Annotated in this window: 104 protein-coding genes, 2 tRNA genes and 1 pseudogene (2 of these 107 running past the window's edge); 55 read left to right on the forward strand and 52 right to left on the reverse strand. The window is 62.3% G+C overall.

All coding sequences use genetic code 11. From position 1 onward, the window contains the following. From clpS to HTY61_RS06300, 4 genes are all read left to right on the forward strand, one after another. On the forward strand, positions 1 to 209 hold the 3' portion of the coding sequence (gene clpS / locus HTY61_RS06285) for an ATP-dependent Clp protease adapter ClpS (RefSeq protein WP_175278444.1). 148 nt of this gene lie to the left of the window's left edge; the window shows 209 of its 357 coding nt (coding positions 149-357); its start codon lies off the left edge, out of view; it ends in the stop codon at positions 207 to 209. Continuing rightward, complete coding sequence (gene clpA / locus HTY61_RS06290; protein WP_175275989.1) at positions 209 to 2,656, forward strand: ATP-dependent Clp protease ATP-binding subunit ClpA; 2,448 nt, start codon at positions 209 to 211, stop codon at positions 2,654 to 2,656. The genes clpS and clpA overlap by 1 nt, the downstream gene beginning before the upstream one ends. A gap of 100 nt (positions 2,657 to 2,756) precedes the next feature. Continuing rightward, entirely contained in the window at positions 2,757 to 3,506 is a 750-nt protein-coding gene (locus tag HTY61_RS06295; protein ID WP_175275990.1) for an AzlC family ABC transporter permease, read from the forward strand. Then, positions 3,506 to 3,856, forward strand: a complete 351-nt coding sequence (locus HTY61_RS06300; RefSeq protein ID WP_175275991.1) for an AzlD domain-containing protein — start codon at positions 3,506 to 3,508, stop codon at positions 3,854 to 3,856. The genes HTY61_RS06295 and HTY61_RS06300 overlap by 1 nt, the downstream gene beginning before the upstream one ends. Here the strand turns inward: HTY61_RS06300 and HTY61_RS06305 are convergent. The 4 genes from HTY61_RS06305 to HTY61_RS06320 form a co-directional block, all read right to left on the reverse strand. Next, positions 3,853 to 4,287: an HIT family protein gene (locus tag HTY61_RS06305; protein ID WP_175275992.1), complete on the reverse strand. Its 435-nt coding sequence runs from the start codon at positions 4,285 to 4,287 to the stop codon at positions 3,853 to 3,855. The genes HTY61_RS06300 and HTY61_RS06305 overlap by 4 nt on opposite strands. 66 nt (positions 4,288 to 4,353) lie before the next feature. After that, a complete protein-coding gene (locus HTY61_RS06310) occupies positions 4,354 to 5,577 on the reverse strand; it encodes a GNAT family N-acetyltransferase (protein ID WP_246272951.1) in 1,224 nt (407 codons plus the stop codon). Between the two features lie 38 nt (positions 5,578 to 5,615). Beyond that, a complete protein-coding gene (locus HTY61_RS06315; RefSeq protein ID WP_175275993.1) occupies positions 5,616 to 6,329 on the reverse strand; it encodes a glycerophosphodiester phosphodiesterase family protein in 714 nt (237 codons plus the stop codon). 14 nt (positions 6,330 to 6,343) lie between these two features. After that, positions 6,344 to 6,775, reverse strand: coding sequence for a RidA family protein (locus HTY61_RS06320; RefSeq protein ID WP_175278446.1), 432 nt, complete (start codon positions 6,773 to 6,775; stop codon positions 6,344 to 6,346). 148 nt (positions 6,776 to 6,923) lie between these two features. Between HTY61_RS06320 and HTY61_RS06325 the strand changes: the two genes are divergently transcribed. The 14 genes from HTY61_RS06325 (at position 6,924) to lpxB (ending at position 21,098) form a co-directional block, all read left to right on the forward strand. Continuing rightward, a complete protein-coding gene (locus HTY61_RS06325; protein WP_175275994.1) occupies positions 6,924 to 7,751 on the forward strand; it encodes a cell envelope integrity EipB family protein in 828 nt (275 codons plus the stop codon). A 182-nt stretch (positions 7,752 to 7,933) separates the two neighbouring features. Next, positions 7,934 to 8,749 carry a 30S ribosomal protein S2 gene (gene rpsB / locus HTY61_RS06330; protein ID WP_175275995.1) on the forward strand — a complete coding sequence of 272 codons (816 nt, stop codon included), beginning with the start codon at positions 7,934 to 7,936 and terminating at the stop codon, positions 8,747 to 8,749. Positions 8,750 to 8,887: 138 nt separating this feature from the next. Then, positions 8,888 to 9,802, forward strand: coding sequence for a translation elongation factor Ts (gene tsf / locus HTY61_RS06335; protein WP_175275996.1), 915 nt, complete (start codon positions 8,888 to 8,890; stop codon positions 9,800 to 9,802). A 118-nt stretch (positions 9,803 to 9,920) separates the two neighbouring features. Further along, a complete protein-coding gene (pyrH, locus tag HTY61_RS06340; protein ID WP_175275997.1) occupies positions 9,921 to 10,661 on the forward strand; it encodes a UMP kinase in 741 nt (246 codons plus the stop codon). A 12-nt stretch (positions 10,662 to 10,673) separates the two neighbouring features. After that, positions 10,674 to 11,234: a ribosome recycling factor gene (frr, locus tag HTY61_RS06345; RefSeq protein ID WP_175275998.1), complete on the forward strand. Its 561-nt coding sequence runs from the start codon at positions 10,674 to 10,676 to the stop codon at positions 11,232 to 11,234. Positions 11,235 to 11,339: 105 nt separating this feature from the next. Beyond that, complete coding sequence (gene uppS, locus HTY61_RS06350) at positions 11,340 to 12,032, forward strand: polyprenyl diphosphate synthase (protein WP_175278447.1); 693 nt, start codon at positions 11,340 to 11,342, stop codon at positions 12,030 to 12,032. Then, positions 12,029 to 12,850 carry a phosphatidate cytidylyltransferase gene (locus tag HTY61_RS06355; RefSeq protein ID WP_175275999.1) on the forward strand — a complete coding sequence of 274 codons (822 nt, stop codon included), beginning with the start codon at positions 12,029 to 12,031 and terminating at the stop codon, positions 12,848 to 12,850. The genes uppS and HTY61_RS06355 overlap by 4 nt, the downstream gene beginning before the upstream one ends. Before the next feature lie 71 nt (positions 12,851 to 12,921). Further along, on the forward strand, positions 12,922 to 14,070 hold the full coding sequence (gene rseP, locus HTY61_RS06360) for an RIP metalloprotease RseP (RefSeq protein WP_175276000.1): 1,149 nt from the start codon (positions 12,922 to 12,924) through the stop codon (positions 14,068 to 14,070). 193 nt (positions 14,071 to 14,263) lie between these two features. Further along, positions 14,264 to 16,588, forward strand: coding sequence for an outer membrane protein assembly factor BamA (gene bamA, locus HTY61_RS06365; RefSeq protein ID WP_175276001.1), 2,325 nt, complete (start codon positions 14,264 to 14,266; stop codon positions 16,586 to 16,588). Between the two features lie 35 nt (positions 16,589 to 16,623). Next, entirely contained in the window at positions 16,624 to 17,688 is a 1,065-nt protein-coding gene (lpxD, locus tag HTY61_RS06370) for a UDP-3-O-(3-hydroxymyristoyl)glucosamine N-acyltransferase (protein WP_175276002.1), read from the forward strand. A gap of 12 nt (positions 17,689 to 17,700) precedes the next feature. Then, on the forward strand, positions 17,701 to 18,180 hold the full coding sequence (gene fabZ / locus HTY61_RS06375; protein WP_175276003.1) for a 3-hydroxyacyl-ACP dehydratase FabZ: 480 nt from the start codon (positions 17,701 to 17,703) through the stop codon (positions 18,178 to 18,180). A gap of 4 nt (positions 18,181 to 18,184) precedes the next feature. Beyond that, positions 18,185 to 19,024: an acyl-ACP--UDP-N-acetylglucosamine O-acyltransferase gene (gene lpxA / locus HTY61_RS06380; protein WP_246272952.1), complete on the forward strand. Its 840-nt coding sequence runs from the start codon at positions 18,185 to 18,187 to the stop codon at positions 19,022 to 19,024. After that, a complete protein-coding gene (locus HTY61_RS06385; protein ID WP_175276005.1) occupies positions 19,024 to 19,914 on the forward strand; it encodes an LpxI family protein in 891 nt (296 codons plus the stop codon). The genes lpxA and HTY61_RS06385 overlap by 1 nt, the downstream gene beginning before the upstream one ends. Continuing rightward, entirely contained in the window at positions 19,911 to 21,098 is a 1,188-nt protein-coding gene (gene lpxB, locus HTY61_RS06390) for a lipid-A-disaccharide synthase (protein ID WP_175276006.1), read from the forward strand. Before HTY61_RS06385 ends, lpxB begins: the two co-directional genes overlap by 4 nt. 28 nt (positions 21,099 to 21,126) lie before the next feature. On the opposite strand, the gene gltA is transcribed toward lpxB, so the two are convergent. Together gltA and gltX are read right to left on the reverse strand one after the other, a co-directional pair. Next, on the reverse strand, positions 21,127 to 22,416 hold the full coding sequence (gene gltA / locus HTY61_RS06395) for a citrate synthase (RefSeq protein WP_175276007.1): 1,290 nt from the start codon (positions 22,414 to 22,416) through the stop codon (positions 21,127 to 21,129). A 180-nt stretch (positions 22,417 to 22,596) separates the two neighbouring features. Then, positions 22,597 to 24,018: a glutamate--tRNA ligase gene (gene gltX, locus HTY61_RS06400; RefSeq protein WP_175276008.1), complete on the reverse strand. Its 1,422-nt coding sequence runs from the start codon at positions 24,016 to 24,018 to the stop codon at positions 22,597 to 22,599. Between the two features lie 133 nt (positions 24,019 to 24,151). Between gltX and HTY61_RS06405 the strand changes: the two genes are divergently transcribed. Next, positions 24,152 to 26,518, forward strand: coding sequence for a ComEC/Rec2 family competence protein (locus tag HTY61_RS06405; RefSeq protein WP_175276009.1), 2,367 nt, complete (start codon positions 24,152 to 24,154; stop codon positions 26,516 to 26,518). Here the strand turns inward: HTY61_RS06405 and lexA are convergent. The 6 genes from lexA to HTY61_RS06435 form a co-directional block, all read right to left on the reverse strand. After that, positions 26,512 to 27,228: a transcriptional repressor LexA gene (lexA, locus tag HTY61_RS06410; RefSeq protein WP_175276010.1), complete on the reverse strand. Its 717-nt coding sequence runs from the start codon at positions 27,226 to 27,228 to the stop codon at positions 26,512 to 26,514. The two genes, HTY61_RS06405 and lexA, sit on opposite strands and share 7 nt — an antisense overlap. Before the next feature lie 87 nt (positions 27,229 to 27,315). Continuing rightward, on the reverse strand, positions 27,316 to 28,542 hold the full coding sequence (locus HTY61_RS06415) for a molybdopterin molybdotransferase MoeA (RefSeq protein ID WP_175276011.1): 1,227 nt from the start codon (positions 28,540 to 28,542) through the stop codon (positions 27,316 to 27,318). Further along, entirely contained in the window at positions 28,539 to 29,036 is a 498-nt protein-coding gene (gene moaC, locus HTY61_RS06420; RefSeq protein ID WP_175276012.1) for a cyclic pyranopterin monophosphate synthase MoaC, read from the reverse strand. Before moaC ends, HTY61_RS06415 begins: the two co-directional genes overlap by 4 nt. 1 nt (position 29,037) lies before the next feature. After that, positions 29,038 to 29,856 (reverse strand): indole-3-glycerol phosphate synthase TrpC, encoded by an 819-nt coding sequence (gene trpC, locus HTY61_RS06425; RefSeq protein WP_175276013.1) that lies wholly within the window; start codon positions 29,854 to 29,856, stop codon positions 29,038 to 29,040. Positions 29,857 to 29,866: 10 nt separating this feature from the next. Then, on the reverse strand, positions 29,867 to 30,886 hold the full coding sequence (trpD, locus tag HTY61_RS06430; protein ID WP_175276014.1) for an anthranilate phosphoribosyltransferase: 1,020 nt from the start codon (positions 30,884 to 30,886) through the stop codon (positions 29,867 to 29,869). Positions 30,887 to 30,894: 8 nt separating this feature from the next. Further along, the gene (locus HTY61_RS06435; protein ID WP_175276015.1) at positions 30,895 to 32,787 is read right to left on the reverse strand and encodes a peptidylprolyl isomerase; all 1,893 of its coding nucleotides are present in this window, start codon (positions 32,785 to 32,787) and stop codon (positions 30,895 to 30,897) included. Between the two features lie 132 nt (positions 32,788 to 32,919). Here HTY61_RS06435 and tpiA point away from each other — a divergent pair, with 132 nt between their 5' ends. From tpiA to pyrG, 3 genes are all read left to right on the forward strand, one after another. Then, positions 32,920 to 33,681, forward strand: coding sequence for a triose-phosphate isomerase (tpiA, locus tag HTY61_RS06440; protein WP_175278448.1), 762 nt, complete (start codon positions 32,920 to 32,922; stop codon positions 33,679 to 33,681). A gap of 79 nt (positions 33,682 to 33,760) precedes the next feature. Beyond that, positions 33,761 to 34,153 (forward strand): preprotein translocase subunit SecG, encoded by a 393-nt coding sequence (gene secG, locus HTY61_RS06445; protein ID WP_175276016.1) that lies wholly within the window; start codon positions 33,761 to 33,763, stop codon positions 34,151 to 34,153. Between the two features lie 100 nt (positions 34,154 to 34,253). Further along, positions 34,254 to 35,882, forward strand: a complete 1,629-nt coding sequence (gene pyrG / locus HTY61_RS06450; RefSeq protein WP_175276017.1) for a CTP synthase — start codon at positions 34,254 to 34,256, stop codon at positions 35,880 to 35,882. Between the two features lie 20 nt (positions 35,883 to 35,902). On the opposite strand, the gene HTY61_RS06455 is transcribed toward pyrG, so the two are convergent. Beyond that, positions 35,903 to 36,886 carry an endonuclease/exonuclease/phosphatase family protein gene (locus HTY61_RS06455; RefSeq protein ID WP_197945368.1) on the reverse strand — a complete coding sequence of 328 codons (984 nt, stop codon included), beginning with the start codon at positions 36,884 to 36,886 and terminating at the stop codon, positions 35,903 to 35,905. Here HTY61_RS06455 and HTY61_RS06460 point away from each other — a divergent pair, their 5' ends adjacent. After that, complete coding sequence (locus tag HTY61_RS06460; RefSeq protein ID WP_175276018.1) at positions 36,887 to 37,105, forward strand: hypothetical protein; 219 nt, start codon at positions 36,887 to 36,889, stop codon at positions 37,103 to 37,105. Positions 37,106 to 37,170: 65 nt separating this feature from the next. Here HTY61_RS06460 and HTY61_RS06465 read toward each other — a convergent pair whose 3' ends face one another. Together HTY61_RS06465 and HTY61_RS06470 are read right to left on the reverse strand one after the other, a co-directional pair. Further along, positions 37,171 to 39,453, reverse strand: coding sequence for a methyl-accepting chemotaxis protein (locus tag HTY61_RS06465; protein ID WP_175276019.1), 2,283 nt, complete (start codon positions 39,451 to 39,453; stop codon positions 37,171 to 37,173). 292 nt (positions 39,454 to 39,745) lie between these two features. After that, a tRNA-Lys gene (locus HTY61_RS06470) sits at positions 39,746 to 39,821 on the reverse strand. Positions 39,822 to 40,026: 205 nt separating this feature from the next. Between HTY61_RS06470 and HTY61_RS06475 the strand changes: the two genes are divergently transcribed. Then, complete coding sequence (locus tag HTY61_RS06475) at positions 40,027 to 40,785, forward strand: cytochrome c biogenesis CcdA family protein (protein ID WP_175276020.1); 759 nt, start codon at positions 40,027 to 40,029, stop codon at positions 40,783 to 40,785. Here HTY61_RS06475 and HTY61_RS06480 read toward each other — a convergent pair. Then, complete coding sequence (locus tag HTY61_RS06480) at positions 40,782 to 41,717, reverse strand: DMT family transporter (protein WP_175276021.1); 936 nt, start codon at positions 41,715 to 41,717, stop codon at positions 40,782 to 40,784. The genes HTY61_RS06475 and HTY61_RS06480 overlap by 4 nt on opposite strands. 136 nt (positions 41,718 to 41,853) lie before the next feature. Here HTY61_RS06480 and glmU point away from each other — a divergent pair, with 136 nt between their 5' ends. Beyond that, complete coding sequence (gene glmU / locus HTY61_RS06485; protein ID WP_175276022.1) at positions 41,854 to 43,209, forward strand: bifunctional UDP-N-acetylglucosamine diphosphorylase/glucosamine-1-phosphate N-acetyltransferase GlmU; 1,356 nt, start codon at positions 41,854 to 41,856, stop codon at positions 43,207 to 43,209. Here glmU and recG read toward each other — a convergent pair. After that, complete coding sequence (gene recG / locus HTY61_RS06490; protein ID WP_428978289.1) at positions 43,206 to 45,314, reverse strand: ATP-dependent DNA helicase RecG; 2,109 nt, start codon at positions 45,312 to 45,314, stop codon at positions 43,206 to 43,208. The two genes, glmU and recG, sit on opposite strands and share 4 nt — an antisense overlap. Positions 45,315 to 45,416: 102 nt before the next feature. Here recG and HTY61_RS06495 point away from each other — a divergent pair, with 102 nt between their 5' ends. Both HTY61_RS06495 and mfd read left to right on the forward strand, forming a co-directional pair. After that, entirely contained in the window at positions 45,417 to 45,707 is a 291-nt protein-coding gene (locus HTY61_RS06495; RefSeq protein ID WP_175276023.1) for an FAD assembly factor SdhE, read from the forward strand. Beyond that, positions 45,704 to 49,231 (forward strand): transcription-repair coupling factor, encoded by a 3,528-nt coding sequence (gene mfd, locus HTY61_RS06500; protein WP_175276024.1) that lies wholly within the window; start codon positions 45,704 to 45,706, stop codon positions 49,229 to 49,231. Before HTY61_RS06495 ends, mfd begins: the two co-directional genes overlap by 4 nt. Positions 49,232 to 49,316: 85 nt before the next feature. Here the strand turns inward: mfd and HTY61_RS06505 are convergent, their stop codons facing one another. Further along, entirely contained in the window at positions 49,317 to 49,934 is a 618-nt protein-coding gene (locus HTY61_RS06505; RefSeq protein WP_175278451.1) for an invasion associated locus B family protein, read from the reverse strand. Positions 49,935 to 50,248: 314 nt separating this feature from the next. Here HTY61_RS06505 and HTY61_RS06510 point away from each other — a divergent pair. After that, positions 50,249 to 51,970: pseudogene (locus tag HTY61_RS06510) on the forward strand (extracellular solute-binding protein); the annotation flags it as partial. Next, complete coding sequence (locus HTY61_RS06515; RefSeq protein WP_175276026.1) at positions 51,967 to 52,629, forward strand: DsbA family oxidoreductase; 663 nt, start codon at positions 51,967 to 51,969, stop codon at positions 52,627 to 52,629. The pseudogene HTY61_RS06510 and the gene HTY61_RS06515, both read left to right, overlap by 4 nt. Position 52,630: 1 nt before the next feature. Here the strand turns inward: HTY61_RS06515 and hspQ are convergent, their stop codons facing one another. Next, a complete protein-coding gene (gene hspQ, locus HTY61_RS06520) occupies positions 52,631 to 52,978 on the reverse strand; it encodes a heat shock protein HspQ (protein WP_175276027.1) in 348 nt (115 codons plus the stop codon). Positions 52,979 to 53,101: 123 nt separating this feature from the next. On the opposite strand from hspQ, the gene HTY61_RS06525 reads away from it, so the two are divergent. Next, the gene (locus tag HTY61_RS06525) at positions 53,102 to 54,070 is read left to right on the forward strand and encodes an AEC family transporter (RefSeq protein WP_175276028.1); all 969 of its coding nucleotides are present in this window, start codon (positions 53,102 to 53,104) and stop codon (positions 54,068 to 54,070) included. Here the strand turns inward: HTY61_RS06525 and HTY61_RS06530 are convergent. Further along, complete coding sequence (locus HTY61_RS06530; RefSeq protein ID WP_246272953.1) at positions 54,012 to 55,256, reverse strand: UbiH/UbiF family hydroxylase; 1,245 nt, start codon at positions 55,254 to 55,256, stop codon at positions 54,012 to 54,014. The two genes, HTY61_RS06525 and HTY61_RS06530, sit on opposite strands and share 59 nt — an antisense overlap. 239 nt (positions 55,257 to 55,495) lie before the next feature. On the opposite strand from HTY61_RS06530, the gene HTY61_RS06535 reads away from it, so the two are divergent. From HTY61_RS06535 to HTY61_RS06550, 4 genes are all read left to right on the forward strand, one after another. After that, positions 55,496 to 57,097 carry an ABC transporter ATP-binding protein gene (locus HTY61_RS06535; protein ID WP_175276030.1) on the forward strand — a complete coding sequence of 534 codons (1,602 nt, stop codon included), beginning with the start codon at positions 55,496 to 55,498 and terminating at the stop codon, positions 57,095 to 57,097. After that, positions 57,094 to 58,176, forward strand: a complete 1,083-nt coding sequence (locus tag HTY61_RS06540) for an ABC transporter permease (protein WP_175278452.1) — start codon at positions 57,094 to 57,096, stop codon at positions 58,174 to 58,176. Before HTY61_RS06535 ends, HTY61_RS06540 begins: the two co-directional genes overlap by 4 nt. 10 nt (positions 58,177 to 58,186) lie before the next feature. Then, complete coding sequence (locus HTY61_RS06545) at positions 58,187 to 59,107, forward strand: ABC transporter permease (RefSeq protein WP_175276031.1); 921 nt, start codon at positions 58,187 to 58,189, stop codon at positions 59,105 to 59,107. 74 nt (positions 59,108 to 59,181) lie between these two features. Beyond that, positions 59,182 to 60,252: a BMP family ABC transporter substrate-binding protein gene (locus HTY61_RS06550; RefSeq protein ID WP_175276032.1), complete on the forward strand. Its 1,071-nt coding sequence runs from the start codon at positions 59,182 to 59,184 to the stop codon at positions 60,250 to 60,252. 45 nt (positions 60,253 to 60,297) lie between these two features. Here the strand turns inward: HTY61_RS06550 and HTY61_RS06555 are convergent, their stop codons facing one another. Further along, positions 60,298 to 61,506 (reverse strand): glycosyltransferase family 87 protein, encoded by a 1,209-nt coding sequence (locus tag HTY61_RS06555; protein WP_175276033.1) that lies wholly within the window; start codon positions 61,504 to 61,506, stop codon positions 60,298 to 60,300. Between the two features lie 118 nt (positions 61,507 to 61,624). On the opposite strand from HTY61_RS06555, the gene HTY61_RS06560 reads away from it, so the two are divergent. The 3 genes from HTY61_RS06560 (at position 61,625) to HTY61_RS06570 (ending at position 65,448) form a co-directional block, all read left to right on the forward strand. Continuing rightward, a complete protein-coding gene (locus HTY61_RS06560; protein WP_175276034.1) occupies positions 61,625 to 61,945 on the forward strand; it encodes a hypothetical protein in 321 nt (106 codons plus the stop codon). A 121-nt stretch (positions 61,946 to 62,066) separates the two neighbouring features. Then, positions 62,067 to 64,463, forward strand: coding sequence for a phosphoenolpyruvate synthase (ppsA, locus tag HTY61_RS06565; protein ID WP_175276035.1), 2,397 nt, complete (start codon positions 62,067 to 62,069; stop codon positions 64,461 to 64,463). A gap of 46 nt (positions 64,464 to 64,509) precedes the next feature. Further along, positions 64,510 to 65,448, forward strand: a complete 939-nt coding sequence (locus HTY61_RS06570; protein WP_175276036.1) for a 1-phosphofructokinase family hexose kinase — start codon at positions 64,510 to 64,512, stop codon at positions 65,446 to 65,448. A 1-nt stretch (position 65,449) separates the two neighbouring features. Here HTY61_RS06570 and glk read toward each other — a convergent pair whose 3' ends face one another. Continuing rightward, a complete protein-coding gene (gene glk / locus HTY61_RS06575) occupies positions 65,450 to 66,430 on the reverse strand; it encodes a glucokinase (protein WP_175276037.1) in 981 nt (326 codons plus the stop codon). A 99-nt stretch (positions 66,431 to 66,529) separates the two neighbouring features. Between glk and HTY61_RS06580 the strand changes: the two genes are divergently transcribed. Continuing rightward, positions 66,530 to 67,270, forward strand: coding sequence for a phosphoribosyltransferase (locus HTY61_RS06580; protein WP_246272954.1), 741 nt, complete (start codon positions 66,530 to 66,532; stop codon positions 67,268 to 67,270). Here the strand turns inward: HTY61_RS06580 and HTY61_RS06585 are convergent. Continuing rightward, entirely contained in the window at positions 67,267 to 68,085 is an 819-nt protein-coding gene (locus tag HTY61_RS06585; protein ID WP_175276039.1) for a universal stress protein, read from the reverse strand. The two genes, HTY61_RS06580 and HTY61_RS06585, sit on opposite strands and share 4 nt — an antisense overlap. Before the next feature lie 206 nt (positions 68,086 to 68,291). On the opposite strand from HTY61_RS06585, the gene HTY61_RS06590 reads away from it, so the two are divergent. Beyond that, complete coding sequence (locus tag HTY61_RS06590; protein WP_175276040.1) at positions 68,292 to 69,065, forward strand: Crp/Fnr family transcriptional regulator; 774 nt, start codon at positions 68,292 to 68,294, stop codon at positions 69,063 to 69,065. A gap of 32 nt (positions 69,066 to 69,097) precedes the next feature. Further along, positions 69,098 to 70,153 (forward strand): sodium:calcium antiporter, encoded by a 1,056-nt coding sequence (locus HTY61_RS06595; RefSeq protein ID WP_175276041.1) that lies wholly within the window; start codon positions 69,098 to 69,100, stop codon positions 70,151 to 70,153. Here HTY61_RS06595 and HTY61_RS06600 read toward each other — a convergent pair. From HTY61_RS06600 to phnD, 6 genes are all read right to left on the reverse strand, one after another. Next, complete coding sequence (locus HTY61_RS06600; protein ID WP_197945370.1) at positions 70,150 to 72,867, reverse strand: cation-translocating P-type ATPase; 2,718 nt, start codon at positions 72,865 to 72,867, stop codon at positions 70,150 to 70,152. The genes HTY61_RS06595 and HTY61_RS06600 overlap by 4 nt on opposite strands. 115 nt (positions 72,868 to 72,982) lie before the next feature. Then, positions 72,983 to 73,819, reverse strand: a complete 837-nt coding sequence (locus HTY61_RS06605; RefSeq protein WP_175276042.1) for a universal stress protein — start codon at positions 73,817 to 73,819, stop codon at positions 72,983 to 72,985. A 240-nt stretch (positions 73,820 to 74,059) separates the two neighbouring features. Then, positions 74,060 to 74,884, reverse strand: a complete 825-nt coding sequence (phnE, locus tag HTY61_RS06610; RefSeq protein ID WP_197945371.1) for a phosphonate ABC transporter, permease protein PhnE — start codon at positions 74,882 to 74,884, stop codon at positions 74,060 to 74,062. Continuing rightward, positions 74,881 to 75,687, reverse strand: a complete 807-nt coding sequence (gene phnE, locus HTY61_RS06615; protein ID WP_175276044.1) for a phosphonate ABC transporter, permease protein PhnE — start codon at positions 75,685 to 75,687, stop codon at positions 74,881 to 74,883. The genes phnE (HTY61_RS06610) and phnE (HTY61_RS06615) overlap by 4 nt, the downstream gene beginning before the upstream one ends. Further along, complete coding sequence (phnC, locus tag HTY61_RS06620) at positions 75,684 to 76,481, reverse strand: phosphonate ABC transporter ATP-binding protein (protein ID WP_175276045.1); 798 nt, start codon at positions 76,479 to 76,481, stop codon at positions 75,684 to 75,686. Before phnC ends, phnE (HTY61_RS06615) begins: the two co-directional genes overlap by 4 nt. 73 nt (positions 76,482 to 76,554) lie before the next feature. Further along, the gene (gene phnD / locus HTY61_RS06625) at positions 76,555 to 77,559 is read right to left on the reverse strand and encodes a phosphate/phosphite/phosphonate ABC transporter substrate-binding protein (RefSeq protein WP_175276046.1); all 1,005 of its coding nucleotides are present in this window, start codon (positions 77,557 to 77,559) and stop codon (positions 76,555 to 76,557) included. Positions 77,560 to 77,760: 201 nt separating this feature from the next. On the opposite strand from phnD, the gene HTY61_RS06630 reads away from it, so the two are divergent. Together HTY61_RS06630 and HTY61_RS06635 are read left to right on the forward strand one after the other, a co-directional pair. Further along, the gene (locus HTY61_RS06630; RefSeq protein WP_343045217.1) at positions 77,761 to 78,582 is read left to right on the forward strand and encodes an HAD-IIB family hydrolase; all 822 of its coding nucleotides are present in this window, start codon (positions 77,761 to 77,763) and stop codon (positions 78,580 to 78,582) included. Further along, positions 78,582 to 79,373, forward strand: a complete 792-nt coding sequence (locus HTY61_RS06635) for a DeoR/GlpR family DNA-binding transcription regulator (RefSeq protein WP_175276047.1) — start codon at positions 78,582 to 78,584, stop codon at positions 79,371 to 79,373. The genes HTY61_RS06630 and HTY61_RS06635 overlap by 1 nt, the downstream gene beginning before the upstream one ends. Before the next feature lie 414 nt (positions 79,374 to 79,787). Here HTY61_RS06635 and HTY61_RS06640 read toward each other — a convergent pair whose 3' ends face one another. The 3 genes from HTY61_RS06640 to HTY61_RS06650 all read right to left on the reverse strand — a co-directional run bounded on the left by HTY61_RS06640 (position 79,788) and on the right by HTY61_RS06650 (position 82,279). Further along, the gene (locus HTY61_RS06640) at positions 79,788 to 80,135 is read right to left on the reverse strand and encodes an HPF/RaiA family ribosome-associated protein (RefSeq protein ID WP_175276048.1); all 348 of its coding nucleotides are present in this window, start codon (positions 80,133 to 80,135) and stop codon (positions 79,788 to 79,790) included. Positions 80,136 to 80,371: 236 nt separating this feature from the next. Further along, positions 80,372 to 81,094 carry a site-specific integrase gene (locus HTY61_RS06645; RefSeq protein ID WP_175276049.1) on the reverse strand — a complete coding sequence of 241 codons (723 nt, stop codon included), beginning with the start codon at positions 81,092 to 81,094 and terminating at the stop codon, positions 80,372 to 80,374. Positions 81,095 to 82,189: 1,095 nt separating this feature from the next. After that, positions 82,190 to 82,279: transfer RNA gene (locus HTY61_RS06650), tRNA-Ser, on the reverse strand. Between the two features lie 301 nt (positions 82,280 to 82,580). Between HTY61_RS06650 and HTY61_RS06655 the strand changes: the two genes are divergently transcribed. The 8 genes from HTY61_RS06655 (at position 82,581) to HTY61_RS06690 (ending at position 90,299) form a co-directional block, all read left to right on the forward strand. Beyond that, positions 82,581 to 83,492, forward strand: a complete 912-nt coding sequence (locus HTY61_RS06655) for a septal ring lytic transglycosylase RlpA family protein (RefSeq protein ID WP_246272955.1) — start codon at positions 82,581 to 82,583, stop codon at positions 83,490 to 83,492. A 104-nt stretch (positions 83,493 to 83,596) separates the two neighbouring features. Beyond that, positions 83,597 to 84,766 (forward strand): D-alanyl-D-alanine carboxypeptidase family protein, encoded by a 1,170-nt coding sequence (locus HTY61_RS06660; RefSeq protein ID WP_175276051.1) that lies wholly within the window; start codon positions 83,597 to 83,599, stop codon positions 84,764 to 84,766. Further along, the gene (gene tmk, locus HTY61_RS06665; RefSeq protein WP_175276052.1) at positions 84,753 to 85,490 is read left to right on the forward strand and encodes a dTMP kinase; all 738 of its coding nucleotides are present in this window, start codon (positions 84,753 to 84,755) and stop codon (positions 85,488 to 85,490) included. Before HTY61_RS06660 ends, tmk begins: the two co-directional genes overlap by 14 nt. A gap of 7 nt (positions 85,491 to 85,497) precedes the next feature. Further along, a complete protein-coding gene (locus tag HTY61_RS06670) occupies positions 85,498 to 86,559 on the forward strand; it encodes a DNA polymerase III subunit delta' (RefSeq protein ID WP_175276053.1) in 1,062 nt (353 codons plus the stop codon). Between the two features lie 85 nt (positions 86,560 to 86,644). Continuing rightward, entirely contained in the window at positions 86,645 to 88,189 is a 1,545-nt protein-coding gene (metG, locus tag HTY61_RS06675) for a methionine--tRNA ligase (protein ID WP_175276054.1), read from the forward strand. A 4-nt stretch (positions 88,190 to 88,193) separates the two neighbouring features. Then, complete coding sequence (locus tag HTY61_RS06680; RefSeq protein WP_175276055.1) at positions 88,194 to 88,985, forward strand: TatD family hydrolase; 792 nt, start codon at positions 88,194 to 88,196, stop codon at positions 88,983 to 88,985. Next, entirely contained in the window at positions 88,978 to 89,802 is an 825-nt protein-coding gene (locus HTY61_RS06685) for an MBL fold metallo-hydrolase (RefSeq protein ID WP_175276056.1), read from the forward strand. The genes HTY61_RS06680 and HTY61_RS06685 overlap by 8 nt, the downstream gene beginning before the upstream one ends. Beyond that, positions 89,799 to 90,299, forward strand: coding sequence for a YbaK/EbsC family protein (locus HTY61_RS06690; RefSeq protein WP_175276057.1), 501 nt, complete (start codon positions 89,799 to 89,801; stop codon positions 90,297 to 90,299). Before HTY61_RS06685 ends, HTY61_RS06690 begins: the two co-directional genes overlap by 4 nt. Before the next feature lie 160 nt (positions 90,300 to 90,459). Here the strand turns inward: HTY61_RS06690 and HTY61_RS06695 are convergent, their stop codons facing one another. Beyond that, positions 90,460 to 91,347 (reverse strand): RNA polymerase sigma-70 factor, encoded by an 888-nt coding sequence (locus HTY61_RS06695; protein ID WP_175276058.1) that lies wholly within the window; start codon positions 91,345 to 91,347, stop codon positions 90,460 to 90,462. 10 nt (positions 91,348 to 91,357) lie between these two features. Beyond that, positions 91,358 to 92,494: an NAD(P)/FAD-dependent oxidoreductase gene (locus HTY61_RS06700; RefSeq protein WP_175276059.1), complete on the reverse strand. Its 1,137-nt coding sequence runs from the start codon at positions 92,492 to 92,494 to the stop codon at positions 91,358 to 91,360. Positions 92,495 to 92,625: 131 nt separating this feature from the next. Here HTY61_RS06700 and mazG point away from each other — a divergent pair, with 131 nt between their 5' ends. Beyond that, positions 92,626 to 93,483 carry a nucleoside triphosphate pyrophosphohydrolase gene (mazG, locus tag HTY61_RS06705; RefSeq protein ID WP_175276060.1) on the forward strand — a complete coding sequence of 286 codons (858 nt, stop codon included), beginning with the start codon at positions 92,626 to 92,628 and terminating at the stop codon, positions 93,481 to 93,483. 65 nt (positions 93,484 to 93,548) lie between these two features. Next, a complete protein-coding gene (locus tag HTY61_RS06710; protein ID WP_175276061.1) occupies positions 93,549 to 93,767 on the forward strand; it encodes an alkylphosphonate utilization protein in 219 nt (72 codons plus the stop codon). An 88-nt stretch (positions 93,768 to 93,855) separates the two neighbouring features. On the opposite strand, the gene HTY61_RS06715 is transcribed toward HTY61_RS06710, so the two are convergent. Next, positions 93,856 to 94,011 carry a hypothetical protein gene (locus tag HTY61_RS06715; RefSeq protein WP_175276062.1) on the reverse strand — a complete coding sequence of 52 codons (156 nt, stop codon included), beginning with the start codon at positions 94,009 to 94,011 and terminating at the stop codon, positions 93,856 to 93,858. A 300-nt stretch (positions 94,012 to 94,311) separates the two neighbouring features. Here HTY61_RS06715 and HTY61_RS06720 point away from each other — a divergent pair, with 300 nt between their 5' ends. Then, positions 94,312 to 95,121 carry a hypothetical protein gene (locus tag HTY61_RS06720; protein ID WP_175276063.1) on the forward strand — a complete coding sequence of 270 codons (810 nt, stop codon included), beginning with the start codon at positions 94,312 to 94,314 and terminating at the stop codon, positions 95,119 to 95,121. Between the two features lie 80 nt (positions 95,122 to 95,201). Here HTY61_RS06720 and hflX read toward each other — a convergent pair whose 3' ends face one another. The 10 genes from hflX to dusB all read right to left on the reverse strand — a co-directional run bounded on the left by hflX (position 95,202) and on the right by dusB (position 108,179). Continuing rightward, positions 95,202 to 96,500, reverse strand: a complete 1,299-nt coding sequence (hflX, locus tag HTY61_RS06725) for a GTPase HflX (protein WP_175278455.1) — start codon at positions 96,498 to 96,500, stop codon at positions 95,202 to 95,204. Positions 96,501 to 96,550: 50 nt separating this feature from the next. After that, complete coding sequence (hfq, locus tag HTY61_RS06730) at positions 96,551 to 96,802, reverse strand: RNA chaperone Hfq (protein ID WP_175276064.1); 252 nt, start codon at positions 96,800 to 96,802, stop codon at positions 96,551 to 96,553. A 142-nt stretch (positions 96,803 to 96,944) separates the two neighbouring features. Continuing rightward, positions 96,945 to 97,805 (reverse strand): D-amino-acid transaminase, encoded by an 861-nt coding sequence (locus tag HTY61_RS06735; protein ID WP_175276065.1) that lies wholly within the window; start codon positions 97,803 to 97,805, stop codon positions 96,945 to 96,947. Positions 97,806 to 97,820: 15 nt separating this feature from the next. After that, positions 97,821 to 99,305, reverse strand: a complete 1,485-nt coding sequence (locus HTY61_RS06740) for a TrkH family potassium uptake protein (RefSeq protein ID WP_175276066.1) — start codon at positions 99,303 to 99,305, stop codon at positions 97,821 to 97,823. A 36-nt stretch (positions 99,306 to 99,341) separates the two neighbouring features. Further along, the gene (gene trkA / locus HTY61_RS06745; RefSeq protein WP_175276067.1) at positions 99,342 to 100,718 is read right to left on the reverse strand and encodes a Trk system potassium transporter TrkA; all 1,377 of its coding nucleotides are present in this window, start codon (positions 100,716 to 100,718) and stop codon (positions 99,342 to 99,344) included. Positions 100,719 to 100,745: 27 nt separating this feature from the next. Beyond that, positions 100,746 to 102,107, reverse strand: a complete 1,362-nt coding sequence (gene ntrX / locus HTY61_RS06750; protein ID WP_175276068.1) for a nitrogen assimilation response regulator NtrX — start codon at positions 102,105 to 102,107, stop codon at positions 100,746 to 100,748. Then, positions 102,104 to 104,473 carry a sensor histidine kinase NtrY-like gene (locus HTY61_RS06755; RefSeq protein WP_175276069.1) on the reverse strand — a complete coding sequence of 790 codons (2,370 nt, stop codon included), beginning with the start codon at positions 104,471 to 104,473 and terminating at the stop codon, positions 102,104 to 102,106. The genes ntrX and HTY61_RS06755 overlap by 4 nt, the downstream gene beginning before the upstream one ends. 90 nt (positions 104,474 to 104,563) lie before the next feature. Beyond that, positions 104,564 to 106,015, reverse strand: coding sequence for a nitrogen regulation protein NR(I) (ntrC, locus tag HTY61_RS06760; RefSeq protein ID WP_175276070.1), 1,452 nt, complete (start codon positions 106,013 to 106,015; stop codon positions 104,564 to 104,566). Next, positions 106,012 to 107,163: a two-component system sensor histidine kinase NtrB gene (locus tag HTY61_RS06765; RefSeq protein ID WP_175276071.1), complete on the reverse strand. Its 1,152-nt coding sequence runs from the start codon at positions 107,161 to 107,163 to the stop codon at positions 106,012 to 106,014. The genes ntrC and HTY61_RS06765 overlap by 4 nt, the downstream gene beginning before the upstream one ends. Beyond that, positions 107,163 to 108,179 carry a tRNA dihydrouridine synthase DusB gene (dusB, locus tag HTY61_RS06770; RefSeq protein WP_175276072.1) on the reverse strand — a complete coding sequence of 339 codons (1,017 nt, stop codon included), beginning with the start codon at positions 108,177 to 108,179 and terminating at the stop codon, positions 107,163 to 107,165. The genes HTY61_RS06765 and dusB overlap by 1 nt, the downstream gene beginning before the upstream one ends. Positions 108,180 to 108,341: 162 nt before the next feature. Between dusB and HTY61_RS06775 the strand changes: the two genes are divergently transcribed. Then, positions 108,342 to 109,565 carry a bifunctional 2-C-methyl-D-erythritol 4-phosphate cytidylyltransferase/2-C-methyl-D-erythritol 2,4-cyclodiphosphate synthase gene (locus HTY61_RS06775; RefSeq protein ID WP_175276073.1) on the forward strand — a complete coding sequence of 408 codons (1,224 nt, stop codon included), beginning with the start codon at positions 108,342 to 108,344 and terminating at the stop codon, positions 109,563 to 109,565. Further along, positions 109,558 to 110,088: a CinA family protein gene (locus HTY61_RS06780; protein WP_175276074.1), complete on the forward strand. Its 531-nt coding sequence runs from the start codon at positions 109,558 to 109,560 to the stop codon at positions 110,086 to 110,088. Before HTY61_RS06775 ends, HTY61_RS06780 begins: the two co-directional genes overlap by 8 nt. On the opposite strand, the gene HTY61_RS06785 is transcribed toward HTY61_RS06780, so the two are convergent. The 7 genes from HTY61_RS06785 to HTY61_RS06815 form a co-directional block, all read right to left on the reverse strand. Beyond that, positions 110,085 to 110,558, reverse strand: a complete 474-nt coding sequence (locus HTY61_RS06785; RefSeq protein WP_175276075.1) for a type II toxin-antitoxin system RatA family toxin — start codon at positions 110,556 to 110,558, stop codon at positions 110,085 to 110,087. The two genes, HTY61_RS06780 and HTY61_RS06785, sit on opposite strands and share 4 nt — an antisense overlap. Positions 110,559 to 110,571: 13 nt before the next feature. After that, positions 110,572 to 111,537, reverse strand: a complete 966-nt coding sequence (gene lipA, locus HTY61_RS06790; protein ID WP_175276076.1) for a lipoyl synthase — start codon at positions 111,535 to 111,537, stop codon at positions 110,572 to 110,574. Between the two features lie 11 nt (positions 111,538 to 111,548). Continuing rightward, a complete protein-coding gene (locus HTY61_RS06795; protein WP_175276077.1) occupies positions 111,549 to 111,812 on the reverse strand; it encodes a hypothetical protein in 264 nt (87 codons plus the stop codon). Between the two features lie 10 nt (positions 111,813 to 111,822). Next, a complete protein-coding gene (gene lpdA / locus HTY61_RS06800) occupies positions 111,823 to 113,268 on the reverse strand; it encodes a dihydrolipoyl dehydrogenase (protein ID WP_175276078.1) in 1,446 nt (481 codons plus the stop codon). An 83-nt stretch (positions 113,269 to 113,351) separates the two neighbouring features. Continuing rightward, positions 113,352 to 113,615, reverse strand: coding sequence for an HP1242/YdcH family protein (locus HTY61_RS06805; RefSeq protein ID WP_175276079.1), 264 nt, complete (start codon positions 113,613 to 113,615; stop codon positions 113,352 to 113,354). A 74-nt stretch (positions 113,616 to 113,689) separates the two neighbouring features. Further along, positions 113,690 to 114,328 (reverse strand): SGNH/GDSL hydrolase family protein, encoded by a 639-nt coding sequence (locus HTY61_RS06810; RefSeq protein WP_175276080.1) that lies wholly within the window; start codon positions 114,326 to 114,328, stop codon positions 113,690 to 113,692. A gap of 10 nt (positions 114,329 to 114,338) precedes the next feature. Continuing rightward, positions 114,339 to 115,343, reverse strand: partial view of a pyruvate dehydrogenase complex dihydrolipoamide acetyltransferase gene (locus tag HTY61_RS06815; protein WP_175276081.1) — the 3' portion only. 363 nt of this gene lie beyond the right edge of the window; 1,005 of the gene's 1,368 nt are visible here — the last part of the coding sequence; its start codon lies beyond the right edge, outside the window — the gene reads right to left on this strand; its stop codon occupies positions 114,339 to 114,341.

Genomic DNA, 115,343 nt, shown 5'->3' on the forward strand with positions numbered 1-115,343 from the left:
CTCCGATGGAGTTCGTGGTTCATGTGCTCGAGCGGTTCTTCCAGAAGAACCGCGAGCAGGCGACGCGGATAATGCTGCATGTCCACAATCACGGCGTCGGGGAATGCGGCGTCTACACCTATGAAGTGGCGGAAACGAAAGTTACGCAGGTAATGGATTTCGCCCGCCAGAACCAGCACCCCCTGCAGTGCGTGATGGAGAAAAAATAATGCCGACATTCACCGCCAGCCTGGAGAAGTCGCTGCATCAGGCACTGACCTATGCAAATGAACGTGAACACGAATATGCCACGCTCGAGCACCTTCTCCTGGCCCTGATCGATGATCAGGACGCACGTGCGGTCATGGACGCCTGCAATGTCGATGTCGAGGCGCTGCGCAAGACCGTTCTCGACTATATCGACCACGAATTGGACAACCTCGTTACCGGCTATGACGAAGATGCCAAGCCGACCGCGGGGTTCCAGCGCGTAATCCAGCGCGCCGTGATTCATGTTCAGTCGTCCGGACGGGAGGAGGTCACCGGCGCCAACGTCCTGGTGGCGATCTTCGCGGAGCGGGAGAGCCATGCCGCCTACTTCCTGCAAGAGCAGGACATGACCCGCTATGATGCGGTGAATTATATTGCCCACGGTATAGCTAAGCGTCCCGGGGCTTCCATTACCCGCCCCCCCGAAGGCGCCGAAGAGCAGGGCAGGGCAGAGGGTGCATCTTCCGAAGACGAAGCAAAGAAGAAGCAGCAAGATGCCTTGTCGGCCTATTGCGTCAACCTCAACGAGAAAGCGCGAAGCGGCAAGATCGATCCGCTGATCGGACGGACTGCGGAAGTGAACCGCACGATCCAGATCCTTTGCCGACGTTCCAAGAACAACCCGCTCTACGTCGGCGATCCCGGTGTCGGCAAGACGGCTATAGCGGAAGGCCTCGCCAAGCGGATTGTGGAAGGGGAAGTGCCAGAAGTACTCTCCGATGCAACTATCTTTTCGCTCGACATGGGCGCACTGCTGGCCGGCACGCGCTATCGCGGTGATTTCGAGGAGCGGCTCAAGCAGGTCGTAAAGGAACTCGAGGACTACGAGGGCGCGATCCTCTTCATCGACGAGATTCATACGGTTATCGGGGCGGGTGCGACTTCGGGCGGGGCAATGGATGCCTCTAACCTTCTCAAGCCGGCACTTTCGTCCGGCGCAATCCGGTGTATCGGTTCCACGACTTACAAGGAGTACCGGCAGTTTTTCGAAAAGGACCGGGCGCTAGTGCGCCGCTTCCAGAAGATCGATGTGAACGAACCGTCGCTTGAGGACGCGATCGAAATCATGAAGGGGCTGAAGCCCTATTTCGAGGAATTTCACAAGATCAAGTACACCGATGAGGCCATCAAGTCGGCTGTCGAGCTTTCTGCACGTTATATCTCCGACCGCAAGTTGCCGGACAAGGCCATTGACGTTGTCGACGAGACCGGTGCCAGCCAGATGCTGCTGCCAGAGAAAAAGCGTAAGAAGTCCATAGGCGTCAAGGAGATCGAGGCGACCATTGCAACCATGGCGCGCATTCCGCCGAAGTCCGTCTCCAAGGACGACGAAGCTGTTCTCGCCAATCTCGAGAAGGAACTCAAGCGCGTGGTTTACGGCCAGGACTTGGCGATCGAGTCGCTTGCCTCGGCCATCAAACTGGCACGTGCCGGGCTGCGGGAACCGGAAAAGCCGATCGGCGCCTACCTGTTCTCCGGCCCGACCGGCGTCGGCAAGACCGAAGTCGCACGCCAGCTCGCATTGTCGCTCGGCGTCGAGCTTCTGCGCTTCGACATGTCCGAATACATGGAACGGCACACCGTTTCGCGCCTGATCGGCGCGCCTCCCGGCTATGTCGGATTCGACCAGGGCGGCCTCCTGACCGACGGTGTCGATCAGCATCCGCACTGCGTCCTGCTGCTCGACGAGATCGAAAAAGCGCATCCGGACCTCTTCAACATTCTCTTGCAGGTCATGGACCATGGCAAACTGACCGATAACAACGGCAAGCAGGTCGACTTCCGCAACACGATCATCATCATGACGACCAACGCGGGTGCTGCCGAAATGGCCAAGAACGCCATCGGTTTCGGCTCATCCAAGCGCGAGGGCGACGATGTAGAGGCAATCAACCGGCTGTTTTCTCCGGAGTTTCGCAACCGTCTTGATGCCATCGTACCGTTCGGCCCGCTTCCGGTGCCGGTCATCCACCGGGTGGTCGAGAAATTTGTCATGCAACTCGAAGCGCAGCTCTCTGATCGTGGCGTTATCTTCGACCTGTCGAAGGAAGCTATCGCGTGGCTGGCAGAGCGCGGCTACGATGAGAAAATGGGCGCCCGCCCGCTTGGTCGCGTGATCCAGGAGCACATCAAGAAGCCGCTTGCAGAAGAAGTGCTGTTCGGCAAGCTCAAGAAGGGCGGTACCGTCAAGGTCACTGTCGAAAAGGACGAGTTGGGCGAAGAAAAGCTCAAGCTCGAATCGATTGCCGACGAACCACGATCCAAGCCGAAGAAGCCACGCAAGACGGCGACACGGCGCAAGCCGACGCCCGCCGAAGCAAAGGTTGATGCCGGCGTGACTTCGGCGGATCCGTCGGACGCGACGCCGAAAGCCAAGCCTTCCGTGCCCAAGATACCGCGCAAGTAGCGACCGGAATCCCGATTGCAGATGCGGGCGGGGGCAACCCCGCCCGCCTGTTTTTGTCGGGTCTATCGCAAATCGTGAAAAGTCGTGCTAGCGCAATGACATGGTGCAGAATCGCAACGATCACGGGGGCGAGGGAACGGCACTTCTGTGGCTCGGGCGGGGCATGCGGAAAGTGGTATCGCTGCCTGCATTCATTCTAATGAACGCGTTTATTGGCTTCGCTGGCTTCGCCCGCGAAAGCGGTATCGAGCTGGCCCATGCCGCCTTCATGACGGCAGCAATCTGGGCGCTGCCGGCCCAAGTCGTCCTCATTGCTGCCGTCGAATCGGGCACGACGCTTCTGGCGACGTTCTTTGCAGTCTCACTCTCCTCGGTCCGGCTGATGCCGATGGTGACTTCCCTGATCCCGCAGCTTCGCGGCGAACGGACACGAACGTCGACCTTGTTGTTCCTGTCGCATTTCATAGCGGTCACTTCATGGGTGATGGCCAACCAGTTCATCGAACGTGTGCCGCGTAGATACCGTACGATCTATTTCGGCGGCTTTGCTGTGACCCTGACCGTTTGCAATATCTTGATAGTGGTCGCGGTCTACGGCCTGTCTGCACGAATTCCGTCTTCGGTTCTCGGTGCCCTGTTCTTTCTGACGCCTGTCTATTTCCTGACTTCGCTATGGGCTACAGCACGCGAACGCGTCATCAAGTTGGCCTTGCTGACCGGAATGGCCCTCGGACCGCTTTTCCACCTTGTCGCACCGGAGTTCGACCTTCTGCTCGCCGGAACGGTGGGCGGCGTTGTTGCATTCGCTGTCGGACGGCCGCGGACAGATACGGACAAGGAAGTATCGTGATGACTTTCACGTCGAACAATGCCGAGTGGTGGCCTTTTGTTTTCATATTGATAGCCGGGTGGCTTGCAACAGACGCTTGGCGCTTCGCCGGGGTCGTGCTCGGGCGCCGGCTCAGCGAAACGTCGCAGATATTCCTTCTTGTCCGCTCGGTGGCCACGGCTCTGGTTGCCGCTGTTATCGCGCGGCTTGTCGTATTTCCGTCTGGAGCACTGGCGGAAACGGCTCTCGGCCTTCGCATTGCCGCGGCCGCGATCGGTTTTGTCGCATTCCTGGCGGGCGGTCAGCGCGTGGTCGTCGGAGTCGGCGTCTCGGTCGCTATCCTCGCAGCCGGAATGCTGGCCGGTCTCTAGCCTTCGCTTTCGAGCGCGGCAGCGAGCTTCTCGGCATTCCCAGCGAGAATTTCGGCTTCCTCCATCGTCGCCGCGTGCTGCTTCAGTGGCACGCCATTGATGATCGGTATGACATGGAAATGCAGGTGGAACACCGTCTGACCGCTTGCCTCCTCGTTGAACTGGCGGACCACGATGCCGTCGGCATTGAATGCCTTCATCGACGCTCTCGCAACGCGCTGGATGACTCTGATCGATCTTGCGAGAGTTTCGGGGTCCGCATCGAGCAGATTGCGCGACGGCTTTTTCGGAACGATCAGGGAATGACCGTTCGCCTGCGGCATCACGTCCATGATCACGATGCAGTCGCTGTCCTCGTAGACCTTGTGGCTAGGAATTTCGCCCCGCAGGATCTTGGCGAAAACGTTGGCGGGATCGTATTTTGCGCTCATCACAGAATCCTCATATTCACCGGTTCCTAAATCGGAGCGATCTTCTCATCAATGCGGCATGTGGACTTAGCTCCGCTTTTTGAACGGGGCATGGCTGGCGAGAACGTCCGAAAACCGCTCCACGTCATTGCGTTCATGCTCCAGATAGTTCGCGACGGCTTTGCGAAATCCCGTGTTGGCGATGTAGTGGGCTGAATGGGTGGTCACCGGGAGGTAGCCCCGAGCGAGCTTGTGTTCACCCTGTGCACCGGCCTCCACATATTCAAGCTTCGATGCGATGGCGAACTCGATCGCCTGATAGTAACAGACTTCGAAATGAAGGCAGGGGTGGTGCTCGATGCAGCCCCAGTGGCGGCCATAGAGGCGATCGTCGCCGATGAAGTTGATCGCACCTGCAATATACCGACCGTCGCGCTTGGCCATGACCAGCAGGATGTCATCCGGCATGGTTTCAGCAATGAGCGAGTAAAAGAGTCGGTTTAGATAGGGGCGGCCCCACTTTCGGCTGCCCGTATCCAGATAGAACTCGTAGAATGCGTCAAGCACGCCTTCGGTCAGGTCGTTTCCGGTAAGCCATTCAATGTTGATGCCGTCTGACAGAGCCGTTTGACGCTCCTTCCTGATGTTTTTCCGTTTGCGCGACGCAAGGGAGGCAAGGAAATCGTCGAAGTTGGCATATCCTTCGTTTCTGAAATGAAACTGCTGGTCGGTTCGGAGCAGGAAGCCGGCATCCTGCAACGTCGCAATATCTGTCTCAGTTGCAAATGTGACATGTGCGGAGGAGACATCCAGTCTCCCTGTCAGTGCCTTCAAGCCATCGGCGAGCGCCCGCCGCGCAATCTTGGGATCAACGGTTTCGGATACCAGCAGGCGCGGCCCAGTGACCGGAGTAAATGGCACCGAGCTCTGAAGCTTGGGGTAATATTGCCCCCCGGCGCGCTCATAGGCCTCGGCCCACCCGTGATCGAACACATACTCGCCCTGGCTGTGCGACTTCAGGTAACAGGGCAGGGCGGCAACAATCATTCCATCCGGATCTTCCAGAGTAAGATGCTGAGGCAACCAGCCGGTTTCGGCGGAGGCACATCCCGACCGCTCCAGTGCACTGAGGAACGCAAATGATATAAAGGGATTGTAGGGCTCCGATCCCGCACCGGCACCCGCGGCAGTGCCGCTTAGGCGACGCCATGCGCAACGCTCCATCCCATCCATACCATCACGCACCCGGATGACGTAGCTGCCGCTATCTGCTTGTCGAATCGTACGGGCGGGCGCGTCGTTTTCGCTCATGGAGAAGAATTATCGCATGCAGCGGTTCAGGCAAGCCCCTACTGAAGATCCGGATCAAAACCCTCAAATGTGATCTGGTCCGCGTGCAATCGGGTTGCTTCCACGTCCTCGTGATTGCGGACCGTCCAGGTGATGACCGGCAAGCCAAGTTCCTTGCGGACATGATCCACAAACGGGTTGGGCAGGGCCTTTACATGATAGGAAACAAAGGAGATTCCGATGGCGAGGGCCTTGTTATGTTCCGCCAAGGAGTGCCGGCCGATACCCTCGGCGGTCAAGCCGAGCGGCGCGTCGCTTCCGGTTTCGGCGAATGCGGAAAGCAGGGAGTGCCCGAATGACATCACGGCGACCTGGCCGCTATAGCTTTCCAGCTCTATGGCTACCGCGCGGGCGAGGGCCGCAGGATTTGCGCCATATTCCTTCATCTCGATCACGACAGGAACGCTGCCGTCGATACACTCCAGCGTCTCGGCCAGCACCGGTATGTGTTCGTTCGTACTGCCCAGACGGATTTTTCGCAATTCGCTTGCCGTCCGTTCCACGACCGGACCTGCCCTTGAGGTAAGGCGTTCCAAAGTTCTGTCGTGGAATACCACAGCCGTTCCGTCCCCCGACAACTGGACGTCGAGCTCTATGGCGAAATCGCGGTTTGCGGCCGCGCTGAACGCCGACAACGAATTTTCGAACTGCAAAACGTTGTCGTCATGCAGGCCGCGATGTGCGATCGGTCGCCTTGTAAGGAAGTCCAGCATGTCGTTGCCTCGGACTAGAATTCGATAATCGCTTCGACTTCCACCGGGGCGTTGAGCGGCAGGCCCGCCATTCCGACGGCCGACCTCGCGTGCCTGCCGGCATCTCCAAGCACATCAACAAGAAGATCCGATGCGCCATTGGCAACAATGTGCTGCTCCGTGAAATCGGGATAGGACGCAACGAAGACCGAGATCTTTATAACCCTTCTTATGTTTTCCAGCCCGCCAAGGGCCGCCTTGGCCTGGGCGAGTATGTTGATGGCGCACCAACGGGCGGCCTCAATGCCTTGTTCCACCTCGAGTTCGCGCCCGAGCAGACCGGTGTGGACCAGCTTTCCGTCTTTCAGGGGCAACTGCCCGGAGGTGTACAGCAGGTTGCCGCTTTTGACCGCGGGAAGATAGTTGGCCGCAGGGGCCGCAGCGTCGGGCAACGCGATTCCGAGCATTTCGAGGCGCTCGGCGGGGGATACTGTTTCGCTGGTCACTTTCCACCTTCATCTGAATCGGTTGTGAATGTCGCGCGCTTTCTTGCAACTTTTATCTCGCATCGGCCAAGAGAAAACATATAGTCTTTTTGAAAAACAGGATTCCTGAATGACACGTCACTACACAGGTCTGGCCGTTGCCTTTGGTGTTATGGCCGCATCGGTCCCCGGAATTGCGTCAACGGACGCCATTGCACAGGCACTGGCTCCCCACCGCGCCGTCTACGATGTGGCGCTGGCCAATGCGTCTGACCGGTCCGGAATTACGGGTATGCACGGTCGGATCGTCTACGAATTCCAGGGATCTGCTTGTGACGGCTACACGACGGTATTCAGATTCGTGACCCGTATCCGTTCGGCGACTGGCAATCGATTGTCGGATCAACAGACTTCAACATATGAGGATGGTTCCGGCGATACGTTTCGTTTCGTCACCAAGTCATTCGTTGACGAACGACTTGACCGGGAGCTTTCAGGCAGTGCGATCCGTGACGCCGAAGGAATTGTCGTAACGCTAAAGAAGCCCGAGAAAGCCGAATTTAGTCTTGCTCCAGCGCTATTTCCGAGCGCTCACATGATTGACCTCTTGAATCGGGCGCACGAGGGGGAGAAATTTTACGAGACCGCCATATTCGACGGCACCGAAAACGGTGATCGTATCATGACCACGAGCGTCGTGATCGGTCCGGAGAAAACAGGAGCCGAGGGTGACGGCGCAAATGCCGGACCACTGAAGGACGATTCCTTCCGAAATGTCTCGATATCCTATTTCGACGAGGGCAATGCGGTCGGGGGGGAGGCCGTGCCTGAATACCAGATATCGTTCAAGCTTTACGACAATGGCGTGACCCGCGATCTCGTAATGGACTATGGCGATTTTGTACTTGAGGGTGCATTGAGACAGATCGAGATGTTGCCGAAGGAAAGCTGCGACTAAAAAACGTCCCAATAGGAGGACGCTTTATCCGGCGCGCCCTTGCAAAACGTCCACCAATGCGCTATCGCGCGCCGCATTCCACACACGAAGTTCGGATCTGAGCCGGGAGAAATCCGGTCGGGTCCACCGGTGGCGGGAAACCGCTTTACGCTTCGTGGAGGTTCAACCGGAAAGGAAATATCATGGCACTGCCTGACTACAGCATGCGCCAGCTGCTTGAAGCTGGTGTTCACTTCGGCCACCAGACGCACCGCTGGAATCCCAAGATGTCCCGATACATTTTCGGGGCACGCAACAACATCCACATCATCGACTTGTCGCAGACTGTTCCGCTTCTGCACCAAGCGCTGCAGATCGTTTCCGATACAGTCGCAAACGGCGGCCGCGTTCTTTTCGTCGGTACGAAGCGCCAGGCATCCGAAATAGTGGCCGATTCCGCTGGCCGCTGTGCTCAGTACTACGTGAATGCTCGCTGGCTCGGCGGGATGTTGACCAACTGGAAAACGATCTCCAACTCGATTCAGCGCCTGCGCAAGGTCGACGAAATCCTGTCTTCGGAAGCACAGGGCTTCACGAAGAAGGAAAGGCTGAACCTCGAGCGGGAACGCGAAAAACTCAATCGTGCGCTCGGCGGCATCAAGGACATGGGTGGCACTCCCGACCTGATGTTCGTTATCGACACCAACAAGGAGGCGATCGCCATTCAGGAAGCCAAGCGCCTTGGTATTCCGGTCGTGGCTGTTGTCGATTCTAACAGCGATCCTGATCTCGTCGACTATCCGATCCCGGGCAATGATGACGCGGCACGCGCTATATCGCTATACTGCGACCTCGTCGCGCGGGCAGCGCTTGATGGAATTGCGCGCCAGCAGGGTGCCGCGGGTGTCGATATCGGCGAATCCGTGGAGGCTCCCGTGGAGGAGGTGCTGGCAGCCGAGGCGCCGGCTGAAACGGCGGATGTTGCCGAAGCGCCGGCAGAGGCCGCCGAGAAGGCCTGATTTTTCGATCGGCGCCCGGGCCCTCCCGGGCGCGTCCATCATAAGTTTACATGAATCGGCGCATGGCAGGTGTGATTGCCGCTTGCGTCAATTTTCCGGGCCGCGCGTCCGAACCGCTCGACATTAAGAGGCGAACCGATGACCATCACCGCATCTCTCGTAAAACAACTCCGCGACATGACCGGCGCCGGCATGATGGACTGCAAGGCCGCGCTCACCGAAACCGGCGGCAATATCGAAGAGGCAGTTGACTGGCTCCGCAAGAAGGGAATCTCAAAGGCAGACAAGAAGTCCGGACGCACGGCGGCAGAGGGTCTTGTGGGTGTCGCGTCCGATGAAAATGGCGCAGTTGTCGTCGAGGTGAACTCGGAGACCGACTTCGTTGCCCGCAACGAAGCCTTCCAGGAACTCGTGCGTAATATCGCTAATGCGGCGGTGGGGACCGACGGCTCGATCGAGGCCGTTTCCGCGGCAAAATACGCAGATAGCGGCAAGTCGATCGACGAGGCCGTCAAGGACGCGATCGCGACCATCGGCGAGAACATGAACCTGCGCCGCTCGGCCCGCCTCGACGGGACCGTGGCGACCTACGTGCACAACTCGGTGGCCGACGGCCTCGGCAAGCTCGGCGTGCTGGTCGCCGTCGAGACCGAGGGCGACAAGGATGCCGCGCGCGCCATCGGGCGCCAGATCGCGATGCATGTCGCCGCCACCAACCCGATGGCGCTGGACGTCGACGATCTCGACCCGGCAGCCGTGGAGCGCGAGCGGTCGATCTTCGCCGAGCAGGCCCGCGCGTCCGGCAAGCCGGACAACATCATCGAGAAGATGGTCGAGGGCCGCCTGCGCAAGTTCTACGAGGAAGTCTGCCTGCTGAAGCAGTCCTTCGTCATCAATCCGGACCTGACGGTCGAGAAGGCACTGGCCGAGGCCGAGAAGGAAATCGGCGCTCCCGCCAAGATCACCGGCTTCGTCCGCTTCGCCCTCGGCGAGGGGATCGAGAAGGAAGAAAGCGACTTCGCGGCCGAAGTCGCCGCCGCCGTCAAGAGCTGACCGAAGGCGCAATCCGCAATTCTCTGGATTGTGCCGCACCATGCGGGGCACTGCGTGACAACGCGGTGCCCTTCATGTATCCGGAGACACGTTCAACCGTTTCAATCGAAATATTCCGATGTCCTCCTCTCCGCTATTCAAACGCGTACTGCTGAAGGTTTCCGGCGAAGCCCTGATGGGAAATCAGGGTTTCGGCATTGATGTCGAGGTCGCCGACCGGATCGCCGGCGACATCAAGGACGCGGTGGACCTGGGTGTCCAGGTGGCAGTCGTGATCGGCGGCGGCAACATCTTCCGCGGCGTGGCGGTGGCCTCCAAGGGGGGCGACCGCGTGACCGGCGATCACATGGGCATGCTCGCCACCGTGATCAACTCGCTGGCGCTCCGGACGTCCCTCATAAAGAAGGGTGTCGATGCGGTCGTTCTCTCGGCGATCGCCATGCCGCAGTTGTGCGAAAGCTTCTCGCAGCGCAAGGCGATGTGGAACATAGAGCAGGGGCGTGTCGTGATATTCGCCGGCGGCACCGGCAATCCCTATTTCACGACGGACTCCGCGGCGGCCTTGCGCGCGGCGGAAATCGGGGCGGATGCCCTGTTCAAGGGCACGCAGGTCGATGGTATCTATACCGCCGACCCGAAGAAGGAACCCGACGCGGAACGGTTCACATCGATCACCCACGACGAAGTCATCGCGCGCGGCCTGTCCGTAATGGATGTTGCGGCCGTGGCCTTGACCCGGGAAAATCACATTCCCATTGTCGTATTCTCGATTCATGAGCGGGGCGGCTTTTCTGAAATCTTGCGCGGCGGCGGACGGTCCACCCTGGTGACCGATCAGCGCCTGCCGCAGGAAAATTAGAGGAAACACAGGATGAGCCAGGAATTCGATTTCGACGATCTCAAGCGTCGCATGGATGGTGCCGTATCTGCCTTCAAGGGAGATCTCGGCGGATTGCGGACCGGCCGCGCCTCGGCTTCGCTGCTCGAGCCGATCACCGTCGATGCCTATGGTTCGCAAATGCCGATCAACCAGGTCGCGAACATCACCGTGCCGGAACCGCGCATGCTGGCCGTGTCGGTTTGGGACAAGTCGATGGTGCAGGCCGTCGAAAAGGCGATCCGGGAATCGTCGCTGGGCCTCAATCCGATGACCGACGGCACGACCGTGCGCGTGCCGCTGCCGGAGCTGAACGAGGAGCGGCGCCGCGAACTTGTCAAGATCGCTCATCAATATGCCGAGAACGCGCGCATCGCCGTGCGTCACGTCCGGCGCGATGGCATGGAAACGCTGAAGCGCCTGGAAAAGGACGGCGAGATCAGCCAGGACGAAAGCCGCGACAAGGCCGACGATGTCCAGAAGCAGACCGACCAGACCATTGCCACGATCGATTCCCTGCTGGAAGAAAAAGAGAAGGAAATCATGCACGTCTGACCGCCATCACGCGGCGGCGGCTTGCAATCGGGAGAGAAGGCTATCGCGATAGTCGGTGACATAGGCAACCAGGAGACAAGCGTGCCGCGCCACGTTGCCATCATCATGGATGGAAACGGGCGCTGGGCGGCGGCACGGGGGAGACCGCGCAGTTACGGGCACAAGGCCGGCGTCGAGGCCGTACGCCGCACCGTGAAGGCTGCGGCAGATCTCGGTGTCGAGTACCTTACGCTGTTTGCCTTTTCATCGGAAAACTGGTCGCGACCGCGCGAAGAGGTGCGCGACCTGTTCGGGCTGATGAAGTTCTTCGTCACCCGCGACCTGGCGGAACTGTGCGCGAACGGCGTGCGGATACGCGTGCTTGGTGACAGGTCCGGCCTCTCGTCCGATATTCTCGGGCTGATCGAGACGGCGGAAACGAAGTCGCGGCAGAACACCGCGCTCCAGCTCAACATCGCGTTCAACTATGGCGCGCGCAACGAATTGCGGCGCGCCTTCGCCGCTGTCGCCAAGAGGTGCGCGGAGGAGGGGCGGGACCCCTCCCAAATTGGCGAGGACGAGATCGCTGCCGCACTCGATACCGCGGGCCAGCCCGATCCGGACCTAGTCATTCGCACCAGCGGGGAAATGCGGCTGTCCAACTTCATGCTCTGGCAGGCCGCCTATGCGGAGTTCGTGTTTCTGCCGTGCATGTGGCCCGATTTCGACAAGGAATGGCTGCAACGGGCCATCTCCGAGTTTTCATCGCGCACGCGCCGCTATGGCGGCATCGATGCAGCGAAGGATGTCGCGCTGTGAGCAATCTGCAACTGCGGACAATATCTGCCCTCGTCCTGGGCGTGCTGGTACTTGGCGCCACCCTTGCCGGCGGCATCCTGTTCGCAGTGATGGCCACCGCGATCGCGATGCTTGTCTGGCACGAATGGATGGATATTGCCTGCCCGAACGAAGATGACCGCATCCGGCTGTACGGGTTTCTTTTCCTCGGGCTGATCTTTCTGAGCGCGCTGCTGCTTCCCGATGCGGCCATGCCGGCTGCCTGGATCGTCGCGACCGCCGCATTCGCCGCGCTTTCCCGGATCCTGGCCGGCGGATCCTGGCCCGTCGCGGGATTCCTCTATTCCGGCACCGCGCTCGTTGCGCTGATCATGCTGCGCGCGAATGACGGGGCGGCCTACGGGTTGGTCGCCATCCTGTTCCTCTACGCAGTCGTCTGGCTGACGGATATCGGCGCATATTTCGCGGGCCGGCATTTCGGCGGGCCGAAACTCGCGCCGTCGATTTCACCGAACAAGACGTGGTCCGGTGCCATTGGCGGGCTTTGTTCCGCCGTCGTCGCCGCCATAATAGTCTCATCGGCAGCCGGGCTGGATTCCCATTTCCTTGCCGGGCTGCTGGCCGCGGTGCTCTCGGTCGCATCGCAGGCAGGCGACCTTTTCGAATCGTGGCTCAAGCGGCGCGCGGGCGTGAAGGACTCGAGCAAGCTTATCCCCGGTCATGGCGGCATGATGGACAGGGTGGACGGACTCGTCTTTGCCGCGATCATACTCTGGCTGCTCGCAATCGCCGCCTCGGGTTCGGCCTATCCGTCGGCGGCATTCTTCGGCGCTTCGTGAAACGAAACATGCCTTGCTGATGCCTGAATGGGTGTCTAAGCGGAGGCGCTCACACAAGGACTTATCGTGTCATGGATTTGGTGACGGGGCTTTTTGCAACGGACGGGTTTCTTCTCGGAACGGTCCTGCCGTTCCTGTTCGTCCTGCTGATCGTCGTCTTCGTGCACGAACTCGGCCACTACCTTGTCGGACGGTGGTGCGGAATCGGTGCGACCGTGTTCTCGGTCGGATTCGGGCCGGAGCTCGCCGGGTTCAACGACCGGCGCGGCACGCGATGGCGCCTTTCATGGATACCGCTGGGCGGCTACGTGAAATTCGTCGGCGACATGAACGCGGCATCGGTACCAAACGCGGAAGACGATTCGTCGCTCAGTCCGCAGGAACGTGAGCAGGCGTTCCAGTTCAAATCCGTCGGGCGACGCGCGGCCACCGTCTTCGCCGGACCCGCCGCCAACTTCCTGCTGGCAATCGTCATCTTCACCGTGATCTTCTCCGCATTCGGGCGCGGCGTGGCCGATCCGGTGGTTTCCGAGATTCGCCCGGACAGCGTCGCGGAGCGCGTCGGCTTCCAGCCGGGCGACAGGTTCATCAGCCTGGACGGCATCCCCGTGGAGGAGTTTTCCGATGTCCAGCGATATGTCTCGGTGCGGGCCGGCACAACGATCACGATGGTCATGGAACGCGACGGCGAGCGACTGACCTTCGAGGTAACGCCGGAACGGCTCGAGATCGAGGACCGGTTCGGCAACAAGATGGAACAGGGAATCATCGGCGTCGTCAACAACAACCAGACGGGAGGCCGCCGGGTCGAGCGCTACGGTATCGGCGAATCGCTCGTGATGGCTGTCGGCGAAACCTGGTATGTCGTCGAGAGAACCGGCGGCTACATCGCGGGCATATTTTCGGGCCGGGAAAAGCCGGACCAGATCGGGGGACCGATCAGGGTTGCCCAGATGTCGGGGCAGGTCGCCACGCTTGGATTCGTGCCGCTGCTCAACCTTGCCGCGATCCTGTCGATTTCCATCGGCCTTCTGAACCTGTTGCCGATCCCGATTCTCGATGGCGGCCACCTCGTGTTCTACCTGTTCGAGGCGTTGCGCGGAAAACCGGTGTCCGAACGCGCCCAGGAATATGGCTACCGCATCGGATTCGCCCTGATCCTGGGGCTCATGGTCTTCGCGACATGGAACGACATCACCATGCTTTTCGGCCGGAGCTAGTTGGGATTTTAGATAAATCGTTTACCATGCGGGGAGATGGCACGTGACGATTTTGCCACGTTTCGTTCGATCGTAAACGGATTTTAACCTGAACCCTTGCGTGTGGTTTCAAAGCCTGTAATACGATGAATTCAATGATTTACGTTCAAGGATCCCGGTTTGGGGGCGGACTGGGAAATGGGGGAATTACCCGATGAAGCCGGCACCGAAGTTGTTTAGCGCCGTATCGGCGATGGCATTGGCGCTCACACCGGCCGTGAGCGGCGGTCTTGTGCTCAACCTGCTGACCGCGGAGGCCGCTCACGCAGCGGTTGCCAACGCGATTTCCGTGCGCGGAAATTCGCGCGTCGCATCGTCCACCATTGCCGACCTGATCGGTTTCCGGGCGGGCAAGAACTATTCGGCTGCCGATATCGACGATGTGGTGAAGCAGCTGTTCGCCACCGGGCTCTTTTCCGACGTCAATGTGTCCGTTTCCGGCTCGACCCTTGTCGTTTCGGTCCAGGAGTCGTCGGTCGTCAACCAGGTGATCTTCCGCGGCAACCGCAAGCTGAAGGACAACCGTCTGCGCTCGGTCGTCAGGCTGCAGCCGCGCAGCGCGTTCGACCAGTCGACGCTGGATGCCGACATACAGGCCATTGTCGAATCCTATTCCCGCATCGGCCGCGCCGACGTGATCGTGGACGCGAGCGTTGTCGATCTCGGCGAGGGCCGGGTCAATGTCGTGTTCGACATCCAGGAAGGCGATCGCACCAAGATCACGCAGATCAATTTCGTCGGCAACAACGCTTTCAGCGATCGCCGGCTTCAGAGCGTCATCTCGACCAAGAAGTCCAACCCGCTGTCGTGGTTCACGCGCACGGACATCTATGACGAGCAGCGCCTGGCGGCCGACGAGGAGCAGCTGCGCCGGTTCTACTTCAATCACGGCTATGCCGACTTCCGCATTCTGTCCTCGGGCGCGACCGTCGATCCCGCGACCGGCAACATCATCGTCAATATCGAGGTGGACGAGGGCGAGCGGTACACCTTCGGCAATGTCGATATCGACAGCACCGTGACCGGTGTCGATACGGAAGATCTGCAACGGACAGTGGCGACACGCTCCGGCGCGGTCTACAGCGCCGAGGATGTCGAGGATACGCTCATCGAGATGTCCGAGCGGCTTGCGGCAAACGGATTTCCCTTTGCCGAGGTGACGCCGGTCGGCAATCGCAATTTCGAAACCCGCACGATCGACGTCTCCTATGTCGTCGACCAGGGGCAGCGCGCCTTCATCGAGCGAATCGAGATCGTCGGCAACAGCCGGACGCGCGACTACGTGATCCGGCGCGAGTTCGATCTTGCCGAGGGCGACGCCTTCAACCAGATCCTGCTTCGCCGCGCGCAGAAGCGTCTGGAGGCACTGGACTTCTTCGAGCGTGTCGACATTTCCACGCGCCGCGGTTCGGCGCCGGATCGCGTCATCATCGTCGTCAACGCGGTCGACAAGTCCACGGGCGAGTTCGGCATCGGCGCCGGCTACACCACGGGCGCCGAAAATTCCGGCGTGTCCGTCGAGGGCAACATCACGGAGCGCAACTTCCTCGGCCGCGGCCAAACGCTGCGCCTCGCGGCAGGAGGCGGGCTCGATTCGCGCACCTACAACATGTCCTTCACGGAACCCTATTTCCTCGGCTACAGGCTGGCCGCGACCTTCTCCGGCTTCCGCCGGACGAGGGACTACGACGAATACGATCAGGCGACGACGGGCGGCTCGATCAGCTTCGGCCTGCCGATCACCGAGGAACTCAAGGCCGATATCGGCTACCTGTTCCAGCAGGACGAATATTCGGACGTGGATCCGACGGCGCCGACTTCGATCCAGGCGGATGAGGCGCTTGGCGCATGGACCAAGTCCGCGGTGACCTACGGCCTGACCTACAACACCATCGACAATGTCCAGGACCCGCATGAGGGCCTGTATTTCCGCGTGAACCAGGAGATTGCCGGCCTCGGCGGCGATGCGAGCCACATCTCGACGAAATTCGTGGGCAATTACTACCGGACGCTGTCGGAAGAGGCCGACCTGGTCGGTTCGCTGAAGCTCGGCGGCGGCCATATCGAGGGCCTCGGCCAGTCGGTGCGCACCTATGACCATTTCCGCCTCGGCCCGAAACAGATCCGCGGTTTCGCCTATAACGGCATCGGTCCGACCGAGCAGGGACCGGCCGGTGTTGGTGAACACCTCGGGGGCAAGACCTATCTCCATGCCTCGGCCGAGGCGCAGTTCCCGCTGCCGGCGCTTCCGCGCGACCTCGGCTTCAAGGGCGCCATCTTTGCCGACGCGGCCACGCTGTTCGGCCACGACAGCACGACGGCCCTCAACACGGACATGGAGTGGCGGGCCTCCGCCGGCTTCGGCCTGATCTGGCAGTCGCCCTTCGCGCCGCTTCGGTTCAACTATGCCATTCCGCTCAAGAAGGAAGATGGCGACGAGGAACAGCGGTTCAACTTCTCTGTTTCAACCGCATTCTGATCCGCAGGCCCGGCGCAAGCCGGGCCGTTACCGTCGTGAGCACGTCCTCTCCGCAATTCCTCAAGCCCAGCGAAACGCTCAGCGCAGGTTCCGCCGCGGATGTCTGCGGCGGCCGCCTTGTCGACGAGGCGCAGGCCGATACCGTGATTGACGGCCTGTCGTCCGCTGCCGACCCGCGGGCAGGCAGCCTCGTTTTCGTCCAGCGCGCGGGCGACCTCCAGCGCGCATCCGTCGCGGCCGCGGTTCTCTGCAGGGAAGACGCGCTTGAAGGCAGCGCGGGCGGGCCGGCGCGCATCATCGTCGACAATCCGCAGGCCGCCTTCGCGGCGATCGGCCGCCATCTCTATCCGCAGGCCCTCGGCCCGGCCGCCGTCACGGCTTCCGGCGGCTTCCGGCCGGATTATCCCGGCGCCCGCGTGTCGAAACTGGCGGTGCTGGAGGAGGGGGTGACCGTCGAGCCGGGCGCGGTGATCGGCGATCACGTCGCGATCGGGCGCAACTCGGTCATCGGCGCCAATGCGGTGATCGCCGACCATTGCCAGATCGGACGCGATTGCCGCATCGGCGCGTCGGCAAGTCTCCAGTACGCCTTGCTCGGCAACGGCGTGATCCTGCATGGGGGCGTCCGGATCGGCCAGGACGGGTTCGGATACGTCCCCGGTGCGGCCGGGCTGGAGAAGATGCCTCAGCTCGGCCGGGTCATCGTGCAGGACCGGGTGGAGATCGGCGCCAACACGACCGTCGATCGCGGCACGATCGACGATACGGTGATCGGCGAGGGCACCAAGATCGACAATCTGGTGCAGGTCGCGCACAATGTGGTCATCGGCCGCAATTGCGCGATCGCGGGCCATGTCGGGCTTTCCGGCAGCGTCACGATCGGGGACGGCTGCATGCTCGGCGGGCGCGTCGGCGTCGCCGACCATGTCCGGATCGGCTCGGGCGTCCAGATCGCGGCGTCGAGCGGGGTCATGAACGACATCCCGGACGGGCAGCGCTGGGCGGGCACGCCGGCCATGCCCCTCAAGGACTTCTTCCGGCAGACCGCCAAGTTGCGCAAGCTGGCGCTCGCGGATAAGAAGCCGCAGCAGGACAAATAGGCAGGTCAACACATGAGTCACGACGATCAGCGGCACGCAACGCTGGAGGCGATGGAACTCGCCGAAATCATGCGGATACTCCCCCATCGCTATCCGTTTCTGCTGATTGACCGTATCATCGAGATCGACGGCGGGAACTCTGCGATCGGCATCAAGAACGTGACGGCGAACGAGCCCTACTTCCAGGGACACTTCCCCGGCAAGCCGATCATGCCCGGCGTGCTGATGATCGAGGGAATGGCCCAGACGGCGGGTGCCATCGGCATTCGCGCGCAGGGCTTCGACCGGCCGGCTCTCGTCTATTTCATGACGATAGACAATGCGAAGTTTCGCCGCCCCGTGGTGCCCGGAGACGTGGTCGAGTACCACGTCCAGCTCACCAAACGCCGCGGCACGATCTGCCGCTACAATTGCGTCGCCATCGTGAGGGGCGAGAAGGTCGCGGAAGCCGATGTCGCCGCGATGCTTTCGCCCGAAGAGCCGGAAAGCTGATCCAGTGAGCCAAGACAATTCGATTTTCGTACACCCGACCGCAGTCGTCGAATCCGGGGCGGAACTGGGCAACGGTGTGCGTATCGGTCCGCTCTGTCATGTCGGCCCGAATGTCGTCCTCGGCGACCGCGTCGAGCTGATCAGCCACGTGGTCGTGACCGGCGACACCACGATAGGCGAGGGCACCCGCGTGTTTCCCAATGCCGTCCTGGGAACCGAACCCCAGAATACGGCCTACAAGGGTGAACGAACGACGCTCGTGATCGGCCGCAACAACACGATCCGCGAGGGCGTGACCATGCATATCGGCACGGGCAACTCCCGTGGCGAAACAGTGGTCGGCGACAACTGCATGTTTCTCGCCTATTCCCATGTCGCGCATGATTGCGTGCTCGGCGATCACGTCACCTTCTCCAACAACGTCATGATCGGCGGGCATTCGACAATCGGCGATCGCGTCATCGTCGGGGGCGGGGCAGGCATTCACCAGTACTGCAATGTCGGCCATCATGCCTTCGTCGGGGGCATTGCGGCAGTCGTGCATGATGTTATTCCTTATGGCATGGTAGTGGGGAACCGCGCATATCTCGCGGGTCTCAACCTCGTCGGAATGAAGCGCTCCGGCATGTCGAAGGAAGAGATCAACATGCTGCGGCACGTCTACAGGGAACTGTTTGCGGACAATGGATGCACATTGCGCGAAAACGCTCGCAAGCTGCAGCAGACATACGCCGACCAGCCGGCTGTCCGCGACATTGCCCATTTCATCCTTGCCGACAGCAAGCGCAAATTCACCACACCCCGCAGCTCGCGGCGCACCCGCCTGGATAGCGGCGATGAGTGATGGTGACAGGCAAGCATGATGCGGCGGCCCGGGGCCGCGTCGCGCTTATCGCCGGAAACGGGCGAATTCCGGTATATGTGGCCGGAAGACTCAAACAATTCGGACGCAACCCTTTTGTCATAGCCGTGCGCGGCGAGGCGGATCCCGAACTGTTCGGTTATGAACATGACGTCATAGACACCGCGGAAATCGGCGTTCTCGCATCCATTCTCAAGCGCGTCCGCCCCGCCGAGGTCGTCATGGTCGGCGGCATTCGTGCGCGGCCGGACTTGAGGCGCCTGCGCCCGGACTGGACGACTATCAAGCTCGCGGCATATCTGCTGCCGCGGCTTCGCGCGGGCGATGACATGATCCTGCGCGGCCTGATCCGCACCATCGAAAACGCGGGGTTTCCCGTCCGCGGCGTGCATGAACTCGTTCCGGACCTTCTGGCCGGCCCGGGTCATATTGCCGGTCCGAAACCGACAAGGGCCGACCGGGAGGCAATCGCCGTCGCGGTACGCGGTGCACAGGCACTGGGGATCCTGGATACCGGACAGGCCTCAGTGGCGATCGGAAGGCGCATTGTGGCACTCGAGGCAGCGGAAGGGACCGACCTCATGCTTAAGCGCGTGGCCGAACTTCGCGAAATCGGACGCCTCGGTTCCGGGCGCAATGGCGTACTGGTCAAGCTCGCAAAGCCCGGACAGGAGTTGCGGGCCGACCTGCCCACAATAGGCGAGGCAACCGTCGAGAATGCTGCGAAGGCGGGCTTGAGGGGGATCGCCGTTCACGCCGAAAACGCCCTGATTTCGGATTTCGAAGCGACCTGCGAGAGGGCGCGAGAAAGGGGCCTGTTCCTGATTGGAATTGACCCGGACAGCCTGCCCGACGGAGAGGGTGCTCAATGAATGCAAAGAGGCCGCTGACGATCGGGATTGTTGCCGGCGAGCAGTCCGGGGAAAACCTCGCTGTCGACCTGGTGGAGTCGATAGCCGAGCGAACCGGATCCATGCCACGCCTCGTCGGGGTTGGCGGCGGACGGTTGGTCGACATGGGATTGCGGAGCGTGTTCGATCCCGCGGAAATCGCCATCACCGGCGTGACGGCAGTTGTGGCCTCTCTCCCGCGCCTGGTCCTGCGTATCCGGCAGACCGTGGCCGCCCTGGTATCCGCGCGGCCGGACGTCATCGTGTTTATCGACAGTCCCGATTTCTCGCTACGCGTCGCACGACGCGTGAAAAGGCTGCTGCCCGAGACGCCCATCGTCAAATATGTATCGCCGACAGTGTGGGCCTGGCGCCCCGGACGGGCGAAGAAGATGGCGGCCTATGTGGACCACGTGTTGGCTATCCTGCCATTCGAGCCGGATGTCATGCGCGATCTGGGCGGTCCGGAAACCAGCTACGTTGGGCATCCGCTTGCAGCCGATCCCGAATTGGAAGCGGTCTGGATGGCGCGCCGCCGCAAACAGGCATCGCAAGAGAATCATGATTTGGAACTGCTGGTTCTCCCGGGGTCCAGGACAGGCGAGATCAGGGCATTGCTGCCGGACTTCGGCAAGGCGATCTCTATACTTCACGACAGGGGACATCACCTTCGGGTCACCGTGCCGACGCTACCACGCCTGGAGCCGGAAGTGCGCAGGATGACCGCCGAATGGCCGGTGACGCCTCGTATCACGGTCACGCCGGAGGACAAGCTATCGGCTTTTCGCGAGGCCGATGTCGCCCTGGCCGCGTCGGGAACGATCATTCTCGAACTTGCCCTAGCAGGTGTTCCGGTCATCAGTTGCTACAGGACAGACTACCTGATCAGGCTGGCGATTTCGATGATCCACGCCTGGTCCGCTGCCCTGCCAAATATCATTGCCGACCGTCCAATCGTGCCAGAATACGTAGATTACACGATCCGGCCCGGAATGTTGGCGCGCCGCATCGAAGAGCTGGCAGCCCCCAAGAGCCTTGCCGCCAAGGCCCAGGGAAATGGTTTTCGCAGGGTCAGGGAGCTCATGGCGGTCGACGAGAAGCCGGGTGCGATGGCGGCTCGCATTCTCCTCGATCTGGCGAGCGGGTCAGAAAAAAGCCGGCCCTGAGGCCGGCTCTTTCAGTGTCTCGCCTGTTTCAGCGTTTCTCAATAGGTACGTAATCGCGCTTCGGTGAACCGGTATAGAGCTGCCGCGGACGGCCTATGCGCTGGCTCGGGTCTTCGATCATTTCCTTCCACTGCGCGATCCAGCCCACTGTGCGCGCCACGGCGAACAGCACGGTGAACATCGTGGTCGGGAAGCCTAGAGCGCGGAGCGTGATGCCCGAATAGAAGTCGATATTCGGATAGAGCTTCTTCTCGATGAAGTACTCGTCATTGAGCGCGATCTTCTCGAGCTCCATAGCCACCTCAAGCATCGGATCGTCCTGAATGCCCAGTTCCCCGAGGACCTCGTGGGTCGTCTTCTGCATGATCTTGGCACGCGGATCGTAGTTCTTGTAGACGCGATGGCCAAAACCCATGAGGCGGAACGGATCGTTCTTGTCCTTCGCCCGCGCGATGTACTCGGGAATCCGTTCCACGCTACCGATTTCGGCGAGCATGTTGAGCGCGGCTTCGTTGGCTCCGCCATGCGCCGGGCCCCAAAGGCACGCGATGCCGGCAGCGATACAGGCAAACGGATTTGCACCCGACGAGCCGGCGAGACGCACGGTCGAGGTGGATGCGTTCTGCTCGTGGTCGGCATGCAGGATGAAAATGCGGTCCATGGCACGGGCCAGCACCGGGTTGACCTCGTATTCCTCGCAAGGCACCGCAAAACACATCCGCAGAAAGTTCGAGGCATAGTCGAGATCGTTCTGCGGATAAACGAACGGCTGGCCGATATGGTACTTGTAGGCCATGGCCGCAATTGTCGGCATTTTCGCAATCATCCGCATCGACGCAACCATACGCTGATGCGGATCGGAAATGTCGGTGGAGTCGTGATAGAAGGCCGACAGAGCGCCGACAGTACCGCACATGACCGCCATCGGGTGGGCGTCGCGCCGGAACCCGGTGAAGAACCGCGTCATCTGTTCGTGTACCATGGTGTGCCGCGTCACGCGGTAGTCGAAGTCCTGCTTCTGGGCCTTCGTCGGAAGCTCCCCATAAAGGAGCAGGTAGCAAACCTCGAGGAAGTCGCCTTGTTCGGCCAGCTGCTCGATCGGATAGCCGCGATGCAGCAGGATGCCTTCATCGCCGTCGATGAATGTGATTTCGGAATCGCACGACGCCGTAGAGGTGAAACCGGGATCGTATGTGAAGGCGCCGGTTTCCTTGTATAGCGACCCAATGTCGATAACGCTTGGACCGATATTCCCCTCACGCACCGGAAGCTCATAATCCCGGCCCTTGTACGTAAGTTTGGCGGTTTCGTCAGACATGCGGTCTCCCTTCCTGTCGTTCAAATTTCTTCACGGAAATGACGTGAAATATTGCAGTGCAAAAACCCCGGCTCTCGTCTTGATGCGGGGTTGCTACTCCATTTGGGCTGTCCTGCCAAGCCAGCCGAACGGTCTTTGTTGCAACGCATTATAGTGCGCGGCAAGGCGCAACGAAAGCCGTCACGAAGCGCAATCGCGGATGCGCGCCAACGACTCTTCGCGTCCCAGTACAGCCAGCACATCGAACACGCCAGGCGACGTGCTGCGGCCGGTCAAGGCCGCTCTCAATGGTTGCGCCACCTTTCCAAGCTTGAGGCCTTCGGCCTCGGCAAAGGTGCGAACCGCACCGTCGAGCGCGTCAACGGTCCATTCACCCAGCCCCTCGAGCGATGGCAGGATACGGCCGAGGACTGCGCGCGCTTCGTCGGTCAGGATCGTCGACGCCTTCTCATCGAAATCGAGAGGACGTTCGGCGAACAGGTAGGCCGCGTTGTCGATCAGTTCTACAAGCGTTTTCGCGCGTTCCTTCAGGCCCGGCATTGCCGCCAGGAGCCTGGCACGACGCTCCTCATCGAGCTTTGCGAGAATGTCACTCTTGCCTTCCAACTCGGGCAGAAGCGCCTCAAAACGCTCTACGAGATAGGCGTCGTCGGCCATTCGAATGTAGTGGCCGTTAAGGGCTTCCAGCTTGGCGAAATCGAAACGGGCGGCACCCTTGTTGACGTCCTCGATCTCGAACCATGAAATCATGTCTTCCGTCGACATGATCTCGTCGTCACCGTGGCTCCAGCCCAGCCTTGCCAGATAGTTGCGCAGGGCTTCGGGCAGATAGCCCATGGCCCGGTAGGCTTCGACGCCGAGCGCGCCATGGCGCTTGGAGAGTTTCGCACCGTCCGGACCATGAATGAGGGGAATATGGGCCATTTTCGGCACTTCCCACCCCATGGCCCGGAAAATGATTGTCTGTCGGGCGGCGTTCGTCAGATGGTCGTCCCCGCGAATGACATGCGTGACGCCCATGTCATGGTCGTCGACGACTACCGCCAGCATGTAGGTCGGGGTGCCGTCGGAACGCAGAATGATGAAGTCGTCGAGATCCTTATTCGGGAAGCGCACATCGCCCTGCACCATATCGTGCACGAGGGTCTCCCCCTCCTGCGGCGCTCTTATCCGGATCACCGGCTTCACTCCCTCCGGCGCCTCTGACGGATCGCGGTCGCGCCAGCGTCCGTCGTACCGGGGAGGGCGCCCTTCGGCACGCGCCTTTTCGCGCATTTCGGCGAGTTCTTCCTGCGAGGCATAGCAATAGTACGCTTTCCCCGCTTCGAGAAGCTGCATGGCGACATCGCGATGGCGCTGTGCATTGGCGAATTGCGAGAACGGATCGCCATCCCACTCAAGCCCGAGCCACCGCAGGCCGTCGAGAATCGCATCCACCGCTTCTTGCGACGATCTTTCGCGATCGGTATCCTCGATGCGCAGCAGCATCTTGCCGCCTGTATGCTTGGCGTAAAGCCAGTTGAAGAGGGCGGTACGTGCGCCGCCGATATGCAGGAAACCGGTTGGGGAGGGGGCGAAACGGGTGACGACCTCGCCAGTCATGTGGTGCTCCGAATGTATTGATTAAGAGGCCGTCGGTACGGCCTGGTGCGGGTTCTGCTGCACCTCTAGCATACGCGACGGCCTGCGCAAATCTGGACGGTCATCGGATGGCCATGCGAAGGGGGGCCGAGACGTGGTGAGACTCCATGACCCGGAACGTGAAAGCGCTCGCGAACGCGACGTGTTTCGCGTAAGCCCCGACGAATTCCTACAGTATCCGCACAGCGCTCCCGCCCAAGCCGGCGCAAGAACCCGAAGGTGGTTCCGTTTCGCAGCGAGACGGCGCCGGTCTGCCGCTGCCAGCGCACTGAGGGAGGCCCTACGGCGCGAGGAGAGCGTCGGCACGCCCTTCCATTTCCTGCCCGTGGCGCTTGCCGCCGGCGCGACGGTCTATTTCAGTCTTCCGCGGGAACCATCTGCATGGAACCTACTGACGGGATCGGGCGCGATCCTGCTGGTACTTCTTGCCACGTTCCGGCACGCTCAGCGGTGGCGCTTTCCGATCATACTGGCTGCGACTACGATCGTCGGGATGGCAATTGCACAGATGCAAACGCATCGCCTCGCGACGCCGATGCTGGGATCCGACGTCACGACGAGGCTAACGGGCCGGATTCTCGCGATGGAAGAGCGCGCAAATGGTCGAACACGCTACACGATCGAGGTCCTCGAAACGGCAAGACCGAGACTTCGCCACGCACCCGAAGTCGTTCGCGCCACCGCCGCCGGCCCCGGCGACGGTTTTCAGATCGGCGGGGGCATTCATGGCGTTGTCAGGCTTACAACGCCATCCGGGCCGGCGCATCCCGGCGCTTATGACTTTGCGTTCCATTCCTATTTCGACGGTATCGGTGCATACGGCTTTTTCCTGGGAAAACCTTCTCCGGCAACAATTCCTGCAGAAGCCGGCTTGTTCGGCCAAGGCAGACTTTTTCTCGCCAAGCTGCGCAGGACAATCGGCGACCGTATACTTGAGGCGGCGCCGGGCAGGGCGGGCGCGGTTTCGAATGCGCTGGTAACCGGTGACAAGGCGGGAATCCCCGAGACGGTCAACGAGGCGCTTCGAGGGTCCGGATTGGCGCACATACTGTCCATCTCGGGCCTACACATGGCCCTTGTCGCTGCAACCGTCATGGCCGGTCTGAGGCTGGGATTTGCTTTCTTTCCGGGGTGGGCCGCGCGCCATCCGGTCAAGAAATATGCCGCAGCAGGGGCACTAGGGGCCACGGGTTTCTATCTTTTTCTGGCCGGTGCGGGCGTCGCAACGCAGAGATCGTTCATCATGCTGGCGGTCATGCTTCTGGCACTCACCTTTGACCGAAGCGCTGTTACGATGCGCAATCTGGCATTGGCCGCGATCGCAGTAATCGCATTTGCGCCGCATGAAGTGGCTGGTCCGGGCTTCCAGATGTCATTTGCCGCAACGGCTGCCCTGATCGCGGTATACGCAGCATGGCAGGATGCACACCGTCGCCGTACCGCAGCGGCACGGAATGGTTCAGTATCCGGGCCTGTCCCTGGCTGGCTGAAAACCGCATCAGGGTACTTGCTGGGCATCGCCGTGACCTCCCTGGTCGCGGGGTTTGCGACCGGAATATTCGCGGCCTACCACTTTGGCCGGATCGCCCCGTACGGTCTGCTCGGGAACTTGCTCGCAATGCCTGTCGTAACGATGGTGATCATGCCGTCGGCGGTGGCCGCGATTGTCGCCATGCCGTTCGCCCTGCACGTCCTTCCGTTGAAAGTGATGGCATGGGCCGTCGGGCTGGTGATCGAGATTGCCGAATGGGTCGCTGACCTGTCGCCGACGGTACCGTTGGGGCAGATGCCGGAAACCGCTTTGGCGAGTTTCGTGGTAGCGCTGGTAATCCTGTGCCTACCTTCGACCTGGCTGCGTTTGTTTTCGCTTCCTCTTTTTATCGCCGGGGCGCTGATCTGGAGGTCCGACACCATTCCGATGGCGGTCATTTCGGAAGATGCGCGGCAGTTCGCCATCCTCGAAGCGAGCCAAAACGGGACACGGATACATGTGAACAGGCACAGGCCGAATGCCTTCATCCTTGACCAGTGGGCCGATGCCTATCGCGGAACGGAAGTGGTTCGGCCAAACGGGTCCGAGCGCCTGTCATGCGAGGGGGAACGATGTATCGCCAAATTAGTAACGCCGGACGGCGAAGCAAGAATTGCCTATGTCTCCGCTCCAGCGGATCGAATGCGGCCAACGGGTGTCCTGTCCCTGCGTCGACTCTGTGCCGAAAACGACCTTGTCATCCTCGCCGCGGCCCCGTCGCCGCAGGAATGCCTTGACGGAACGCCGGTACTGACAGCGCAAATGCTGGCGCTCAAGGGAGCGGCCGAGATACGCATGAACCGAAGGGGCCGCCAACTAACGATCCGTCATGCGTTGCCCGGTCCGGTGCGTCCCTGGCTCGAACATCGCAAATACTCCCGTGCGGCTCGCAATCTCGGCGAATGGAAACCGCGCAGGTCCGATCAATAGCGGCGGATCAGTCCGACCAGCTTGCCCTGAACACGAACACGGTCCGGACCGAAAATGCGGGTCTCGTATGCGGGGTTTGCGGCTTCCAGCGCGATCGACGCTCCCTTGCGCCGGAAGCGCTTCAACGTCGCTTCCTCGTCATCGACGAGCGCGACGACGATGTCCCCGACATTGGCGCTGTCACCCTTCCTGATGATGGCCGTATCGCCGCTGAAAATGCCGGCCTCGATCATCGAATCGCCTTCGACCTCAAGCGCGTAGTGCTCCCCGGAGCCAAGCATGTCCGGCGGAAGCGATATCGTTCTTGTCTGGTGTTCGATGGCGGAAATCGGCACGCCCGCGGCAATCTTTCCCATCACAGGCACTGGGATCACGCCCCCGTCATTGTCGGCGACGGGTGCGGCCGACTTTGCTGCCGGCACGGGCTGCGGTTTGCCGAGGCTGCCCTCGATCACGCTCGGAGAGAAGCCACGTCTCACATTCGACGGCGTCAGGCTGTCCGGCAGCCGAACAATTTCCAGGGCTCGTGCACGGTTCGGAAGGCGGCGGATAAACCCCCGTTCCTCTAGTGCCGTAATCAAGCGATGAATTCCGGACTTGGACGCCAGATCCAGCGCTTCCTTCATCTCGTCGAATGACGGCGGCACGCCGGATTCCTTCAGACGCTCATTGATGAACATCAGAAGTTCGAGTTGCTTGCGTGTCAACATCGGCGCGGCCCTCGGGAATCAAATGGAAACAAACACGGAACAGTCTATATCTGTTCCATTTGTGTTCCGCAAGCGTTTAACAATTGGCTAAATTGTACCGGGCTTGATGACGAGTACTTCCACCGGATCGCCGACATTTGCCGCCGGCGCGCGGGGTGGGCGAACCAGAAGCACATTGGAACGCGCAAATGCGCTGATCATGGATGAATCCTGAACGTCGAATGCCCTGGCCTTAAGATTTCCGTCCGCATCGCGGCGCGCGATGCCCCGCATATAATCTTCCCGCCCATCGTTTGCCCGAAGCGGCGTTTCCAGTAGCGCCGTGGCACGGACCTCACTCGCCGGACGCCCGGCGAGTCGCTCGACCAAGGGCTTGAGAAACAGGAGGCCGCAAACCAGTGCGGACACGGGATTGCCGGGTAGCCCGAGAACGCGCATTGCCTCGTACCGGCCATGCATCAGCGGCTTTCCGGGGCGCATGGCGATCTTCCAGAAGTCCAGCTTCATCCCTCGATCGACGAATACCTTCCTGACAAGGTCGTGATCGCCCACCGATGCGCCGCCCAGGGTAACCAGTATATCGCAGCCGCATTCCGCGGCACGGTCAAGAGCGTTGCCAAGTTCAACCTCGCGGTCAGACACAATGCCGAGATCGATCACCTCGGCGCCCGACTCCGATGCGACCGCCCCGATTCCATAGGAATTGGAAGCGATGATCTGGCCCGGGCCGGGTTCGGAACCGGGAGGCAGCAACTCGTCACCGGTCGCGACAACGGCGACGCGCGGTTTGCGAACGACCGAAAGGGCAGGGTGATTGGATGCGGCAGCAAGGCAGAGCGCACCAGGGTCAAGCAGTGTACCGGCCTTGAGAACCGTCTGCCCGGCAACGAAATCCAGTCCGGCATCCCGGATATTGCGTCCCCTTGGCTCCGGTCGGTTCACGAGAATGCGCTGATTGTCCAAGACGGTAACGTTTTCCTGGACTATTACCGTATCGGCGCCCTCCGGAACGACGCCACCGGTGAAAATCCGCGCTGCCTGACCCGATCCGAGCGTGCCCGAAAACGGATGGCCAGCCGGTATTTCGCCGATGATAGCCAATTCTGTCCGCGCATCCTTCAGATCGCCGGCCCGGACAGCATATCCATCCATGGCCGAAACCGCTTCCGGGGGTTGCGTACGCATAGCCGGGAGATCCCGGGCAAGCACGCGACCAAAAGCCTCTGCCAGCGCAACGGTTTCGGCACCTAACGGTATGACTCCTCGGAGCAACCGCGCCCGGGCGTCCGCCACCGGAAGGAGAGTCGAACTCATCCTTCGCCCCGTGTCCATGTCCCCGACTTGCCGCCGGTCTTGGACAGTAGCCGCACGGGGCCGATTTCCATGCCCTTGTCTATTGCTTTCGCCATGTCGTAGATCGTCAGGCAGGCAACCGAAGCAGCAGTCAGTGCTTCCATCTCCACACCTGTCTTCCCGGACAACCTGGCCATCGCCTCGACGCGCAGCCCCGGCAGCTCGGGTACTGTCTCGATCTCTACCGACACCTTGGTCAGCAGCAGCGGATGGCAGAGCGGGATTAGCTCATGCGTTTTCTTGGCCGCCATGATGCCGGCAATCCGGGCAGCTGCCGTGACATCGCCTTTTTGCGCATTGCCGGCGAGAATCGCATCCAAGGTTTCGCGGGTCATGGTGACAAACCCCTCGGCCACGGCTTCCCGCACGGTTTCCGACTTCGTTTCGACATCGACCATGTTGGCCGCGCCATCGGAGCCCAAATGGGTCAACCTTTCGCTTTTGTCACCGGCCATGTCAGGTCGACATCCTAGCGTCCGCATTCTCGCCGGTCAGCAGCCGTCGCGTAGCCGCCTCGACATTGTCTTCGCGCATGAGGCTTTCGCCAACCAGAAAGCTGGAAATGCCGGCCCGAGACAGGCGGAGGCAGTCGTCATGAACGAATATGCCACTCTCACCGACCAGAATTCGATCATCGTCGACCATGGCTGCCAACCGTTCGGAATTGGCCAGGTCGACCTCGAACGTGCGGAGGTTTCTGTTGTTCACGCCAAGCAGCCGTGAGGACAGCCGCAATGCGCGCTCCATCTCATCCTCGTCGTGCACCTCGATCAGGGCATCCATGCCAAGTTCGAAAGCAGTTTCCTCCAGCGCTCGCGCCTCATCATCGTCCAGCGATGCCATGATGATGAGGATTGCATCCGCGCCCCAGCTGCGCGCTTCATGCACCTGGTACGGCTCGAACATGAAATCCTTGCGCAAAGCAGGCAAGCAGCAGGCTTCACGAGCCGCGCCAAGATACTCTGGTGCCCCCTGGAAGGACGGCTTGTCCGTCAGCACGGAGAGGCAGGCCGCACCGCCCATTTCATATGCTTTCGCCAGCGCCGGCGGATCAAAGTCCGCCCGGATGAGGCCTTTTGACGGGCTTGCCTTCTTGATTTCCGCGATCAGCCCGAAAGAGCCTGCTTCCTTGCGGCTGTGCAGGGCGGCGAGGAAACCACGTGGCGGCTGCATATCCGCGCAGCGCGCCTTCAACTCCGCGATAGGGACAGCGGTTTTCGCGGCCGCTATTTCCTCGCGCTTGTAAACCTCAATCTTCTTCAGGATATCGACCATCGGCCCGCCGTCAGACTGACTCGCCGCGCGACATCGCGGCGGCCTTTTCGGCAACGGCCTTGGCGCTACCGCTTTCGAGCGATTCCGCGGCCAATTGCAGGCCTTCCGACAGATCGCCGGCGATCCCGGCGACGATGAGACCGGCCGCAGCGTTAAGGCAGGCGATGTCCCGGTAGGCGTTCCGTGCACCGTCCAGGACCTCCCTCAGCGCAGCTGCATTTGAAACGGGGTCACCGCCCTTGAGATCGGAGATGTCGACGCGGGGCAACCCAACATCTTCGGGCGTCAATTCGAATGTGGTGATCGCGCCGTCTTTCAGCTCGGCCACCTGCGTCATTCCAGCCGTGGTGAGCTCGTCGAGCCCGTCGCCATATACGACCCATACATGCTCGGATCCGAGGGCTTTAAGCACGTGGGCGAGCGGGACGACCCATTCCGGTGAGAATACCCCGACGACCTGTCGCTTTGCGCCGGCAGGATTGGATAGCGGACCAAGAAGGTTGAAGATCGTGCGGGTGCCCAGCTCCACGCGGCTTGGCCCGACATGGCGCATGGCGGCATGGTGCATAGGCGCGAACATGAACCCGAGACCGCCCTCGCGAATACACCGGCTGATAGTCTCAGGGGTGGCATCGAGATCAAACCCCAATTCGGCCAAGGCTTCAGCAGAACCGGATTTGGAAGACAGTGAGCGATTGCCGTGCTTTGCAATCGTTGCACCCGCGCCTGCGGCGATAAAGGCGGCACAAGTAGAAACGTTATAGCTGCCTGAATTGTCCCCGCCGGTACCAACAATGTCTATGACGCCATCGGGTGCGTCGACCGGGGTCATCTTTTCACGCATCACGGCCACGGCTCCGGCGATCTCGTCAACCGTTTCGCCGCGCACACGCAATGCCATGAGGAAGCCGCCAATCTGCGATGGCGTAGCGTTACCGGACATCATGACGTCGAACGCCGCGCGTGCCTCGTCGCGCGAGAGAGACTCGCCGTCGGCGGCTTTCGCGATAAAGGGTTTCAAGTCGTTCATGCCACCCCTTACTGTATGCTCAACGCGCGCTGGATTGCGTTCTGGTTTATTTCAACTGGATAGATCGTTTGCAGCTTGGCGACCATCTGGTCAAGCAGGTCGTCGGCCATGCTCGTACGAACACCCTCACGGACACCGGGACCGAGATTCTCGGCACCGCCGACCGCCTGCGACACCGACGTCACCCGGAATATCTTGTAGGTGTTTCCCGCGGGTGCCGGAAACGTGCCGCTATGATCGGGACCACCGTCGAAAATCTCAGATACGCCCGTGCCGCCGAAGTCCGCGTCCGTTGCACCGCGCTGCAATCCGTACTTGGTCTCGATTTGCACTCCTTCGCTCTCGGCCAGTTCCTCGAGCGATTCTCCGGCTGCAAGACGTTCAGCAAGGCTTTGTGCCTTGGCCGCAATGCGACTTTCCGTCTCCTCAGCCATCCAGTCTTCCGTCACGCGGTCGCGAACTTCCTCGAACTCGCGATCGCGCGCCGGTGTGACTTCCCGAACCTCATACCAAAGGAACCCCGAGTCCGCGGCATCGAGAGGCGGGTTCTCGATACCGATGTCGGTCTCGAATGCGGCGGCAATCAGCGCGTCCTGCTCGGGTATGCTGGACACAGGTTCGCCGGACGGGGACATCCCCTGTTCATCGACAGCCTCGATCGTTTGCATCTGAAGCTTTTGCCCCTCTGCGGCCTCCTGCATCGTCGCACCGCCCGCACGCGCATCCTCATAGGCATCATGAATGTCGAGAAGAACATCATTGGCTTCGACAAGGGCCAGTTCGCGGCGGATATCCTCACTCACTTCCTCGAAAGGCTGGACACGGGCGGGATTGATTGCCGTCACGCGAACAATAACCTTGCCAAACGCACCTTCGATCAGATTGCTGACTTCGCCGGGGCTGCCTAGCGAAAACGCCGCTTCTGCAACCGCCGGATCGGGCAGGTCCGCTTTTGCAAAAGTGCCGATTCGCACGTCGTCCATGGTTCTGCCGGCGTCTGCAACGGCGTCCTCGAACGACTGCCCGGCAAGGATGCGCTCGTGAGCCGCTGCTGCGGCCGCGTCATCGGCAAATACGAGTTGCTCTATGGTCCTGGTTTCAGGTGCGGTGTAGCGATCCTTGCGCGCTTCATAGTCTGCGCGGACGGCCTCCTCGGAGATTGCGGCTTCATCGACAATGGCCTCGGGAGTAAGGCGAACGAAGTCGATCTTGCGGTATTCGGGAGCGCGGTAGTCGGCCTTGTGGGCCTCGAAATAGGCCCGCAGTTCGTCCTCCCCAGGCGCCTCCACGGGCTCGATGACACTGTCCCCGATCGTTATGTACTGGACATCCCGTTTCTCGCCGCTGTGTTGAGCGAAGGCTTCAAGCATTGTCCCGGGAACCTGGATACCATCGGAAACCGCCTCGACGATCTGCTGACGAATCGCCACATTTTCGCGACTTCTGATATATTCCTCTTCTGTCATGCCGATATTGCGCAGCGCGATGCGGAAATTGTCGCGACTGAAGCGACCGTCGGCACCCTGAAACGCCGGATCCTCGGCAATAAGGATGGCCAGTCGGTCTTTCGACAAGCCGAGTTGCATAACCCTGGACTGTTCATCCAGGACCGCGCCGGCCACCATCTGGCCAAGTACGGCTCGGTCGACACCAAAGAGGCGCGCCTGTTCAGCGGTGAGCCGCTCTCCGAGTTGGCGCGAATATGCAGCCAGTTGGCGGTCGTAGGCGAGCCGGTAGTCGAGCGCGGAAACCTTCGTCTGTCCGGCGGTGACGACCGCGTCGCCTGCAACACCGGTGAATATTTGACCCGACACCCCCCAGACACCGAAACTCACGAGAAGAAGCAGGAGGAGCGCCTTTGCCACCCAAGATTTTGACGCGTTACGCAGACCGTCGAGCATGTTTGAAGGTTCCGTTGTTCGTTTCGCCGCTTTTTAGGTGTGCTGGTTCGGCGAAGCAAGCGCCCGTCAAGCCTTTTACTCGGTGCAACTAGGCGCTAACAGGGCTTCGACCAATCGTGAAAGGAAATGAACATGACGCCCGGCGTGACACCACTTGTTGCAGGAAACTGGAAAATGAATGGCACCGCCGCATCGCTGGGGGAGATACGCGATGTCTGTGCCGGTCTGGATCACAAGGATGCGCTGCCACACGAAACGCTGCTCTGCCTGCCGGCCACGCTGATCGAACGCGCCGCCTCCGTTGCCGCCGACAGCGTATTGTCGATTGGCGGCGAAGACTGCCATCCCCTGGAAAGCGGCGCACATACCGGCGACATTTCGGCAGAGATGCTGGCCGATGCAGGCGCAACCGCCGTCATAGTCGGGCATTCGGAACGGCGCACGGATCACAGCGAAACGAATGCCCTCGTAGCAGACAAGGCCAAGGCGGCATGGCGGGCGGGCCTTAGCGCAATCGTCTGCGTCGGCGAAACACGCGAGGAGCGTGAATCCGGAAATGCCGAAAACGTGGTTGCATCGCAGTTGGCAGGATCGGTTCCGGACGCAATGAACGCGGCGAACACGGTAATCGCATATGAACCGGTGTGGGCCATCGGGACCGGGCTCGTACCGTCCGGCGATGACATCGAGGCCATGCACGCACTAATTCGCAGGATCATGACCGAGCGTTTCGGAAGTGAAGGTGAGGGGGTCCGCATCCTCTATGGCGGATCCGTGAAGCCCGCTAACGCGAAGGAGATCTTTTCGATCGCGAATGTGGATGGCGGCCTGGTTGGGGGAGCGAGCTTGAAAGCATCCGACTTTCTCGCCATTTGTGAAGGCGTGGGCGCCTGACCGGCAGATTTATCGCTTCAAATCACCAGCCATAGCGTGTAGAGACGCGCGTCGAACGGAAGAACCGAGACAAGGTCCAATGGAAACCGTACTTATAGTCATCCACCTCATGATCGTGATTGCCTTGGTGGGGGTTGTCCTCCTGCAGCGTTCCGAAGGCGGTGCGCTTGGAATGGGAGGTGGCGGAACCGGCGGTTTCATGTCGGCACGCGGCGCAGCTGATGCGTTGACCCGCACGACCGGCATCCTGGCGGCTGCTTTCTTTGCCACATCAATTGGCCTCGGCCTGATCGCGCGCTACGGAGAGAGCCCGACCGACATCCTGGATCGCGTTCCTGCCCAAGTGCAGCAAGATGGCGAGACAGGGGAGCCGGCGTCCGGCAGCGGCGTGCTGGATTTGCTCGGTGCCGAGGAACCGGCAGCCCCCGCGACAGACGAGGCGCCCGCCGTGCCGGCAGTGCCCACGGAATAGCCCAATAGCGGTCAACATGATGATGCCTCGTGTGGGAAAATTCATGCGAGGCGTTTTTTTCTTTGCGGAATCGGTTTCGACCGGCTAACGGTCAAGTCCCATGGCACGGTATGTATTCATAACTGGTGGCGTGGTTTCTTCCCTTGGAAAAGGCATCGCTTCCGCGGCTCTCGGCGCGCTTCTCCAAGCGCGCGGCTATAGCGTCAGGCTGAAGAAACTCGACCCCTATCTCAACGTCGATCCCGGCACGATGTCGCCCTATCAGCATGGCGAAGTCTTCGTGACCGATGACGGGGCGGAAACCGATCTTGATCTCGGTCATTACGAACGTTTTACCGGGCGGTCCGCCAACCGCAATGACAACATAACCACCGGACGCATCTACCAGAACATCATCGCCAAGGAACGACGAGGCGATTATCTGGGGGCGACGGTGCAGGTCATTCCTCACGTCACCGACGAAATCAAGAACTTCGTGCTCGACGGCAACGACGAATACGATTTCGTCCTTTGCGAAATTGGCGGCACGGTCGGCGATATCGAGGCAATGCCGTTCATGGAAGCGATCCGCCAGCTCGGCAACGACCTGCCTCGTGGCAACGCCGTCTATGTGCATCTAACGCTGATGCCCTACATTCCTGCAGCCGGCGAACTTAAGACCAAGCCGACGCAGCATTCGGTCAAGGAACTGCGATCGATCGGCATCGCTCCGGATATCCTTCTCGTTCGCGCCGACCGGCCGATCCCGGATTCGGAGCGCAAGAAGCTGTCGCTGTTCTGCAATGTGCGGGAGTCGGCCGTGATCCAGGCACTTGACGTCGCTTCGATCTATGACGTCCCCAAGGCCTATCACGACGAAGGGCTGGATGAGGAAGTGCTGGCTGCCTTCGGGATCGAACCGGCACCGCAACCCCGAATGAGCGTCTGGGAAGATGTTTCCGATCGCGTCCACAATCCCGAGGGCGAAGTTACGATCGCCATCGTGGGCAAGTATACGGGGCTGAAGGACGCCTACAAATCGCTCATCGAGGCACTCCATCACGGTGGCATGGCCAACCGGGTCAAGGTCAATCTGCAGTGGATCGAGTCCGAGATCTTCGAAAGCGAGGATCCGGCGACCTACCTCGAGAACGTTCACGGCATTCTCGTGCCCGGTGGCTTCGGAGAGCGCGGTGCGGAGGGCAAGATTGCGGCCGCAACCTTTGCCCGTGAACGAAAGGTACCGTATTTCGGTATCTGTTTCGGAATGCAGATGGCATGTATTGAGGCCGCGCGTTCGCTGGCCGGGATCGAAAAGGCTTCGTCGACCGAGTTCGGCCCCACTGGTGAGCCGGTTGTCGGCCTCATGACGGAGTGGCTCAAGGGCAACATGCTGGAAAAGCGGACGCAATCCGGCGATCTTGGCGGCACCATGCGTCTTGGCGCATACCAGGCGGCGCTGAAAGAAGGCACACGCATCGCGCAGATCTACGGCGCAGCCGAGATTTCCGAGCGCCATCGCCACCGCTACGAAGTGAACATTGACTATCGGGATAGGCTCGAAGAGTGCGGCCTGGTCTTCTCAGGCCTTTCGCCGGACGGAGTGTTGCCGGAAACCATCGAATATCCGGACCACCCCTGGTTCATCGGCGTGCAATACCATCCCGAACTGAAATCGCGCCCGTTCGAGCCCCATCCGCTTTTTGCCAGCTTCATCGAGGCTGCACTGGAACAGAGCCGCCTGGTGTAAACGAGACGTCGATCTCCAGTTCAAATTCCCGCAAGATCGATCACCAACGCCGCGTGGTCGCTGGCATGCGGCCGTTCCTCCCCGACGCCCGGCAGGCGCTGCCCGGTGTATCGCCTTGCGTTCCGCGACAACCCCTCGCGCAGGTAATACGGCACGGCGTCCGGCCATGCCCGCGCAAGGGCAGGTGACGCAAGCATCGCGTCAGGTCGCGAATAGCTGTCATTATCCCGTAGGTGATAAGACCACTGCCGCCCTGTCGGGTGGCGTTTGACAAGGTCCACCGCGAAACCATCGGTCAATGGTGCAATCGCCCGTTCCCGCCTTGTTTCGTACAGAGGTTCATTCAGGTCGCCCAGTATGATCCACATAGCGGCTGCCGGATCGCTGAATTGTCTTTCGATCAGGCGGCGAACCGCGAGTGCTTCCAGCCGTCTGGCAGACCACGCATCGTCCGGGTCGGGATAGGGCGCCTTGAAGTGACAAATGTAGAGCGTCAATGGCCCGACGCGCGCGCTGAGGCAGTCGCGTCGAAATATCGGCTCGTTTTCGTCACGCTGCGGCGGATTGCCAATTCCCAACTCGCCGGCCGTTACGCCCGCATGGCTGATCACATCCGATAGCTCGACCCGGCTCATTAGCGCGACATCGTATCCCCGACCGTCATTTCCCGGCAGGCAGATGCGCTGTTCGTAAGGCCTCATGCCGCGCGCGACGAGATAATTTTCATGGAAATAATCAAGCGTCTCCTTGTCATACACCTCCTGCAGAGCGACGACATCTGCATCCGCGCGACGCAAGACAGCCGCGGTCAGGAGCCGATCAATGGGATCAAGGACGAAGTCATCGCGAATGTCCTCGTTAATCGCGTCATGGTCTTTCGCGCCCGAAAGTCGAGGGTGCCCGGCTACCTGCCGAAGGCGCATGTTCTGCACGTTGAAGGTGGCAATTCTCATGGTGCGTCTGCGGCGGTTAGGGGCCACGCTGCAAACAGGTGTTCGGAGCACATGATCCCGACGGCAAATGATGCCTCCGATTGGAGGACATGTTACCCAAAGGCATTTTCCGGCAACGATTTGGATGATATACTAGTATCCATGCGGATACTGGCCTTCATTGCCGCGCTGGTCATCTTCATTGTCTGGGACTTTGCCCAGAACAATGCAGGCGCGACCAATTATGTGGTGAGGGAAGTTATTCGGTTCATGCAATCGATTGGGTTTTGACGCAGCCCCAAATGGAACATGCGCGCCAGTAGGCGCGCATGGATTGTCCGTATCGTATGTCGGTGCTAGGCAGCACTTCGACGTGCGTCTTCTTCCGACTCCCCAACGATGAAGTGGCTGATCTGCTCGTTCAGCTTGTCGGCATCTCTTGAGAGCGAATAAACCGACGCCGTGGTTTCTTCCACCATTGCTGCATTCTGTTGGGTGAAACGGTCAAGCTCGTCAACCGAGGTGCTGATTTCGCCGATTCGCGTTGCCTGATCGCGGGACGATGCGGCAATCGCGTTGATATGCTCGTCCATCACTTCGATGTTGGTCGTGATTTCGCCGAGGCTTTCACCAGTCGAATTGACCAGCGACACACCGTTCTCAACATCCTGGGTCGAACGCAGGATCAGCTGGTTGATGTCCTTGGCCGCATTGGCCGACCGCTGAGCCAGTTCACGCACTTCCTCGGCCACCACCGCGAAGCCTTTGCCTGCTTCGCCCGCCCGAGCCGCTTCCACACCGGCGTTCAGCGCAAGCAGGTTGGTCTGGAACGCGATCTGGTCAATTAGGTCGATGATGTTTCGGATTTCTCCGGAAGACTCCTCGATCCGCTTCATCGCCTCTATGGCGTCGCGAACGACATTTGCCGATTTTTCCGCATTTTGGCGTGTATCGGTAGCGACCGCCACGGCGGTATTGCAGCGTTCGAAAGCTTCGTTCACCGACTTGTTGACTTCTGCAAGCGCTGCAGCACTCTCCTCGAGGGTAGCCGCCTGACGCTCGGTGCGCTCCGACAAGTTCTGGGCCGATTCCCGCAAGCTGTTGGAACCTCCATGGATCGAATCCGCATTGGTACGGATCACCTTCATGGTGGCCTCCAACTGCTCCATTGAGCGGTTGAAGTCCAGGCGCAGCGAGTCGAGAGATTCCACGAACGGCTCGTCAATTCGCCAGTCGAGACGGCCATTCGCGAGATTCGTCAAGCCGGTTGCAAGTGCTGCGACTGCGGCCTCCAGTTCGCGTGCAGTTCTTTCTTTCTCCGCATCGCGACTTCTGCGCTCTTCAGCCATCTGCCTGTCGCGAACTTCAGCTTCCGCTTCCATTCGATCCTTTTCGAGTGCGTTGTTGCGGAACGATTCGAGCGCGCGCGCCATATCGCCGATTTCGTCACGACGATCGGTCGCGGTAATATCGATCGACTTGTCTCCCGCAGTAAGCCGATTCATCTGCCCGACAAGCTCGATTAGCGGCTTTGTCATCCGCGCCGAGACGAAGTAGCCGGCAAGGCACATCACAGCCACGACTGCGATGGTCGTCAGGAACGCCATGGAAGCCAAGGTGTTCGCCGATGCGAGAATTGCATCTTCGGATTGCCCAATCGCCAGCAGGTGGTCCTGTCCGAATGTCCGGATCGGCCTGTAGGAGTAGAACATCTTGCGACCATCGACATCCACGAACCGGGATGCCGTCGCCTTTTCCCTGGCTTCGCTGACCAATTCGGACGGCACGGAATTCATCAGACTCTGGGGGGCAACCCCGGCGCGGAACTCGCCGTCGGTCGTGATAAGGAAGGCGTCGTCGATTGTGTCGCCGATACCTTTCGGCGTCACCATTGCCCCCATGTGCGCGTCGGACACACGTACGATAACGGTACCCACCTGCTCGATGGTGCCCCAATTGCTGAAATTGAGAGGATGAGCAACGAATGCAGAGAATTTGCCGTCTTCGCTGTCGTACGGAGTAAATCCGAGGAGGTGCATTTCATCGACAGCGCCGTTCGCCACCTGCTGATATATCTCGGCGAGAGGCTCATTTCCGGCGTCCGCGACATTCGTCAGCAGCTCGCGCCCGTTGGTGGCGGTAAAGATTACATTCCCTTCCTTGTTAATGATGTATATGTCGCTGGCGCCGGTATTCTGCCAGACATTGTACAAGGAGCTGTGTATCTTCGAGTACTGCACCGCGTACATCAGCTTCAGGCCGCTTGCGTCCAGGCTTGCCCGCTCCTGGACACTCTTTTCCGGCAACCGGAAATTCGCGACGATATCTTCTCTTTCGGCGTCAAGAAGAACGCCGGTGATCGACTGAAGCGCGTCGCCAAATGCGTTGTTGTTGGCTATGTCGGAAACCGCCTGCTCGATTCGCCTAACCTCTGCCGAAAGCTTGTCCGCCTGATTTTCTGCTATCATGTCGAGCCGGAGTTGGCTCGCATCGATCAGACCGTTCTTCCCGATCTGGTAGCTCAGCGCACCGACAGCCGCGCAGGAAATCAAAGCCGCTCCGACCACGAGCGCGGCGAAGCGAACCTTGATTGATGAAAGCGCATTCGTGCTTAAAATCGCCTGAAGTCTTCCGAGCATCGACTAGCCCCTCCATGATGAAAGACACTTTAGTCTAAGAAGTCGGAAGGGTTACGAACGGCTTAACAATCGAGGCCGAACAGGCTGAAAATGGGGCGCTTTCGCGAAAATCGGCACAAAGACCCGGCCAAAAGAGCAAGAATAGACGGGCTGCCGCAGCGTAAATGTACTCCGGATTGCGCCCCCGATGCTTGATTCGATTGCGCAGGCCGGCGGAAGGCGAATCACCGGCAGACTTATGCTTCCGGCGCGGGACCGGCATGGCGGGACGAAATGGATGCAAAAGGGGAAATGGTGAGCGCGCAGGGGTTCGAACCCTGGACCTACTGATTAAAAGTCAGTTGCTCTACCAGCTGAGCTACGCGCTCCCGACCGGCGGACCCGCCGTCAAGACGGCACGTTCATAGGGATGCCACTCCGGACGGTCAACAGCTATTTGCGTGTCCGCCGACGAAAAACGTGGCAATTCGCCGCCGCGCGAAATGGTGATTTCCACGCGAGGATCAGATGTCCTATGGAGACGCCGCCGCCTGCCGGGCGGCCTGTGCCATACATGAACGGACCGGAGCGGAAATGGCTGTCGACGTATCCTATGTCAGTGCGCTAGCGGCAGGTGCGCTTTCCTTCCTTTCGCCATGCGTCCTGCCGCTCGTGCCGCCCTACCTGTGCTACATGGCAGGCGTGTCGGTCGAACAGTTCCGCGGCGAAACGGGCCAGGGCGACGGCACGGTCGCGGCGGCGCCGGCGCGGCTGCCGCTTCTTGTCGCGTCACTGACCTTCGTCGCCGGCTTTACCACGGTTTTCGTCGCGCTCGGCGCCGGCGCCAGCACGATCGGCGCGCTGCTGCGGGCCTGGCAGGACTGGCTGGCGATGGCAGCCGGCGTCGTCATCATCCTGATGGGGCTGAACTTCCTCGGCGTCTTCCGGATAGCCTTGCTCTCGAGAGAAGCCCGGTTCCAGACTCAGGGCGCCCCCGCCAACCCATTCGCGGCCTATGTCATGGGCCTCGCTTTCGCCTTCGGCTGGACACCTTGCATCGGCCCGGTCCTCGGCCCGATCCTGACTCTTGCCGGCGCGCGCGAGAGCGTGGGGGAGGGCGCGGCGTTGCTCGCAGTCTATTCGGCCGGCCTCGGTATCCCGTTTCTCCTGGCAGCCATGTTCTCCGGGGCGTTCATGCGATTCATGCAATCCTTCCGCACCCATCTCGGGACGGTAGAAAAGGTTATCGGGGGGCTGTTGGTGATCGCCGGCATCCTTTTCCTCACCGGCGGCATGCAATCCATGTCGTTCTGGCTTTTGGAACGCTTCCCGGTTCTCGGCACGCTCGGCTAGGACTTGTTTTCGACCCGCCGGCGAAAAAGTCCGGAAGGGAAGGTTGCGACGATTACGCCCGCCATGACGAGGGCGATGCCTGTCGCGTGGTAGAAATGGAACTCCTCGCCGAGAAAAATGACGGAGAGACCGACTCCGCAAGGCGGCATCAAATACATGAACACCCCGGCGATTGATGCGCCGAGTGTGCGCACGCCGTACTGATACGTCGAAAACGCCAGCAGCGATGAAATGAAGATGATTCCTGAAATGGCCATCCAGCTGTGCAATCCCGCCGGAAACCCGTGGCCGCGTGACAATTCCCAAACTGCCATGGGCAAATTGACCAGTGCGCCGAACATGGCGACCAGTCCGAACAGCATCAAATTGCTCGCCCGGCGGATCGGCTCGGAGCGGTACAGGATCGAATAGCCTGCCCAACCGAATGCCGCCAGCAGCACCAGCACGTCGCCGAGGTTGAACGACAGTGACCACAAGGTTTCAAACGAACCGCGAAGAACGATGACGGCAACGCCGGCGAATGCGGCAATCGTCCCGACCATTTCGCGCGCGTGGCTGCGTCGCCCATACAGGACTCGTTCAAGGACAATAATGAGCACCGGTGATGTCGTGTAGATCAGCGTGCCGTTGGTCGCGGTCGTGAAATTCAAGGCCAGATAGATGCCACCCCCGCATACGCCCATGCCGAGAAAGCCGAGCAGCGCCAGACGTTTCAGCTCGCCCCTCAACAAGGGCCCGACCGTCGCCCGGTGCCGGAAGACAAACGGTGAGAGAATTAGCGCGACGCAACTCCAGCGAATCGTCGCGAGCAGGAACGGGGCGATTTCACCCGACACGTATCGGCCGAAAACGAGATTGCTCGAAAAGAACAGCGGCGATGCCAGCATCACCAGATATGGCAGGTACGTTGGCGAATACTGGTTGTCGGACATGTTACCGCCATAGATGCCCGGGACGGAGTGGACAAGTGGGGCCGCGACGGGAATCCGTTTCCCGGATGGAAACCGCGCGTGAATCCCGCTATGCGCTGACTCGTCCGCACACTAGATCCGCCCGGAGGCCCATCTCATGGCTCGCAGCTGTCTGACCATCATCCTTGCCGCTGGACAGGGAACCCGGATGAAGTCCGCCCTGCCGAAAGTGCTCCACCCGGTAGCCGGCCTGCCGATGGCCGCGCATGTCGCGAGGACGGCACAGGCGGCGGGCTCGGAATCCATTGCCGTCGTTATCGGCCACGGCGGCGCCGAAGTGCGACAGACCCTGTCGGGCATGCTGGATGGTGCAACCTTTCACGAGCAGGACGGACAGCTCGGCACGGCCCACGCGGTACTGGCGGCGCGCGATTCGATCGCGAAGGGATACGATGACGTTCTCGTCATGTTCGGCGACACCCCACTTGTCCGCCCCGGTGTCATGCGCGCTGCCCGCGCGCGTCTCGCGGAGGGGGCTTCGGTCGCTGTGGTGGGCTTCCGGCCCGCAGATCCCTCGGGTTACGGCAGGCTGATCGAGAGGGACGGCGAACTCGTGGCAATTCGCGAGGATCGTGAAGCAAACGATGAAGAAAGGCGGATAGGCTTTTGTAATGGCGGAATAATGGCCTTTTCCGGTGACTCCATTCTGGAGCTGCTGAATGCCGTCGGCAACGACAATGCCAAGGGCGAATACTACATGACCGACGCGGTGGAAATCGCCCGGAGCCTGGGCCGGAGGGTCGTCGCCATAGAAGCGCCGGTCGAGGATGTCGTCGGCGTGAACACGCGCCGCGACCTCGCTGCGGTGGAAGCGATCTGGCAGCATCGCGCCCGTTGCGACTTCCTCGACAGCGGCGTGACCATGCTCGCCCCGGACACGGTTTTCCTGCATCACGACACGAAGATCGAGCCCGATGCGATTATCGAGCCGAATGTCGTCTTCGGCCCCGGTGTCGAGATCAAGGCCGGCGCGCGCATTCGCTCGTTCTCCTACATGGAAGGGGCGGTCGTGGGAGAGAATGCCGAAATCGGCCCCTTTGCCCGGCTGCGCCCCGGCGCCCGGCTTTCGGAAAAATCCAAGGTGGGCAATTTCTGCGAGGTGAAGAATTCCGAGATAGGCGAGGGGGCTAAGGTGAACCACCTGACCTATGTCGGCGATTCGGTGGTCGGCCCCCGCGCCAATCTGGGTGCTGGCACCATCACCTGCAACTATGACGGCTACGGCAAGCACCTTACGGAAATCGGCGCCAACGCCTTCGTCGGCTCGAACACCTCCCTGGTCGCCCCGGTGCGCATCGGGGACAACGCCTATATCGCTTCCGGTTCGGTCGTGACCGACGAGGTGCCCGACGACGCCGTTGCCTTCGCCCGCTCGCGCCAGATCAACAAGGAGGGGCTGGCACCGAAGCTGCGCGCGCGTTTCAAGGCGGCGAAGGAAGCGAAAAAGGGCTAGCCCGCCCGCAGCAGGCGGATCGCCTCGTCACGTTCGAAAAGGTAGAGCAGGATACGCAGCGCCGCACCGCGCTCCGTATCCAGGTCGGCATCCGTCTCGATGATGAGTCGCGCATCGTCGCGGGCGACTTCCAGCAAGTCCGCGTGATCGGCTAGCGAGGCCAGCCGGTAGCTGGCTGAGCCGGACTGGCGGGTACCGAGCACCTCGCCTTCGCCGCGGAGCTTCAGATCCTCCTCCGCAATGCGGAAGCCGTCCTCGGTTTCCCGCATGATCGCCAGCCGCGCGTGAGCCACCTCGCCAAGCGGCTCCTTGTAGAGCAAAAGGCAGGTGGAGCGTCCCGTGCCGCGCCCGACACGGCCACGCAACTGGTGCAATTGCGCGAGACCGAATCGCTCGGCGTGCTCGATCACCATGATCGTCGCGTCCGGCACGTCGACGCCGACCTCGATCACAGTCGTTGCCACCAGCAGGCGTATTTCTCCGTCCTTGAATGCCTGCATGACGGCATCCTTTTCCTCGCCCTTCATACGCCCGTGCACGATGCCCATCGGCGCGTCGATCGCCTTTTTCAGCGCGTCGAAACGTTCCTCGACCGACACGACCTTCAATTCGTCGTTTTCCTCGACGAGCGGACATATCCAGTAGATCTTCTCGCCCCGCGCCATGGCGCTGCGGGCCCGTTCCACCACCTCATCCAGGCGTCCGGCGGGAACCGTCACGGTCTGCACGGGCTGCCGGCCCGGCGGCTTGGTATCGAGCCTGGAGACATCCATGTCGCCATAGGCGGTGAGCACCAGAGTGCGGGGGATCGGCGTCGCCGTCATGACGAGCATGTCCGAATGCTGCCCCTTGGACGACAGCATGAGGCGCTGGTGCACGCCGAACCTGTGCTGCTCGTCGACAACGGCAAGGCCGAGATCCCGGAACTGCACGCTTTCCTGGAACAGGGCGTGCGTGCCGACGAGAATGTCGATCTCACCGGCCTTCAGCGCCGCCAGCGTTTCCTCGCGGGCCTTGCCCTTTTCCCGCCCGGTTAGAATTCGGATCGTCAGACCCGCTGCCTCGACCAGCGGGCCGATGGAGGCGAAATGCTGGCGCGCGAGGATTTCCGTCGGCGCCATCATCGCGGCTTGCGCGCCGGCCTCGATGACGTTCGCCATTGCCAGCAGTGCAACGATGGTCTTTCCGGACCCGACATCGCCCTGCAGCAGCCGCAACATGCGCTCCGGCCGTTCCTGGTCCGTGCGGATCTCGCCGAGCGCGCGTTCCTGCGCGTCCGTCAGGCTGTATGGGAAGGTTTCCCGAATCCGGCCGGCAATCTCGCCGTTGCCCTTGAAAACGCGGCCCGCCGTTTTCTTCATCTTTCGGCGAACCAGGCCGAGCGCCAGCTGTCCAGACAGGAGTTCGTCGTAAGCCAGCCGCCTGCGCGCCGGCGTCTGCAGATCGACGTCGGCGGCATCGCGCGGCGCATGCAACCGCTCGAGGCTCTCGCGGAAGTTGGGGAAGTCCTGTTTGGCCAAGAGGTGCGGGTCGATCCATTCCGGCAGTTCCGGCACCCGTTCAAGCGCGGACAGGACTGCCTTGCGCAGAACCTTGCCCGACAATCCGGCCGTCAGCGGATAGACCGGCTCGACCAACGGCAGGGACCCGGCGTTCTCCTCGGATACGATATGGTCCGGATGGACCATAGTCGGCCGGCCGTTGAACCACTCGACGCGACCGGAAACGAGGACGGTCTCGCCGACGGGCAGGGCCCTTTCCAGCCATGCGGCCTTGGCGTGAAAGAACACGAGCCCGATTTCGCCAGTCTCGTCGTGGGCGAAAACCCGATAGGGCACGTTGCCGCGCCCACGCGGCGAGGGCTGGTGCCGGTCCACGCGAACCTTCAGCGTAACGATGGCGCCCTCCGGCGCCAGCGCGACACCGGGTTGCTTCCGCCTGTCGATAATCGAATGGGGCAGGTGGAACGCGAGGCCAAGCACACGCGGTTCTTCCATCGCCTCCGGCACGGGCAGAAGGTTTGCAAGCGTCCGCGCCAGACGCGGGCCGATCCCGTCGATGACGCTGACGGGCGCGAACAGGGGATCGAGAACGGGCGGGCGCATGACGCCATCTTTCATGTCGGCAACGGACTGATCAAGGCTGACAAGTGGCCGGGCGGGCGTTATACCGGCCTCCATTCTCCAATCCCTCAAAGACCGGTCGCCATGTCTCCGTCACAGCAGGACGCTTGCAACAATCTCGAATCCCGTCGTCGTCGCGCCAGATTTCGCGCCTGGCACCGGGGCATGAAGGAGATGGACCTGCTGCTCGGCAAATATGCCGACGCGCAGGTGGACTCGATGACACTGGAAGACCTCGACAGCTTCGAGGCGCTGCTGGAGATACTCGATCGCGATCTGTTCAAGTGGTTCACGGGCGAAGGGCCGGTTCCGGCCGAACAGGATACGCCGCTGTTCCGCGCGATCTGCGAGTTCCACGGAATCGGACGCAAATGAGCGCGAAGCCGAAAAAGCCCTGGATCGACGTTCCAGACATCCCCGCCGATGCCGGACGCGTGGCGTTTTCGTCAGTCTCCGCCGGAGCGGAGCCGTTCGTTGTCAACGCCCTGTGCTCGAAGGCTGCCGCCGCGGGCGGCCCGGTCATCTATGTCGCGCGCGACGGAGCGGCGCTGGGTGACTGGATGCAGGTCTTTTCCTTCGTCGCCCCGGACATCGAGATCGTCGACTTTCCTGCCTGGGACTGCCTTCCCTATGACCGGGTTTCGCCCGGGGCCGATGTCTCGGCACGCCGACTAGCGGCGATGAGCCGGATCGCGGAACTGCGCGACAACCCGGCTCCGGCGGTGATCGTGACCACGGCCAACGCGGTACTGCAGCGGATGCCGCGTCCCGAGACGATCGCCGAACAGACGATCGTGGCCAGACCAGGCCAGCATGTGCGCATGGACGATATCGCCACTGCGCTGGCAACTGCCGGGTTCGAGCGCGTTCCGACGGTGCGCGAGGTCGGCGAGTATGCCGTGCGCGGCGGCATCCTGGATATCCTCGCGCCCGGAATGGACGAGGCAATGCGGCTCGATTTCTTCGGCGACACGCTGGAAAGCGTGCGCGCCTTCGACCCGGCCACGCAACGCACCACCGGCCAGCGGAAGGAATTCACCCTTCGGCCGGCCAGCGAGATCTCGCTGACGGCGGAAAGCGTCGCACGGTTCCGCCAGGGCTATCTGACGACATTCGGCGCGCCGACGCGCGACGACGCGCTCTACGCCTCGGTCACCAGCCAGCAGCGCTTCGCCGGAATGGAACACTGGTTGCCGCTGTTCCACGACGAACTGACGACGCTGTTCGACTGCCTGCCCGAGGCGCCGGTGGTGCTCGAACACTTGGTGCGGGAAGCACTGACGGAACGGCGCGCCATGATCGAGGATCACTACGAGGCCCGCCAGAACCAGTCGGACGGCATGCTCGGCGGGGACGGCGTACCCTACAAGCCGCTGCCGCCCGATGCCCTCTACCTGACACCGGACGAGGCGATAGGGCGCGCGACCTCGCGGCTGACCATCGATCTCTCGCCCTTCGGCGTGCCCGAGACCCCCGAAACTTCTGTCTTCGATCTCGGCATAGCGGCCGGTCGGAACTTCGCCATGGAACGCGCGGACAAGGAGGCCAATGTCTTCGACCAGGCCGCGAAACACATCGCGGCCCTGCGCGCCAACGGCAAGCGCGTGTTCCTGGCCGGCTGGAGCGAGGGATCGCTGGCGCGGCTGATCCAGATCCTCGAGGAACACGGGCTGGAAGGCATCGAGACCGTCTCGGGCGTCGGCGTCGCCGCCGCGATGAACCGCACGCGAATTCCCGCCGCAGTCCTCAGCATCGAACACGGTTTCGAAACCGACAAGTTCGCTCTTGTCGCGGAGCAGGACATACTCGGCGACCGGCTGGTGCGCCATCGGCGTCGGAAGAAGGCCTCCGACTTCATCTCGGAAGCCTCGGCGCTTGCCGAGGGCGACATTGTCGTCCACGTCGATCACGGCATCGGACAGTTCGTCGGCCTGCGCACGATCGAGGCCGCCGGCGCCCCGCACGACTGCCTCGAGATCGTCTATGCCGGGGACGGGCGTCTGTTCCTGCCGGTCGAAAACATCGAACTTCTATCGCGCTACGGATCGGATGCCAGCACGGCTGTTCTGGACCGGCTCGGCGGCGGCGCATGGCAGGCGCGCAAGGCCAAGCTGAAGAAGCGCCTGCTCGACATGGCCGACCAGCTGATCCGCATTGCCGCGGCGCGCGAGGCCCGCTCCGCGCCGGTGCTGCGGCCGCCGGAAGGGCTCTATGACGAATTCGCGGCGCGCTTCCCCTATGACGAGACCGAAGACCAGATGGCAGCCATCGACGCGGTGATCGGCGACCTTGTCGCCGGCAAGCCGATGGACCGGCTGGTCTGCGGCGATGTCGGCTTCGGCAAGACCGAGGTGGCGATCCGCGCCGCCTTCATCGCCGCGCTCAACGGCCAGCAGGTCGCCGTCGTCGTGCCGACCACGCTGCTCGCCCGCCAGCATTACCGCTCCTTCAGCGAGCGGTTCCGCGGACTGCCGGTGAAGGTCGCCCATGCCTCGCGCCTGGCCGGACCGAAGGCGCTGGCCGAGGCGAAGAAGGGCATCGCCGACGGCAGCGTAGACATCGTCGTGGGCACCCACGCGCTGCTCGGGTCCGGCATAAGCTTCAAGAACCTGGGGCTGCTGATCGTCGACGAGGAGCAGCATTTCGGCGTCAAGCACAAGGAACGGCTCAAGGAGCTGAAATCCGACGTCCACGTGCTGACGCTGACCGCGACGCCGATCCCGCGCACGCTGCAACTGGCCATGACGGGAGTGCGCGAGCTGTCGCTGATCTCCACGCCGCCGGTCGACCGGCTTGCCGTGCGCACCTTCGTCGCGCCGTTCGACCCGCTGGTCATCCGCGAAACCCTGCTGCGCGAGCGCTATCGCGGCGGCCAGAGCTTCTATGTCTGCCCGCGCATTTCCGACCTCGCGGAGGTGAATGCCTTCCTGGACGAGCACGTGCCGGAACTGAAGGTCGCCGTGGCGCATGGCCAGATGCCGCCGGGTGAGCTCGACGACATCATGAACGCCTTCTACGACGGCAGCTACGACGTACTGCTGTCGACCACCATCGTGGAATCGGGGCTGGACATTCCGACCGCGAACACGATGATCGTGCATCGCGCCGACATGTTCGGCCTCGCGCAGCTCTACCAGATCCGGGGTCGGGTGGGCCGGTCCAAGGTCCGTGCCTACGCGCTGCTGACGCTGCCGGCAAAGAAGACACTCACCAAGACGGCGGAACGGCGGCTGAAGGTGCTGCAGTCCCTCGACTCGCTGGGCGCCGGTTTCCAGCTCGCCAGCCACGATCTCGACATCCGCGGAGGCGGGAACCTGCTGGGGGAGGAACAATCCGGCCATATCAAGGAAGTCGGCTTCGAGCTTTACCAGCAGATGCTCGAGGAGGCGGTACTGGAAATGAAGGGCGAGCAGGTGGACGATCACGGCCAGTGGTCGCCGCAGATCTCGGTGGGCACGGCGGTCATGATCCCGGAAGGTTACGTCGGCGACCTGCAACTGCGCCTGTCGCTCTACCGCCGGCTCGGCGAGCTCGAGGACGTCCGCGATATCGATGCCTTCGGCGCGGAACTGGCCGACCGGTTCGGCCCGCTGCCCGAGGAGGTCGAGCACCTGCTCAAGGTCGTCTACATCAAGGCACTGTGCCGCAAGGCGAATATCGAGAAGCTGGACGCCGGGCCGAAGGGCGCCGTGATCCAGTTCCGCAACGGCGAATTCGCCGATCCGGCCGGTCTCGTCGCCTATATCAGCGAGCAGGGCTCGTTGGCGAAGATACGGCCCGACCAGTCGGTCCTGTTTACCCGCGACTGGCCAACCCCTGCGAAGCGGCTTGCCGGCAGTGCCGTGCTGGCGACCAAGCTTGCCAATCTCGCCGAATCGGCTGCCAGCGAGGCGGCCTGACCGTCACTGCACGACCGCCGGCAGAAGCCGCATAAAAAAACGGGGCCGCGAAGGCCCCGTCCATCAGATGCCGCGCAGGGCGCGGTCAGTTGGCCTGCTTGGCCTTTTCCTGCTCCTCGAGCAGTTTCTTCTGGAAATCCTCGCGGCGCTTCTCGATCGCCTCCTGCAACTGCTGCTGGCGGCTCTCGACCTCCGACTGCTTCAGCGGCTCGCCCTCGAAAGCCGCGGTGAAGCCGGAAAGCGAAATGGTGATCGGATTCGGCTGGTTCTGGAAGTTGATGGAAGTCAGCGTCATCTCGCCGCCCTTCTTCAGCGACGCGACCAGGGCATCGGTGAGCGGAGCTTCCGCAATGCAGCGATCGGGCAGGCAGATTGCGTAGTCGATCTTCTGCGCCTGACCGCCGTCGATCTGCATACCGATGCCGGCCGGGATAACGCGACCGGTCGGTACCGCTATCTGGAAGATGGCGCGATTCACCTTTCCGGTAATCTGGATCAGGTTCACTGCGGTCAGAAGCTGGCCGGTATTTGCCGTGCGGATGTTTTGCACATTGCAGATGTCGTTGTCTTCCTGCTTGCTGCAAACCTTGAACCAACCCTGCGGAACCTGCGGCGCCTGCGCCTGCGCAGCGGACATGATGCCGGTCGCGGCAATGCCCGCGGACAGGACTGCGGCAATGGATTTACGGATAGTGGCGCGCATTAAGCTGCATCCTTTTCTACGGTACTGAAATCGGTCTAGCGAACCGGTGGTATTCAATTGCGGCTACACCATGACGGATTGTTTTGGGCGGTGTGATACACAGGGATACCCGGCAATTCCAGCCCTGTTTCGTCGTTCAACCGAATTTACCGTAAACGCTGGATTTGCCGCATCTGCGTGCTAGGTTCCGATTCCAGCGTCAGCGACGAACCGAAGAGAGGACGATGCGCGCCATATACATAGCCCTGATCGCAGCAGTCGGAATCATCGTGACGGCAGCCTCGGCGTCATTTGCAGAGCCCATGCACGGCATTGCCATGCATGGCCAACCGGCGCTGCCCGCCGACTATACGCACTTCCCCTATGCCGATCCCGATGCGCCGCGCGGCGGTTCGATCAGGTACGGCGTGCGCGGAACCTTCGACAGCCTCAACCCGTTCGTCCTAGCCAGCATGCGCACGACGGCGCGCGGCATATGGGATCCCGAGTTCGGCAATCTCGTCTACGAGTCGCTGATGGTACGATCGCGCGACGAGCCGTTCACGATGTACGGGCTGATCGCGGAGAAGATCGAAACCGACCCTGACCGCACATGGGCCGAGTTCACGATCAATCCGAAGGCGCACTGGTCGGACGGCGTGCCGATCACGCCGGAGGACGTGATATTTACCTATGAGCTCCTCACCGTGAAGGGACGTCCGCCGTACAACCGCCGGATGGACCGGATCGCGAAAATCGAGAAAACCGGCGAGAACAAGGTGAAATTCACCTTCAACGAGAAGGCGGACCGCGAATTCCCGTTGATCATCGCTCTGACGCCGGTCTTGCCCAAACACGCCATCGATCCGGAAACTTTCGATCAATCGACGCTTGAGCCGCCCGTCGGCAGCGGCCCCTACCTTGTCGAAAGCGTCGAGCCGGGAACCCGCATCACCTACAGGCGCGATCCCGATTACTGGGGCAGGGACATCCCGTCCAAGCGCGGATTCGACAACTACGAGCGCATCACGATCGAGTACTTCCGCGACCAGACGGCCATGTTCGAAGCCTTCAAGAAGGGCATTTTCGACATCTATCCAGAAGGCGATCCCGTGAAGTGGGAGAGTGCCTACGAATTTCCCGCCGTGAAGGAAGGCAAGATCCGGAAATCGGCGTTCAAGTCGCGCGCGCCGGTGCCCATGTTCGGATTTTTCTTCAACACGCGACGTGAGCAGTTCGCCGATCCTAAGGTTCGGGAGGCGCTCGCCATGTTGTTCGACTTCGAATGGGTGAACAGAAACCTGTTCGAGGGGCGCTACAAGCGCACCGGTTCTTTCTGGCAGAATTCCGAAGAGCTGTCCGCGCTTGGCCGCCCGGCCGACGAAAGGGAGAAGGCCCTGCTGGCACCTTATCCGGATGCCGTCCTTCCTGAGGTAATGGACGGGACCTATGCGCCAGCCAAAACCAACGGGTCCGGACGTGACCGGTCGGTGCTACGCGCTGCGCTGGAGAAGTTCGCCGAAGCCGGGTACGCGATCGAGGACGGCAGGCTGGTGAAGGACGGCAAGCAACTGGCCTTCGAGATCATGACGTCCAACCTGGACGAGGAGAAGATGGCGCTTACCTACCAGCGCACCGCGGAAACGCTCGGAATCGCGGTGTCCGTGCGCACTGTCGACGACGCCCAATTCCAGAAACGCCGGCAGACCTGGGATTACGACATGACCGCCGCCAGCCTCACCGCATCACTTTCCCCCGGCGCAGAGCAGATATGGCGATGGGATTCGCGCTCCCGGGATCCCGAGGGTACCTTCAATTATGCCGGTGCCTCCGATCCCGCGATCGACGCCATGATAGAGGCCATGCTTGCCGCCCGTGAGCGGGAGGACTTCGCCGCTGCCGTGCGCGCCCTCGACCGCATACTGATCTCGGGCCACTACGTGATTCCGCTCTATCACATCGACGAGAAGTGGGTGGCGCATCGAGATCAGGTGAAGTTCCCCGAATACACGCCGCTTTACGGCTATCAGCTGCCCGTGTGGTGGTCCGAGAAATGACCGCGGTTCATGTCGACATCGTCTCCGACGTGATGTGCCCGTGGTGCTATATCGGCAAGCGGCGTTTCGAGAAGGCTGTTGCGTTGCTCGACGGGGAATGCACGGTTCAGGTTGCCTGGCGCCCGTTTCAGCTCGATCCGACCCTGCCACCCGAGGGAAAGGATCGTGACACCTATCTGGCGGAGAAGTTTGGCGGAATCGAACGGGCACGGGAACTCTATCGCAACATGGAGAAGGCCGGGGCGGGCGAAGGCATACCTTTCCGTTTCGACTCTATCGCCCTTTCGCCCAATACGCTCGACGCCCACCGGCTGATACGCTGGGCGCAGAACGCGGGGGACGGCACGCAGGACAAGGTCGTCGAGCAACTGTTTCGGTTGTTTTTCCTGGAAGGTGCCAATATCGGCGATCACGCCGTATTGGCAGGCGTGGCGGGCGATGCCGGCATGGATGCGGCCGTAGTGAAAGCCCTTTTGGCGAGTGACGCCGACCGGGATGCCGTCTCGGAGGAAATTGTGACTGCGCAGCGGATGGGTGTTACCGGCGTACCGTGCTTCATTTTTGACAACCGCTACGCGGTCATGGGCGCACAGGATGCGGACACGATCGTGGATGCGATCCGCCAGGTTGCCGAGCAAAAGGGCGCGGCAACCGGCTGATTCAGTGCTCCAGACCCGGCCGGATCAGATAGCGCTTGGCGTCCGAAATCCATTCGAATACCTCGGGCACCTGAGGGTGCCGGACCGGCTCGCCGCTTTCGTCCGGTAGCAGGTTCTGCTCCGATACATAGGCGATATATTCCGTCTCCGCATTCTCGGCGAACAGGTGATAAAAGGGCTGGTCGCGGCGCGGGCGCATATCCTCGGGAATGGATTCGTACCATTCCTCAGTATTCGCAAACTCCGGATCGACATCGAAGATCACGCCCCGGAACGGGTAGATCCGGTGACGGACGATATCACCGATCGCATAACGCGCGGTAACGGTCTTTGGGTTCTTTCTAGCCATGACCAAGATTTGTGACAGGCCACGCGCGATTTCAAGAGGTGGCCAGTATGCACAACCCCTTCTTGACCCGGCAGCTCCGGCCCGATAGCTGCTGGAGCCCTGCGCGACGCGGGAAGGAATCGCATGTCCAATGTAGTCGGATTGGTGCTGCCGTTCTTCGGCCTGATCCTTCTTGGATTCGTGACAGCGAAAATCGTCCGCCAGAAGCTCGACGCGCTGGGCTGGATGAACACCTTCATCATCTTTGTCGCCCTGCCTGCACTCTTCTTCAACCTGCTTTCGAAGACCCCGGTCGAGGAACTAACGCAGTGGCGCTTCGTCGTCGGGGCGACATTTGGCACCTACATCGTCTTTTCGCTGATGTTCGTTATCGCGATCATCCGCTCGCGCGGGGATGTCGCCGAAAGCACGATCAAAGGTCTCGCCGCCGCCTACGGCAATATCGGTTATATGGGGCCGGGCCTCGCACTGCTTGCCTTTGGAGAGGAGGCGGTCGTTCCGGTGGCGCTGGTGTTCTGCTTTGATAACACGCTGCATTTCGTCATCGCACCCCTGATGATGGCGCTTTCCGGGCGCGACGCCTCGCACCGAACTCCGGTGCAACTCGCCCTCGACGTCGCGAAGCGCGTTTTCACGCATCCGTTCATCCTGGCGACCATGATCGGCGTCGGAGCAGCCGTGATTTCCTTCCGTCCGCCGGCGGCGGCCCAGACGCTGCTCGACTACCTTGCGAACGCCGCTGCGCCCTGCGCTCTGTTCGCCATGGGCGTAACCTTGGCACTGCGTCCGGTGAATCGGGTTCCCGCCGACATGGCCTTCATAGTCGCGATCAAGCTCGCCGTGCATCCGGCCATCGTCTACGTGCTTCTGAGCTGGCTCGGCAATTTCCCGCCGGTCTGGGTCTATTCCGGCGTGTTGCTCGCAGCGCTGCCCACGGCAACCAATGTCTTCGTCATCGCACAGCAATACGGCGTCTGGGTCGAGCGCGCCTCCGCCTCGGTCCTGATCACCACCACAACCTCGGTTCTCTCGGTTACCGGGCTTCTGTACGCCATGACGAACGGCCTGCTGCCACCCGATCTATTTCCCTGAGCGGCCGACTGAACATGCTCCGCAGCCCTGCGCCCGGTGCAAGGCCCTCGCGCATGGCGATGTGGCGCAGTGGCGGCATGGCAGCCAGCAGCCCGAGCCCCACGGCTCGCGCAAGCTGAACCGGAAGGAAACCGGTGAGCAGCGATCGGTTGAGCAGATCGACCGTTCCGGTTCGGGTGGTGACGTCGAGCCGCCGCATCCTGTCATAACGCGATGTGACGGCGACCGCCCCGGGATCGGCACCCGCGGATTCGAGGCATTTTCCAAGATCCGCGATGTCGCGCAGCGAAAGATTGAGGCCTTGGGCGCCGATAGGAGGGAAGATGTGCGCTGCCTGGCCGATCAGCATGAGGCGTTCCGCTCCGAAGCGATTTGCGATCATGCCGGAAAGCGGCCAGCATTGCGGCCTGGATACGTCGCTGACCGCACCGAGCATGGATTGCATCTTGCGCTCGATCATTCCCGCCAGGGTCTCGCTGTCAAGCGTCGCGATCCGTTCCGCCTCCTGGGGGCGCTCGACCCACACGAGGCTGGACCGCTTGCCTCCGCGCATCGGCACTTGCGCGAAGGGACCTGTTTCGCGATGAAACTCCGTGGAAACGAAATGGTGATCGCGGCCGTGCGCGAAAGTCAGCACGATGGCCGTCTGCGGATAGTTCCATGTACGGGTGCCGATGCCCGCCGTTTCCCGCATCAGCGACTTAACCCCGTCCGCGGCAACGATCAGACTTGATTGAAGCGTTTCTCCATCGGAGAGCGCCAGTTTCGCCGCATCGGGACCGAAGGATACAGTTTCGGCCATCGCGTCAACCACCCGTATCCTCGGTGATGCGTCGATGGCATGTTGAAGCGCGGCATTGAGCACACGGTTGACGATGTTGTAGCCGAAGGCTTCCTCGTCGATCTCGTGGGCCTGGAAGGTGACAGTTGGCGCACGCACCAACCGGCTGGTGCCGTCGACCAGACGCATGGTGCGCATCGGCGTCGCCTCGTCGGCCAGTTCAGGCCATGCGCCGAGTTCCTGCAACAGGCGGATGCCGGGCATCATGACGGCCGTGGTGCGTTCGTCCGTTTCGAGGAACGTTCCCGACGGCGCAACCAGCACAACCTCATATCCGTGCCGTGCAGCCTCGAGCGCCGCAGCCATGCCGGCCGGCCCGCCGCCCACGATCGCGATATCGTTCATGGTCAAAGGAAGGTCCTTTCTGGCAATTCGCCATAGGATGTGGCGAAGCGGGGCGGTCCTGTCCAGCCCGTTTTGCCGGTTTCGGCGAGGCGAACTGCCGCATGACAGGCCCCTTTGCCTGACCGACCGGTAAAAAACCTTCGGAAAACCCTGTATTTCAACCCTTTTCCCATTTGCGCAGTCAGCCGGAATGCGCTTAGCTTTGCAAAGCAAGATTTCGCCAGCCGGGAAACGCCTTCTTGACGGATGCCGCAGCCACGAAAAGCCAGCTACCCGCCCTGCTTAAGGTCGAGGGCATAACCAAGGTTTTCGGCGCACTCAAGGCCAATGACTGCGTCGATCTGGACATAGCGCCCGGGGAGATCCATGCGCTTCTCGGGGAGAACGGCGCCGGCAAGTCGACCCTGGTGAAGATGCTGTTCGGCTCGCTGCATCCGGATGCCGGGTCCATCCTCTGGCGCGGCCAGCCCGTCACCATCGCCAATCCGATGCAGGCCAGGGCGCTTGGCATCGGCATGGTATTCCAGCATTTCTCGTTGTTCGAATCCCTGAGTGCGGCAGAAAACATCGCGTTGTCGCTCGGCGCCGACGTGCCGCTCGCGCAAATCGCTGCCGAGGCACAGCGTGTTTCCGTCGAATACGGCCTGCCGATCCATCCGGACCGGCTGGTCGGCGAACTGTCCGTGGGCGAACGCCAGCGTATCGAGATCGTGCGCTGCCTGCTGCAAAAGCCCGAACTGATCATTCTCGACGAGCCGACATCGGTGCTGACACCGCAGGAGGCCGACAGGCTTTTCGCGACGCTCGACAAGCTGCGCGGGGAGGGCAAGTCGATCCTCTACATCTCGCACCGGCTGGAAGAGGTCCAGCGCCTGTGCGACCGCGCAACGGTGCTGCGCCACGGCAAGGTCGTTGCCCATTGCATTCCGCAACAGGAAACCGCCAACAGCCTGGCAACAATGATGGTCGGCGAGGAAATTCACCGTATCGAGCGCGCGAGCGTTTCCGCACCGCCCGCCGGCACCGAGCCGGTGCTCGAGATCGACGGGCTGAGCCAGCCGCCGACCGGACCGTTCTCGGTTCCGCTGGAGAACATCCGGCTTCAGGTCTATCCCGGCGAAGTTGTCGGCATTGCCGGCATTGCCGGCAACGGCCAGTCGGAATTCTACGAGGCCGTCAGCGGCGAACGTCCGCAGTCGTCATCTTCGACGATCCGCATTCGCGGCACCGAGGCCGGGCGGCTCGGCCCGAGCGGCCGGCGCAGGCTTGGTGCAGCCTTCTCGCCGGAAGAGAGGCTCGGTCATGGCGCGGTGCCAAGCTTCCCGCTGTCCCAGAACCTGCTGCTGAGCCGCCACGCATCGGATTCCTCCACATATCTCGGCCCGCTGGGGACAATCCGCGGCGGTGCACTGGGCAGGACGCTGGAGCGCATCGTCAAGGCGCTGGACGTGCGCAAGTCGGGCCGCGACCCCGTCGCCGCCTCCCTGTCCGGCGGCAACCTCCAGAAGCTGATCCTCGGCCGCGAATTCGACCGTTCGCCGGCACTGCTCATCGCCAACCAGCCTACCTGGGGCGTGGATGCGGGGGCGGCCGCCCGCATCAGGCAGGAAATCATCGATTTGGCCCGGGCCGGTGCTGGCGTGCTCGTCATAAGCCAGGACCTCGACGAGTTGCTTGAGATTGCCGATCGCATTGCCGTCATGTCGGACGGCACGCTTTCGAAGACGGTGCCCGCAGACACTGTCACGCGCGAGACGCTCGGCCTGATGATGGGCGGTGCAGCGCCCGAGCGACACCACGATCAACGGATCGGCCAGCCGGGGGAGGCGGGAGAAATCTGATGCGCATCGAACTGATCCGCAGGCCAAACCCGTCGCCGCTCTACTCGGCCCTTTCGCCGTTGCTGGCACTGGCGATCACTGCCGCCCTCGGCGCCATCATGTTCGCCCTGCTCGGCAAGGCGCCGTCCCAGGCACTCTATTCCTACTTCATCGAGCCGCTGACGGAGACCTGGTCGATCCACGAACTGCTCATCAAGGCCGCGCCGCTGATCCTGATCGCGGTCGGGTTGTCGGTCTGCTTCCTCTCCAACAACTGGAACATCGGGGCCGAGGGCCAGTTCATCGCCGGTGCGGTCGCAGGGTCGATCCTGCCGATCGTCTTCCCTGATTTCCGCGGACCACTCGTCCTGCCGCTGATGCTGCTGATGGGCGTGATCGGTGGCATGGCCTATGCCGCGATTCCCGCGATCCTCAAGGCTCGCTTCAACACCAGCGAGATATTGTCGAGCCTGATGCTGGTCTATGTCGCGCAACTGTTCCTCGACTGGATCGTTCGCGGGCCGTGGCGAAATCCCGAGGGCTTCAACTTTCCGGAAAGCCGCAGCTTCCATGCCGACGCGATCCTGCCGGAGATCGTCTCGTCCTCGGGCCGAGCCCACTACGGTTTTGTTTTCGCGCTGGTGGCGGCCTTGGTCATGTGGTTCATTCTCAACCGGACGCTGAAGGGGTTCGAGATCCGTGTCCTTGGCCAGAGCCCGAGGGCAGGGCGCTTTGCGGGATTCTCCTATACGGGCACCGTGATCACCACTTTCCTGATCGCAGGCGGGCTGGCCGGACTGGCCGGTATCAGCGAGGTCTCCGGTGCCATCGGCCAATTGCGCCCGACAATTTCACCGGGCTACGGCTTTACCGCGATCATCGTCGCCTTCCTCGGACGCCTGAATCCCATTGGCATAGTTGCCGCGGGGCTGGTGCTGGCCCTGTCTTACCTGGGCGGCGAGGCGGCACAGATCTCGCTCGGCGTATCGAACAAGGTCTCCAACGTGTTCCAGGGGATCCTGCTCTTCTCCGTACTCGCCTGCGACACGCTCATCCACTACCGCATTCGCATCGCCGGTCGCGCCGGCGCGACCGGGTAGAGGAATTGCCATGGAAATGACCGAAGCCATCCTGCTGACCATCGCCACCGCGGCAACACCGCTACTGATTGCCGCGCTGGGAGAACTCATCGTCGAGCGGTCTGGCGTCCTCAATCTCGGCGTGGAAGGCATGATGATCATGGGCGCCGTCACGGGCTTCGCGGCGGCGCAGGCCACCGGGTCGCCCTGGATCGGGCTTCTGGCCGCCATTGCCGCCGGGGGGGCATTCTCGCTGCTGTTCGCCTTCCTGACGCTGACGCTGGCGACCAACCAGGTCGCGACAGGGCTGTCGCTGACGATCCTCGGCCTCGGACTGTCGGGCATGATCGGCGAATCCTTCGTTGGCCTGCCGGGCCTCAAGCTGCAAAGCCTGGAAATTCCCGTTCTGTCCGACATCCCGCTCGTCGGCAGGCTCCTGTTCGGTCAGGATCCGGTCTTCTACATCTCGATCGCTCTGGCGGCCGGCACATGGTGGTTCATCTTCCGGACCCGGGCCGGCCTGACATTGCGCGCAGTTGGCGACAGCCATGAATCAGCCCACGCACTGGGCATTCGCGTCATCCGCATCCGCTATCTGGCGGTCCTGTTCGGCGGTGCCTGCGCCGGCCTTGCCGGCGGGCATCTATCCCTGGTCTACACGCCGCAATGGGTAGAGAACATGACAGCCGGCCGGGGCTGGATCGCGCTTGCGCTGGTCGTCTTCGCGTCCTGGCTGCCGCTGCGCGTGGTCGCCGGCGCCTATCTCTTCGGCGCGGTCACGATCGCGCAGTTCCACGCTCAGGCGCAGGGCATCGGCATTCCTTCCCAGTTCCTGTCGGCACTGCCCTATCTGGCGACCATCATCGTTCTGGTCTTGATTTCCACCAACAGGCGGATGACGATGCGCAACACGCCGGCATCGCTCGGCAAACCGTTCGTTCCGGATCGGTAAGGTTTCAGACGGGATGGAAAAGCGGCACGAGAACCGTTTCTATTTCAATCAAACGCGTAAACAGGAAGACATCCATGCGTAAAACCACCAAACTCATGCTTGCAACCGTTGCATCGCTCGGCATCGCCGTGCAGGCCGAGGCCGCCGATGTGAAGGCATGCTTCATCTATGTCGGCCCGATCGGCGACTTCGGCTGGTCCTACCAGCACGACCAGGGGCGCCTCGCCGTGGAAGAGGAATTCGGCGACAAGGTCGAAACCGCCTATCTGGAAAGCGTGCCCGAGGGCGCGGACGCCGAGCGCGCCATAGAGCGCTTTGCACGTTCAGGCTGCAATATCATCTTCACCACGTCCTTCGGCTACATGGATGCGACCAACAAGGTTGCTGCCAAGTTCCCCGATGTGAAGTTCGAGCATGCAACCGGCTACAAGCGCGAAAGCGAAAACGTGGCGGTTTACAACTCGAAATTCTACCAGGGCCGTTACGTTCAGGGCCAGATCGCCGCGAAGATGTCCGAGGCCGGCGTGGCCGGCTACATCGCGTCCTTCCCGATTCCGGAAGTCGTGCGCGGGATCAACTCCTTCATGCTTGGTGCGCAGTCGGTCAATCCCGATTTCAAGGTCAAGGTCGTCTGGGCCAATACCTGGTTCGACCCGGGCAAGGAAGCCGATGCCGCCAAGGCGCTGATCGACCAGGGCGTGGACATCATCACCCAGCACACCGACTCCACCGCGCCTATGCAGGTTGCGGCGGAACGCGGGATCAAGGCCTTCGGCCAGGCCTCCGACATGATCAAGTTCGGCCCGGAGACGCAGCTCACCGCGATCGTCGACAACTGGGGGCCGTATTACATTGAGCGCGTCAAGGCGGTCATGGACGGCACCTGGGAGTCGCAGGACGTCTGGCATGGCATGGCCGAGGGCAACGTTGTCATGGCGCCATATACCAACATGCCGGATGACGTGAAGGCCATGGCGGAAGAGACCGAGGCGAAGATCACCAGCGGCGAGCTGGAGCCCTTCACCGGTCCGATCAAAAAGCAGGACGGTTCCGACTGGCTCGCCGACGGCGAAACACCCGATATCGGAACGCTTCTTGGCCTGAACTTCTACGTCGCGGGCGTGGACGACCAGCTTCCGCAGTAAGATCGCGGGAAAACAGATGGAAAGGCGCCTTCGGGCGCCTTTTTTTCATTCCGTGAGCGGCCTTGCGGCGACGACGCTGCGACCGGCGCCTGACGCCGCCCACGCTAGATGAACGAATAGAACGGCCAGAACGAACGGCGCCACGGGCACCATGCTCGCCATGAACCAGAACACGACCAGCGGAGACACGTAGACCGCGGCAAGTATCGTTCTTGACCATGGCGCGAAACCGTTCGCCATGCCATGCGCGACGGTGAAAGCAATTGCCGGCGCCAACAGGAACAGGTCGTAGTTCAGTCCGAACGGCGTGGCAGCCAGGGCTCCGACAAGCAGGAGCGCGGAACGCAAGTCCGGAGATGTGGCGCCGGCACGGCGCCAAATGCGGAAGACGACCGTTGCCACGGCAAGTGAAACAAATCCCTGGACAGCCATGGCCGGGAGGTGTCCGAGACCGGCAAGCCGCAATGCGGCATAGGTCGAGATCATCTTGTTCCAACCGACAAGGCCGTCACGAAGCGTTTGCGACGCCATCGCTCCCTGTTCGACAAAAAGGAGCCACGGCTCCGTACCGAACAGCAAAGCGGACAGCAATCCGGCAAGGATGGCGGTCGCTGCCGCCGCCATGATCGCGCGCCAGTAACCGCCGGCCAGTAGGGCGAACGGTATCAGCAGCCCGAGCTGCGGCTTGAACGTCAGCAGCCCGAACAATATTCCTGCCAACACCGGTCGTTTCGGCAGCAGCACAAGCGCACCGCCGAACATCGCGGCCGAAAGAAAGGCGTTCTGGCCATGAGCGATCGTCAGATACGTGGCCGGGAAAGCCAGTGTCAGCAATGCCACCTCGATCCGTCGGCCGACAATGGTCATGACAACCCAGAGCGAGGCAAGGAAACTGAGAGTCATCCAGGCGGCCAGGGCCGCGTAGTAGGGAAGGGCACCAAACGGCGCCATGTAGGCAAGGTAGTGTGGCGGATAGAAGAAGGCGTAGAAATTGCCGTCCCCGAAGATCGCGTTCTGCGCTTCGGCGAAACGCTCTGCGTCGTAGGGTATCTCCGGCCGCCCGGCGAGGGCCTCCCGTGCCGCCACCCAGAAGCTGATGAAATCGGAACCGAAGGGCGATCCATTCGGCAAGGTGCCGCCATTTGTCGCCAGCACGTACCCGGTCGCAGCCACGGCTATGCCGAGCAAGAGCAGGGGATAGACAAGGAGCCTGTCCCGCTGCAGCCAGTGTCCTGTTCGAAATGCCTCGATCATTCGCCTTGTGCCCGATCCCCCGAGTGATATCGTGACACTAGCGCCGCCGATTTTATTCGCGGTTAATTCAGGAAAGTCGCCTTGCGGGCAGACTTCCGGCGCAACGAGGAGGGTTTCGGTGCGCGGAAGCAGGACATTGGTGCCGTGCACGCTTGCGGTCATCTGGCCGCTCGCCGCAGTTGCCGACGATGCCGTATCGCGCGGCGCAGCAGTGGCCGACCAATGGTGCCGCCATTGCCATCCCCGAGCCGATGATCCCCCGGCTCCCCGCATGGCGTTTGCATTCGAGGACATTGTCATGCGGAAGGGCAGGGACCGCGACTATTTCAGCCGCTTCGTGCGGGAGGATCATTTTCCGATGACCACTTTCCGCCTGTTCGAGCATGAAAAGGACGATATCGTCGCATGGTTGATGGCGTTGCAGGACGCCCAGCGGTAACCGCGCAGCCGGAACCGCATAAGGTGCCTGCCGGCGGCGGCGCCTTGACATGTGTCATTGCGACCTGCTCGCCGCGGTGCTCGTGTTGGTGCATCATCCGGCAAGAAAGGAAGATGCAGCAATGTCCAAATCCGAGACCGTGATCTGGCTTGAAGACGCGAGCCGCAAGGACGTTCCCCGCGTGGGTGGCAAGAATGCCTCTCTCGGAGAGATGCTGAACGAGCTGGGATCCAGGGGGATCGCCGTCCCGGCCGGCTTCGCCACGACATCAGAAGCCTATTGGCGCTTTTTGGACGCCAACGAACTCAAACCCGCCATCTCCGAGGCCGTGAAGGATTACGAGGCAGGCCGCGTCACGCTCGCGGAGACCGGCGCCGCCGTTCGCAAGTTGATCCTGCGCGGCGATTGGCCCGACGATCTGGCCGGGGAGATCACGGAGTTCTACCGGCAGATGTCGAAACGGATCGGAAGGCAGGAAGTCGATGTTGCCGTGCGCTCGAGCGCGACCGCCGAGGACCTGCCCGACGCCAGCTTCGCAGGCCAGCAGGAAACCTACCTCAACATAAGGGGTGAGCGGGAACTGCTGGAGGCCTGCAAGAAATGCTACGCATCGCTGTTTACCGACCGCGCCATCAGCTACCGGCAGACCAAGGGATTCGACCACATGCAGGTGGCGCTGTCCATCGGCGTCCAAAGAATGGTTCGTTCCGACAAGGGCGGATCCGGCGTAATGTTCTCCATCGACACCGAGACCGGTTTCGACAAGGTCGTGGTCATCAACGCGGCCTGGGGATTGGGCGAGAACGTAGTCCAGGGGGCCGTGGACCCGGACGAGTTCGTTATCTTCAAACCCCTGCTTTCCAACGACACGCTGAAGCCAATCATCGAGAAAAGGGTCGGTGCGAAGTCGATCAAGATGATTTATTCGCAGGGTGCCGAGAAGACGAAAAACGTACCGACCTCCAAGGCCGAGCGCGCCGCATACGTGCTCGATGACGAGGAGATCCTGACGCTGGCCCGCTGGGCGACGGTGATCGAGGAGCACTACGGCTGCCCGATGGACATGGAATGGGCCAAGGACGGGGAGACCGGCGAACTTTTCATCGTACAGGCGCGACCGGAAACTGTGCAGGCGCAACGCGACCAGAACTCCTTCAAGTCCTATGCCATCAAGTCCAAGGGCAAGGTCCTGACGAAGGGGCTGAGCATTGGCGGCTCCGCGATAGCCGGCCAGGCCTGCCTGATAGAAAGTCCCGCAGATATCGACCGCTTCATCGACGGCTCGATTCTCGTCACCGGCACCACCGACCCGGATTGGGTGCCGATCATGAAGCGCGCCGCCGGCATCATCACCGATCATGGCGGACGTACCTCGCATGCCGCGATCGTCAGCCGCGAACTCGGCCTGCCCGCCATTGTCGGAACGGGCGATGCCACGCACCTACTTCATGACGAACAGGAAATCACACTCTCCTGCGCCGAAGGTGACGAGGGATTCGTTTACGAGGGATATGCGGAGATCGAGGAAAAGACGGAATCGCTTGCCGATATCCCGGAGACTAAGACCAGCGTCATGCTCAATCTCGCCAATCCGGCGGCCGCGTTCCGGTGGTGGCAGATCCCGGCCGACGGCGTCGGGCTCGCGCGCATGGAATTCGTCATAAACAACCAAATCCAGGTGCATCCTATGGCCCTGATCCGCTTTGACGATATCCGGGACAACGAGACCCGCGCGCGGATCGAGGAACTGACCCGCGACTACGACGACAAGTCGGAATATTTCGTCGACAAGCTGGCGCGCGGTCTCGCCCGCATCGCCGCCACCGTATATCCGAAGCCTGTCATCGTTCGAATGAGCGATTTCAAGACCAACGAGTATGCGGGACTTCTCGGCGGCGCCGATTTCGAGCCGAAGGAGGAAAACCCAATGCTCGGCTTCCGTGGCGCATCGCGTTACTATTCGGATGCCTACAAGCCGGGCTTTGCGCTGGAATGCCGCGCGATGGCACGTCTCCGCAACGAACTGGGTTTCGACAATGTCATAATGATGATCCCGTTCTGCCGCTCGGTCGACGAGGCGGACAAGGTGCTCGCGGTCATGGCCGAGAACGGCCTCAAGCGCGGCGAGAACGGCTTGGAAGTCTATGTGATGTGCGAGATCCCGTCCAACGTGATCCTGGCGAAGGAATTTGCCACGCGTTTCGACGGCTTTTCCATCGGTTCCAACGATCTTACGCAGCTTACCCTCGGTGTCGATCGCGACTCCGATAGGCTGTCCGGCCTGTTCGACGAGCAGGACGAGGCCGTGAAGTGGATGATCTCCAATGTCATACGCGAAGCCCATGCCGCCGGCGCCAAGGTGGGCCTTTGCGGCCAGGCGCCGAGCGATCATCCGGAATTTGCCGAGTTCCTGGTCGAGTGCGGTATTGACTCCATGTCGGTGACGCCGGACAGCTTCATTGCGGTCAAGAAAAGAGTCGCCAAGGCGGAATCGGAGAAGAAGGGGGGCGCCGCCTGACGGCGCCCGTCATCGCGAACGGGAAAGACAAGGAGCCGACGGTTTCATGCAAAAGCGCATACTGGCAATCGCGTTGAACCCCGCAATCGACGTCAGCTGCGACGCAGAACATGTCCGTCCGACGCTCAAGACCCGAACCGCGAACCAGAAGCACTATGCCGGGGGCGGGGGCGCCAATGTCGCCCGCGTCATCGCGGAGCTCGGCGGGAGGGCGGAACTGGTATACCTGTCCGGCGGCATATCCGGCCCGTTATACGACAGCCTGCTGGACCAGTACGACATTGTCCGGCATCGCATTGAGATGGCCGGGTCCAACCGCATCGCGCTGATGGTGCACGAGACCAGCACCAATTTCGAGTACCGCTTCGTACCGGAAGGCCCCACGGTTTCGCCGGAAGAGCTTTTGCCGGTCCATGATTTCGTCGAGAACTTCGAAGGCGACTACATCGTCGCCAGCGGCAGCCTCCCCCTCGGTGCGCCGCCCGACACCTACCGGCGGATGGCTGACACCGCGCGACGGAAGAACATCCGTTTCGTGCTCGACACGTCGGGCGAGGCCCTGCGGCAGACCGTCGATCACGCCGAGATATTCCTGCTCAAGCCGAGCATGAGCGAGCTCGAGAAGCTCGTCGGCGAGCGGCTGGACGAGCGAATTGCCTGCGAGGCCGCGTCCGAGCTCGTTCGCCGCGGATCCGTGCAAAACATCGCTCTGTCGATGGGCAAGGCGGGCGCCATCCTCGTCAATGCAGATGGCATGGTGCGGATGCGTTCGGTCCACGTGCGCGAGGCATCCGCCGTCGGAGCAGGCGACAGCTTCGTTGCCGGCATGGTTTGGTGGCTTTCACAGGGCCATCCCGTTATCGAGGCCTTCCGCTTCGGTATTGCGGCCGGTTCGGCCGCCGTCATGACCCCCGGAACCGAACTGTGCCGCCGCGAGGACGTATTTGCCCTGTACGAGAACGGCGTGACCAGCGTACACGGTTGATTTAGCCGGCCGGTGCCATCGGAAAGCGATTGGAGACCGCCACCGCGGCGCCGCGCAGGCCGGCGTCGGGCGCTGTCAGCGCGAAAACCGGTATATCTTGCAGGAAGCGCGACATCCGGCCCTTGTTGTTGAAGCTCGCCCGAAAACGGTCTTTCTCGAGAATGTCCAGTATCTTGGGTGTGATCCCCCCGGCGATATAGACACCGCCACGCGCGCCGTGAACGAGCGCCATGTCGCCGGCCACGCGCGCGAGGATATCCGAAAACACCTCGATGGTCTTCCTTGCCCGCCCGTCTTCTTCGTCATCGGCGAATGCTCGCCGGACAATCTCGATCGCGGTGGCGTCGTCACCACTTTCTCCTTCAGCCTCTGCCAATGCACCGTGGATCGCCTCGATACCGCGTCCCGACAGGACTGCCTGCAGCGGCGCATGGCCGTTTTCGTCGACCACGCGCTCGAGTATCGTCATTTCCATGTCGTTGCGGGCCGCGAACGACATGTGCCCGGCTTCGCCGGCAACCGGCACCCAGGCCTTCCCATGACGAACGAGGCCGGCGCAACCGAAGCCGCTTCCCGGTCCCAGGACGATCAAGGGTGCGTATTCCACCGGACTGCCGCCGCCGAGGCGGTGTTTGTCGTGCTCCTTCAGATAAGGAAGACTTAGCGCCAACGCCTCGAAATCATTGACGAAATGAATGCGCTCCGCCCCGCAGGCCTGCTGGACCTCCTTGCGCGTGAACGACCAGGGCGCGTTGGTCATGGTGATGGTATCGCCGATAACCGGAGCAGCAATGGCGAAGCCGGCAATGGAAGGCCGCTCGGGTAGCGATTCGAGATAATGCGCAACGGCATCCGGCAGGGACTTGAACATGTCGGTCGTGAATACCGCGAAATGGCTCACTGACAATTCGTCGATGTCGCAAATGGCGAATCGGGCATGGGTTCCCCCGATGTCGCCGATCAGTGCGGTGCGCTGGTGCATCGGTTCGTTTCCTTTCGATTTCCGGGCCTTCCATGGAAGACGCAAACGACATGCTCCTATCAAGCCCGCATCCGGGTCGGTGCGGTTTGACAGACGTCAATGAAACGCGAGATTCCCGGCAGCAGGATGTCCATTCAAGCTAAAGGTGCCGAAATGCTTTTTCGTGACAGGCATCAGGCAGGCGAGCGTCTGGCCGAGAGGTTGCGCCGGATCGCTCCCGCGGAGGCGATCGTTGTCGCTTTGCCGCGCGGAGGCGTTCCGGTGGGCGAAGTCATTGCCCGCGAGCTCGGCTTGCCACTCGATGTCATCCTCGTGCGCAAGGTTGGGGCGCCCATGCAGCCCGAACTCGCTGTGGCTGCAGTCACCGACGGAGAAAAGATGCGGCTGACCGTCAATGAAGACATCAAGGCAGAACTCGGACTGTCGGATTCAGACATCGAGGCACTCGCCAACAAGCAGCTTCGGGAAATCGAACGTCGACGCGCCGTCTACTACGCGGAAAGCGCGCCGTTGCCACTAAAGGAAAAGACCGTGATCGTGGTCGATGACGGCGTGGCGACCGGCGCCACAGCCAACGCGGCCCTGAGGCTGATCCGCCAACATGAGCCGACACGACTGATCCTCGCACTTCCGGTCGCGCCAGCCGAAACCATTTCCGAACTCGAGCGTCATGCCGACGAGATCGTTTGCCTTTCTACGCCGCACCCCTTCCGCGCCGTCGGCGCGCATTACGTTGATTTCGATCAGGTCAGCGACCACGAGGTCGTCGAAGCCCTGCGCCGCAACCGCGAGGAGACCATGAGGGGGCAGGGCTCGGTGCCCGGCGGAGCCCGTTCCTAGCCGGCCATCAGGCGCGTGAGATCGCTTCGCCGGAGCAATGCCCTGGTAAAGCCGCCGAACAGGCGCTCGCGCATCCGGCTGTGACCATAGGCGCCGGTAACCGTGAGATCGGCGCCCTCCCGATCCACTATGTCGAGAAAGGCTTCCGGGCCATCCGCCCCTGTCACGACCCTGACATCGGCATCGATGCCGTGGCGTGCGAGATATCGTGCCACGTCCTTCGGCCCTTCGGCCGGATGGCCATCGTCCGCGCACAGGGTCACGACCACCGTCTTCTCCGCGAGCTTCAGGAAGGGCAGGGCGCAGGCAACGGCCCTCCGGGCCTCGGGCGTGTCCTTCCACCCGATCACCGCGCATTGCGGATGGCGGAAGACAGCGCCTTCACCCACGAAAAGCACGCCCCTGCCGGCCCCGCATGCCAGATCGCCGGGATCGACGGAACGGTACCTGTCCCCGGGGTCCACGCCGAATGGCGTGCCGGATATGATGAGATCCGCGACGCGCGCATTGTCCACGAGGGCGCAGGCCGGCAGGTCCCGGACAGCGCGCCAGCCGGAGTTGAATCCGTCGCCGGCAACGGAGTAAAACTGCCTCTTGAGGGCCGCAAAACGTTCCGCGATCCGCTGCTCGAGTTCCTCGCTGTAGGCATGGCTCTCCTGCACGCCAAGTTCGCTTGCGTGAACGGGCCGGACGGCAGCCGCAGTCAGTCCGATCAGGAAGGCATCCAGATCTCCGGCAAGATCGGTCGCGTACTGAAGCCGCGCATCATTGCTTCCGTCGAATTCCAGATGCACCAGGATAGTGGCGTAACCCATCAGCGTCTCCTCCGGATCGGAAATCCTTGATAAAGGAAAGCCTCCTGCCAGCCAGCCTCATCTGCATTGATCGGCGTCAATCCGCTGAATGCGCTTCTCTGCAAGGAACCATTTCACTGTACTCAACAAGCGTCACGGATTTGACATTGCAAATGGGGAATGTTGTCCTGAATTCATTGATCCTCACGGGAACAAGGCGACACGTCATGAACGAATTAGTGTATTCGCCTGGCTCGTGCTGGAGATGCGAGAACTTCCTGATCAACAATCGCGCGATCTGTCACGCGGCCTCTGAGGAGGCCATGGATGAACTGTCCCGGATTTCGCACGTGAGGAAGTACGGCAAGGGGCAGGTCATAATCGGGCAGGGCGACGTCGCTGGAATGGTCGGCAACGTCATCAGCGGTATCGTGAAGCTCACGAACATTTCGATGTCCGGCCAGCAGCAGATTGTCGGCCTGCTGTATCCATCGGACTTCTTTGGTCGCGCCTTCTCGAACCAGTCGCGCTTCTCCTATGAGGCGGCGACCGACGTGACGCTGTGCTGCATCGACCGGCAGGCGTTCGAGCGGTTCCTGGAACGCAATCCGGAAATCGAGCACGAACTCCTGCTGTCGGTTCTCGACGAACTCGACGCCAGCCGGGAATGGACGGCGATGATATCCTGCCATACGACCATGCAGCGGGTCGCCGCTTTCCTGTTCGTCCTCTCGAGGCGCACGCCCGGCACGGTCTGCAACGGAGAGGACAACCGGCGTCACGCCATCATCGCCTTGCCGATCGGCCGCCGCGACATCGCCGCCTATCTCGGCACGACGCCCGAAACGCTCAGCCGCAACATCCAGACACTCGTTCGCAAGAAAGTGATCAGGCCGATCGATACCACGCATTTCGAACTGCTGCAGGCGCGGGAACTTGTAGAGCATACCGGAGAAAACCGGGAGGATCTCGTGGCCCTCTCGGGCACCCGCCTCAACTGAATACCAAGCTGCCAGTCAACGGATCGCAGATCGTGCCCGCGCCGATACCCGATACACCGCTGCCGCTAACCCTTGTGCTCTTTCTGGCTGCGGCCACCGGCGTCTGGCTGTCCGGAAGCCGGCTGGTCGTCCACGCCGACGAAATCGCGGATCGCATGCGCATCGGCCGCGCGCTGATGGGCTTCGTTTTCCTGGCCACTGCCACATCGTTACCGGAAATCATCACGACTGCCCTTGCCGCGGGTGGCGGGGATTCCTCCCTTGCGCTCGGCAACCTGCTAGGCGGCGTCACCCTTCAATTCGCGATGCTGGCGATCGCGGACGGTTTTGCGCGGCATGCGGCAATCACATCCTTTCCGCGCAAGACGACAGCGGTTCTGGAAGGCGTTGCGCTGGCCTTCCTGCTCACGATGCTGCTCGTAATACTGGAGATAGGCAGCGGCATCGCGGTATTCCATGTCGGTATCGGCGCCATTTTGCTCGGCTCTTTCTACATCGGAATCATCGTGCTCCTGCGCCGACACGACGAGGATACGCCGTGGATGCCGGTTCGGGTGCTCGAGGCGGGCGAGGTTTCCGAGGACGATTCACCCTTTGTCAGCTCGTTTCCGGAGCTTTCGACCACGGCGCTCAATTTCCGGTTTCTTCTTTTGACGATTGCTATCCTGGTGTCCGGTGCGGTGACCGTTTCCATGTCCGAACGTCTGGCCGAGCAGACCGGCCTCGGCACCGGGCTGGTCGGCGTCACGCTGCTGGCCGCCGTGACCTCCCTGCCGGAATTGAGCACGACGGTGGCAGCCGTGCGCATCGGCGCCTATTCCATGGCCATATCCAACATATTCGGCAGCAACCTGCTCATGCTCGCCCTGGTCCTGCCGGCAGATATTCTGTACCTGAAGGGCCCGATCCTGGCGGAATTCGAGCCCGTGCTTGATCTCGCGCTCGTTTCCGGTCTCCTCGTCACGATCATCTATATCGCCGGGCTGGTCGTGCGCAGCCGCCGCACGGTCCTCGGGTTCGGCTACGACTCCCTGGCGGTGCTGGCGATCTTCGCGGCCACCCTTTCCCTCTACTGGGCCAATCGCTAGCGTCCGGCCCTGGCGTGGTGCCGGCGGTTCAGGCGCATCCCGATCGCGGCCAGTTCCCGCAGCAGCACGGGCACGACGCTGAGCCCGATCACGGACAGCCAGGCCTCGACTCCGAGCGGTGCAAGCCTGAGCGCGTCGGATACCTGGGGCTGCAGGTCCGCCACGGCAAGAACGGCGATGCAGAACCCGATTGCCAGCCAGACATAGTGGTTGCGCGTAACCTCGCTCGACAGGAGGTTCGAACGCCAGTTGCGCATGTTGAAGACATGCCAGAGTTGTGCCAGCGCAAGGGTGTAGAAGCACATGGTGGTGACGCCGTCGCCATCAAGGCCAAACTGGTACAGGGCAAGCCCGAGCGCGGCGAGAGTGACGCCGGCGATGGAGATGCCATGCGTGACGATCGCGATCCACTGTCCACGTGCCAGAATCGGCTCGGACGGGGGGCGCGGCGGTCGAGCGAGCACGTTGCGGTCGGCCTCGATCGTTCCCAGTGCAAAGGCCGGAAACACATCGGTAACGAGGTTCAGGAACAGTATCTGCAGCGGCAGCAGCGGCAGCGGCAGCCCGGCGAGGACAGCCATACCGACGATCAGGATCTCGCTGAGATTGCAGGACAGGAGGTAGGTCGTGAACCGCCGTATGTTCGTGTAGATCACGCGACCTTCGCGCACGGCATGGATGATCGTCGAAAAGGCATCGTCCCGCAGCACGAGATCGGAAGCCTCCCGCGCCACCTGCGTGCCACGCAATCCCATGGCAATGCCGATATCGGCCTGCTGGAGCGCTGGCGCGTCATTGACGCCGTCGCCTGTCATGGCAACGACCTCTCCGGCATCCTGGTGCAGACGGATCAGCGAAAGCTTCTGCTCCGGGTCGACCCGCGCGAACACCCGCGCAGCACGCGCCGCGTCCTTGTCCTCTTCCGTCATTTCCTCGTAGGGCTTGAGATCACGGCCCACGATGGCTTCCAGGTGCCCGATCCCGGTCAGCCCCACGGACTTGGAGATGTGCTGCGCCGTGGCCGCATGATCGCCGGTAACCATGACGACGGCTATACCCGCGCGCTGCGCATCGGCGATGGCGCCGGGTACGTCGGAGCGTGGAGGATCCTGGAAACCCACGATGCCATACAGGGTCAGGTCGTGATAGACGGGCTCGTCGAGGTCCTGTGCGGGCTTTCCGGCTACGGCGAGCAGACGCAGCCCCTGCATGGCCAGGACCTCGCATACCGTTGCCCAGTGCCGACGCTGTTCACGGTCGAAGGGGAGCGTCCCGTCCCCGTTGGCCACATCCGTGACCACTTCCAGAACCGCCTCCGGCGCACCTTTCACTGCAACCAGGAACCGGTCGCCGTCCTCGTGTACCGTCGCCATCATGCGCGTGTGCACGTCGAATGCGTGCTCGCATGTCTCGGGATATCGGGCCAGCAGCTCCTCGCGTCGCACGCCCCCCGATGCTGCGAGCTCAAGCAGGGCGATTTCCATGGGATCGCCGGTAGACGCATCGCGGTTGTCGCCGAGCGTCGCATTGTTGCACAGGGCGGCGTTGCGCAGTAGCAGGCCTATATCGGACTTTGCCGCAGGTTCGATCGGGCGGCCATCGAGAAGGAAGCTGCCAGTATGGCGGTCGAAGGCTATCTCCCCGGTTGCGGTGACCACCCGGTCGACATGCATCCGGTTCTCGGTCAGCGTGCCGGTCTTGTCGGTAAGGATGACAGTCGTCGCACCAAGCGTCTCGACGGCCGACAGGTGTTCGATCAGCGCATTGTGCCGCGCCATGCGCAGCATGCCGCGCGCCAAGGCCAGCGTCGCGACGATCGGCAAGCCCTCCGGAATCGCCGCGACCGCCAGTGCGACCGCGGACTTGATCATCAGCGCCATGTCCTGGCCGGCGGCGATTCCGGCGATCGCCACCAGCGCGGTGACAGCGAGCGTAAGCCAGATCAGGTGGCGGCTTAGGAGGGCCAGTTGGCGCTCCAGCGGCGAACGATCGGGGGTCGCTTCCTCTACCAGTCGTGTTATCCGCCCCAGCTCGGTGTTCATGCCGGTACCGGTAACGACGGCTTCGCCGGTGCCTCCGGTGACCGCGCATCCCTTGAAGAGCATGCACGAGCGGTCGGCGAGCACCGTGTCCGCGGATACCGGCTTCACCGTCTTCGAGACAGGCAAGGACTCTCCGGTCAGCGCGGACTCATCGACCGACAGATTGGAGGACTCCACCAGGCGCATGTCGGCGGCAAGGACATCGCCGGCATCGACGATGACGATGTCGCCGGGCACCAGCTTCTCGGCCGACATGGTGGCAACGGTGCCGTTGCGACGCACGAGCGCAGAACGGCTTGTGAGTTCACGCAATGCCTCCATCGAGCGCACCGCCCTGATCTCGGTCGTGAACCCGATCGCGGTGTTGATCGCCAGCACGGCGATAATGGCAAGAAACTCCACCGTCTCGCCAAAGCCGATCGATAGCGCTGCCGCGCCCAGCAGCAGGAAGACGATCGGGCTCTTGAACTGGTCGACCAGGACGCCTAGCACACTCGCCCTCTGCCGCCGGCGAAGGGCGTTCGGGCCAAAAATTGCAAGCCGTCGCGCGGCTTCCTCGCCGGTCAGGCCGCGCGTGCGGTCAACCTCGAGTCCCGCGAGGACATCCGCTGCCTCGATCGCGTGCGGTTCCGCTACATACGGAAGCGGCATTCCCTGTTCGTGCGCGTTCATCGCTTCAGGAGATCCTGCCGGTTTCTGTTCGAAGGAAACGCGCCGGGTAACGACCGGCGGCCCGAAAACCGCTGCCGTCCCGCTGGCGCGCCGGTTGTCGCGGCCTGATGCTCTCTCAGTGCGACATTAGCACCGGAATTTGTTCATTGGCGAGCAAGTCGCGGGTGGCACCGCCGAACAGGAATTCCCTGATCCGCGAGTGTCCGTAGGCGCCGGCGACCAGCAATCCGGCATCTACATCGCCCGCATGCTGCAACAGCGTGTCGGACACGCTGCGTCCGCCCGAGGCAAGTACGTCCACCGTCACCCTTATGTCATGGCGGGCAAGGTATGCAGCGATGTCCGCACCCGGCTCCTCGCCCTGTCCGAATTCCGAGGCGAGGGGATCGACCAGGACGATATTTACCTGCTCCGCCTCCTTCAGCGTGTCGAGCGCAGCATGCACGGCGCGCGCGGATTCCTTCGTCGCGTTCCAGCCAACGAGGACGCGCTTTGGCTTGAGCGCGGCCTTCACGCCCTTCGGCAGGTAGAGGAACGGGCGGGCGCTCTGATAGATCAGCCCCTCCAAGATCTTCTTCGCAAGCCGGGGATCCATCCCGTCGTCATGCCGGACCAGACCGATATCGGTATAGCGTGCCCGCATGCCAACGATATCGGCGATCTGTCCTTCCTCGCTGAAATAGGGCGCGACATCGCCCGAGATGCCGGCCTTCTTGAGGACTGCTTCAATTTCGGTCGCCTTCTCGACGGCGGCCACGCGGCCCTTCTCCCGCTCCTCGGACCATGTTTCGGCCGGAACCGCCCCATAGGCCGTCGTGGCGGCGGGCAGGGCGATACCGACGACCAGCACGGCCAGGTGACAGCCAGCTTCGCCGCACAGCGCGATCGCGTCCTTGACGCTATCAGCCGGTTGTTCACTATCGACAACGGTCAGCAATGTCTTCGGAAACATGTCAGTCAGCCTTTCTTCGCCAAGTCCGGCGCGAGCCAACTCGCCCGGACAGTAGAACGAGTCTGTCAGGACACGGGCGATGTGGCTTTGATGTTGGTCAATGGCACCACGCTTGGCGAAAGCGTGGTGGAAGAACCCGCACGGCAGGTATGGCGTAACGACGGATTCCGGTTCGCCGCTGGCCGCAACGCCGCCTTTGGCTGTGTCCGGGCGACTAGCGGGCGCGCTGGCTGCTGTTCGTCAGATAACCTTCTTGCGCAGCCAGGCGGCCACAGCTTCGCCGGCAATGACCAGCGCGATGATGGCCAGAAGAATGGTCGCGACGGTCTGCCATGCGAACGTGTCTATGGCACCCTGCAGGATGAGACCGATACCGCCGGCGCCCACCAGACCGAGAACCGTCGACTCGCGCAGGTTGATATCCCATCGCAGGATGGAAACCGCGAAGAATGTCGGAATTACCTGCGGTATGACGCCGTACAGCAGCACTTTCGTCCGCGTCGCCCCGGTCGCCTCCAACGCCTCGATCGGCGCGCGGTCAATCTCCTCGATCGCTTCGCCGATGAGCTTGCCGAGGAATCCCAACGAGCGGAAGATGATCGCCAGGATGCCGGCAATGACGCCCGGGCCGAAAATCGCCACGAACAACAGCGCCCAGACGATGGTGTTCACCGACCGGCTGGATACGAGGATGAATCGTCCAAGCCACAACGTCACACGGTTCGGCGTTGTGTTCTGGGCCGCAATCAGTGCGACGGGGAGGGACAGGAACACCGCAAAGAAAGTGGCGATCGTTGCTATGTTCACGGTCTCGATCAGGGCCGTCAGGATACCCTTCCACTGCGAAGTGTCAGGCGGCACCATTCTGCGGAACAGATCGCCCATCTGCTGTGGCGCATCCCAGAGCCACGGCCAGAATATGTCGATGGTGGAGAGCGACCACACGGTCGCCGCGACAACGAGCAGGAAGCCGGCGAACCGCCCCCAGCGTTGCCGGGGCGTGTGGCGATTCCATGCGCGGTGGGCGACTGCGTCGGGTCCGCTTGTCTGGCTGCCGGTCGTCACCAAAGGGCCCTCCGTATCTGGCCGCTCACGGCCTCGCTGACAAGGACGACGCCGATGATGCACAGGGTGATTGCAAGCGCGAAATCGTAGTCATAACGGCCGAAGGCATTCATCAGCGTGCCGCCGATGCCGCCCGCGCCGACAATCCCCACGATCGCCGAAGCGCGCAGGTTGCTGTCGAGCTGGTAAATCGTCAGTCCGATCTGGCGCGGCATGATCTGCGGCAGCACGGCATATTGCAGCGTGACCAGCGTACCAGCGCCAGCCGCCCTCAATGCCTCCACCTGTCCCCAGTCGATTTCCTCGATGCGCTCGGCGAGCATCTTGGCGACGAACCCAATGGAGTAGATTGTCAGGGTCAGTATCCCGGCCAGCGGCCCGAAGCCGACCGCCTTGACGAACAGGATCGCGACGATGACCGGATGGAAACTGCGCGCGATGATGATGATCGCGCGCCCGATGGCGTAAATGGGGGCGGGCGAGATATTGCGCGCGGCCATGAAAGCCACCGGCACGCTCAGCCCGACGCCGGCAAGGGGGGCCACAATGGCGATCTTGATACTCTCGGAGAAACCCGAGATCAGCAGGCCTGAACGCTCGAAGCTCGGCGGGAAGGCGTTGTTGAATATCCGCGCGGCTCGCGGCAAACCTTCGCGCACACGCTCCCAGTCGAATGGCAGCGTCGACGTCGCCCAGACGATGTAGACGCCAATTCCGACGATCAGCCCCCAGCGCAGCCACGGATTCGCTATGAAGGGAGGCTTTCTCCAGGTTTTCCGGGTTATCGAGGTCGACGCCGTCATACCGCCTGCAGGTCCCCGACTGGCTCGACATGCTCGGCGTCTTCACGTTCCGCCGCCGGCACGCCGGCATAGATTTCGTCCATGGCCGCCTCGTTGAGGTCACTCGGCAGGCCGTCGAAGATAATGCGACCGAAACGCATGCCGACGATGCGCTGGGTGAATTCCCGCGCTTCGACCACGTTGTGGATGTTGATCAGCACCGGCAGCTTGAATTCCACGGCCAGCGATTGCAGCAGTTCCATGATCTGGCGCGATGTCTTCGGATCGAGCGACGCGGTGGGTTCGTCTGCCAACAGGATTTCCGGCTCCTGCATCAGCGCGCGCACGACACCGACGCGCTGACGCTCGCCGCCCGACAGTTCATCGGCCCGCTTGTTGGCATAATGCGCGATTCCGACGCGTTCCATCAGGTGGAATGCACGATCGATATCCTCCTGAGGATATCGCCGCATCGCCGCGCGCCAGAGTGGAATGTAGCCGAGGCGCCCCGACTGGACGTTTTCCATCACGGTCAGACGATCTACGAGGTTGAAGCCCTGGAAAATCATGCCGATGCGCCGCCGCGCACGACGGAGCTCTCCACGGTCGAGCTTCGTCAGGTCCAGGCCATTGAGTTCGATCTTGCCGGAGGTCGGCTCGACGAGACGGTTGATGCAGCGCAGCAGGGTGCTCTTGCCCGCGCCGGACGCGCCAATGATCGAAACCACGGCCTCGCCTTCCACCTCGAGATTGAGGTTACTCAGCACCAGTTTCTCGTTGCCGTAACGCTTGTCCAGGTTTGTGATCCTGAGCATGGGCGACCTCTGTGTAAGAGAGAAATGCACGGGGCATCGCCCCGTGCATGGACTTCTGTTCAGCTGTGCGAAATCACTTCAGGTTTTCCGGCGTGTAGACGACGCCGTTGGCCTTCTGGATGGTGCGGATCACGTTCCAATCCTTCTTGTAAGAGATCGGAATGAACTTCGTGACGCCCTTGAATTCCTCGCCGAGAGCGGTGCCCTTCATGTCGAAGGTGAAGAATGCTTCCTTGATCTTCTCCACGAGGTCGGGATGAAGGTTGTGGGCGTAGGTGTAGGACGTGGTCGGGAACGGTTCCGACTCGTACAGGATCTTCACGTCGGCCGGATCGTATAGATTGCGCTGCGCCATGCGTTCCACGACTTCCGATGCGACCGGAGCCGCGTCGTAGTCTCCGGCGACGACGCCCAGCATCGACTGGTCATGCGAGCCTGAATAGACCACTTCATAGTCCTGCTCCGGCACCAGTCCCAGTTCCGGAAAGAGCGCCCTCGGCGCCTGGTTGCCGGAGTTCGAGGTCGGCGACGTATGCGCGACGCGCTTGCCTTTCAGGTCCTCGATCGAGTCGATACCGCTGTCGACGCGCGTGTAAAGCTGCAGCGTGTATCCGAAACGACCGTCATCCGCGCCCATCAGCGCGAACGGAACAGCGCCGGCCAGGTTGACGGCGAAGGGCGTGGGACCAGTCGAAAAGCCCGCGATATGCAGGCGGCCGCTGCGCATGGCCTCGACCTCGGCCGAGTTCGACTGCACGGCAAAGAAATGGACGTTCCTTCCCGTTACCGCCTTCAGGTGATCGATGAAGGGCTGCCAGATGTCCTCGTAGATAGCGGGGTCTTCAACCGGCGTGTAGGCGAAGACCAGCGTATCTGGGTCGACTAGTTCCGACGGATCTGTTGGCGCATCGGCAACCAGATCGCCATCAGCGTCGCAATAAATGGGGTCCAGGTCGCCACGGTTCGGACAGTCGTCGGCACGGGCGTCGACAGTGCCGAGGAAGGCTGCAATAGCCGTGGCAGCGAGAAGCGGCGCGAATTTCAGGGAGCCAAGGCTCCTGGTGGTAAGCGTGAACATTTTTATCCTCCCGATTAGTTTGCCCGGATCGGCCGGTGTTGCAGACTTCTGGCTCGGTCCGTCGCATTTGACCTTACCGCCGGATTCTTGCATTACGCAACACGGAATCTGGCATATGCCACGCAAACTGCAAGATTGTTGTTGCAGGCGCAACACGAAAATTGCCAAACTCCGTGTGTTTGCACAGTCATGGGTTTTAGCGTGATCGATTCATCCTCGTTGATACGTCCCCTGTCAGAATTTCCGCTGCAGGAACGCAAGCGTATAAGCGCCGTACTTACCGATATCGACGACACGCTCACCGTGGACGGGCTACTGCCGGCGAAAGCCTATGCCGCGCTCGAACGGTTGAGTTCGGCGGGGCTTAAGGTGATCCCCGTCACCGGACGCCCCGCTGGCTGGTGCGATCTGATCGCCAGGCTCTGGCCGGTGGACGGCGTGGTGGGGGAAAACGGCGCATTCTACTTCCGATACGACCGAACCCGCCGGCAGATGATCCGTCGCTACCAGCAAGCCACGGCCACCCGGGAAGAGAATCGTCGCAAATTGCGGCGTATAGAACAATGCGTGCTGGAGGCCGTGCCCGGCTGCCGCATCGCCGCCGACCAGCACTACCGGGAAGCCGATCTCGCGGTGGATTTCGCCGAGGACGTCCCCCGCCTGTCCGACGAAGCGATTGCCGATATCGTGCGACTGTTCGAGGAGCATGGCGCCTGTGCCAAGGTTTCTTCGATCCACGTCAACGGATGGTTTGGCGAATACGACAAGCTCGGCATGGCGCGCCGCCTGCTATCGGAGGAGTTCGGCATCGAAACCGAAACGCCCGAGCAGAACGCGCGGGTCGCCTTTGTCGGAGACTCCCCGAACGACGAACCGATGTTCGACTTCTTCACCAATTCTGTCGGAGTTGCCAACTTCGCCGCCTTCGCCGAGCAGGCCGTCCATCCGCCGCGCTGGATCACCGACGGGGAGGGCGGTCATGGTTTCCAGGAATTCGCGGAATGCCTGCTGGAGGCACGATGATGAGTCACAAACTGCGCAAGGACGAACGGCAGACCCGCATACTCGAAGAACTGCGGGGAACGCCCCATGTCCGGATTTCGACGCTGGCCGACAAATTCGACGTCACCACGGAGACCATTCGGCGCGATCTTGATGCCCTGAGCGCCAAGGGGCTGGTCGACCGCGCCTATGGCGGAGCCTCGGCCCGACCCATGGGCGTACAACCTTCCGCCTATGAACGCCGCGCGGAGCACGTCGAGGAGCGGTCGCGGATCGGCGCGGCGGCTGCGGCCCTGCTGGAGCCCGGCGAGGTTCTGATGATCGATGCGGGCTCGACGACCGCCGAACTGGCCCAGCGGCTCATCCATGCGGGCCTGAGCCTGACGATCGTCACTAATTGCTACCAGGTCGCGACCGCGCTTGTCGCCGGCGATACAAGGGTTGTCGTGTGCCCCGGCGAATTCGACGGCCGAGAAGCGGCCGTGTTCGGCACAGACACCGTGGACTTCCTGAGGCGCTTCCATGCCAACAAGACCTTCATCGGCGCGAGCGGTGTCGCCGCCGACGGTTTCAGCGACGTCAACCGTAGCGCCGTCTCGATCAAGCGCACCATGATCGAACGCGCGGACGAGGCATGGCTTCTGGCCGACCACAGCAAGTTCGACGCCCGGCTGCTCGAGGTGGTCGCACCGCTCGGTGCGCTCACCGGCATCGTATGCGACAGGGAGCCGACAGGAGCACTGCGCTCGGCCATCGACCGGAACGGGCTGCGGCTCGTCGTGGCTGACAAGGAAGCATCAGACGACGCGTGAGTGCTACCCCGCAAACGGTGGCCGGAAGGCTTGACGCAGCGCGAAAGGCAGGTGACCAACTGGCAGGTGTAGGAACGAGACTGGCCGTGATCGACGTCGCCCCGGCTGGCGAGCCTCTACCCGCGCTTCCCTCTGCGTCCTGGCAGGCTGCGCTCTCGGCGATTTTCAGCTGCGTCCGGGCCAATGCCCAGTCCTGTTCCCCCGCTCGTCTTGCCCGTTGAGCCGCCAAGATCGAAACCAGGCCGATCGACAGCGACGGGTTCTGGCGAACCGTCGGTTGCCTTGTTTCCGGTATTTTCCTGATCGTGCTTACTTTTGGGCCCATGCTTCGCGGCTGGCGTCTTGGATCGTTTCTCAACCATGATCGTGTTCTTCCTGGTTCGTTGATTGGCGTATCGGTCGGCAGTCGATCTGCTACAGATCGCCGGTCCGTATAGTGGCACCACCCTTCACCTCATTGAGCCTGCCGAGGGTCGTCTCCAGAGCGCGGTGCAGCTTCTTGGCGGCGCCCGAATAGGCGCCCTCAAGCGTGGCGGCACATTCGCTGACCGCCTCCGGCTGACGCCCCTCCAAGCGCGCTTCGATCAAGCAACGTTTGTCGGAACCGCCGGACTTGCTCCCGTCCTCGTCGCTGAGATGCACTTCAATACGGGTGATGTGTTGACTGTAGCGATCCAGCCGGGCGTGGATCTCGGCTGACACCCGGGCGGACAGGGCTTTTCCGCCTTCCACGTTTTCGTCGGTGTTGACCTGTATTTGCATGGCGAACTCCCTTTCTCGTACCACCGCCCAGCGCGGAGAAACCGAAGAAGGGAGAGGCCGAATAATGTGACTGACTCAAGCCCAAGCGAACTAAGATCGACCGGCTTGCGGTCATCTATACCGTAGCACAGTTTTGGCCAGAGACTCACTGATCACAAATGCAATAATACCTCGACCTGATGACGGCACCTGAATTGATCCCCGCGGCTCGGGTGCGTGGCTCGAATGTCCATCGTTCAATCAGCTGGTACGCAAAAGGCTGGCATGCAAGGTGCGATATCGGGCAGGCGATGCGTAGGCTGCGAACAACTGCCCGCCCTTCGCCGTTTCCGTCTCGCCTCGACAAGTCGCTCCGCCCGTTCGAACTCCGGCGTACCCGGGATCAGCAGATGTTCGTGGTAGTCGAGCATCAGGTTCTTTTCTTCGTCGGTATGCATGACCCTGGCGAGGATTCGCCTGAAGATGTCATCGCGCTGATCGTCGGTCATCTTGGCATAGTGATCCTCGGTTATCTGCCCCCCCTCATGTCCGAGATTGTGCGACCAGGCCTTTCGCTCGGCCGCAGCTCGGCAGAAATCGTCACGAATCGCGCGGAGATAATGCCTGGCGGAATGAGGATTGTAGTAGGAAAGGTCTGCATGGTCGCAGACCCGGCGAAAAGCCCGTCTGACCGGCGCATCGGTTTTCCACGGTTCGATCGGCTCTCTTGACGACAGAGCGAGCATCCATGGTGCATTGAGTGCCGTATCGGGCGGGAAGAGGGAATCTTCCGGACCACAGCCCAGTTGAACGAGCTCGATCACCCACTCCCGGAACACCTCGAAGGCGCGTCCATCTGTCGGAAACCGGCGCGTGGTCTGGCTCTTGCCATTCTTGACGCGCGACTCGCCGAAATTCCGGTCCACAGCGGTGATGAGACGGCTCGCCTCCACGGACAGGGAAAGCGTCCTCGCAGCCAAGCGTTCCTGCACGATGCCGGATATTCAACCGCCCCGGATCGACCGGGGATGCAGCGATGCAAATGCTGCTGCATCCCGAGCCTCACAAGGAGACTCTACCGATCGTTTCGGCAAGTTGGCCTCACATGGTGGTACCAAACACCTCTGCGCAGCGTGACATGCTGAACCGAGCGCCAACGGTATCGTTTGTAACATTGATATTCTGGATGACGCCGGAAGGATTCGCGGTAATCTGGACCTCGCAATAGAGTTGCATTTCCCTATGCGTCGGTGCCGATTGCCGGGTATTCGGCAGATCGATGCTGAATCGCGTCGTCGTGCTGCTAGTCCGCGTAACCGTGGTATTTGCATCCGGATGCGAGACAGTTGTCCTGCTCCGGGTGTGCTCTCTTGACGCCAAGGGACTACTCTGCCCAGCATCCCGCTGCGTATTCAAATTGACGACTTTGGTCGTCTGTCCTCCCCGCCACGTATAGAGCGTCGATCCGTCGGAAAGAGCATAGGAACGCAGAGGAGGCCCGTATTCGCTGAAGAACTCATCTGCGTGTCTGCCGATCCAGCTGTGCTGTATTGCCCGGCTTGCATCTTGAGTCGTTGTGCAAGCTGACAGAAAAATGGCTGCTCCCAGTGCTATTGCCTGCTTGAACATCATTCTCGGCCTCTTTGATGACAGGTCGTCGATGCAGTCGCTACCCACAACAAAAAACCGGTGGCGTTTGTACCAATGCGCCCACTGAAAACAACCGGACAGAAACGATGATCAACAAGCTGAATTCCGGAAATGTCCTGGAAGCCCGACGCTTCCGGAAACCGGCGACCCGACCCGGCTTCTGATCCGTTTCAGGCAATGGTATTTCGGAGGCCATCGCGTGTGGGGCCCGCTTCCTCCGGATGTTGTCGAGAATCTATTGCGGAAACCGGCATGATGCCTGTCTCCCGTTCCGACCGTGCCGGGATGCCTCCGTCGGCGTTCCGCAATCATTGACGGAATGCAACCGCGCCATGTCTGTGAAATTGGTCCAGTCGCTGCACCTATGCTCAACAAGTCAGGCTCGTCCTCGGCAACAAGCCTCGACATCAACGCGACGGGGATCATGGCGGAGAGGGTGGGATTCGAACCCACGGTACGGTCGCCCGCACGCCGGTTTTCAAGACCGGTGCCTTAAACCGCTCGGCCACCTCTCCGTCGACGGCCTATTCGCATGAATCGGCTGAACCGTGCAACCGTCAAAACACGGTTCCCGCGCCCGGCCGGCGGGGCAGGGGCCTCCGCGCGGATAGCCGCCCCGGCCGGCGCGGGCCGAGAGGAAACGCCAATTCCCGGGGGTGCACGGTTAACCGAAAGTCAAAGCGCCCGCGATAGCATTTGAACACCATCCCGTCCGGGATTGGCTGAAACGGTGAATTTGTGTATTGCGTGCCCGTTATGCGTTGTTTGCGGACCTCCCGGCCGGTATCGGCCTTCCTTGGCCTCTCGATAGTCGGCATGTTCCTGTCGGCCTGCTCGGTCTCCGATCCCAAGATCGGCGTCGGGAGCGGCTTCTATGCGGCCAATGGCGAGACCGCGGGGCCCGAATACTTTCCGGCAAAGGCGGTCGGCGTGGAGGCAAGCCCGCGCGTGGCGATGGGGCCGCGGCTGCCGCGCGGCGGCGGCACCGAGAAGATCGGCTCGCCCTACACGGTGCGCGGCCGCACATACTACCCGACCGCAAACCCGAAGAAGGTGGAGACCGGCCTTGCGTCCTGGTACGGCGCCGCCTTTCACGGCCGCCTGACCGCCAATGGCGAAGTCTACGACATGAACCACCTGACGGCGGCCCACAAGACGATGCCGCTGCCGAGCTATGCCCGCGTCACCAACCTTGAGAACGGCCGTTCGCTGATCGTGCGCGTCAACGACCGGGGACCGTTCGCGCACGACCGCGTCATCGACCTGTCGAAACGCGCCGCGGACCTGCTGGGCTACTCCCGGGACGGAACGGCGAAAGTCAAGGTCGAGTATGCCGGCCGGGCGCCGCTGCATGGCCAGGACGATGCGTTCCTCCTCGCATCCGTGCGCGGCGTGCCGGGCTTTCCCGAGGCGGACCGCTTCGGCCAGCCCGCCTCGGGCATGCTGATGGCCATGAACGGGCCGACGCCGACATCACGACCGGTGCCGCCGCGTGCCGTCGGCGACATCACCGGAACGATACCGGCGCAGGCCGGCACAATGGTCGCGCCCGCCGACGCGGGAACCGGTGCAGTCGTCCTGCCGGCGGCTGTTCCCCTGCCGCCCGACCGGCCTGCCGTCCCGCTCGAGGGCGTGAGCATTTCAGCCTATGCCTCCTCGCGCGTGGCTGCGGCGTTCCGCGACATGCCCTTCTTTGCATCCGCCGCGCCCGGCTGGAAAACGCGCTGACCTGCAACCATCTGTGCCGCAATGGTACAGAATCTTGCTGCGCCATTGCTTATCGGGGGCAGGATTTGCTAATCCGGTCGGCGTTCCGCAATCCGGATAGAACGATGAACGCTCGCGTTTCGCGCATTTCAGTCCTTCGTCTGCTCCTGGCCGTCGCGCTCGTCCTTGCGTACGCGTTGCCGACCGCCGCGCAATTGTACGAAACCCGTGCCGGCCAGGCGCTCCTGCTGGACGGCGAGACCGGAACGGTCCTGTTCGCCAAGGACGCCGACAAGCCGGTGCCGCCGGCCTCGCTGGCAAAGCTGATGACCATGGAGGTCGTCTTCCATGCGCTCAAGAGCGGCCGGCTGTCGCTGGACGACGAGTTTCTCGTAAGCGAGAACGCCTGGCGCACGGGCGGCGCGGTTTCTGGCGGTTCGACCATGTTCGCCGAGCTCAACTCCTCGATCCGCCTCGAGGACCTCATCAAGGGCGTGATCGTCCAGTCTGCCAATGACGGCTGCATAGTGATCGCCGAGGGCATGGCGGGCTCCGAGGAAAATTTTGCCCGGCTGATGACCGAGCGGGCCCGCAAGATCGGCCTGAAGAATTCCGTCTTCCGCAATTCCACCGGTCTGCCGCACCCGGAACAGAAGGTCACCATGCGTGACATGGCCCTGCTGGCGCGACACATCCAGACCGAGTATCCCGAGTACTACACCTACTATTCCCTGCGGGAATTCACCTGGAACGGTATCCTGCAGCGCAACCGCAACCCGCTGCTGGCAATGGATATCGGCGCGGACGGCCTGAAGACCGGCTTCACCGAGGAGTCGGGCTACGCGATCGTCGGCTCGGTGAAGCGCGACGGCCGCCGCCTGATCGTTGCCATGAGCGGCCTGCCGGACCAGCGCGCCCGCGCGGAAGAGGCCCGCAAGATGCTCGACTGGGGCGTGCGCGCCTTCGAGACCTACAAGATATTCGAAAAGGGCGAGGAAATCGGCAATGTCCGCCTCTATGGCGGCGAGCAGTTCACCGTCCCGGTCACCGTCAAGGAGGACCTGGAAATCCTGCTCCCGATCACCGGACGCGATCGCATGAAGGCGCGCGTCGTCTATATCGGCCCCGTGATGGCGCCCGTCGAGGAGGGGGCCCCGATCGCGAAACTGGAGGTAACGGTCGGCGACGACCTGACCCAGGAGACGCCGCTCTATGCCGCGCAAAGCGTCGGCAAGGGGCCGATCCACCGCCAGGCATTCGATGCGTTGACGGAGCTGTTGCTTGGCTGGCTCTGAGGCGGCAGGTCCGGAAGCCCGTCGGCGCGGCCTGTTCATCACCTTCGAGGGCGGCGACGGGACCGGCAAGTCCACGCAGATCGCGCGCCTGGCAGAACGCCTGCGCGGCACGGGCCACGCCGTCACCGTTTCGCGCGAACCCGGCGGAACGCCCGGCGCGGAAGCGGTGCGTCACGTCGTCCTCGACACCTCCGCCGCCGAACCGTTCGGCCCGTATTTCGAGGCCATGCTGTTCGCCGCCGCGCGCAACGACCATGTCGAGCAGAAGATCAGGCCGGCGCTTCGGGACGGTCACATCGTGCTGGTCGACCGTTTCATGGACTCCACCCGCGTCTACCAGGGGGTCAGTGCCGATCTCGACCCGGACTTCCTGCAGGCGCTGGAGCGCGTCGCCATCGCCGGCGTCGTGCCGGACCTGACGATCATACTCGACCTGCCGCCGGAAGAAGGCCTGAAGCGGGCCCATGCGCGCCGCGATCCCGACGCGCCTGCGGACCGGTTCGAGAAGGAGGATATCGCTGCCCACGAAATCCGCCGCAATGCCTTTCTGGACATCGCTCGGCGCGAGCCGGATCGCTGCCGTGTCGTCGATGCCTCGGGCGATCCCGATGCGGTGGCCGAACGGGTCTGGGCGGTTGTGCGCGACGCTGTCGAGGCGGCGGACCTGCAGGTGGCGGAAACGCACGCGGGCGCGGCGACCGGCGGCCGCGGAATGCCGGATTAGGCGAGCCATGGACGAGTACGAAGTACCGGAAACCCACGACACGCTGGAAGGCATCACGCCGCCGCAGCTCACGCTCCACCTGCGCGGCCATGTAGCCGAACGCGCCTTCCTCGCCGATGCGCTTGCGCGCGGCAAGCTGCACCATGCGCTGATTTTCGAGGGTGAGCGCGGCATCGGCAAGGCGACGGCAGCCTTCCATCTCGCCAACGCGCTTCTTTCCGGCAACGTGGCGCCGGGCGAGGGCACATTGCCCGCCCCGGACCCCGGATCGCCCGTGTTCCGCCAGATCGTCCAGGGGTCGCATCCCGGCCTGCTCTACCTGACCCGGCCGAGGAACGACCAGGGAACCGGTTTCAAGCAGGCGATCACTGTCGACGAGATCCGCCGCCTGCAGCGTTTCTTCGGCATGACCGCGGCCGGCCACGATTCCTGGCGCGTCGTCATCGTCGATCCGGCCAACGATCTCAACCGAAACGCCGCCAATGCACTCCTCAAGCTGCTGGAGGAGCCCCCGCCGCGCTCGGTGTTCATCCTTCTCGCGCACGGAACCGGCGGCCTGCTGCCCACCATCCGCTCGCGCTGCCAGGTCCTGAAGTTCGCGCCTCTCGCCGACGGGGATATCGCTGCCATCGTGTCGGACCAGCTCGGTCCGGCCGCGGACGCCGCGATGCTCGACCGCGTTGCCGCGCTGGGCGGCGGCAGCGCACGCCGTGCCCTGCTGTTTGCCCGCTTCGGCGGGCTCGAATTGCAGGAGGCGCTCGAAGCCTATCTCGAAGCGCCGCAGCCGGACGTCGCCAAGGCCCACAAGCTGGCGGACGTCGCCGGCAACCGCAAGAGCGAAATCCACCGCGACATCCTGCGCGAACTCGTTCTCGACCGCCTGCGCAGCGAGGCGACGCGGGCGGCGCGCCAGGGCAGGCTGCGCGAGGCAGAGCGCATCGCTTCCGCGGACATGGCGATTCAGGACCGTATGCGCATGGCGGATGCCTACAATCTCGACAGGAAACAGGACTTCCTGACCCTGCTGGCCGACCTGCACGATCTGCTCTCGGGAACACGAAGCGGCTGATTTTTCGTCCCTTCCGCCTTTTCTTTTCGCCGGGAAATCGGATAGAGCAGGGCCTCCTCCTGTTTCACATTCCGAATGGCTCCAGATGTCCGCCAAAGAACGCTTCTACATCACCACCGCGATTTCCTATCCGAACGGCGCGCCGCATATCGGCCATGCCTACGAGCTGATCGCCACGGACGCGATCGCCCGCTTCCAGCGCCTCGACGGCCGGGAGGTCTTCTTCCTCACCGGAACCGACGAGCACGGCATCAAGATGCTGCAGACCGCGCGCAAGGAAGGCATTCCGGTGCGCGAACTGGCGGACCGCAACACCGCCCGCTTCCAGGAGATGACCCGGGCACTTAACGCCTCCAATGACGATTTCATTCGCACAACCGAGCCGCGCCACTACGAGACGGTACAGGCGATCTGGAAGGCGATGGCGGAGAAGGGCGACATCTACAAGGATGCCTATGCCGGCTGGTACTCGGTGCGCGACGAAGCCTACTACGACGAGGACGAGACCGAAGTACGCGAGGACGGCGTCCGCTACGGCCCGCAGGGCACGCCCGTCGAGTGGGTCGAGGAGGAAAGCTACTTCTTCCGCCTGTCGAAATACCAGCAGGCTCTTCTCGATCACTACGAGAAAAACCCCGACTTCATCGGCCCCGAGACCCGCCGCAACGAGATCGTCTCCTTCGTCAGCCGCGGCCTCAAGGACCTGTCAGTGTCGCGGACGACCTTCGACTGGGGCGTGCCCGTCCCCGGGGACGAGAAACACGTGATGTATGTCTGGGTCGACGCGCTGACCAACTATCTCACTGCGACCGGCTGGCCGAACGGCGGTCCGCGCGAGAAGTTCTGGCCGGCGGACGTGCATGTCATCGGCAAGGACATCGTGCGCTTCCACGCGGTCTACTGGCCGGCATTCCTGATGTCGGCGGGCCTGCCTCTGCCGAAGCGCGTCTACGGCCACGGCTTCCTGTTCAACCGCGGCGAGAAAATGTCCAAATCGCTCGGCAATGTCGTCGATCCGTTCGAGATGGCCGAGCATTACGGCGTCGACCAGATGCGCTATTTCTTCCTGCGCGAGGTGCCGTTCGGCAATGACGGCAACTACAGCCACGAGGCGATCGTGACGCGCACCAATGCCGATCTCGCCAACGGCCTCGGCAATCTGGCGCAGCGTTCGCTTTCCATGATCGCCAAGCACTGCGAGGGCAGGGTGCCGGAACACGGAGCCTTCACGGAAGAGGACGAGGCGCTGCTGGCCACCGTCACCCCGGCGCTCGCCGCCGCCCGCGAGGCCATGGACCGGCAGGCGATCCACAAGGCGGTGGAGGCCACCTTCGAGATCGCCGCGGCCGGCGACCGCTACATCGACGCGCAGGCGCCATGGGCGCTGCGCAAGACCGATCCCGAGCGCATGAAGACGGTGCTCTACGTCGTCGCCGAGACGGTGCGGCGCATCGCCATCCTCGCCCAGCCCTACATCCCGGACTCCGCGGGCAAGCTGCTCGACCTGGTGGCCGCGCCGCAGGACGCGCGCGACTTCGCCGCGCTGGAGACCATGCTGGTGCCGGGCACGGAGCTGCCGGCGCCGACGGGCGTGTTCCCGCGCTACGTGGACAAGGAAGCGGACAGCTGATCCGATGACCGTTCTTGTCGACAGCCACTGCCACCTGGACTTCCCGGACTTCGCCGAGGAACGCGATGCAATCGTCGCCCGGGCGCGGGAGGCCGGCATCGTGCGCATGGTCACGATCTCGACCCGCGTGAAGATGTTCGACGGGATCCGCGCCATCGCGGAGGCCCATGACGACGTGTTCTGCTCCGTCGGCACCCACCCCCACAACGCCGACGAGGAGCTCGACGTCACCGCCGACGACCTGGTGCGGCTTGCGGAAGGCGAGAAGGTCGTGGCGATCGGCGAGGCCGGCCTCGACTATTTCTACGACAAGGCGCCACGCGAAGCGCAGGCGGAAGGCTTCCGCCGCCACATAGAGGCCGCGCGGCGCACCGGGCTGCCGCTGGTCATCCATGCCCGCTCCGCCGACGACGACATGGCTGCGATCCTGACCGAGGAAACGGGGAAGGGGGCCTTTCCCTTCGTCCTGCATTGCTTTTCATCAGGCCGCGCGCTGGCGGAGACCGGGATCGCGCTCGGCGGCTACGTTTCCTTTTCCGGCATCCTTACCTTCAACAAGTCGCAGGACATCCGCGACATCGCGAAGGACCTGCCGGCCGACCGCCTGCTCGTCGAGACCGACGCGCCCTATCTCGCGCCGCCGCCCCATCGAGGCAAGCGCAACGAGCCGTCCTACGTGGTCAATACCGCGCAGGTGCTGGCCGATGTCCGCGGCGTGACACTCGAAGAGATCGGCCGGACGACGACCGAAAACTTCTACCGCCTATTCTCGAAGGTGCCGCGCCACGATGGCTGACACCGGCAAGGCCACGATGCGTTTCACGGTCCTGGGCTGCGGCTCGTCGCCGGGCACGCCGCGGCTCAACGGCGACTGGGGCAACTGCAATCCGCACAATCCGCGCAACCGCCGTCTGCGCGCGTCGCTTCTGGTCGAACGCATCGCGGCGGACGGCACGCGAACCTGCGTCTGCATCGACACCGGGCCGGACTTCCGCCAGCAAATGCTCAACGCCGAGGTCCGCCAGCTCGACGGCGTCGTCTACACCCATCCCCATGCCGACCACATCCATGGCATAGACGACCTGCGCACATTCGTGCTGTGGCAGAAGCGACTGATGGATGTCTGGGCCGACGACGCGACCTACCGGCGGCTGGAGGAGGGGTTCGGCTACTGCTTCGAGACGCCGCCCGGCAGTTCCTATCCGCCAATCCTGAAACGTCATGCCATAGACCACGACAAGCCGTTCAACGTGCCGGGACCGGGCGGGGATATTGAGTTCCTGCCGCTCGTCCAGCGGCACGGCTCCATCCATTCGCTGGGGTTCCGCATCGGGAGCCTGGCCTATTGCTCGGACGTCAGCGCCTTCCCGGACGCGACGCTGGACAGGATGCGCAACCTCGACGTGCTGATCGTCGATGCGCTTCAATACCGCGAACATCCGAGCCACATGTCGCTGGAACAGGCGCTCGCCGTGATCACCGAGCTGGCGCCCAGGCGCGCATACCTGACCCACATGCACATTCCGCTCGACTACGTGACGGTGAAGAACGAGACGCCCGATCACGTCGACCCGGCCCATGACGGCCTTGTCATCGAACTGGAGGAGCGATGATGGAAACGGTGACACCGAAACCCGGATCGTCCATGGAGCGCGTCGCCAATGACGCGAAGCGGCTCGGCCTCGAAATCGAGCTGCGGGTGATGGACCAGTCGACGCGGACGGCCGAGGAAGCGGCGGCCGCATGCGGCTGCGAGGTCGGGCAGATCGTCAAGTCGCTGGTCTTCGAGAACGCCGATACCGGCGCGCTCGTCCTGTTGCTCGTTTCCGGGCGGCACAACGCTGATCTCGATTATATTTCAGAGCGATACGGGTTGAACTTGAAGCGATGTGACGGCCGCCGCGTGCGCGAGGAGACCGGCTTTGCCATCGGCGGTGTCTCTCCGCTCGGTCACAAGGCGCCGATCGCGACATGGATGGACGAGAGCCTGCTGGACTACGACACGGTCTGGGCGGCAGCCGGGCGACCGGATAGCGTCTTCCGTGTCGGGTCGCGGGCGCTGGCCGACACGATCGGGCCCGAGATCATCGCGGTGCGTGCCACCGATTAGCCGATCCGCGGCAGCTTGCTGCCATACGCACCAGTTCCATAATCCATCTTATGCGACAACTTCTTGGATGCCGCCGTGACGCGGGCCGGATGGCCGCCGCGCCGTGACGGCACTGCCCTTGCCCTGTACGGATCGAACATGCCAAGCGAGCATCGCCGCGCTAGCCGATGATGCCCGGCGGATCGGCCGGAAGCGCGGTTGCCACCGCCGCGAGCTTGTCCGGGTTCAGCACCGAGTCGATGGCGGCGATCCTGCCGCCGGCGACGCTGATCTGGATGACCGATACCGGCCGCCCATCCCGCGTCGCCACCACGGCCGGCCGGCCGTTGATGGCGCGGATGTCGAACGCCAGGCCGCCGGCCGCGTTGCGCGCCAGACCGATGAACAACCGCGAAACGGCGTCGGCGCCATGCACGGAGCGTCGCGCCGTACGGACCCGGCCGCCGCCGTCCGACCGCGCGACGACATCCGCCGACAGCAGCGCCACGAGCCCGTCGAGGTCCTGCGCCCGGCAGGCCGCCACGAAACCGTCGAGCAGACGCCGGTGCTCCCGCGGATCGGCGTCGAAGCGCGGCCGGTCCGCGCGCAACGCCCGCCCGGCGCGCATGTGAAGCTGCCGGCACGCCTCGGGACTGCGCTCCAGGATCGCGCCGACTTCCGCATGGGAATATCCGAACACCTCGTGCAGCAGGTAAGCCGCGCGCTCCGGCGGCGTCAGCCGCTCCAGCGCGACCAGGAAGGCGAAGGAGATCGCCTCGAACAGTTCCGCCGGCCCGTCGCCGGTCGGCAGCGGCTCGGGCAGCCATTCGCCGACATAGGTCTCGCGCCGGACCCGGGCGGATTTCAGGTGGTCGAGACACAGCCGCGTCACGGTGCGGACGAGATAGGCCTCGGGATCGTCCACCGCATCGCGCCGCGCGCCGTGCCAGCGCAGCCAGGCGTCCTGCACCATGTCCTCGGCCTCGCTGGCCGAGCCCAGCATGCGGTACGCGATGCCGAACAGGCGCGGCCTGATGCTGTCGAATTCCGGTTGCGTGGACGCGGCCATCGGTGGTCCCTCAATTCGCCCCTGCCTGCACCTGCCCCTCCGGAACGCGGGGCGCGTGCCCCGTGCGCATGCCCATGACGGTCGGCACGCCCCGCGATTCCAGCGCCAGCACCCGCCAGGTGAAGCGGCATATGAACTCCTTGTAGTGCGCGGCGAGCCTGCCCGTCCACACCGGCCCGACCGGCCGTCCCGCCCTGTCCGCCCACTGGATCAGCCCGTCGCGGCGGCCGAGGCTGACGCAGTAAAAGGCAAGGCGGAAGTCGAAGGCCCGCCCCGCCCGGCCCCGGCACTCGGCGGCGATGTTGTCGCCGGCTTGCGCGCCCATGGGCAACGCGCTCTTGCATCCCATGGGCAGAGCGTGCCCCGGATCATGCACCGGCACGGCGCAGTCGCCGACCGCATGGATCCGCGGGTCCGACACCGAGCGCAGAAGCGGATCGACAAGCACCCGGTCGTGCCCGTTCACCGCCAGGCCGGCGTCGCGACCGAGCGCCGGGATTTCGAATCCGGCCGCCGCCAGCGTCAGGTCGGCGCCCGGCACCGGCGCGTCGCCGCCGCAATGGACGCCCTCCTCCACGCGCACGCCGAGCCGGTCGAAGGCCGCCAGCAGATGGGTCCGCGCGGCGGGCGACCATCCCTGCCCCAGCGGCGAGCGGGTCAGCAGCGCGACATCGAGACCGGGATACGCCTCCTTGATCTCGGTGGCCGCCTCGATGCCGGTTAGCCCGCCGCCGATCACGGCGACCCGCGCGCCGTCCCGCATCTCCTTCAGCCGGGCGGCAATCGCCTCGCTTTCGCCGGGCGCCAGCACCGCCGCGCCGTCGCCGGTCCTCCTCGGCACCGATCCGAGCGCCAGCACGAGCCGGTCCCACGGCAGAGACCGCCCGTCCACACGCACGCTGCGCGCCCCGGAGTTGATCGCCTCAGCGCGGCCGACGACCAGCCCGACGCCGGCCCGTTCCAGCACCGGGCGGAGCGCGCGCCGCGCCGTTCCGCTCCCGGCCGCGACCTGGTGCAACCTGATGCGCTCGACAAAGCCATCGCTGTCGTTGACGAGGGTGATCCTGTTCCCCCTGCCCGCCTTGCGCGCCAGCCGCAGGGCGCAGGCCACGCCTGCATAGCCGCCGCCGATGATGACTATATCCATGGCATTCTCCTTTCCGTCTCTGCCCCAAGGACGAAACGGAAGGGCGAAACGTGACATTGCCACGCCGCTTTCTGTGGATGCGCGGGGATTGTCACGTTCCCGCCGCTGCGCATTCGCATAAGGATGTTCCCATGGAACCTTCCCGCGACATTTCCCGCCTGCTCGAGATCATGGCCCGGCTGCGCGACCCCGAGACCGGCTGCCCTTGGGACGTGGAACAGACCTTCGAGACGATCGTGCCCTACACGATCGAGGAGGCCTACGAGGTCGCCGACGCCATCGAGCGCGGCGACATGGTCGACCTGCCGGACGAGCTGGGCGACCTGCTTCTCCAGGTCGTGTTCCATGCGCGCATGGCCGAGGAGGCCGGCCATTTCGATTTCGGCGACGTGGTCGAGGCAATCACGAAAAAGATGATCCGTCGTCACCCCCACGTCTTTGGCGACGAGAGCGTGCGCGGCAGGAAGCTCGCCAAGGGCATGTGGGAGAAGATCAAGGCCGAGGAAAAGGCGGAAAAGGCGGCCCGTTATGCCGCGGCCCGCAAGGCCGCCGGCCAGTCGGAAGGGGAGCCCCCTTCCCTGCTGGACGACGTGCCGCGGGCCCTGCCCGCGCTGATCCGCGCCATCAAGCTGCAGCGCAAGGCCGCACGCGTCGGCTTCGACTGGGACACCGCGCCACCGATCCTCGACAAGATCGAGGAAGAGATCGGCGAGCTGCGCGAGGTGATGGAGTCCGGCGAGCAGGACAAGGTCCGCGAGGAATATGGCGACCTGCTCTTCGCGCTGGTCAATCTCGGCCGCCATCTCGACGTCGAACCGGAGGCCGCGCTGGAAGCCGCCAACCTGAAATTCTTCACCCGCTTCCGCTACATCGAAAAGGCGCTCGCCGCCGGAGGCCGTGACCCGGCCGCGGCCACGCTGGACGAGATGGAAGCGCTCTGGCAGCAGGCCAAGACCGCCGCACGGCCGGATGGCGGCGACTCCGGATAAATGCGCTTTCCCTTTGCCTCTCCGGGGGTTAAACGGACCGGGAAACCAATGAAAGGCTGTTTCCGATGAGCGAAGAGACCCGCGACACCAACGGCACGATCCTGGCCGACGGCGACAATGTCACGGTCATAAAGGATCTGAAGGTCAAGGGCACCTCCTCGACCATCAAGCGCGGCACCCTGGTCAAGGGCATCCGGCTGACCGGCAACCCGGACGAGGTCGAATGCCGCGTCGCCAAGATCAAGGGGCTGGTGCTGCGCACCGAATTCCTGAAAAAGGCCTGATTCCGCGACATCCTCCGCATTGCACGCAAGCGGTTCGCGCCAATCTTCGTGGCGGGCCGAACTTGGCTACGGTTCGCGGCCGAGCCGGCTACCTGTGACAGTGCACCTGGCCGGTCTTCCGGTTCATGTGGCAGCATTCCCCGGGAGGCGAGCTTTTCCGGCAGCCGCCACCATGGGCCTGGGCCGCCGGCATGGCAGCGACCAACGTGGAAATGACCGCCAGCGCGGCAAGTACATGTCTCATGCCTGGCTCCCCCTTTGCATGTCTGCAAGCTCCACTATCCGGCCATGACCGCCCGTCAGCAACAGTCGATCCTGGTTTGTACTTAACGAACAGATGTAACGCCGGATCGGTTCATACTATTGGATGCGCATGGTGCCCGGACGCCTCCTGCATCGTCTTGCGGAGGTCGAAGAACTCCACCCCACGGCGCCCCGTTGGACAAATCCCGCCCTCTTGCCCGGAATCCCGGCATTTCCGCGCAAAGTTATCCACCTGCCCCCGGCCTCCCCTACCCTTCTCCCCGGTGTCACGGAGAAGGCCATGGAATTCGACTGGAAACGGGCAGTGGAGAGGAACCTTGACGACCTGTTGCGGATCGTCGCGCAGCTGTTCCTGATGGCGGGGATAAGGACCGGACGCTCGCTCGTCTTCCTGCCGCGCGCGCTTCGTGCCCGCATCCTGTCGGTCCTGCGTCCCGCCGAGTTCGCCGCCCGGCGGCTGATCGTCATGGCCGCCTGCAAGCTGGAACGGGACGTGACGCTCGGCCCGGAACGCAACGCGGGTCGGCCCGACGCGAACGCGCAGCCGGAAACAGCGCCCGAAGACGGGACGGACAGGGAGCGGGACGCAGAACCGTCCGATGCCGAGCTGCTCTATCTCTACCGCGACCGTCCGTCCTTCCAACTCTTCGACCCGTGGAAGCGCTACGCGCCCTTCCTCTTCGATGTCACCGGGCTGGACGGCCCCTTCGGCCATGCCTTCCTCGAATACGACGACCCGGAAGAAGGCTGGCCCGCCCCGGAGCGCGATCCCGACGAGCTGGTGGACGCCCGCGGCCTCTCGCGCCGCATCCGGGCGCTGGCACTGGCGCTGGGCGATCTCGACGCACAGGCCGCCCGCCTTGCCCGCTGGAAGGCCCGTTTCGAGCGGGCCATCGAGAAAATCCGCGCCGCCGACGCAGGCGAGATCGCCGGCATGACGCCGGATGCCGTCCGCAAGCCCGCACCATGGCGTTTCCGCCCGTTGCGGCCCGGCCTGCCGCCCGGATGGCGAAGGCGGCCGCGAAACGAGATCGGGGAGGTGCTGAAGGAATGCCACACCCTGGCGCTCGACGCATGGAACACGTCGTGAGCGTCGAAAGACAACTCGCACTCGAAAACCCGGCTTCGCAAGCGGGGCGCGGCGTCGATGCCGCTTGCCGGCAGGGATGCCTACCGGCGATCGAACGCCGCCGCGTTTTCCGCCGTCAGTTCGACATCGACGACGATGCTGCCGTCCTCGGCAGACTCCCGGTGCCGCACATGGCCGTGGTCGTAGAGCCAGGCCACGTCGCCATAGCGGTCCGGCGGAATGGAGAAGCGGCGGACGACCAGCGCGCCGGAAACCCGGTCCTCGATTTCCATGAGCAGGCGGTCGATTCCCTCGCCCGTCACGGCCGAGACCGGGATCACCGCCGGGCCGCTCACCGTCCCCTCGGCGCGCGCCAGCATGTCGGCCCTCGCCACCGGGTCCAGCGAATCGATCTTGTTCCAGACCTCGATCACGTGACGCTCGTCTTCCGGGTCGACATCGAGATCGCTCAGGATCTGCGCGACGTCCGACGCCTCCTCGCGCGATGCGTCGCTGGAGATGTCGCGCAAATGCAGCACGATTTCGGCTTCCTGCACTTCCTCCAGCGTGGCGCGGAACGCGGCCACGAGATGAGTCGGAAGATCGGAGATGAAGCCGACCGTGTCCGACAGGATGATCCATGTGCCGCCCGGCAGCCTGACGCGGCGAAGCGTCGGGTCGAGCGTGGCGAACAACATGTCCTCGGCCGTCACCCCGGCACCGGTCAGCCGGTTGAAGAGCGTCGACTTGCCCGCATTGGTGTAGCCGACCAGCGAGACCACGGGCAGCGGCACCTTCTTCCGCTTCGATCGGTGCAGCGTGCGGGTTCGGCGCACTGCTTCCAGCTCCCGCTCGATCCGCTTGATCTTGTCGCGCAGGATTCGCCGGTCCGCCTCGATCTGGGTTTCGCCGGGGCCACCGAGAAATCCCGCGCCGCCGCGCTGGCGTTCGAGGTGGGTCCAGGACCGCACCAGCCGGCCGCGCTGGTAGTTGAGATGGGCGAGCTCCACCTGCAGCGTGCCCTCCCTGGTCTGCGCCCGCCTGCCGAAGATCTCGAGGATCAGGGCAGTGCGGTCGAGCACCTTGGCGTTCCATTCCTTTTCGAGATTGCGCTGCTGCACCGGTGTCAGCGCATGGTCCACGATGACGAGACCGGCCTCCAGCGCCTTCACGACGCCGGCAATCTCCTCCACCTTGCCGCGGCCCAGCAGCGTGGCAGGCTGCGGCCTTGCAACCGGCACGATGGCGCTATGGGTGATGTCGAGGTCGATAGCGCGTGCAAGGCCCTCGGCCTCTACAAGCCGCTCGGCGGCGCTGCGGCGATGCGGTTCGCCCGCCTGGCCGCGCAGGTCCGGCTCGAGAACGACCGCGACGGTCGGCGCGCGCGACCGCTCTTCCATCCGCGGCTTGCCGACGCGGCTGTTCCCGTCGCCTGTCTCGATTTGTTCGCTCAATCGGTTTTCGCCGGTGCGTCCTCGCTCTCGAACATGTTCACCGGCTGGCCCGGCATGATGGTCGAGATCGCGTGTTTATACACCAGCTGCGCATGCCCGTCACGCCGCAACAGCACGCAGAAATTGTCGAATGACGTAACGACCCCGGTGAGTTTTACACCGTTAACGAGGAATATCGTCAGCGGAACCTTTTGTTTTCTGACAGCATTAAGAAACTGGTCTTGCAGGTTCTGGGAGCGATCAGCCATGTCTTGTCCATATCATCGTTTTTTTTATTGAATTAAGCATATTCGGCAGCTGCTTCAATCGGAACTTCGTACAAATCAGATATATTTTTTCAGCTCGCGGAAAAATGACATGGCCGTTTCAGCGAAGCCAGATGCCTGCCGCTCATACCGGCGTCTTTTCCGCGTTGTCGAAGAAGGCGTCGCGCAGGGCGCGGGCCACCGCCCCGGGCCTGCCGTCGCCGACCGGCGCTCCGTCGATTCGCACCACCGGCATGACCACGGTCGTCGCCGCGGTTATGAAGGCTTCGCGCGCGTCCTTGGCCTCGTCGACCGTAAAGGCGCGTTCCTCCACCTCCAGCCCCTCCCGGGCGGCGATGTCCATGACGGTTGCCCGCGTGATGCCGCGCAGGATTCCGAAATCGGCGGGCCGCGTCACCAGCACGCCATTGCCGGTAACGATCCAGGCATTGGTCGCCGCGCCTTCCTTGACCGTGCCGTCACCGTCCACGAACCAGGCTTCGGCGGCGCCGGATTCCTTGGCCTTCTGGCGTGCCAGCACGTTGGGAAGAAGCGCCACCGTCTTGATGTCCACGCGGTCCCACCGGTTCTCCGGCACCGTGATGACGCCGATCCCCTCCTCCGCCCTGGCGGTGGCGGCCTGCGGATCGCTGCTGCGCGCCGTGACGACGAGTGATGGCTTCGCCGATGCGGGAAACACGTGGTCGCGCCGCGCCACGCCTCGCGTCACCTGGAGATACACCATGCCGTCATGCACCCGGTTGCGCCGCACAACCTCGCGCATGATGACGACGAGCGCGTCACGCTCGACCGGCCAGTCCATCTGCAACTCGGCCAGCGATCGCGCCAGCCGGTCGAGATGGCGCGTCATGTCCATGATGTAGCCGCGCGCCACCTCGCAGACCTCGTAGACGCCGTCCGCGAACTGGTAGCCCCGGTCCTCCACATGGACCATGGCGTCCCCGTGATTCCGGTATTGGCCGTTGACATATGCGATGCGAGACACGACAGGCTCCTTGTTTCAGCGCGACAACCAGTATTTGAGATTGAGGATCGCGAACACCGCGATGAACTCCAGGCGCCCGAGCAGCATGATCGCGCACCCGGCATAGCGCTCGAAGGCCGTGAAGTCGCGATAGCCCGGCCAAAGCTCAGGCAGGGCCGCGGCCGGAATATACGCTTCGTAGAGCGGCCCCGCATTGACCAGGAGCGCCATCGCCGAGAGCATCGCCGACTCGAAGGTTCCCGACCCGCCCGCGAGCAGGAATATGCCGACCGCCAGGACCACGAGAGTCAGGATGAGTACCGGCCAGGTCTCGACGATCGACCGTTCATCGTAGTCCGCGCGCGCGATGCGCGTCGGCGTAATCGAGCTGGGATAGATCAGCAGGTTGAGTTCGCGCCTGGACTGCACGAGCATCGCGCCGAGCCTGTGGATCTTCAGTCCGGAAGCCGTAGAGAACACGGCGGCGCCGAGAAACGCGACCGAGAAGACCAGGATCTCGGGCAGCAGCGCGATCACGCCCGGTCTCATCTCGTGCCCCGACGTCGCCACCACGGAGGCGGCGGCGAAGAAGCTTTCGGCGAGAACGCCACCGAAGTCCTGCACGTTCCGCAGCCCGCCGACAGACCGGAATGCCAGTACATAGAGCAGCGTAAGAGCTGCGATGAAACCGCCTACCCACCACGCCTCGCGGTTCCGCCAGATGACCCGCAGCGGGTTCGACAGGTCGTAGCGCTGCCAGAACACGCTGGTCGCGGCGAGTGCCATCACGAAGGCCATGACGACAAGGGTCGCCGGACCGTAATGCGATTCCAGTTCCGTTTCGTTGGGATTGAAGCCGCCGGTGGACACGCTGGTCATGGTCAGATGCGCGGCACCGAGCGTATCCGCCCCGCTTGCTATGTAGGCCAGGAACACGGCCACGGACACACCTACATAGGCGGCAAGCAACGGCGTGTACCGTTTCAGATGCTCCACACCCCCGTCCCGGTCGTCGGACAGATCGGCGCGCCACTCCGAGGCCATTGCCCTCCGCGGCAGCCCGCCGACCGCGAGCGGCGAAAGCACCAGGAAGAGCGACGCCAGGGTCATGAAGCCGCCGATCCATTCCAGCTGGAGACGCCAGAACAGCATCGACTGGGGCATCGCCTCGCGGGCGACGAGGGTCGACGCCCCCGTCGTGGTCAGCCCGGAAACGCTTTCGAAAAGGGCCCGGCCGAATTCCATGTCCAGCACGAGGACAAATGGCGTTGCGCCGATCAACGAGACGATTGCCCAGACGACGACCATCGAGAGGATCAGGCGATTCGGGGTAAGCACGTGCCGGTATCCTAGCGTTGCCGCCGTCGTCACGATGGAAACGAAGGCGCCGGTAGACGCGAGGACGGACAGCCGGATGACGGCCACCTTCTCGCCGAAGGCCAGTCCGATCAATATCGGCGCGACCAGCGAGCCGAAGAAGAGCGCCGCCGCGAATCCGATGAGGAAGATGACGGTCCGCACGCGTTCAACCTTCCCTCATGTTTGCGATACGCCCCATCAGAAGAATTCGAGGCTGACCCGGAACATCTGTTCGACCTGGCGGACCGCCGTCGACATCGCGAAAATGACGACGCGGTCCTTTGCCTTGATCTTGGTATCGCCGTCCGGCTTGAGCACCTCCCCGTCCCGGTAGACGGCGCCGATACGGATATCCTCGGGAAGATCCAGTTCGCGCAACGGCACGCCGACCAGCGGCGACGTTTCCAGCGCCTCGGCCTCGATCACTTCCGCCGATCCCTTCTGCACGCTGTGGACCTGCCGTATGCGACCGCGCCGAACGTGTTGCAACACCCGCGAAATCGTCACCGCACGCGGATTGATGTGCGCGTCGATCCCCAGCTGCTCCGTGAAGCCCTGGTAGGACGGATCATTGATCAGGGCGAGCGTCGACTGGCAGCCTAGGCTCTTCGCCATCACCGCCGACAGGATGTTCACCTGGTCGTCGTTGGTGAGCGATACCATCAGTTCGCTGTCCTCTATATCGGCCTCGACAAGGACTTGCTGGTCAAGGGCGCTGCCATGCAGGACGACCGTCCTGCGCAGCCGGTCGGCAACGGTGACGGCACGGGCGTGATCGCCCTCGATGATCTTCACCTTGGCGCGGGACTGGCGCGCCTCCATCTGCTCCGCGACATACAGGCCGATATTGCCGCCGCCCGCGATGATGATCCGCCGCGCTTCCGCCTCGTCATGCCCGAACAGGCTGAGCGTTCGCTTGACCTGCGGACGTGTCGCGATGACGTAGACCAGGTCGTGTGCGAGCAGTTGGTCCGCGGAATGCGGCACGAACAGCCTGTCGTTGCGCCACACGCCGACAACCGTCGCCGAAAGATCGGGAAACAGCTCGGTCAACTGGCTGAGCGGCGTGTTGATGACGGGGCAATCGTCGCGGCACTCGATGGCCATCATCGTCACGGTGCCCTCGGCGAACTGCACGATGTCCGTTGCGCCGGGGGAGGCGATGCGGCGCAGGACCACGTCTCCGACTTCCCGTTCCGGCGAAATGATCACGTCGATCGGCAGATGTTCGCGGGAGAACAGGTTGTTGTAATGCGCCTGCAGATAGCTCTGCGACCTGATCCGGGCGATCTTGGTCGGCACGTCGAAAAGCGAATGGGCGACCTGGCAGGCCGTCATGTTGACTTCGTCGTACAGCGTCACAGCGATGATCATGTCCGCCTGATCCGCGCCGGCAGCGGCCAGCACGTCCGGATGGCTTCCGTGACCGACAAAACCGCGCACATCAAGCGTATCCCGGATTCGCTGCACCAGCGTGGCGGACATGTCTATGACGGACACGTCGTTCGCTTCAGCGGCGAGTCTCTCGGCAATGCCGTAGCCGACCTGGCCGGCGCCGCAGATGATTACCCGCATTTGGTTCCCGTCCCCGATTGATAGGCGTCAGACGCCGAGCGATTTCAGTTTGCGGTGCAGGGCTGACCGCTCCATACCAACGAATTCGGCTGTCCGCGAGATGTTTCCGCCAAATCGCGAAATCTGCGCGACGAGATAGTCGCGCTCGAATCGCTCACGCGCCTCGCGCAGCGGCAGCGACATGATATGCGCATCGTCGGCGGTTGGTGCCTTTGGCAGGTTCTCGCCGATTTCGGCCGGCAGCTTGTCGACACCGATGACACTGTCCTCGGGCTCGTCCCGCGTCAGGATCATCAGCCGTTCGATGTTGTTCCGCAACTGGCGGATGTTTCCCGGCCAGTCATGAGTCTGCAGGACGGCCATCGCATCATCGCCGATGAATTTGGGGCGGATGCCAGTCTGTTCGCTGATCATCTTCATGAATGACTGGACGAGCAACGGTATGTCCTCGCGCCGCTCGGCAAGCGGCGGCACCTCGATCGGCACGACCGCGAGCCGGTTGAGCAGATCACGGCGAAAACGCTTTGCCTCGATCAGTTCCTCCAGGTTGAAGGCCGTTGAGGAGATGATCCTCACATCGACCTTGACCCGCCGCACCCCGCCGACGCGCTCGAATTCCTGGTCGACCAGCACGCGCAGGATCTTGCTCTGTGTTTCCAGCGGCATGTCGGCGACCTCGTCGATATAGAGAATTCCGCCATGTGCCTGCTCGAGCGCGCCGACCTTCCGCTCGCCGCCATTAGGCTCGGTCCCGAACAGTTCCGTCTCCATGCGGCTGGGCGTGATGGCCGCCGCATTTATGACGACAAAAGGCCCCTCGGCCCGTGTCGATTGCGCATGAATGGCGCGCGCGACCAGTTCCTTGCCGGAACCCGACGGACCGGTGATCAGGATGCGGCTGTTGGTCGGTGCCACGCGGGCGATGGTCTGCCGGAGGTTGTTGATCGCCGCCGAATTGCCGATCAGTTCGGTCGTCTCGCTTGATCGCCGCTTGAGATCCTTCACCTGCATCTTCAGGGATGAGGTCTCCAACGCTCGCTGGGCGACGAGTACTAGCCGGTCGGCCTTGAAAGGCTTCTCGATATAGTCGTAGGCACCACGCTTGATGGCGGATACCGCTGTCTCGATGTTTCCGTGCCCCGAGATCATCACGACCGGCAGGCCGGGATGCATGGTCTGTATCTCGTCCAGAAGCGCCAGTCCGTCCAGTTTGCTGCCCTGCAGCCAAATATCCAGGAAAACAAGGCGCGGCGCACGATCGGCGATCGCCGCAAGGGCGCTGTCGCTGTCACGGGCCGTGCGTGCCTCGTATCCTTCGTCTTCGAGGATGCCGGCGATGATCTCCCTGATGTCCTGTTCATCGTCGACAATCAGAATGTCCGCTTTCATGCTGTCCTCTCGGCTATTGATCGTGCGTCGCCACCGCCGGATATTATTTTCACGGGATCTTCTTTCCCTACGCCGCTCACCTCCGATGCAGGCGCTGGGAACACGAGCCTCACCAATGCTCCCTTTCCGCCGTGAAATTCCGCAGGCGCGTCGTGCAGTTCAAGGCGACCGCCATGGTCCTCCATAATCTTTTTCACGATTGCGAGCCCTAGGCCTGTGCCCTTTTCGCGGGTCGTCATGTAGGGCTCGAGAAGCTTGGCGCGGTTCTGTCGCGGCAATCCCTTGCCGTTGTCGACCACGTCGACCGCAATTTCATCATTCTCGTTCCGATAGGCCCTGACAAGGATGTGCCCTTCTTCCCTCTCATCCGAGTCATCCGCCGCCTGCCGCGCTTCCACGGCCTCGGACGCATTCTTGATGATGTTGCCGATCGCCTGGCCGACCAGCCGATCATCGAAACTGCAGATCAGCGCATCCTCGCCGAAATCCCTCTCGAAAGTGAAGTCGCTGCGGCTGACCTCGACCAGGAATGTCGCTTCGCGCAATGTTTCGCGCAGATCCTTCCGTTCCATCACGGGCTTCGGCATGCGCGCGAATGAGGAGAACTCATCGACCATCCTGCCGATATCGCCCACCTGCCGGATGATCGTGTCCGTGCACTGGTCGAAAACTTCCCTGTCCTCGCCGACGACCTTGCCGTAGCGGCGCCGCAGGCGTTCGGCCGAAAGCTGGATCGGTGTCAGCGGATTCTTGATCTCATGCGCGATGCGCCGCGCCACGTCGGCCCACGCGGTCGCTCGTTGTGCTTCGACCAGGTCGGAGATGTCGTCGATCGTAATGACATGCGTATGGCGTGCGGGCATCTCGAAATCATCCGCCTGTGCTCCCCTTCCCTTCTCTTCGCCTTCGCCATCGTCGACTTCGCGATCCATCGTGACCTGAACGTTGAGCACGCGCTCGCGACCGTTGCGGTCGAGGAAATTCACCTGCTTGCGCGCATCGGGACGACCGCTGTCGCGCACTTCGCTGAGCACATCGGCGACATGCGGCGAAACATCCAGAAGCTTGCTTCCGGGCGCGATTTGCTCGCCGGTGCCGAGGATGGCTGCAGCCGATCCGTTGGACACGGTGATGCAGCCGTCGTCATCGATTCCCATGACTCCGGCCGACACGCCGGACAGGACTGCTTCCGAAAACCGACGGCGCTGGTCGATCAGTTCCGTGGCCCGCAGAATTTCGTCCCGCTGTCCCTTAAGCTGGCCGAGCATGCTGTTGAATGTCTTGCCGAGATAACCCACATCGCCGTCCGACGCGCGCACCGGGACGCGCACGTCGAGATTGCCTTCGGACACCTCCTCTGCCGCGCCGATCAACTGGCGGATCGGCCGCACCAGCCGGTTCGCCACGGCAAGGCCGGTCCAGATCGCGGACACGATGAGGACGAGGGTCAAGCCGAAATAGAGAATCGCGAAGGCGAGCTGCACGTTCTTCCGGTTGGCTTCGAGCCCGGTATACTCGTCGCGGTTCTCCTTCATCAACTGAACCGCGTCCAGCACGTCAGCATCCACCGTCCGGATGGTGTAGAGATACGCATTGGGTATTTCGCGCAACATGATGATCGCGCCGACAAGGTTGGTCACCCCCGGCGGTATCAGAACGGGACCGCCATCCTTAGCCGCGTCCAACGCGTCTTCCGGTGGCAACGGAAGCGGCCGCTCGACCTCTATGTCGGCACTATGGACGACCGTGCCGTCGGGACGAATGACGAATGCCCCGAGCATGCCCCGTCCGCGAGCCTGCTGGGTCAGGAAACGGCGAAACCCCTCCCGGTCGAGGCTGTAAAGGCGCCGTTGGGAGTCGACGGCAAACGCCATGTTGATCGTTGCATCCCGCAGGTTGATGGCATTCTCGTTTATGTAGGACTCGGCGACCTGCAAAGATGATTCGACGATTGTCTTGGTGCGAATCTCGAACCAGCGATCCAGCCCCAGGTCCAGCGTGATGCTGGCAACGATCGCAATGGCGAGGGCCGGAACCGCCGCTATGATCGTGAACAGGCCGACAATACGGACATGAAGCCGCGAGGCTGCCTTGCCGGCCTTTCGCGCACGATAGATCCGGTAGAGTTCAGCACCGATCAGCCACATCAGGGCAAACACGAACAGACCGTTGATCGCAATCGCGGAGAGCGTGACCGTGCTGTCGGGCTGGATCGGCGTGAGTCCGATCAGGACGGCAAATGAGACCCCCGCAGTCAGCAGGGCGCAAACAATTACGACGATACCGCCGATCTGCGACCTTCGGCCATGTGTTCGATCGGAAATGCCGAGATCGATCGCGCCCTTGGCGCTCTGCATCACTGACATTGGGCGACTCTGCTGATCACTGTCGGATGGAGTGCCCAACATGCAACAGAATGTGGCGGTTTTGCAACAAGTGCATGGGTGGACGGATGTTTATCCGCCCTTGAACACGCTCAGACCGTGTTCCTTGATCTTCTTTCGAAGGGTGTTCCGATTGAGACCGAGCACTTCCGCAGCGCGGATCTGGTTCCCCCGCGTCGCGGCAAGCGTAGCCAGTATCAATGGCTGTTCCATTTCTGCAAGCACCCGCTGGTAGAGCCCTGGCGGCGGCAGACTGTCGCCAAAAGAGCGGAAATAGTCCTGCATGTTGTGCTCCACGGCCTGAGCGATCGTCATTTCACCGTGCAGCAGGTCGGCCGGAGCGCTTTCTGCCCCCTCTCCGGCATCGAGTTCGGCGGCCACGATCTCTGCCGTGATCTCTTCCTGCGGATAAAGTGCGCAGAGGCGCCGGATAAGGTTCTCGAGTTCCCGCACGTTGCCCGGCCAGTGATAGCTCGACATCAGCTGCAGCGCCTCGGGCAGGATGCGCTTCGCTTCGAGGCCTTCCTCCTGCACCTTGACCAGGAAATGCTGTACCAGGTCGCCAATATCCTCCAGCCGCTCCCTGAGCGGCGGCATGCGTAGCGGCACCACGTTAAGTCGATAGTAGAGGTCTTCGCGGAAAAGGCCCTGGTTTATCAGGGCCCGCAGATCCTTGTTCGTCGCCGCGACTATGCGAACATTGGTCTTGATCGGAGTCCGACCGCCGACCGTCATGTACTCACCCTGCTGCAACACGCGCAGAAGCCGGGTCTGCGCATCCATCGGCATGTCACCGATTTCATCGAGGAAAAGCGTACCGTTCTCCGCCTGCTCGAACCGACCGGTTGAACGCGCTTGCGCACCGGTAAACGCACCCTTTTCGTGCCCGAACAGTTCGGACTCGATAAGGTCGCGCGGGATCGCTGCCATATTGATTGCGACAAAGGGACCGTTCTTGCGCTTGCCGTATTCATGCAGGGCGCGCGCAACCAGTTCCTTGCCGGTGCCGGATTCACCGTTGATGAGAACCGTCAGATCGGACTGCATCATGCGTGCCAGAACGCGATAGATATCTTGCATTGCCGGCGATCGACCGACCAGAGGCATGCCCTCGGTCTCCGGGTTGACCGCTTGCGTCTGGCCATCACCATTCTTCCGCCGGGATTCGGCAAGTGCCCGTCCGACAATGCCTGTCAGTTCCACAAGGTCGAACGGCTTCGGAAGGTATTCGTATGCCCCCTTCTCGGACGCCCGGATGGCCGTCATGAAAGTGTTCTGCGCACTCATGACGATGATGGGAAGGTCCGGACGCACCTTGCGCATGCGCGGCAACAGGTCAAACAGGTTGTCGTCCGGCATTACGACATCGCTTACCACGACATCGCCCTCTCCGGCAGCAACCCAGCGCCACAGTGTCGACGCATTCGAGGTCACACGTACATCGTACCCGGCGCGTGACAACGCCTGGCTGACTACCGTGCGTATGGCCGCGTCATCATCCGCGACGAGAACGGACCCCTTCATGGCTGTTCATCTCCAGCAGGTGACTCGACATTCGCGACCGCGGCGCGCGGTGCGGCCGGCATGAGTATCCGGAAAACCGTCCTGTTCGGCTGGGAGTCGCACTCGATGACTCCCCCGTGATCCCCGACGATCTTCGCGACCAGCGCCAGTCCGAGGCCGGATCCATTCGGCTTGGTCGTTATAAACGGATCGAACATGTGCATCTGAATGTCCTCGGGCACGCCCGCACCATTGTCCTCCACGCTGAATTCCAACGGCAAAGCCACGCGCTCATTGGCGCCGGGTATGGAGAGCCGCACACCCGGCCGGAATGCGGTGCGCAGTCGAATTTGCGGATTCTCGCGATTCTCACAGGCTTCGCTGGCGTTCTTCACCAGATTGAGAAAAACCTGAATCAACTGATCCTTGTTGCCCAAGACAAGCGGCAGGGATGGATCGTAGAATTTCTGGAACTCGATGTCGCGCGCGAAGCCCGAGACCGCGATCTTGTGCACCCGGTCCAACACCACGTGGATATTCACCGCTTCGCGTTCGATCGGTCGCTCGTCGGAAAAGACTTCCATGCGATCGACCAACGATACGATCCGGTCTGTCTCCTCGCGGATCAGGCCGGTCAGCGCGCGATCCTCATCGCCGACGACCGTTTCCAGCAACTGCGCCGCGCCCCGGATACCCGACAGCGGATTCTTGATCTCGTGCCCGAGCATCGAAGCAAGACCGGTAACGGAGCGGGCCGCGCCGCGATGCGTCATCTGGCGATCGAACTTTTCGGCCATCGATCGCTCGCGGAAGACGATTACCATCGCACCGGGATCGTCGGATACCGGTGTCACATGTACATCCACGATACGTTCGCTACCGAGCCGCGGAGAGGATAGGTCAAGGCGGTATTCATTGACAGGCGACTCGTGCTCGCGCACCTGTTCGATCAGGGCCAGCAGGGGACTGGAGAACGGAACGAAGTCATGTATCCGCGTTTTGGCGAGCTGACTTCTGGATGAAGAAAAGAAATACTCGGCCTCCAGATTGGCGAACGCAATGGAATCATCCTGGTTCAGCAGCACCACCGGATCGCGCAAAGTATCCAGGACCTTCAGCGCGAGTGCCGGGTCAGGTGTGGTGTCTTTCTTGCGCAGGGTGAATGCCATCACGCCGCCCTCGCTTTCGGGCCAGCCTCGGAAAATGCGCTTCCGATCAATCGGATAACCTCTTCCGGACGGCTATTTGTCATGATCGCCTTGCGAAGCTGACCGTTCGCCACGGCTGGATCGGCATGGCGGTCGAGGTACCAGCCGAGGTGCTTGCGCGCATGTCGAATACCCACTTCGGTACCGTAATGCACAAGCATGTCTTCATAGTGCGCCACCACATAGTCTGCCATGTCATCATTCGCGGGCGGCGGCGTGTCGCTGCCGGCAAAGCCGGCAGCCTGCGCGATACGGCCAGCCAGCCATGGCTGTCCGTAGCAGGCGCGCCCTACCATGACCGCATCCGCGCCGGATGCCGCGCAAGCCCGCTGCGCGTCTACCAGGGACGTTATGTCTCCATTGACCACGAGCGGAACCGAAACCGCCTCTCGCACTGCGGCGATCCGCTCCCAGTCGGCACGACCGGTGTAGAACTGGCAACGCGTTCGTCCGTGCACGGTGATCATCTTTACCCCGGAATCCTCGGCCCGCTTCGCCAGCTCCGGAGCATTGATGCTGCTCACATCCCACCCCAGGCGCATCTTCAGCGTGACAGGCACCTTCACCGCCGAGACCGTCGCCGTGATAAGCGACATCGCGTGATCGAGGTCGCGCATCAAAGCCGATCCGGCATATCCGCCCGTCACCTTCTTGGCCGGGCACCCCATGTTAATGTCGATGATATCCGCGCCTTCGCCTTCGGCTATCCGGGCCGCCTCGCCCATCCACCTCGCTTCACGTCCGGCCAATTGCAACATGCGCACGGACAGCCCTTCGCCCCGCGCGCGCTGACGGCTCTCGGTCCGCGCCTTGCAGAATTCCTCGCTGGCAATCATCTCGGTAACAACGAGCCCGGCACCATGTGACTGGGCGCGCTTCCGGAACGGGAGATCGCTCACCCCGGACATCGGTGCCAGAAATACGCGGTTGACCAGCGTAACCGAACCAACGTCCAGCGGTTTTCCCAATTTGCTCATTGTCAACGATGACTGCTTCTTAGGCAAAAATGCATCATGCCCAATTGTTAGACAGATAAGTCCGGTTGTGCAATCGCCACCTTGTGCTAAAGCAGGCGGGCGCGACGATTTTTCGCGTCGGGCACACCACTGCCCGCAACCGACCACGTAGATAAGAACCGAATGCAACTCAAGCCCGATTTCGCGGTCGCCATCGTTGCAGCCGGGCGGGGCGAGCGCGCCGGCGGGGATGGTCCGAAACAATACCGTTCCCTCGCGGGCATCCCGGTGATTGCCCGCACCGTGCAGGCATTTCGCGATTGGCAACCGGATTGCCGCATTGTCGTCGTTCGTCACAATGACGACGAAGCCTTGCTGGCAAATGCCCTTGGGGACCAGCTGGCCACCGTTACGGCGGTTCCCGGCGGACCGTCCAGGCAGGCCTCGGTCCTCTGCGGCTTGCGAGCCCTTGCCGAAAGCGGGCGTCCCCCCGCACATGTTCTTGTCCACGATGCGGCGCGGCCGTTTGTCTCGCCCGGTCTTCTCGACCGGATGATGGCCGCGATCACGGATGATCCCGAAGCAGGCGTCATCCCCGGCCTGCCCGTCACCGAAACGCTGAAGAAGGTTGGCAACGGTCGGTTGATCGACCAAACGGTGCCGCGCAACAACCTTTATCGGGCACAAACGCCGCAGGCCTTTCCCTTTGCAAGGATCCTGGAACTTCATGAACGAGCAGCATCGGAGACCGAGTTCGAGTTCACCGACGACGCGTCGCTCTACGAATGGGCCATGATGCCCGTCCACGTCATCGAGGGCGACACCCGGAACTTGAAGCTGACCTATCCAGACGATTTTGCCGAGGCAGAACGCATGCTGACATCCGAGCCGAGAGACGCCATTCCCGATATCCGTGTCGGCCATGGCTACGACACCCATCAGCTCATCGCGGGCGACTCGGTCATTCTATGCGGTGTCGAAATCCCCCATGATCGCAGCCTTTCAGGTCATTCCGATGCCGATGTCGGCCTTCATGCCCTGACCGATGCACTGCTGGCCACCATCGGCGCCGGCGATATCGGCAGCCATTTTCCGCCAAGCGACCCGCAATGGAAGGGTGCATCTTCCGACATTTTTCTTGATCACGCGGCGGCGCTCGTTCGCAATGCCGGCGGGCGCATTACCCATTGCGATGTTACAATTGTCTGCGAGGCGCCGAGGATTGGTCCGCATCGCGACGCCATGCGCAAGGCTGTCGCGGACACAATCGGCATTGACGTCGGACGCGTCTCGGTCAAGGCGACAACCAACGAAAAGATTGGCTTTGTGGGAAGACAGGAAGGCATCGTGGCGCTGGCTACGGCTACTGCAGTCTTTCCCACCCAGGGAGACATATCCGATGAATGACAATGGCATTCCCGACGAGGTCCACGACCGTGTCAGTGCCCTTCTCGATCTGTGCACGGACAAAAAGGTATTGGTCGCAACGGCCGAATCCTGCACCGGAGGCCTTGTGTCGGCGACACTGACAGAGATACCGGGCTCGTCTGCAATGCTGGACCGTGGCTTCGTTACCTATTCGAACGAAGCTAAATCGGATTTGCTCGGCGTGCCAGCGGAGATGATCGAACGCCATGGTGCCGTATCCGGTGAGGTCGCGGCTGCGATGGCAGAGGGTGCGCTCGCCCGCTCAAATGCAGATGTAACGATCGCCATTACGGGCATCGCCGGTCCGGACGGCGGCACGGATCTGAAACCGGTCGGCCTCGTCTGGTTCGGCTGCGCGGCGAACTGGGCTCCGACATTCGTTCACAAGTCCGTCTTTCCGAGCCAAGGCAGGGCATTCATTCGCCAGGCGGCGGTAATGACGGCCATCGAGATACTGACGGGAACGGTCAAGCTGGCGCCGGACGCGAGCATGGAAGTCTAGGCATTCGCTACCGTGCGCTCGGGATCGCCGTAGATCGCCACAGCCCGGTTCCTGAACGCCTGCGAAAACATGTGAAAGGCCTTGTCGAACATGGCCCCCATCAGCATGCCCAATGCCCGGTTCCGGAATTCGTAGTCAATGCAGAAATGCACGTTCGAACCGCCTCCAAGCCGGTCCTCGAAGCGCCACCTGTTGTCGAGGTAGCGGAACGGCCCGTCGACATAGGACACATCGATCGCCAGTTCATCGGGCTTCAGAAGCACCTGAGTGGTAAAGGTCTCGCGCACCATCTTGTAGCCGACCGTCATGTCCGCGACCAGCATCGTCTTGCCATCGCGCTCGCGCCGATCCCTGATCCTGAGCGCTTCACACATCGGCAGGAATTCGGGATAGCGTTCGATATCCGCCACCAGTTCGAACATCTGCGCGGCGCTGTGCGGGACGGGCGTCGTGTCCTGAAACTTCGGCATGCTCGGTTCCGGTTCAGGCCGCGCGAGTCTTCGCTTCGCGCGCGGCTTTCAGCCTTGCAAAATCATCGCCTGCATGATGCGACGACCGCGTCAGCGGGCTGGCCGACACCATCAGGAAGCCCTTCGAATATGCGATTGTCTCGTACGACTTGAACTCCTCCGGCGGCACGAACCGAACAACCGGATGATGTTTCTTCGTCGGCTGCAGATACTGTCCTATGGTCAGGAAGTCGACATCCGCCGAACGCAGGTCGTCCATCAATTGCAGCACCTCGTTCCGCTCCTCGCCGAGACCGACCATGATGCCGGACTTTGTGAAGATCGTCGGATCGATTTCCTTGACCCGCTGCAGCAGCCGGATCGAATGGAAGTAGCGCGCGCCCGGTCGCACCGTCAGGTAGTTCGACGGCACCGTTTCCAGGTTGTGGTTGAACACGTCCGGCTTCGCGGCCACGACCTTTTCCAGCGCGCCTTCCTTGCGCAGGAAGTCAGGCGTCAGGATCTCGATAGTTGTACCCGGCGCATGCGTCCGGATCGCCTCGATAACCTCCACGAAATGCCGGGCGCCGCCATCGTCCAGATCATCCCGATCGACCGAGGTAATGACGACGTGTTGCAGTCCCATCGTCTTGACCGCGTTCGCGACATTTTCCGGCTCTTCGGGATCCAGCGGCGCGGGCTTGCCTGTGGCGACATTGCAGAAGGCACAGGCCCGCGTACAGATCTCGCCCATGATCATGAACGTCGCGTGCTTCTTTTCCCAGCACTCACCGATATTCGGGCAACCCGCTTCCTCGCACACCGTCACGAGGTTGTGCGACTTGACGATCTCCCGCGTATCGGAATAGCCGCGCGACGTCGGGGCCTTGACCCGAATCCATTCCGGCTTGCGCATCTGCACCGGCTGATCGGGGCGATGCGCCTTTTCCGGGTGCCTCGGCCGCTTTTGGCCTTCAATCGTGTCGAGCACTGTGACCATGTCAATTCATCCTAACCGCGCGACGCATGCGCCAACGCCTTGAAAATAATGAGCCAGACAGCACCGAACAAGGCACCGGCACCCGTCATCAACACGGCGACGATCCAGATTGCCTGCCACCCCGACACTGTAATACCGCCGAGCGATACCGCGGTTCCGCTACGCGCCACCGCCAGCCCGGCAAGCATGCCCAGAATGGCAAAGATAACTACGCATATCCTGAACACGCGCATTCCGGCACTTCGCCAATGATCCTCGTCGCGGGCAAGCGGCATCCGGCTTCTCCTACGCGTTCAACACGCGCCCATAGGCATCGAGCACGCTTTCCTTCATCATTTCTGAAAGCGTCGGATGGGGGAAGACCGTGTGCATCAACTCTTCCTCGGTGGTCTCAAGGTTCATCGCGACGACGAATCCCTGTATCAGTTCCGTCACTTCAGCGCCGACCATGTGGGCGCCCAGCAGCTGCCCCGTCTTCTTGTCGAAGATTGTCTTCACCAAGCCCTGATCCTCGCCAAGAGCGATAGCCTTGCCATTTGCGCCGAACTGGAAGCGACCGACGCGAATATCGTATCCGGCTTCCTTGGCCTTCGCTTCCGTCAGACCGACCGATGCCACCTGCGGGTGACAATAGGTGCATCCCGGGATTACCGACTTGTCCAGCGGGTGCACTCCCGGCACGCCAGCAATCTTCTCCACGCAGATCACCCCCTCATGCTCTGCCTTGTGCGCCAGCATCGGCGGGCCCGCGACGTCGCCGATGGCATATATGCCATCGACATTTGTCCGGCCGTAGCCATCGACCTCGACGCAACCGCGGTCTGTCTTCACGCCGATGGCCTCAAGTCCGATATTCTCGATATTGCCCTGGACACCAACGGCCGAAATCAGCCGGTCAGCCTCGATGGCCTGTGTCTTTCCATCCTTGGTCTCGACATGTGCAACGATCGAATTCGCCTTCTTGTCGACCTTCGTCACCTTTGCCTCGGTGATGATCTTCAGCCCGTGCTTTTCCAGCTGCTTGCGGGCGATGCCGGAAATCTCCGCGTCTTCCACCGGCATGATCTGCGGCATCAGCTCGACAACCGTCACGTCGACGCCCATCGAATTATAGAACGAGGCGAACTCGATACCGATGGCACCCGAGCCCATGACGACAAGCTTTTTCGGCATTTCCTCGGGAACCATGGCCTCGAAATAAGTCCAGATCAGCTTGCCGTCCGGCTCGATACCGGGCAGCGTCCGCGGCCGCGCGCCGGTGGCAACGATGATGTGCTTGGCAGTGTACTCGCCCTCGCCCTTGACGCCCTTCGGCACCGGGTTCTGCGGTTCCATGGGCTTCTTGGACGACTTGCCGACCACGACCTTGCCCTTGCCGGCAAGCCTGGCCTCTCCCCAGATGACATCGATCTTGTTTTTCTTCATCAGGAAGCCGACACCGCCATTCAGGCGCGCCGATACACCGCGCGAACGGTCAACTACCGCCTTAACGTCGGCTCGGACGGTACCGTCGACCTTGAGACCGTAATTCGTGGCATGGTTGGCATAGTCCATCACCTCGGCGGAGCGAAGCAGCGCCTTGGTGGGAATGCAGCCCCAATTGAGGCATATGCCACCGAGATGTTCGCGCTCGACAATTGCGGTCTTGAGCCCGAGTTGGGCGGACCGGATGGCAGCGACATAGCCTCCAGGCCCGGAGCCGATGATGATGACGTCGTAAGCGTTCGACATGGGTGCTTCCACTCCTTGGCGTTTCGTCCTGCCGGGTTCCATGCCCGGCTGCCGGTTCCGGGAGTGGAAGCACGGAATTGCCCCTAGTCGCCGATTTCAGGGGCGGGCTCCGGCTTTACCAGCATCCCGTAGATTTCATCCTTCAAAGCCATGCGCCTCTTGCGCATTTCGTTCATGCGCGCATCGTCACATGGCTCGACATTGGTCTCGGCACGATGAATGGCCCGGTTAAGCTCGTGATACTCATTCGATATCCGGTAGAAGTGACCATCCGTCTCCCGCAGGTGATGGAGCTGGGTCACGAATTCGGGAAATTCCTCTGCCAGTTCGTGCGGGACATGGGTCATCGCGATTCCTCCTGTTCAAACGCGTTCACCCAACTCTAGGTCCCTCGACCAAATCCTCCTTGATTCCTGTCAATCTACAATCCGAGCATCAGAGAGACGACCGGCGCCAGTGCCTTGCCGATCGCCTTGGAGTTCGCCGCATCGAGATGTATCCCGTCAAGCGGCGACGTCTTCGCTACAGATGCCGCGTCATAGAAGCCGCACTCCAGATCATCCGCCAGGTCGGCATACATGGATCCGAGCATGTGCGACTCCTCGATCTTTCCGGCAAACATCGCGGCGAAGTCGGGATTGTTGGTCTCGCAGAGCGGCGGCGGCGCAACGATCAGCACCTCCGGTACGCCCGCATCGAGCGACCAGTCGTGATGCCGAATGATGCTGACGAGCCGCGCTATCCCTTGCTTCGCCGCTATCGCCTGGCCGTGCACGGAAGGTTTCAGGTCGTTCGTTCCGAGCATGATGATGACGAGGTCGAGCGGCTTGTGCGTCGCCAGCAAAGTCGGTAGCAGCCGCGCACCGTTGCGGTCCGCTTCGCCCAGATGATCGTCGAACGCAGTGGTCCGGCCATTGAGGCCTTCCGAAACAACCTCTACCCGGCCGCCCAGCGCATCGGCGAGCGCAACCGGCCACCGATCCTCGCGGGCATGCCGGCCCGGTCCCGCCGGATCGTAGCCCCAGGTCAGGGAGTCGCCAAAGGCAAGGACCGTCTTCATCCGCGTCGCCTCAAACCAGCAGGCTCATCGGGTTCTCGATGTATCCCTTGAAGGCCGCGAGCAATTCGGCGCCGAGCGCCCCGTCGACGCAGCGGTGGTCAGTCGACAAGGTCACGGTCATCACCTGCGCGATCGTCAGTGCACCGTCTTTCACGACAGGCCGCTGCTCGCCCGCGCCGACAGCGAGGATGGTTGCATGCGGCGGGTTGACGACGGCCGAGAAGTTTTTCACGCCCATCATGCCCATGTTGGAAACCGCCGTCGTGCCGCCTTGGTATTCCTGCGGCTGGAGCTTCCGCTCCTTGGCCCGCTTGCCGAGGTCGCGCATCTCGTTGGAGATTGCGGAAAGCGTCTTGAGCTCGGCGTTGCGGATGATCGGCGTAATGAGGCCGCCCGGAATGGAGACGGCAACACCCACATCCACATGCTTGTGTTTGACCATTGCTTCGTCAGTCCACGACACGTTCGCGTCGGGCACGTCGCGCAGCGCGAGAGCCAGCGCCTTGATCACCATGTCGTTGACGGACAGCTTGTATGCGGGCCTGTCATCCCTGCGCGGTGCAGCCGAATTTAGTTCGGTGCGAAGCTTGAGAAGTGCATCCAGTTCGCAGTCGACCGATACGTAGAAATGCGGGATCGTCTGCTTGGCCTCCTGGAGCCTGCGGGCAATCGTCTTGCGCATGCCGTCATGCTTGACCAGTTCGTAGGAACCCTCCTCGAACAGATTCAATACGGCTTCGCTGGACGGCGCCGACGCAACGGGAGCGGACGCTGTCTTGTCGACAGCAGCCCCGGCAGCCGGAGCAGCCTGGGCGCCGCCGGCAATCGCGGCTTCAACGTCGCGCCTGACAATGCGGCCACGCGGCCCGCTTCCGGTGATCGCGGTAATATCGATGCCTTCCGCCCTCGCTATACGCCGGGCGAGCGGAGATGCGAACACCTTTCGACCATCCTTCGTCGGCACCGGACCTGCCTTCATATCGTCGGGTACGGTCGGAGCCGGGGCAGCCTTGTG

This window comes from Oricola thermophila, assembly GCF_013358405.1.
Taxonomy (GTDB): domain Bacteria; phylum Pseudomonadota; class Alphaproteobacteria; order Rhizobiales; family Rhizobiaceae; genus Oricola; species Oricola thermophila.

Coding starts and splice junctions, on each gene's coding strand:
- clpA (WP_175275989.1), top strand. CDS start 209: ATGCCGACATTCACCGCCAGCCTGGAGAAGTCGCTGCATCAGGCACTG.
- HTY61_RS06295 (WP_175275990.1), top strand. CDS start 2,757: ATGGTGCAGAATCGCAACGATCACGGGGGCGAGGGAACGGCACTTCTG.
- HTY61_RS06300 (WP_175275991.1), top strand. CDS start 3,506: ATGACTTTCACGTCGAACAATGCCGAGTGGTGGCCTTTTGTTTTCATA.
- HTY61_RS06305 (WP_175275992.1), bottom strand. CDS start 4,287: ATGAGCGCAAAATACGATCCCGCCAACGTTTTCGCCAAGATCCTGCGG.
- HTY61_RS06310 (WP_246272951.1), bottom strand. CDS start 5,577: ATGAGCGAAAACGACGCGCCCGCCCGTACGATTCGACAAGCAGATAGC.
- HTY61_RS06315 (WP_175275993.1), bottom strand. CDS start 6,329: ATGCTGGACTTCCTTACAAGGCGACCGATCGCACATCGCGGCCTGCAT.
- HTY61_RS06320 (WP_175278446.1), bottom strand. CDS start 6,775: ATGCTCGGAATCGCGTTGCCCGACGCTGCGGCCCCTGCGGCCAACTAT.
- HTY61_RS06325 (WP_175275994.1), top strand. CDS start 6,924: ATGACACGTCACTACACAGGTCTGGCCGTTGCCTTTGGTGTTATGGCC.
- rpsB (WP_175275995.1), top strand. CDS start 7,934: ATGGCACTGCCTGACTACAGCATGCGCCAGCTGCTTGAAGCTGGTGTT.
- tsf (WP_175275996.1), top strand. CDS start 8,888: ATGACCATCACCGCATCTCTCGTAAAACAACTCCGCGACATGACCGGC.
- pyrH (WP_175275997.1), top strand. CDS start 9,921: ATGTCCTCCTCTCCGCTATTCAAACGCGTACTGCTGAAGGTTTCCGGC.
- frr (WP_175275998.1), top strand. CDS start 10,674: ATGAGCCAGGAATTCGATTTCGACGATCTCAAGCGTCGCATGGATGGT.
- uppS (WP_175278447.1), top strand. CDS start 11,340: ATGGATGGAAACGGGCGCTGGGCGGCGGCACGGGGGAGACCGCGCAGT.
- rseP (WP_175276000.1), top strand. CDS start 12,922: ATGGATTTGGTGACGGGGCTTTTTGCAACGGACGGGTTTCTTCTCGGA.
- bamA (WP_175276001.1), top strand. CDS start 14,264: ATGAAGCCGGCACCGAAGTTGTTTAGCGCCGTATCGGCGATGGCATTG.
- fabZ (WP_175276003.1), top strand. CDS start 17,701: ATGAGTCACGACGATCAGCGGCACGCAACGCTGGAGGCGATGGAACTC.
- HTY61_RS06385 (WP_175276005.1), top strand. CDS start 19,024: ATGGTGACAGGCAAGCATGATGCGGCGGCCCGGGGCCGCGTCGCGCTT.
- lpxB (WP_175276006.1), top strand. CDS start 19,911: ATGAATGCAAAGAGGCCGCTGACGATCGGGATTGTTGCCGGCGAGCAG.
- gltA (WP_175276007.1), bottom strand. CDS start 22,416: ATGTCTGACGAAACCGCCAAACTTACGTACAAGGGCCGGGATTATGAG.
- gltX (WP_175276008.1), bottom strand. CDS start 24,018: ATGACTGGCGAGGTCGTCACCCGTTTCGCCCCCTCCCCAACCGGTTTC.
- lexA (WP_175276010.1), bottom strand. CDS start 27,228: ATGTTGACACGCAAGCAACTCGAACTTCTGATGTTCATCAATGAGCGT.
- HTY61_RS06415 (WP_175276011.1), bottom strand. CDS start 28,542: ATGAGTTCGACTCTCCTTCCGGTGGCGGACGCCCGGGCGCGGTTGCTC.
- moaC (WP_175276012.1), bottom strand. CDS start 29,036: ATGGCCGGTGACAAAAGCGAAAGGTTGACCCATTTGGGCTCCGATGGC.
- trpC (WP_175276013.1), bottom strand. CDS start 29,856: ATGGTCGATATCCTGAAGAAGATTGAGGTTTACAAGCGCGAGGAAATA.
- trpD (WP_175276014.1), bottom strand. CDS start 30,886: ATGAACGACTTGAAACCCTTTATCGCGAAAGCCGCCGACGGCGAGTCT.
- HTY61_RS06435 (WP_175276015.1), bottom strand. CDS start 32,787: ATGCTCGACGGTCTGCGTAACGCGTCAAAATCTTGGGTGGCAAAGGCG.
- tpiA (WP_175278448.1), top strand. CDS start 32,920: ATGACGCCCGGCGTGACACCACTTGTTGCAGGAAACTGGAAAATGAAT.
- secG (WP_175276016.1), top strand. CDS start 33,761: ATGGAAACCGTACTTATAGTCATCCACCTCATGATCGTGATTGCCTTG.
- pyrG (WP_175276017.1), top strand. CDS start 34,254: ATGGCACGGTATGTATTCATAACTGGTGGCGTGGTTTCTTCCCTTGGA.
- HTY61_RS06460 (WP_175276018.1), top strand. CDS start 36,887: ATGATCCCGACGGCAAATGATGCCTCCGATTGGAGGACATGTTACCCA.
- HTY61_RS06465 (WP_175276019.1), bottom strand. CDS start 39,453: ATGCTCGGAAGACTTCAGGCGATTTTAAGCACGAATGCGCTTTCATCA.
- HTY61_RS06475 (WP_175276020.1), top strand. CDS start 40,027: ATGGCTGTCGACGTATCCTATGTCAGTGCGCTAGCGGCAGGTGCGCTT.
- HTY61_RS06480 (WP_175276021.1), bottom strand. CDS start 41,717: ATGTCCGACAACCAGTATTCGCCAACGTACCTGCCATATCTGGTGATG.
- glmU (WP_175276022.1), top strand. CDS start 41,854: ATGGCTCGCAGCTGTCTGACCATCATCCTTGCCGCTGGACAGGGAACC.
- recG (WP_428978289.1), bottom strand. CDS start 45,314: ATGCGCCCGCCCGTTCTCGATCCCCTGTTCGCGCCCGTCAGCGTCATC.
- HTY61_RS06495 (WP_175276023.1), top strand. CDS start 45,417: ATGTCTCCGTCACAGCAGGACGCTTGCAACAATCTCGAATCCCGTCGT.
- mfd (WP_175276024.1), top strand. CDS start 45,704: ATGAGCGCGAAGCCGAAAAAGCCCTGGATCGACGTTCCAGACATCCCC.
- HTY61_RS06505 (WP_175278451.1), bottom strand. CDS start 49,934: ATGCGCGCCACTATCCGTAAATCCATTGCCGCAGTCCTGTCCGCGGGC.
- HTY61_RS06515 (WP_175276026.1), top strand. CDS start 51,967: ATGACCGCGGTTCATGTCGACATCGTCTCCGACGTGATGTGCCCGTGG.
- hspQ (WP_175276027.1), bottom strand. CDS start 52,978: ATGGCTAGAAAGAACCCAAAGACCGTTACCGCGCGTTATGCGATCGGT.
- HTY61_RS06525 (WP_175276028.1), top strand. CDS start 53,102: ATGTCCAATGTAGTCGGATTGGTGCTGCCGTTCTTCGGCCTGATCCTT.
- HTY61_RS06530 (WP_246272953.1), bottom strand. CDS start 55,256: ATGAACGATATCGCGATCGTGGGCGGCGGGCCGGCCGGCATGGCTGCG.
- HTY61_RS06545 (WP_175276031.1), top strand. CDS start 58,187: ATGGAAATGACCGAAGCCATCCTGCTGACCATCGCCACCGCGGCAACA.
- HTY61_RS06550 (WP_175276032.1), top strand. CDS start 59,182: ATGCGTAAAACCACCAAACTCATGCTTGCAACCGTTGCATCGCTCGGC.
- HTY61_RS06555 (WP_175276033.1), bottom strand. CDS start 61,506: ATGATCGAGGCATTTCGAACAGGACACTGGCTGCAGCGGGACAGGCTC.
- ppsA (WP_175276035.1), top strand. CDS start 62,067: ATGTCCAAATCCGAGACCGTGATCTGGCTTGAAGACGCGAGCCGCAAG.
- HTY61_RS06570 (WP_175276036.1), top strand. CDS start 64,510: ATGCAAAAGCGCATACTGGCAATCGCGTTGAACCCCGCAATCGACGTC.
- glk (WP_175276037.1), bottom strand. CDS start 66,430: ATGCACCAGCGCACCGCACTGATCGGCGACATCGGGGGAACCCATGCC.
- HTY61_RS06580 (WP_246272954.1), top strand. CDS start 66,530: ATGAAACGCGAGATTCCCGGCAGCAGGATGTCCATTCAAGCTAAAGGT.
- HTY61_RS06585 (WP_175276039.1), bottom strand. CDS start 68,085: ATGGGTTACGCCACTATCCTGGTGCATCTGGAATTCGACGGAAGCAAT.
- HTY61_RS06590 (WP_175276040.1), top strand. CDS start 68,292: ATGAACGAATTAGTGTATTCGCCTGGCTCGTGCTGGAGATGCGAGAAC.
- HTY61_RS06600 (WP_197945370.1), bottom strand. CDS start 72,867: ATGAACGCGCACGAACAGGGAATGCCGCTTCCGTATGTAGCGGAACCG.
- HTY61_RS06605 (WP_175276042.1), bottom strand. CDS start 73,819: ATGTTTCCGAAGACATTGCTGACCGTTGTCGATAGTGAACAACCGGCT.
- phnE (WP_175276044.1), bottom strand. CDS start 75,687: ATGACGGCGTCGACCTCGATAACCCGGAAAACCTGGAGAAAGCCTCCC.
- phnC (WP_175276045.1), bottom strand. CDS start 76,481: ATGCTCAGGATCACAAACCTGGACAAGCGTTACGGCAACGAGAAACTG.
- phnD (WP_175276046.1), bottom strand. CDS start 77,559: ATGTTCACGCTTACCACCAGGAGCCTTGGCTCCCTGAAATTCGCGCCG.
- HTY61_RS06635 (WP_175276047.1), top strand. CDS start 78,582: ATGAGTCACAAACTGCGCAAGGACGAACGGCAGACCCGCATACTCGAA.
- HTY61_RS06640 (WP_175276048.1), bottom strand. CDS start 80,135: ATGCAAATACAGGTCAACACCGACGAAAACGTGGAAGGCGGAAAAGCC.
- HTY61_RS06655 (WP_246272955.1), top strand. CDS start 82,581: ATGTTCCTGTCGGCCTGCTCGGTCTCCGATCCCAAGATCGGCGTCGGG.
- HTY61_RS06660 (WP_175276051.1), top strand. CDS start 83,597: ATGAACGCTCGCGTTTCGCGCATTTCAGTCCTTCGTCTGCTCCTGGCC.
- HTY61_RS06670 (WP_175276053.1), top strand. CDS start 85,498: ATGGACGAGTACGAAGTACCGGAAACCCACGACACGCTGGAAGGCATC.
- metG (WP_175276054.1), top strand. CDS start 86,645: ATGTCCGCCAAAGAACGCTTCTACATCACCACCGCGATTTCCTATCCG.
- HTY61_RS06680 (WP_175276055.1), top strand. CDS start 88,194: ATGACCGTTCTTGTCGACAGCCACTGCCACCTGGACTTCCCGGACTTC.
- HTY61_RS06685 (WP_175276056.1), top strand. CDS start 88,978: ATGGCTGACACCGGCAAGGCCACGATGCGTTTCACGGTCCTGGGCTGC.
- HTY61_RS06690 (WP_175276057.1), top strand. CDS start 89,799: ATGATGGAAACGGTGACACCGAAACCCGGATCGTCCATGGAGCGCGTC.
- HTY61_RS06695 (WP_175276058.1), bottom strand. CDS start 91,347: ATGGCCGCGTCCACGCAACCGGAATTCGACAGCATCAGGCCGCGCCTG.
- HTY61_RS06700 (WP_175276059.1), bottom strand. CDS start 92,494: ATGGATATAGTCATCATCGGCGGCGGCTATGCAGGCGTGGCCTGCGCC.
- mazG (WP_175276060.1), top strand. CDS start 92,626: ATGGAACCTTCCCGCGACATTTCCCGCCTGCTCGAGATCATGGCCCGG.
- HTY61_RS06710 (WP_175276061.1), top strand. CDS start 93,549: ATGAGCGAAGAGACCCGCGACACCAACGGCACGATCCTGGCCGACGGC.
- HTY61_RS06715 (WP_175276062.1), bottom strand. CDS start 94,011: ATGAGACATGTACTTGCCGCGCTGGCGGTCATTTCCACGTTGGTCGCT.
- HTY61_RS06720 (WP_175276063.1), top strand. CDS start 94,312: ATGGAATTCGACTGGAAACGGGCAGTGGAGAGGAACCTTGACGACCTG.
- hflX (WP_175278455.1), bottom strand. CDS start 96,500: ATGGAAGAGCGGTCGCGCGCGCCGACCGTCGCGGTCGTTCTCGAGCCG.
- hfq (WP_175276064.1), bottom strand. CDS start 96,802: ATGGCTGATCGCTCCCAGAACCTGCAAGACCAGTTTCTTAATGCTGTC.
- trkA (WP_175276067.1), bottom strand. CDS start 100,718: ATGCGGGTAATCATCTGCGGCGCCGGCCAGGTCGGCTACGGCATTGCC.
- ntrX (WP_175276068.1), bottom strand. CDS start 102,107: ATGAAAGCGGACATTCTGATTGTCGACGATGAACAGGACATCAGGGAG.
- HTY61_RS06755 (WP_175276069.1), bottom strand. CDS start 104,473: ATGTCAGTGATGCAGAGCGCCAAGGGCGCGATCGATCTCGGCATTTCC.
- ntrC (WP_175276070.1), bottom strand. CDS start 106,015: ATGAAGGGGTCCGTTCTCGTCGCGGATGATGACGCGGCCATACGCACG.
- HTY61_RS06765 (WP_175276071.1), bottom strand. CDS start 107,163: ATGGCATTCACCCTGCGCAAGAAAGACACCACACCTGACCCGGCACTC.
- dusB (WP_175276072.1), bottom strand. CDS start 108,179: ATGAGCAAATTGGGAAAACCGCTGGACGTTGGTTCGGTTACGCTGGTC.
- HTY61_RS06775 (WP_175276073.1), top strand. CDS start 108,342: ATGCAACTCAAGCCCGATTTCGCGGTCGCCATCGTTGCAGCCGGGCGG.
- HTY61_RS06780 (WP_175276074.1), top strand. CDS start 109,558: ATGAATGACAATGGCATTCCCGACGAGGTCCACGACCGTGTCAGTGCC.
- HTY61_RS06785 (WP_175276075.1), bottom strand. CDS start 110,558: ATGCCGAAGTTTCAGGACACGACGCCCGTCCCGCACAGCGCCGCGCAG.
- lipA (WP_175276076.1), bottom strand. CDS start 111,537: ATGGTCACAGTGCTCGACACGATTGAAGGCCAAAAGCGGCCGAGGCAC.
- HTY61_RS06795 (WP_175276077.1), bottom strand. CDS start 111,812: ATGCCGCTTGCCCGCGACGAGGATCATTGGCGAAGTGCCGGAATGCGC.
- lpdA (WP_175276078.1), bottom strand. CDS start 113,268: ATGTCGAACGCTTACGACGTCATCATCATCGGCTCCGGGCCTGGAGGC.
- HTY61_RS06805 (WP_175276079.1), bottom strand. CDS start 113,615: ATGACCCATGTCCCGCACGAACTGGCAGAGGAATTTCCCGAATTCGTG.
- HTY61_RS06810 (WP_175276080.1), bottom strand. CDS start 114,328: ATGAAGACGGTCCTTGCCTTTGGCGACTCCCTGACCTGGGGCTACGAT.